The organism is Zoogloea sp. JDB1 (genome assembly GCF_056724025.1).
In genome coordinates, this window is sequence record NZ_CM161496.1 from 3,066,681 (window position 1) to 3,174,059 (window position 107,379).

Here is a 107,379-nt window from a genome sequence, read left to right on the forward strand (position 1 = left end):
TTTGTAGGCCATCTTGCGGCTGTCCCGGATCCAGTAGCCGAGGTAGAGGTAGGGCAGATTGAGCTGACGGCACACCTCGATCTGCCACAGGATGCCGAAAGTGCCGAGGCTGCCGCTGGTCCGATCCGGGTCGTAAAAAGTGTAAACGCTGGACAGGCCATCGGTCAGGCAGTCGATGACACTGACCATGCGCAGGATGCCGTTCTCGCGGAACTCGAGCAGGCGGCTGTCTACGTGGCTCTGCAGCAGGAAGTGGGCGTACTGCTCGCGGTTGTCCTGATCCATGCCGCCGCCGGCGTGGCGGGTCGCCTGGTAGCGCTGATAGAGGGCGTAGTGCTCCTCGATGAACTCCAGCGGCATCTCGCGCGGGAGCAGGTTGGCGTGGGCGGCCCAGGCGCGGCGCTGGCTGCGGTTGGGCGCGAAGCTGGCCACCGGGATGCGTACCGGAATGCACGAGCGGCAGGTGTCGCAGTAGGGGCGGTAGGTGAAGATGCCGCTGCGGCGGAAGCCGGAGCGCACCAGTTCGCTGTACAGCGGCGTGTCGATCAGGTGGCTGGGCGTGGCGACCTGGGAGCGGGCCTGGCGGTCCGGCAGGTAGGAACACGCGTAGGGCGCGGTGGCGTAGAACTGCAGCAGAGAGTAGGGATAGTCCTTCAGCATGGGGCTACGTCCAAGGGGCTTGCGCTCCGTTCATTGGCCAGCGTTCCAGGGGCGGGCCTTCCCGCGTGGCCTCGTCGAGCAGTTTGACGAAGGTTGCGCGCGGAATCTCCTGCCCGCCCAGCGAGGCCAGGTGCGAGGTCGTCATCTGGCAATCTAGCACGCGAAATTCCCGTTGCTCAAGGAAGCGGGTCAGGTGTGCAAAGGCGATCTTCGAGGCGTCGGTGCGCCGGCTGAACATTGATTCGCCGTAGAAGGCCCGGCCGAGCGCCATACCATACAGTCCGCCGGCTAGTTCGCCATCGATGTAAGTTTCGACCGAGTGGGCATAGCCGAGTTCGTGCATGCGGATGTAGGCCTCCTGGATCTCGGTTGTGATCCACGTGCCGCCGCCGGGGTCTCGCGGTGCGGCGCAGGCACGGATGACTGCCGGGAAATCGTGATCCAGGCGGACCTCGTAGGCGGCGTTGCGCAAGGTCTTGCGCAAGGAGCGGGTCAGGCGGACCTGGCTCGGGAAGACGACCATGCGGGGATCCGGGCTCCACCACAGGATCGGTTCGCCGTCGTTGAACCACGGGAAGATCCCGTGCCGATAGGCGGTGAGCAGCCATTCGGGAGTGAGTGCGCCGCCTGCAGCCAGCAGCCCGTTGGGCTCGCGCAGCGCTCGGGTGACCGATGGAAAGGCGGGTTTGTTGCCGAGCCAGGGAATCATGTCGGATCTGGTGCGGTATGAACCGGATCCGGACAGGATATCAGGCGCAAGCCGGAATGCGGCCCGCGCCGCGCGCTCGACGGGATTGCGTGTTCAGTTGGACTGCGGCTGGCGCGACTGGCCGTTGGGCAGTACCCGGCGGGCGCCGTCGTAGCGGGCCGCCCAGTAATCGAGGCGCATGTCTTCGACGCGGACCACGCCACCTGTAGAAGGCGCATGCACGAACTGGTAGTTGCCGAGGTAAATGCCCACGTGGGAGAAGGCGCGGCGCATCGTATTGAAGAACACCAGATCGCCCGGCTTAAGCTCTGCAAACTTGACCTGCTCGCCCATCTGGGACATTTCGGCGGCCGTGCGCGGCATGCCGAAACCGAGGGCGTCAGCAAACACCTTGCCGACAAAGCCACTGCAGTCAAATCCAGTGAGCGGGCTGGTGCCACCGAAGCGGTAAGGAACGCCAAGGAAGTTCAGGCTACGGTCGACCAGATTACGAATCGAATCGGTGTAGCGCTCGAACATGGAAGCCGGAAGGGCTTCGTCGCTGGCAGAATTGGAGGGCTCCGACGCAAGGACCGCGCCGGAACACGCGATCGCTACAAAAAAGCCGAGTATCGTCTTTTTGATAGGCATCAAATAACTATACCCAATGGATTGATCAGTGTAAAGATTTTCGACATACATTAAGTTGTGCCGTGCAGCATGTGCATTGCTGCACGGAGTTCCTGACAAAGCATCGCTAGTATCGGCTTCGCACTGGTCGCGAGCAGCAACGTTCAGGAGGCCGCGCGGGAGGCAGGTCGTACCGGTCGGCATGCCTCCATCGAAGGGCCCTTCGGCTTTCTGCAGCGACGCGCTCGTGCCAGTCGCACTAATTCCGCTGTCAGGCAAACAGGTTCAGGATGCCGTCGAGGCCGCTGTGGTTCAACGCGTAGGTGGCTTTTTCCCTGACGACCGGTTTGGCGTGATAGGCAATGCCGACGCCTGCTTCGGTGAGCATTGGCAGATCATTGGCCCCGTCGCCCGCGGCAATGACGCGGTCGGCAGTAAAGCCGCGCTGCTGGCAGAGCTGCAGCAGCGTCCGGCGCTTGACTTCCCCGTCTACCACCTCGCCCTTGACCCGTCCGGTCAGCCGTCCGTCCTCGACCTCCAACTCGTTGGCTACCGCGTAGTCGAAGCCCAGTTGTTGTTGCAGGCGTTCGGTGAAGTAGGTGAAGCCACCGGACACCAGCACCGTGATGATGCCCGCCTGCTTGAGGCCGGCAATCAGTGCCTCGGCGCCGGGATTGAGTTTGAGGCGCTCGCTGAAGACACGCTCAAGCGCCGCCACGGGAAGGCCAGCGAGCAGTGCGACACGGCGGGTCAGGGATTCGCAAAAATCCAGTTCGCCGCGCATCGCCGCTTCGGTTATCTCGGCGACTTCCGGCTTGAGGCCTTGCATGTCGGCGATTTCGTCGATGCACTCGATGGTGATCAGCGTCGAGTCCATGTCGGTGACGAACAGGCGGTAATCGGTCAGGCGCTGGTCCTCGGGCACGAAGGCGTAATCCAGTGCGTGCTGTTCGCAGTAGCCGGCTACGTCAGGGTGAGGCGTGGCGCGGAGCAGACGGAACGCAGTGTTGCTGATGCGGCCAATGCCTTCGGAGGCTGTCAGGGCGGCCAGATCCTTCAGGGCGCGGGTTTCGACCTGCAGTCCCTGCACGACGAGATTCATCAGGCGGCGCTCCGTTGGGCCAGGGCCTCGCGAAGGATGTCGCGGGTGTTACGGATCATCTCTTCGGTGGTGTTCCAGTCCACGCAGGCGTCGGTCACCGAGCAACCGTAGCGCAGCTCGCTGAGGTTGGCGGGGATCGGCTGGTTGCCGGCTTCGATGTTGCTCTCGATCATCAGGCCGACGATGGAGCGGTTGCCTTCGCGGATCTGATGCGCGACGTCACGCATGACCAGCGGCTGATAGTCGGGGTTCTTCCACGAGTTGGCGTGAGAGCAGTCGATGACGATGTTGGCTGGCAGCTTGGCCTTGACCAGCGCCTTTTCGGCTAGGGAAACCGATACCGTGTCGTAGTTTGGGCGTCCGCCGCCGCCGCGTAGCACGACGTGGCCGTACGGGTTGCCGCGGGTACGGATGATGGAGGACTGGCCCTCGCCGTTGATGCCAAGGAAACTGTGCGGGCTGGAGGCCGACAGGATGCCATTGACGGCAGCTTCGAGAGAGCCGTCGGTGCCGTTCTTGAAGCCGACCGGGGTGGACAGGCCAGAGGCCATTTCCCGGTGGGTCTGGGATTCGGAGGTGCGGGCGCCGATGGCGGTCCACGCGATCAGATCGCCATAGTATTGGGGCGCGATGGGATCCAGTGCTTCGGTGCCGGCGGGTAGTCCGGCTTCATTCACGTCGAGCAGGAAGCGACGGGCCTTCTCCATGCCTTCGTCGATGCGGAAGGAGTCATCCATATGGGGATCGTTGATGTAACCCTTCCAGCCCGTGGAGGTGCGAGGCTTCTCGAAATAGACCCGCATCACCAGTACCAGGGTGTCGGAGACCTCGTCGGCAAGCTTCTTGAGGCGGCAGGCGTAGTCCAGACCGGCGACCGGATCATGGATGGAGCAGGGGCCGACGACGACGAAAACCCGCGGATCCTTGCGGTCGAGAATGGCCTGCAGGGTTTGGCGGCCTTCGAGGACGACCTGCGCTGCCTTGTCGGTGAGCGGCACGCGGGCGGTGATTTCCTCGGGGGAGGGCATGCGGTCGAAGGCCGCGATGTTCAGGTTTTCGGTTTGGGCGAAGGGCATGGCGGACTCGCTGTGTGAGTAGCGGAATCCGGTATTTTACCCCGAAGCGCCGGATCTCATGGTATGGCGCATCAGTCCGAGCACGCTGGGTAGCTGGACGTCCACGTAATCGGGCTGGCGCAGGCTGCGGCTGATCCATACCGTGCGCATGCCGAGGCGCTTGGCGGTGCGCAGGTTTTCTGCGCTGTCCTCGACCAGGATGCAGCGTGCCGGGTTGAGGTGGTGGTCCTTGATGAGGTGCAGGAAGCCGCGGCGCTTGGGCTTGGGGTGGTAGCGCATCTGTTCGACCGCATAGACGTCGGCCAGCAGGTGGCGGATGCCCATGATGTCGAGCACGGCTTCGGCGTAGTGTCGCGGGCCGTTGGAGAAGACGATCTTCTTGCCTGGCAGGCGGCGCAGCAGGTGGCGCAGCGCGTTGTCGAAGACGACCATCCGCGACAAGTCGGGAAACTGGTGGGTATCGTGCAGGAAATGCCGTGGGTCGGTGCCGTGGTGGCGCATCAGGCCGGTGAGGGTGGCGCCGTAGCGGCGCCAGTAATCCACGCGCAGCCGGTTGGCCGCCGCTTCGTCCAGATCAAGCTGATGCATGAGGTAGGCCGTCATGCTCCGATTGATGTGCGGGAAGATGTGCGGACTGGCGTTGTGCAGCGTGTTGTCGAGGTCGAACAGCCAGACGGGATGCATGCTCACGCGGGTTTGCGCTCGAAACGGATGATGGCGCGGCCGTCGTCGGCGACCTTTGGGGCGGCCTTCCATGCGTGGCCGTATACGACTTCGACGGTGGCCGGCAGGCGGCCGTCCCGACGCAGCTTTTCGTAGTTGGCGCGCAGGGCTTCCCAGTGGCGTTTGCCAACCAGCCCGTGCGGTCGGGTGAGTGCGGCGTTGTTGGAGCCGCTGACGCGAAGGTCGCGGAACAGGTCATCCAGCTTGGTGTAGGTGACGGTGAGCATTTCCATGTCCATCACTGGATCGGAGAAGCCAGCGCCGACGAGGGCGTCGCCCAGGTCGTGCATGTCGATGAAGCGGTGCAGGTGCTCGGCATCCGACGGCGGCTGTGCGGCGCGTAGCTCCTTCAGGGTGTCAGGGCCGAGGGTGGCGAACATCAGCATGCCGCCCACCTCCAGCACTCGGTGGATTTCCTTCAGGGCCGGCAGCGGATCGTGCAGCCACTGCAGCATCAGGTTGGACCAGGCCAGCGAAACGCTGCCGCGGGCCAGCGGCAGTGCTGCGGCATCAGCGCAGACGAAGTCGGGATCGGACGGCTTGCCGAAACGCATGATGCGCTTGAGCAGGCCGCGTTCGCCGCGGGCCTGGGCAAGCATGGCCGGTGAAACATCCACCGCGACGCGCGGGATGTCGGGATAGCGCGCGGTAAAGCCCGGCAGATCGGCGCCGGGGCCGCAACCCAGGTCAAGGACGCGCTTCGGCTCGATGCGGATGTAGTCGAGGCGCTCGGCCATGCGCCGGGAGATCTCCCGGGCCAGGGTGTCGACGCTGGCGTAGCCGGCTGCCGCCCGCTCGGCCCGGCGCCGCACGAGGCGTGGGTCGAGCTGGAAGTCCGGCATGGTCATGGGGGGCGGTCGCTCAGAAGGACGTGAGGCCGAGACGGGCGAACAGCTTGTCGTCGGCGTCGGCGTCCGGGTTGTCGGTGGTCAGCAGGCGCTCGCCGTAGAAGATCGAGTTGGCGCCGGCCATGAAGCACAGGGCTTGCACCGCGTCGCCGAGTTCCTGCCGGCCGGCGGATAGACGCACGTAGCTCTTGGGCATGGTGATGCGGGCGGCGGCGATCATGCGCACGAAGTCGAAGGGATCGATGGCTTCGTTGTTGCCGAGCGGCGTGCCTTCCACCTGGACCAGGTTGTTGATGGGCACGGAATCCGGCGGCGGGTTCATGTTGGCCAGTTCGGCGATCAGCGCGGCGCGGCTCTTCTTGGTTTCGCCGAGGCCGACGATGCCGCCGCAGCACACGTTGATGCCGGCGTCGCGTACCTTGTCGAGGGTGTCGAGGCGATCCTGCAGCGTGTGGGTGGTGATGATCTGGCCGTAGAATTCCGGCGAGGTGTCGATGTTGTGGTTGTAGTAGTCGAGACCAGCGTCCTTCAGCTGTTCGGCTTGACCGTCCTTCAGCATGCCGAGGGTGACGCAGGTTTCGAGGCCGAGCTTCTTGACTTCACGGACCATGTCCAGCACCGGGGCGAGGTCTTTTTCCTTCGGGCCGCGCCAGGCAGCGCCCATGCAGAAGCGGGAGGCGCCTTTGGCCTTGGCGGCGCGGGCGTTCTCGAGCACTTCGTTCAGCGGCAGCAGGGATTCCTTCTCGAGGCCGGTATCGTAGCGGGACGACTGGGAGCAGTAGCCGCAGTCCTCGGAGCAGCCGCCGGTCTTGATCGACAGCAGCGTGGAGCGCTGGACAGCGTTGGGCTCGAAATTTTCCCGGTGTACCTGCTGGGCACGGAAGACCAGGTCATTGAAGGGCAGGGCGAACAGGGCCTCGACTTCGGCGACGGTCCAGCGCTTGCGCGCGGGTGTGGTGGTGGTAGGAGCGCTCTCTGCGTGGGCGACGGTGGCGGTCATTGTCATGCACCCTTTTTTTGGCTGTAATTCAAAATTACGAAGCCTTTTAGTTTCCCTGAAGGGGTCTGGACTTGTCAAATCAAGTGCTTGGATGGCGGGCCTGGCTGGAGGTCGGGGCGAACATCCTTTTTCCGCAGCAATGCTTCGCATGTGGTGCGCCAAGCGGTAGCGAGGTGTTGTGCCCGGTTTGCGCGGCTGGGTTGCCCGGCGCGGACCTTGCCCGCTGCCCTTGTTGCGCCTTGCCGGTTCCGGACGGGCTGACCTGCGGCAATTGCCTGCGTGAGCCGCCGCCCTTCGAGCGGACCCTGGCGGCTCTCGATTACGGTTTTCCGGTGGATCGTCTGGTGCACGCGCTGAAGTACGGCCACCGGCTGGCGGTCACGCGATTGTTCGTGGACCGGATGGCGGCGATGGCGGTTCCGCAAGCGGATCTGGTCGTGCCGCTGCCACTGCATGCGTCCCGCCTGCGTAGCCGAGGCTTCAATCAGGCTGCCGAGCTCGGGCGTGCATTGGCGCGGCAGTGGGGCATTCCTTTTGTCTGCGATGGCATCGAGCGCGACGTGAACACCGCGCCTCAGGCTGGCCTGTCGTGGAAAGACCGGGCCGCCAACGTGCGTGGCGCGTTTCGCGTGACAACCAAGGTCGAAGGGCTGCGCGTGGTGGTCGTGGATGATGTGATGACCACCGGCGCGACGCTGGCCGAACTGGCGCGGACCCTGAAAGGCGTCGGCGCACGCAGCGTGGAGAACCGGGTGCTGGCCCGCACTCCGCCGCCGGGTTGATCGCTCCGCGCCGGGCGGGCACAATCCGCGCCCATGTTCCACGTCGTCCTTCATCAGCCGGAGATCCCTCCGAATACCGGCAACATCATGCGCATGTGCGCCAATTCCGGCGCCCGTCTGCACCTCGTCAAACCCCTCGGCTTCACGCTAGAAGAAAAGCAGCTGATCCGCGCCGGCCTCGACTATCGGGACATGGCGGTGGTGACGGTCCATGAGGACTGGCCGACCTGCAAGGCTGTTTTGGCGGGGCGGCGTTTTTTTGCGCTGACATCCCATGGCGGCCGCAACTACGCGGATGTGCCCTTCGAGGCGGAGGATGTGTTCGTTTTTGGTTCGGAGTCCCGCGGTTTGCCGCCGGAACTGCACGCGGAATTCACCGACGACCGCCGCCTGCGCATCCCGATGCGTCCCGGCAACCGCAGCCTGAATCTCTCCAATGCGGCGGCCGTGGTGGTCTATGAGGCGTGGCGTCAGACGGGGTTTGCCGGCGGCGCCTGAGCGCGCCGGTAGCGCTGCAGCTTATTCCTGCTTGGGGTCGCGGGCGAGCAGCTGCTCCACTGCGTCCCGTGCCGACAGCGTGCCGCGGAGGACCTGATCGACGGCGCTGGTGATCGGCATGTCCACGCCCAGGCGTTCGGACAGCGCGGCAACCTCGCGGGTCGTGCTGACACCTTCGGCCACATGCCCGAGCGCCGCCAGGATGTCCGGCAAACTCTTGCCCTCCGCCAGCAGCAGGCCGACACGGCGGTTGCGGGACAGATCGCCAGTGCAGGTGAGCACCAGATCACCGAGCCCGGCAAGGCCCATGAAGGTGTCGCGGCGGCCGCCGAGGGCGATGCCCAGGCGGGTGATCTCTGCGAGGCCACGAGTGATCAGTGCTGCCCGTGCATTGAGACCGAAGCCCATGCCGTCGGCCACACCGGCGGCGATGGCCATCACGTTCTTGACCGCGCCGCCCACTTCGGCGCCGACGACGTCGTCGTTGGCGTACAGGCGCAGGCGGTTGTCGTGCAGGGCGTGGACCCAGTAGCGGGCGAATTCGACGTCATTGGCGGCGATGGTGACTGCTGCGGGCAGGCCCTGGGCTACTTCGGCGGCAAAGCTCGGGCCGGTGAGCACGCCACAGGCGGCGTTTGCACCCAGCTCTTCGGCGACGATCTGGTGCGGCAGTTTGGCGGTGCCCGCTTCGAGGCCCTTGCAGGCCCATAGCAGGGGCGTGCTGGGGGCAGCGATCTGCAGCGCGCGGGCCGTGGTGCGCAGGCCGGCGAGTGGCGTGACCACCAGGTGCAGGTCGGCTTGCGCGGCCTCCTGCAGATCGTCGGACAGCTGCAGGCCGGACGGCAGTGGGATGCCCGGCAGGTAGCGGCGGTTCTCGCCGTCGCTGCGCATGGCGGCGATCTCGGCGGATTCGCGGCTCCACAGGACGACGTCGTTATTGCGGGAGAAGGCGAGGGCCAGGGCGGTGCCCCAGGCGCCGGCCCCGAAGACGGCTATGCGCATGGCGCTCAGAGTCCCCAGACTTGATTGGCGCGGATGAAACCGACGGTGCCGTCCCGATGCTTGACCTTGACCCAGCCGTCGACCGGCTTGTCGGCCAGCTCCAGGACCACGTCCTTGACGGCTTCGAAAGCCAGCGGCGCGGCGCCATCAGGCTTTTGCCGGATGTCGGCACGGGCGGCGGTGACGATGACGGTGCGTTTTTCGGACAGCTGGCGACGTTCCAGCCACAGCATGCTGCCGGCGGGTTCGCGCACCTTGACCCAGCGGTCGATGTTTACGACGGCTTCGACCGGGGTGTAGCGCTGGATGACGAACATGGGCTTGCCCTGCTTCGACGGCGCATCGTAGAGGATGGCCGGTTCGGCGAGGGAGCGGAAGTCCGAGGCGCCGGCCTGCGCCGCCGCAAGGGCGAGGGGCAGGCCGAGCAGCGCCGCGGTGATGGGGCGCCGCAGCATCATTACTGGATGGGAACGTCGGTGCCGGATTGCTGGGCCGCTTCGCGGTTCTGCTGGAACAGGGCCTCGAAGTTCACCGGAGCCAGGATCACGGGCTGGAAGCCGGCACGGGACACGGCGTCGGACACGGCTTCGCGGGCGTACGGGAAGAGGATGTTGGCGCAGCCGATCATCATGATGGGCTCAAGGTCCTCCGCCGGTACGTTGCGGATCTGGAAGATGCCGGCCTGGGCCACTTCAACCAGGAAGACGGTCTTGTCGCCGGGCAGCTGGGCGGTGACGGTGACGGTCAGAGCAACTTCGAAGATGCCTTCGTCCACCGCGTTGCTCTCGGTGCGCAGCTGGACGTTGATCTGCGGGTTTTCACGCTCGAGGAAGATCTGCGGTGCATTCGGCACTTCCAGGGACAGATCCTTGACGTAAAGCTTTTCGATGGAGAAGACGGGGTCTTGCGTGGTGTCGGCCATGTTGATTTTTCCGGTTGTGAAATGGGTTGAACGGATGGTGGTCGCGTGGTTCAGCTGGGCTCGCCGCGCAGCAGGGGGTCGAGCTTGCCTTGGTGGTCGAGGGCAAACAGGTCGTCACAGCCGCCCACGTGGTAGTCGCCGATGTAGATCTGCGGCACGGTCCGCTGGCCGGTGCGCTCCATCATCTCGTCGCGGCGGACGGGGTCGAGGTCGATGCGGACCTTCTCGATGTTGGTCACGCCCTTGCGGCGCAGCAGGCCTTCGGCGCGGACGCAGTACGGGCACACCGCGGTGGCATACATCAGGATTTTCGGTTGCATGGCGTCACTTCTTCTTTTTGCTGACCGGCATGCCGGCCTCGGTCCATGCGGCAATGCCGCCTTCGAGATTATGTACCTGAGTGAAGCCCGCCTTGCGTAGGACATCACAGGCCGACGAGGAGCGGCCACCGGTCTGGCAGTTGAGGATAACAGGCTTGTCCTTGAATTTTTCGAGCTCGGCCAGCCGGTTGGGCAGGTCGCCGAGGGGAATGTGGCGCGCGTTGAGCAGATGGCCTGCGGTGTATTCGCTTGCCTCGCGGACGTCAATCACGATGGCATCTTCGCGGTTGATCAGCTGGGTGGCTTGGGCGGGCGAAATGCCGCGGCTGCCACGCAGGGATGTGGCGAGAAGAAGGCTGCCGCTGACGGCAGCCAGCGCAGCCCAGTACCAGTTGTGCTGGAGAAATTCCACTGAAAAGCTCCGGTTGGGATGAATGGGGCAGTTTATTCGGCGTCTTCGCCGCAGAAGACTTCGCGCATCATCGCGATCAACTGCAAGGTACGAGGATCTCCGACCCGGTAGTAGACGCGGTTGGCGTCCTTGCGGGTCAGCAGTACGTCCTTGTCCCTGAGGATGGCGAGATGCTGGGAGATGTTGCTCTGGGAGGTGCCGACGGCTTCCACGATGTCCTGCACGCAGACCTCTTCACCCCCGATCACGCAAAGAATCTTGAGTCGCAAGGGGTGGGATATCGCCTTGAGCGCCCGGGCGGCTGTTTCGATGTGCTCCTGCTTGGCGATGAGGTCGATAGTTCTGGCGTTCACGAAGTCGAAGGTTTTTATATACCTAATATTATAAAATAGCATTTTTTCGCACCCCGGTGCGGGTGTCGGGGAATCGAGACCCCGCAGGGCGGCGCGCGCTGCCGGGGAACCTTTCCGGTTTATACTCATCTCGATACGCAGAACAACCCGTTCGCGGGAGTGGATGGCGTTTGAACGGGGGTAGCCCCGCGCCTGACGGAGACTTTATGCGCAGCAAACTGCAGCAAGCCGGCCTGGTATTCACAGGGTTGTGTGCCGGGATTCTCATCAGCCTCAATTTCTCGGCAAATGCGGACAAGGCAGCCCTCGCGCCATTGCCGGTCGAGGAGTTGCGCAATCTGGCGGATGTCTTCAACGCCATCAAGCAGGGTTATGTCGAGCCGGTCGAGGACAAGAAGCTGATCACCTATGCGATCAGCGGCATGCTGTCCAATCTCGATCCCCATTCGGCCTACCTGGACGCAGAGGCCTTCAAGGATCTGCAGGTCGGTACGCAAGGCGAATTTGGCGGTCTTGGCATCGAGGTCGGTTCGGAGGACGGTTTCGTCAAGGTGATCTCGCCGATCGAGGATACGCCGGCATTCCGGGCCGGTATCAAGGCCGGTGACCTGATCATCAAGCTCGACGATATGTCGGTGAAGGGCATGTCGCTTAACGACGCGGTCAAGCGCATGCGTGGCAAGCCCAAGACCAATATCGTTCTGACCATCGCCCGCAAGGGAGAGCCCAAGCCCATCGTCGTCACGCTGATGCGGGAGGTAATCAAGGTCCAGAGCGTCAAGTCCAAGCTGGTGGAGCCAGGGTATGGCTATGTGCGCGTCGTCCAGTTCCAGGAGCAGACGGCGGCGTCCCTGGTTCAGCATCTCGAACGGCTGGTAAAGCAGAGTAGCCTGAAGGGGCTTGTCCTCGATCTGCGCAACGATCCGGGTGGCTTGCTCAATAGTGCCATCGGTGTATCCGCGGCCTTCCTGTCGCCGCAGGCTTTGGTTGTATCCACCGATGGTCGTACCGACGACGCCAAGCGCAAGTATCTGGCCATGCCGGACGATTACCTGCGTGGCTCTCGCGACGACTACATCAAGAATGTGCCGGCCCCCATCAAGACGGTGCCGATGGTGGTGCTGGTCAATGGCGGCTCCGCGTCGGCATCGGAAATCGTGGCGGGTGCGCTGCAGGATCACAAGCGTGCCGTGGTGATGGGTACCCAGAGTTTCGGCAAGGGCTCGGTGCAGACCATCCTGCCGCTCAACAACAATGCGGCCATCAAGCTGACCACGGCGCGCTACTTCACGCCGAGCGGCCGTTCGATCCAGGCGAAGGGCATTTCACCGGATATCGTCGTGGAAGAAACGCCGAATGGTTCGTCCCGTGATCATCTGCGGGAGGCGGATCTGGAGCGCCATCTTTCCAATGGCAAGGAGCCGGATGTCGTCAAGATGGATTCGCCCGCTGCGCCGAAGAAGGATGTGCCGGCCAAGGGGCGTGACAAGGACAACAAGTCGAAGGATGACGACGAACTGAAACCACCGTTCGAGATTGCCGGCAAGGACGACTATCAACTGGCCCAGGCGGTGAATTTGCTCAAGGGACTGCAGATCCTCCAGAATAGCGGCAAGTGACCATCTTGCCGGAGGTTCGATCATGCGACGCGAGACTGCTTACAAGCTGGCCGGACGGAAGCATGGTAGTCCGGCGCATCACGCCGCCGCTGGCCTCGTGAAATGTCGGGAGATCCGTTTCAAGGATCTCCCGACTGGTCAAATAGAGCAGGCGCGGCGTTCGCTTGCGGCGCTGGCGGGGGTGAAGGTCGAGGCCGGGCGTGACATGCTGTCGTTGACCGTGCACTACAACGTGCTCGATTACACCCTCGAGCGTCTCGAAAATGCACTGTCCGACGCCGGCTTTCATCTCGATCGTCCCTTGCTGGTCCGTCTGCACCGGGCGCTGATCTACTACGTGGAGGAGACCCAGGTGCATAACCTGCGCTCTCCGGAACGGCTGATCAAACAGTCCCACGAGGTTTACATCCATGCCTACGCGGCCCATCCGCACGGCGACCACGACGATACGCCGCCCGATTTGCGCGATTTCAAATGATTCCGGGCCGTTGGCCCGGACTATCTCTCTCATCCCCATTCAGTCATGAACGACGAACAGCTGCTGCGCTATTCGCGCCATATCCTGCTTCCCCAGATCGGCATCGAAGGGCAGGATGCCATCGTTGCCGCCCGCGTGCTGGTTGTCGGCGCCGGGGGGCTTGGCTCACCGGCTGCCATGTACCTGGCGGCTGCCGGTGTTGGGACGCTGGCGCTGGCAGATGGCGATACGGTCGATCTGACCAACCTGCAGCGGCAGATCCTGCACAGCCAGGAAGGCGTTGGGCGTCTCAAGGTTGAGTCTGGCAGCGACACGCTGGCGCGCTTGAATCCGGAGGTCCGCGTCTTGCCCATCGGCCGGAGGCTCGAGGGGGGGGAACTGGAGGCCGAGATTGCTGCCGCGAACGTGGTGCTCGACTGCTCCGACAACTTCGCCACCCGCCATGCCATCAACCGGGCCTGTGTGGCCCTCCGCAAGCCGCTGGTGTCGGGTGCTGCTGTGCGCTTCGATGGCCAGGTGTCGGTGTTCGACCTGCGGTCCAACGACAGCCCGTGCTACCACTGCCTGTTTCCGGAAGGCGAGGACGTGGAGGAGGTGCGCTGCGCGGTGATGGGCGTGTTCGCTCCGATCACCGGTATTGTTGGTGCCGTGCAGGCAGCCGAGGCGCTCAAGCTGCTGGTGGGGTGCGGCGAGACCCTGACGGGCCGCTTGCTGCTGCTCGACGCGCTGGCGATGGACTGGCGGACGATCCGGCTGGGCCGCGACCCAGGCTGCGCGGTGTGCGCGTCACGCTGAGTTCCGTGTGTTGTTTCGCTTGAACAAGGCGTTGACGAATTGCTTCAGACCCAGTTTCTGCTGTTGCCAGAAATCGTTGCGGGCAGCGATCTCTGTCGGCGTTTTTTCGTGGATGCCGGTCGGCGGGATGTCGTCCTGCAGGTAGAGGGTGCCGAATAGCATGTCCCACACCGGCAGCAGGATCGCGAAGTTACAGCCGTAGCGGAAACGCGGGTCGGCTGGCAGGTCAAGTGCGTGGTGCCAGCGGTGGTAGAGAGGGCCGACGATCAGCCTTTCTCCAACGGGGCCGAAGCGGAGGCGGGTGTTGGTGTGGGACAGGTTTTCCACCAGCCGCAGGGCGATCAGCAGGCCGAGGAAGTGGCCCGGCGGCACGCCGATCAGCAGGGACAGGCAGGCGAACCAGACGCCGGCGATCAGGTCGTCGAGCAGGTGGTTGCGGGAGTCCGTCCAGAAGGACATCTGCCGCTGGGAATGGTGGATGCCGTGCAGTGCCCACCACCAGCGGCAGGTGTGCGAGAGGCGGTGGCGCCAGTATTCGGCAAAGTCGAGGATCACCAGATAGATCAGGAAGCTGGCCAGCGGGTGGTAGTCGAGGGTGGGCAGCCAGTCCTCCAGCTGATGCGGAATGATGTCGTGAAAGCGCAGCCAGCCTTCCAGTTCGCTGAAGCCAGGCGCCAGCAGGATGAACACCGCGAGCGGAACGATGCCCAGGCGATTGAGGATGGAGTAGAACACGTCTACGCGAACGGCCCCGCGCTCAGCCCACTTTTCAGCTGGCCACAGGGCTTCCAGCGGTCGTAGTAGTACAAAGGCGGCGCTGAGTTCGATGGCGCCGAGCAGGACGAACTCGACGCTGTCGAAGCCCATTTCGGCGTAGCTCGCCAGTCCGACTGCGAACAGCAGCGGTTGTACCAGGGTGTCGAAAAGCCAGCCCTGGGTGCGGACGAAAAGGTCCACCAGCCAGTCCATTACGGCGTGCTCACTGTGGCGAAGCAGAAGCCGCGAGCCTTGAGTCCGGCGATCAGCGGATCCAGCATCGGCGCAAAGGGATCCTTGCGCGACCAGATGCCCAGATGGGCGAGCAGCACATCTCCGTCCTTGATGTTGGCCAGCGCCCGTTTGAGTAGGGTTTCGTTGGGATAGGCCCCGGAGGGCAGTTCGTCGCCGAGGAAGCCAGCCGCCGACCAGCCCACGTGCCGGTAGCCGCATTGTCTTGCCGCTTTCAGCGTGAAGGGCGTCGTGTGGCCGCCGGGCGCGCGCCAGATCGGGTCGAGGTGGCGGCCGGTGAGTTCGGCGAAGCGCTCGTCCGGCTGCTTCACTTCCGCGCAGATCTGTGCCGCATCGAGTTTTTCGCGCTGCCCGTCCATCAACTGGTAAACCACGCGGCCATCGTCGAGATCCTTGCGGAATGCGCCGTGACGCCAGGTGTGGCTGCCGAAGGCGTGCCCTTCCGCCACGCGTGCCTTCCAGTACGGGGCCCAGGATGCGTCAAGGGCCATGTCGCCGCGGCTGGTCTTTTCCTGAGCAACGAAGAAGGTCACCTTGATGTGATGCTTCTGCAGGATTTCGGCAATCGGTTCCGCGTAGCGCATGTTGCCGGTGTCGAGCGTGAGGTAGACCGTGCCCTTGCAGGACGCCTCTCCGGCGGCGGCTGTGTGAGCCGCCGACGCTGCGATGAGCACCAAGGACAGCATTAGGCGCCGGATATGCATCACCGCCTCGCCGCGTGCTTGAGAAAGAACACGCCGTGGGGTGAGCGCCCGACGGGGATGGAGCGCGACACCGCCTTCTGCTCCAGGTCCAGCACCTGCACCTTGCGGGCAAAGCGCGCCGTAGCCCACAGTTCCTTGCCGTCGGCGCGGATCTCCATGTCGTCGGGGCCGCCGGGAACGTCATAGTGTTCGACCTCGCTGAGGGTCTGTGTGTCCACCAGGGAGATGCTGCCCTTCATGCTGCGGTTCGATACGAAGACGTGGCGCCCGTCACCGCGCGCCAGGAAGTTGTGGGCGGCTTTGTCCGTGGTGATCTTCTTGATGGACTTGCGCGCCCGCCAGTCGATGACCTCCACGTAATCGGCGCCCATGATCGCCACCAGCAGGTACTTGTCGTCAGGCGTCATGTAGATGCCAGCGGGGGTCGGGCCGACGCTCATCTTCCAGACCGGTTGCTGCGTCTTGAGATCGATGGCGAGGATCTCGTCGGATTCCTGCAGCGTGACGAAGACGTACTGGCTGGCCTTGTCGAAGGCCATGTGCGAAGGCGTCTTGGCGGCGGGGACGCGGGCGACCAGAGAGAAATCGGCGGCCTTGTAGAGATCGACCCGGTCCAGGCGCAGGGAGTTGGCGACGAACCACTTCTTGTCCGGCGAGAAGCCGAGCTGGTAGGGGTCGGAGATGTTCTTGACGCGCTTCTGTTCCTGGCCCGTGCGGGGGTCGAAGAAGACCAGTTCGTTGGAGATCGCACAGGCGACGATCACCGAACTGTCGTCCGGTGTCGCCATCAGGTGGTGGGGTTCCTTGCAGGCCGGGATACGGCCGGTTTCCTTGTAGCTGGCCGTATCGATGAGGCTGACGTTTTCGTCCCCCGAGTTCAGGACGAGCGCTGTCTCTGCCCAGGCAGGGGCTGCCAGACAGGCGAAAATGACGGAGCCGATCAGGCGTGCAGGCTTCATGGAGCGGTCGTGTTGCGGATATAGGGAGTTAACGGCTCGAATGCTCGCACGTTGACCGCTCCGACCAGCGCCGGCGTGATGAGTTTTGTGTCAGCGTGGTGCCCAGTTCAGACTGGGCGGGCGACGATCCGCAAATCGCGGCCGACCTGGCGGACGTCGCGGAAGGCGAGCTCCCGCTTGTCGGCCAGGTTGCTCAGTGCCGGCAGGTTGAACAGGCCACGGGCATCGTCTCCGGCAAGGGAGGGGGCGAGATAGAGGATCAGCTCGTCTACGCAGCCTTCCCTAAGCAGGGAGCCGTTGAGCTTGAAGCCGCTTTCGGCCAGCACTTCGTTGATGCCGCGCTGGCCGAGTTCGGTCATCAGGGCGGGAAGATCCACCTTCCCGCCGTTGTTAGGCAGGATCAGCACGTCGGCGCCCCGGTGCTGCAGTGCCGCGATGCGCTCGGCATCCTTGACGGCACCGGCCACCAGCACCCGGCCGCCGTCGAGAATCTTGGCGTTGAGCGGCGTTTCCAGGCGAGCGTCCACGATGATGCGCAGGGGCTGGCGTTCAGTGGGGATCGCGCGGACGTTGAGCTGCGGATCGTCGTCGCGCACGGTGCCGATGCCGGTGAGCACCGCGCAGGAGCGGGCGCGCCAGCGGTGCGCGTCGCGGCGGGCGTCGTTACCGGTGATCCATTGGGAGACGCCGTTGTTCAGTGCGGTCTTGCCGTCCAGCGTGGCGGCAGCCTTCAGGCGCAGCCACGGGCGGCCGCGGGTCATGCGTGAGATGAAGCCGATGTTGAGTTCGCGGGCTTCGTGTTCCTGCACGCCGGCGACGGTCGCAATGCCGGCGTCGCGCAGGCGAGCCAGACCGCGCCCGGCAACCAGCGGGTTCGGATCTTCCATCGCGGCGACGACGCGGGCCACGCCCGCATTGATCAGCGCATCGGCGCAGGGCGGCGTGCGGCCGTGGTGGGAGCAGGGTTCCAGCGTCACGTAGGCGGTGGCGCTACGAGCCTGTTCGCCCGCCATCGCGAGGGCGTGCACTTCTGCGTGGGGCTCGCCGGCACGTACGTGCCAGCCTTCGCCAACGATCGCGCCGTCGCGCACGATGACGCAGCCGACGCGGGGATTCGGGGTGGTCGTGAACAGTCCGCGCTCAGCCAGTTCGAGGGCGCGGGCCATCCACCGGTAGTCGTCGGCGGTGGCGCTCATGGCAGTGGAACCTTCAGGAAACCTTGGGAGGGCGGCCGCGGGGCCGGGAGGTGACTTCGCGGATGACTTCCGAGAATTCGTCCACGTCGGCAAAGGCGCGGTAAACCGATGCGAAGCGGATGTAGGCGACTTTGTCGAGCTTCTTGAGCTCGCGCATCACCAGCTCGCCGATGCGCTCGGAGGCGATCTCGCGCTCGCCGGATGCGAGGAGCTTGGCCTCGATGCGGTCGACGGCGGCTTCGACGTTTTCGGCGGTGACGGGCCGCTTGCGCAGTGCCAGTTTCAGGCTGCCGAGAAGCTTGTCGCGGTTGAAGTCGGCACGGCTGCCGTTCTTCTTGACCACCTGCGGCATCTTGAGGTCGATGCGCTCGTAGGTGGTGAAGCGTTTGTCGCAGGACAGGCAGCGACGGCGGCGCCGTACGGTGTCACCGTCCTCGTTTTCACGGGTGTCGGTGACCTGCGTATTGTCGGCGCCGCAGAAGGGGCAATGCATGGGCTAATGCGCGTCCCTGTCGCTGGTGCAGCTTAGGCGCCGTACACCGGGAACTTGCGGCACAGCTCGGAAACCTTGGTGCGCACGTTCTCGATGGTGGCTTCGTCCTTCGGATTGTCAAGCACGTCGGCAATCAGGTGGGCGATGCGCTCGGCTTCGATCTCGGTGAAGCCACGGGTGGTCATCGCCGGGGAGCCGATACGGATGCCGGAGGTGACGAAGGGCTTCTGCGGATCGTTGGGGATCGAGTTCTTGTTGACGGTGATGTGGGCGCTGCCGAGGACGGCTTCGGCTTCCTTGCCGGTGATGTTCTTGGACTGGAGGTCCACCAGGAACACGTGGCTTTCGGTACGGCCGGAGATGATGCGAAGGCCGCGCTCTTCACCGAGGACGCGGGCCATCACGCGGGCGTTGGCGATGACCTGTTCCTGGTACTGTTTGAACTCGGGGCCGGCGGCTTCCTTGAAGGCGACGGCCTTGGCAGCGATGACGTGCATCAGCGGGCCACCCTGCAGGCCCGGGAAGATGGCGGAGTTGATTGCCTTCTCGTGCTCGGCCTTCATCAGGATGATGCCGCCGCGGGGGCCGCGGAGGGTCTTGTGGGTGGTGGAGGTCACCACGTCGGCGTGGGGAACCGGGTTCGGGTAGTAGCCGGCGGCGATCAGGCCGGCGTAGTGGGCCATGTCCACCCAGAAGATGGCGCCGATTTCTTTGGCGATCTTGGCGAAGCGCTCGAAGTCGATGCGCAGCGAGTAGGCGGAGGCGCCGGCGATGATGATGCGCGGCTTGTGCTCGCGGGCCAGCGCTTCCATCTTGTCGTAATCGATCTCTTCCTTCTCGTTGAGACCGTAGGCAACGACGTTGAACCACTTGCCGGACATGTTCAGCGGCATGCCGTGGGTCAGGTGGCCGCCTTCGGCGAGGCTCATGCCCATGATGGTGTCGCCGGGCTTGGCGAAGGCCATCAGGACGGCCTGATTGGCCTGGGAGCCGGAGTTCGGCTGGACGTTGGCGGCTTCGGCGCCGAACAGGGCCTTCAGGCGGTCGATGGCCAGCTGCTCGGCCACGTCCACGTGCTCACAGCCACCGTAGTAACGCTTGCCCGGATAACCTTCCGCGTACTTGTTGGTGAGCTGGGAGCCCTGGGCTTCCATGACAGCTGCACTGACGTAGTTCTCGGAGGCGATCAGTTCGATGTGATCTTCCTGACGGCGGTTTTCGGCCTCAATGGCCTGCCAGAGTTCGGGGTTGACCTTGGCGAGGGTATTTTGCTTGGAAAACATGGCGATCCAGGTGGACTTGAGTCAAAAACGGAGTTTAACACGGCACCTCGGGCTTGCCGAAAGCTGCCGTGTCCATAATCGTGACTGGTAAGGTCAGATTCGGAAGTGGCCGACCTTGGTTTCGAGGTCGGCGACCAGTTGTTCGAGATTCGTCGTCTGCTCGTGGGTACGGCGGGTGATCTGGTTGTTCTGCGCCGCCATCTGCGCGATACGCTCGACGCCTTGGGCCACGTCCTGACTGGAGGTGCTCTGGGCGCGGGTGGTGTCGGCAATGTCGTTGACCGCGGCAGTGGTGCGGACGCTCTCGCGGCGGATTGTCTCCAGCATGGCACCCGATTCGGTAGCAAGGCCTACGCCGTCGCGTACGCCCGCGGTGACGCCCTGGATCATCGTGACGACGCGCTGGGCTTCGCTCTGCACCTCGGTCACCGTCACCGAGATCTCGCGGGTTGAGTTGGCGGTGCGCTCAGACAGCTTGCGCACCTCATCGGCGACCACCGCGAAGCCGCGTCCGCTCTCGCCAGCGCGGGCAGCCTCGATGGCGGCGTTGAGGGCGAGCAGGTTGGTCTGCTCGGCGATTTCGTTGATCAGCTTGCCGATATTGGAGATTTGCGCCGAGCGTTCGGACAGCTGGCAGACCGCCACCGCGGCCTCGTCGATCTCGCTGGCTATCCGTCCCATACCGTCGATGACGCTGTGCACGCGGCCGCTCCCTTCGTCCGCATGAACTTGGGCTTGCTGCATCATGTCGCGGGCGATGGCGGCGCTGTCGGAAACGTGGGTGACGCTGACAGCCAACTCCTCTATGGCCGTGGCAAGGCCGGCGGCGGCCTCGCTCTGCGCGGTGGTGCTATTCACCACCTCGTCCGAGCCCTGACGCACGGCGCGAGCGGCATCACGGACGGCGTTGCCGGTGCGCATCACATCGCCGATCAGCGTGCCGATCTGGCGCGTGGTGGTGTCGAGGGAATGGGCGATCAGGTCCAGTTCGTTGCGACTGTCGGCGGGGGCGTCGGGGAAGCGTACGGTCAGGTCGCCGTGGCCGATGCGTCGGGTGGCCTCCAGCACTGCGTGGATAGGGGCGAGGCGATTGTGGGTGATGAAGTACAGCACCACTGCCAGCAGCAGGGCACCGCCTATGCACAGCGCGATCAGGGTGTTGCGCAGGCGGCGCGCTTCGACGGTGAATTCGTCGATGAAGCTGCCGGTGGCGACGATCCAGCCCCAGGATGGCGCCGTCTCGAAGACCACCATCTTGGGCTCGGTTTCGGGGCCGCCCGGGGTGCGCGACCACTTGTAGGTCATCGCACCCTGCTTGCGGCTGATCTGCTCCTCGACGATGCGGGTCAGGGCCGGGTTGTTGATCTCGCCGATCTGGCGGCCGCCGAGGCTGGGGTGATAGACCAGTTCGCTCTTGGCTGTCTCGTCGGCCGGGGCCAGCACGTAGGCGTAGCCGCTGCTGCCGGACTTGATTTCGGCGAGGGCCTTGAACAGACGTTCCATGTCGCCGCTGATGTCTACGCGGGTGGACAGGGCGCCGACGACCTTGCCGGTGGTGTCGGTCAGCGGCTCGATCGCCGAGATGTAGTACTTGCCGTTGCGCTTGACCACGCCGGTATAGCTCTGGCCTGCCAGCAGCGCTGCACTCTCCCTGCTGTTGCGGGGCAGGGTGCTGCCTTCGGCGCTGCTGCCGTCCTTGTTCTTCAGCAGCGTGGCGGCGCGCACGAAGTCGTCGCCGGAGCGCAGCAGCAGGGCGGGGTCGGCGTCGATCTGCTGGCGCAGGGACTCCAACAGTGCGGTGTTGCTGTTGAGAGTGCGCTCGTTGGTATGTACCACCGGTACGTCGTAACTGCCGGCCTTGACAGTCTCCGGGCCGATGCGCAGTGTGCCGAGGACCGTTTTGAGGCGGCTGGCACCCCGGCCGGCATGGGCGATCGCGTTGCCATGGCTCAGTTCTAGCATGCGGACGATGCCCGTCACCTGGTGGGTGAGTTCGTCCTCGGTTTTGGCCAGTGCAGCGTTCTCGGCGAAATAGGTCGTGAAGGCGATTAGAGCGCCGAATATGACGAGGCTGACCAGCGCCGCGGCAAGGGACAGTTGATGGACGAGGGATTGGCGGTTGAATCTAGGCATGACGGGACTCCTGCCGGTTCGCGCCCCGGACGGGCTGCGTGCTCGTCCGGGGCATCGGCGGAGTCCCGGGAAACTTTAGGGTTTCCCGATGATGAAGTGCTGAAATCAGGCGTTGTTGAGTTCGTCCAGTGCGCTGTCCAGGTGGCGTTGCTCGCCCCAAGAGATCAACGACCAGCTGTTGCCATCATGGCCGATCCAGTTGAGCGCGGCATTCGGGATGGTGAAGTCCCGCGGGGTTTCCAGCGGTTTGCCGGCGGCCAGGCGGTGGGCGATGTCGAGCACGCCGCCGTGGGTGACGACCAGCACCGTGCCACCCCGGTGGGCGTCGGCAATGGCGTTCAGCCTGTCGTGGATGCGGCGCGCAAACTCCCGCAGGCTCTCGCCGCCCTCAGGGAAGGCGAAGTCCGGATCGCGGGTTTCAAAACGGTGGTACTCGGCCGGAAATTGCGCGCGGGCTTCGTCGTAGGTGAGGGCCTGGAAGACGCCGTAGTGGCGTTCGCGCAGCCCTGCGTCGAGGGTCAGGCTGAGACCGTTGAGGGTAGTCACGGCCTCGGCCGTCTGGCGGGCGCGGGTGAGGTCGGAACTGTAGGCGGCGTCGAAGCGCTCGCCGGCCAGGCTGGTCGCGGCGGCCTTGGCCTGGATCAGACCGTGATCGTTGAGGGGGATGTCGATGTGGCCCTGAAGGCGGCGCTCAGTGTTCCAGGGCGTCTCGCCGTGGCGAACCAGGCAGATACGTGTAGACATTGCTGCAATGCGGGAGAGGGTGAACAGAAAGCCAATTATCTCACGTAGCGGAGGGGTGTTGCGCCGCACACTCGCCGGGCGGGTCACGGATATCACGCGGCCGAAGTGTGAGCACAGAGCCAATCTCGCCGATAATCTGGAGCCAAAGAACATGGGCTGCGCCTTGTGGGGCGTGCCTTTCATACGCTAAAGGAGACGCGGGACGTGCACGCCCTGCTCAAGACTTCAGGCCTCATCGATGCCCTCACGGAGCGTGTCGGCAAGGCAGCGACCTGGCTCGTACTGGTCGTCACCCTCGTCAGTGCCGGCAATGCCTTTGTGCGTTATCTGTTCAATTTCAGCTCCAACGGTCTGCTGGAGGTCCAGTGGTATTTGTTTTCGGCGGTCTTCCTGCTGTGCGGGGGGTACACGTTGTTGAAGAACGAGCACGTGCGTATCGACGTGGTGGCGGGACGGTTCTCGCCAAGGGGGCAGGCCTGGATCGACATCGTCGGGACGCTGTTCTTCCTTGCGCCGATGGCGGTGGCGGTGCTCTACCTGTCGTGGCCAATCTTCGTCGAGTCCTACAGGGTCGGCGAACAGTCGTCGAACGCCGGTGGGCTGCTGGTGTGGCCGGTGCGGGCGCTGGTGCCGGCGGGCTTTGCGCTGCTGGTGCTGCAGGGTGTTTCCGAGCTCATCAAGCGGGTGGCCTTTCTGCAAGGGCTGATCGGTGATCCGAATGCCAAGCCGCAGGCGGCCACACCCGAGAGCGAACTGGCGCAGGCCATCGAGGCACAGCGTGGGGGGCGGAGCTGATGGCGTTCATCGCTGCCAACATGGCGCCCCTGATGTTCGGGGCACTGATCCTGTTCCTGCTGTTCGGCTATCCGGTGGCCTTTGCGCTGGCCGCCAACGGCATCGTTTTCGGCCTGCTCGGGATTGAACTGGGGCTGCTCACGCCATCCCTGTTCCAGGCGCTGCCGGACCGGATCTTCGGGGTGATGTCCAACGACACCCTGCTGGCGATCCCGTTCTTCACCTTCATGGGCCTGATCCTCGAGCGTTCGGGCATGGCGGAGGATCTGCTCGACACCATCGGCCAGCTGTTCGGGCCGGTACGTGGAGGCCTGGCCTTCGCGGTGATCTTTGTCGGCGCGATCCTCGCCGCGACGACGGGCGTGGTGGCGGCTTCCGTGATCTCGATGGGCTTGATCTCCCTGCCGATCATGATGCGCTATGGCTACGATGAGCGCCTGGCATCCGGGGTGATCGCGGCCTCTGGCACGTTAGCCCAGATCATCCCGCCGTCCCTGGTGCTGATCGTGATGGCCGACCAGCTCGGCCGCCCAGTGGACGACATGTACCAGGGGGCGCTGATCCCGGGCCTGCTGCTGACGGCCTTCTATGCGGCCTATGTGGCACTGGTGGCGATATTCCGCCCGGGGTACGCGCCAGCCTTGCCGGCGGAGGCGCGCACGCTGCGCGGTGTGCGTCTGCTGCTGCGGGTGCTGACCACGCTGGTGCCGCCCCTTCTGCTGATCTTCCTGGTGCTCGGCACGATCTTTCTCGGCATCGCTACTCCGACGGAGGGCGGTGCGATGGGGGCCTTCGGTGCATTGGTGCTGGCTGTGCTGCGGCGTCGCCTGGGCCTCCCGCTGTTGCGCCAGGCGATGGAGAGTACGGCCAAGCTGACCACCTTCGTGGTCTTCATCCTGGTCGGTGCGCGGGTGTTCTCGTTGACCTTTTACGGTGTGGAGGGCCACCTGTGGGTCGAACACTTGCTTACCGCGTTGCCGGGGGGGCAGGTTGGTTTTCTGATCGCGGTGAACCTGCTGATCTTCGTACTGGCCTTCTTCCTCGATTTCTTCGAGCTGTCCTTCATCATCGTGCCGCTGCTGGCGCCGGTGGCCGAGAAGCTCGGCATCGATCTGATCTGGTTCGGCGTGTTGCTGGGCGTGAACATGCAGACTTCGTTCATGCACCCGCCATTTGGTTTTGCATTGTTCTTCTTGCGTTCCGTCGCACCACCGTCGATCAAGACCGCGCACATTTATTGGGGCGCGGTGCCCTTCGTTCTGATCCAGATCCTCATGGTGGTGTTGGTCATCCTGTTTCCGCAGTTGGTGACGATGGGCCTGGAGAAGCAAGACAAGGTCGATATCGACCGGATCGAGATCGTCGTACCGACCGACGGCATGCTGGGCGACGAACCGGTGCAGTTCGACGAGGCGCCAGCGGAGCCGGATGGGATTCCGGTGCCGGCGGATGACCAGGAGGCCGTGCGGGCAATCGAGAAGGCTTTGCACGGCGAGCTGAAGTAGGGGAGGGGGCTGCCGCCGGAAATGACAGCGGCGCCCGCAGGCGCCGCTGTTGCCGTGGCTGTGTCGTTTCCGACCCGCCTCAGTTCTTGCCGTATTGGCTGGCGTCGTACATCAACGAGCCTTCGACAAAGGTATAGCGCACCTTGCCGGGCAGTTCGAGGCCGAGGAAGGGGGTGTTCTTGCCCTGGCTCTTGAGCATGCTGCGGGTGATCAACTGGTGGGCGTCGGCATCGAAGATGCACACGTCGGCGCGGGCGCCAACGGACAGGTGGCCACCCTTGGCGATGCCGGCGATTTTGGCGGCCTCCGAGGTGATGCGGGCGACGGCCTCGATCAGTGGCAACTGGTGCTCCTGCGCCCACTTCAGCGTGAGCGGCAGCAGCAACTCGAGGCCGGTGGTGCCGGGCTCGGACTCGCTGAACGGGGCCTGCTTGGCATCGTCGTCCACCGGCGTGTGGTCCGAACAGATCGCGTTGATGCGGCCGTCGGCCAGTGCCTTGGACAGTGCGAGGCGGTCGCGCTGGCCGCGGAACGGCGGTACCACGTGGCAGTGCGGGTTGAAGTAGCCGATGTCCAGGTCGCTCAGGTGCAGGTGGTGGGCGGCCACGTCGCAGGTGACGTCCACACCGTCGGCACGGGCCTTCTCGATCAGATCAAGGCTCTCGGCACAGGACACGCGGGTGATGTGCAGGCGGGCGCCGGTCTGGCGGGCCAGGCGCAGGTAGGTGTACAGCGCGACGATCTCGGCGCTGGCCGGGATGCCGGGTAGACCCAGGCGGGACGCGACCTCGCCGTCGTGGGCGACGCCGCCTTTCGACAGGTAGGGGTCAAGCGGCTGCAGCCACACACGGAAGCCGAAGGTGGCGGCGTACTGCATGGCGCGGGCCAGCACGCGGGTGTCGAGGATGGGCACGTTGGCCTGGCTGAAGGCCACGCAGCCGGCCTCCACCAGCTCGGCCATCTCGGACAGCTGTTCGCCCTTGAGGCCGATGGTCAGCGCGCCGACCGGGTAGACGTGGGCGCGGTTGAGCTTCTTGGCCCGGTAGCACAGCATTTCGACGAGGCCGGGCTCGTCCAGTACCGGGTCAGTATCGGGCGGGATGGCCAGGCTGGTGATCCCGCCAGCCATCGCGGCGTCCATTTCGGATTCCAGCGTGGCCTTATATTCGAAGCCGGGCTCACGCAGTCGAGCTGCCAGATCGATGAGGCCGGGGGCGACCACGTAGCCGGTGGCGTCGACGGTCCGGGCGGCAGTGAAACCTTCAGGCGCGGTGCCGACGCCGACGATCTTGCCGTCGGCGATGAAGAGGTCCTGGAGGGCGTCGATCTTGTTGGCCGGATCGATCAGGCGGCCATTCTTGATATGGATGGTCATCGTGGGAATCCGGTTCAGTGGCTGCCTAGCATGCTCATCACGGCCATGCGGACCGCGATGCCGAAGGTGACCTGGGGCAGGATGACGGCCTGGCCGCCGTCGGCCACGGCGGAGTCGATTTCGACGCCACGGTTCATCGGGCCCGGGTGCATCACGATGGCGTCGGGCTTGGCTAGCGCCAGCTTCTCGGCGGTGAGGCCCCAGACTTTGAAGAATTCCTGCGGGCTGGGCAGTAGCGCGCCGTTCATGCGTTCGTTCTGCAGGCGCAGCATCATTACCACGTCCACGCCCTTGAGGCCTTCTTCCATGCTGTGGCAGACGCGCACGCCCATCTTCTCGACATCGGTCGGGAGCAGGGTCTTGGGGCCGATGACGCGTACTTCGGGCACGCCGAGGGTCGTCAGCGCGGCGATCTGGGAGCGGGCGACGCGGGAGTGCAGCACATCACCGACGATGGCGACGGTGAGGTTGTGGAATTCCTTCTTGTAGTGCCGGATCGTGTACATGTCCAGCAGGCCCTGGGTCGGGTGCGCGTGGCGGCCGTCTCCGGCATTGACCACGTGGATGTGGTCGCGGCCGGTGTTCTCCAGGTGCTGGGCGATCAGGTAGGGCGCGCCGCTGGATTCGTGGCGCACCACGAACATGTCGGCCTGCATCGCACAGAGGTTATCCACGGTGTCGAGCAGAGTCTCGCCCTTCTTCGTGGACGAGGTGGACACGTTGAGGTTGATGACGTCGGCGGACAGACGCTTGGCGGCGATCTCGAAGGTGGTGCGGGTGCGCGTGCTGTTCTCGAAGAACAGGTTGAAGACGCTCTTGCCGCGCAGCAGCGGGAGCTTCTTGACCTCGCGCTCGGCCACCTCGGTGAACGGGGCGGCGGTATCGAGGATCTGGGTGATGATGCCGCGGGGCAGGCCGTCGAGGGTCAGCAGGTGCTGCAGCTCGCCGTGCTTGTTGAGTTGGGGATTACGCATGGATCAGCCTCAGGGTGAGGGCGCCGGAGTCGTCGCGCTCAAGTTGGAGGTTTTGCCCGGCCGGCAGGGGTTCCGGCAGGGTGAGGGCACAAAAGCTCGCGGCGATGGGCAGTTCGCGTCCACCGCGATCGATGAGCACGGCCAGGTCCACGCGGGACGGGCGGCCGTAGTCGAAGAGTTCATTGAGGGCCGCACGGGTGGTGCGGCCGGTGTAAAGCACGTCGTCAACGATGACGATGTGGGTGTCTTCCACGTCGAAAGGGATCTTGGAGCCTTGAGGCTGAGGGTGCAGGCCCTTGGCTGAATAGTCGTCTCGGTAGAAGCTCACGTCTATGCTGCCCAGCGGTTGGGACAGGCCCAGCAGCGCGTGCAGGCGCTCGGCCAGCCACACGCCGCCGGTGTGGATGCCGACCAGGCAGGTGGCGGGAGAGACGTGGGGGCGCATCGATTCGGCCAGTGCGCCGATGAGCTGTTCGGCTTCAGGAAGCTGCATGTTTGGCACTTTCGAAGTACTGGAGCAGGATGATCTGGGCGGCTGCGGAATCCAGTCGCGGCTTTTGCTTGCGCCAGCCATGGTGGCCGGCTTCGGAGAGTCGTTCTTCCGCTTCGGCGGAGGACAGGCGCTCGTCCACCAGGGCCACGGGCAGGCAGTAGCGGCCATGGAGCTGGTTGGCGAAGCGGCGGCAGCGGGCTGTCATGGCGTGCTCGGAGCCGTCCAGGTGGGTTGGCAGGCCAACAACCAGGGACGCGGGTCTCCACTCGGCCAGCAGTTTTTCAATGGCGGCAAAGCGGGCGGCGTTGGCTTCCTCGGCAATCGCGGTGAGCGGGTGGGCATGGCTGGTTTCAGTCTCTCCCACTGCCACCCCGATGCGTGCGAGGCCGAAATCAAAGCAGAGGACAGTACTCACGCGTGGCCGGCGGTGTCGGACAGTTGGGCGAAATCGATGCCGAGCAGCTGCATGGCGGCGGCCAGGCGTTCCTCAGGGGGCAGGTCGAAGACGATGCTCAGGTCGGCCGGCACGGTGAGCCAGGCATTCTGCGCCAGCTCGTGCTCGAGCTGGCCGGCGGACCAGCCGGCGTAGCCAAGCGCGACCAGCACTTCGGCGGGCTCGCCGTCAGCGGCGAGGGACTGCAGCACGTCGCGGGAACTGGTGAGACCGATGTCGTCGCTGACCTTGAGCGTCGAGTGCCATTTGCCGGCCGGGCGATGCAGGACGAAGCCACGGTCTGACTGCACGGGGCCACCGAAATAGACCGGTAGATCGGCAAAGTCCGGCTGCTCGAACGGAATGTCGATGCGTTCGAACAGTGTGGACAGGCGCATGTCGGTTGGCCGGTTGACGATGACGCCCATTGCGCCGTTTTCGTTGTGCTCGGCGATGTAGGTGAGCGTGCGCGTGAAGTTCGGATCGGCCATGGCAGGCATGGCGATCAGAAAATGATCGGTGAGGTTGATGGTCGTCGTAGTCACGGGCGTATTTTAAGCCGAGGTCGGGAATGTAGGGAGATTATGGCGGCAAATTTGAGGCATGCTTCGGCCTCCGTGCATCCTTTGCGTCGAGTTCCGTCCATGTCTTCTGCCCTTGTCTGGTTTCGCCGCGATCTGCGCGACTTCGATCATGCGGCGCTGTACCACGCGCTGAAGCACCACGACCAGGTCTTCTGTGCGTTCGTCTTCGATACGGAAATCCTCGATCGTCTGCCCAACCCTTGCGACCGGCGCGTGGAGTTCATCTACGCCAGCGTCGTCGAACTGGATACCGCGCTACGTGGCCGCGGCGGTGGCCTGATCGTCCGCCATGGCTCGGCGCGGGAGTTGATCCCGGCCTTGGCGGCCTTTCTCGGTGTACGCACGGTGTGCACGAACCGGGATTACGAGCCGGCAGCCATCGAACGCGATGCGGACGTGGCGGAGCGCCTGCGCGTGCTGGATATCGGCTTCGCCGATTTCAAGGACCAGGTGATCTTCGAAAAGAGTGAGGTGCTGACCCAGGGCAACTCGCCGTTCTCGGTGTTCACGCCTTACAAGCGGGCCTGGCTGAAGACGCTGACGCCGTTCCATCTCAAGGCTTATCCGGTTGAGAAATACATGGCGCGACTTGTACCGCCGCCAACCGACGAGCTCATGCCGGGCCTCGCAGGACTGGGTTTTGAGAAGACTAATCTGAGCGAGTTGGGCATTACGCCCGGCATGGCGGGCGGGCGCCGGCTGCTCGACGACTTCCTGAAGCGTATTGGCCGCTATAAGGCGAAGCGCGATTTTCCTGCGCAGAAGGGGGTCTCCTACCTGTCGGTGCATCTGCGCTTCGGCACGGTGTCTATCCGTGAGTTGGCGCGGGCGGCCTTCGAGCTGGGCGGCGAGGGGGCGGAAGCCTGGCTGTCGGAGCTGGTCTGGCGGGACTTCTACTTCCAGATCCTGTGGCATCACCCCCATGTGGTGAACGCCAGCTTCAGGCCGGAGTACGACCAAGTGCGCTGGGACGACAGGCCGGAGTGGTTCGCGGCCTGGAGCGCGGGGCGGACCGGCTATCCCATCGTCGATGCGGCGATGCGCCAGATCCTGCACAGTGGTTTCATGCACAATCGCCTGCGGATGATCGTCGCGTCCTTTCTGACCAAGGACCTGGGCATCGACTGGCGCCGGGGGGAGGCCTTCTTCGCCAAGCATCTCAACGATTTCGACCTGGCCGCCAACAATGGCGGCTGGCAATGGGCGGCGTCCACCGGCTGCGATGCGCAGCCCTGGTTCCGCATCTTCAACCCGGTGACCCAGTCGGAGAAATTCGATCCCGACGGCGCCTTCATCCGCCGCTACCTGCCGGAGCTGGCCAAGGTGCCGGCCAAGTTCATCCATGCACCGTGGACCATGCCGCCGATTGATCAGCAGCTGGCCGGCTGCATGATCGGGAAGGACTACCCGGCCCCCATCGTGGATCACGCCCAGGCGCGGGAGCGTACGCTGGCACGCTTCGGCGTGGTGAAGGGAAACCCGGACGAGGCCTAGCGGCGGGCGCTGGCGACGAGGACGGTGCTTTGCAGCGTGTAGCCGTCCGTGTCGCGATGAGGGGCGAGTTCGTCGGCGACGGCTTTCTGCAGGCGCTGTCGTGTTTCATCGGGCAGCCGTGACAGGGCTTCCGCGGCGCCGCCAGCTAGGTCGAGGAAGGCCTGCCAGTAGGCGGTCGGCGTGTCGAAATGGCAGGTGACGGGGCAGGCTTCGATACGGATGTCGGAGAAGCCGGCCTGCGCCACCAGGGCGTTCAGCGCCTCAGGGTCACCGAGACGGAATACCGAGGGGCGTTCAACCTTCGGGGCCGGCAGCAGGCGGGCGATGCAGTTCTGGGCGCAGTGGATCAGCGGCACGTCCGCGCGCGGCCCCCACACGGACAGGGCCAGGCGTCCGCCGGGCTTCAGGACTCGCTGGATCTCTGCCAAGGCCAACGCAGGGTCCGGAAAGATGAACAAGCCGAGGCCGAGCAACGTTACGTCGAAGCTGTGGTCGGCAAAGCTCAGGTGTTCGGCGTCACAGGCTGCAGCGATCAGATCGGAAAGGCCTTCATCGGCGGCGCGGCGCATGCCTTCGGCCAGCATGCCTTCGGCGATGTCGCTGGCCAGCACCCAGCCGCCGGGGGCGACGTAGCGTGCGGCGTCCCGGGCCAGCAGGCCCGGACCGGCGGCCAGGTCGAGGACGTGCTCGCCAGGGCGCGGTGCGGCCAGATCGAGCAGCGCCTCCTGCAGCCCGGCCCTTAGTGGCGCGCCGTCGGCATAGCGCCCAGCGATGCGGTTGAAGCCGCTGCGTTCGAGGGCTTTGAAACGGCGGGCGTCGAAGCTTCCGCTCATGGCAGCAGCCCGGCGAATTGCAGGATCGGGTCGAGGTAGTCGTCCCAGCGCGTGAAGCTGTGATCGCCGCCCTCCAGCACTGTCTGCCGGCAGCCGCTGTAGCGGGCTACTGCGTGGCGGTAGTCGAGGACTTCATCACCGGTTTCCACCATCAGCCAGTAGCGTTCCGGGCGTGTGATTACGGGGACTTCGATGGCCCGCAGTTCGTCGATGTGGGCCTGGGCGAAATCGAAGGTCTCCCCGGTGTACATGTGCGTCTGCGGCCCCAGGTAGGCGGACAGGGACAGTGGCGCGATGACTGCCGGATTGACCAGCACTGCCTGCAGGCCGTGCTTCTCCGCGAGGTGGGTGGTGTAGTAGCCACCGAGGGAGCTGCCGACCAGTGTTGGCGCGCTGGTGCAGCGGGCGATCCGGGCGTCGACCAACGCAATGGCGTCGTGGGCCGAGACCGGCAGTTGTTCGCACCAGAAGGCATCGGCGAGGCCATGTTCGGTTACGCGGGCGTGCAGGCTGCGGGCCTTCCAGGATTCGGGGCCGGAACGGAAGCCGTGGAGGTAGATGATCATTTGTATTCGAAGCGGTCTTCGCTGCGTAGTTGATGCGGAAGCGCAGTGGTGAGCCAGCTGCGGGCCTCAGCGTCCCCGGCCAGATAAGCCTGCCAGAACGCGGTAGATGCGGCCAGCAGTGCCCGCTGGAATGGGGCCGGCTCGCGGCGGAGACGGAATACGGCGCCCTCGGCTGCGCTGGCCTGTCCGGCGAAGTCCAGGTGGTTGCCACCGGCGAAGACCAGCAGGTATTTGTCGCCGGCAGGCATGTGGCGGTAGGGCAGCTCCCGGTTGGCTGCAGTGATGTCGGACAGGCCCATGCCGTCGTCGCGGCTGCCGGTGATGCTGAAGAAAGGCAGGTGGATGCCGCCGAAGCGGTGGTTGAGGCTGGGGCCCTGGTCCGCGAAACGGGCCGACGGGCTGAAGGCGATGACCGCCCGCACGCGTGGGTCGAGGGTAACAGACGGATGCTGCGGGCGGCGTTCGCCGGCCAGCAGCTGGACCGTGACGGCGCCGAAGGAATGGCCCGACAGGCCGATGGCCTGGACATCTGCGATGGCGGCCAGCGCAGGATCGCGGCCGATGCGGGACAGGACGAAACGGATGTCCTCCGCGCGGCGGCCGAGTTCTTCGGGGTTCATCGCAGCCTTCAGGGCGTGACGCAGGCCGAGGGGCGAGTTGTTGCGCAAGAGGCTTGCGTCACTGCCGGGGTGCTGTACCGCGAGGGCCGCAAAGCCCCGAGCGCACCAGTGGACCAGCCAGTCGGCCCCGCCGTCGCGGGAGCCGCCGAGCCCATGGGAGAACAGGATCAGCCCGTGGGGCGCCCGGCCCTCGGGTAGATAGAGCTTGAGCGGTAGCGTACGGGCGCGACGGGTGTCGTGGAGGTCCAGCAGCTGCCGGCTCGTTTGCATGGGTGCGGCAGCTTCGGGAATCGAAGCTGTCGTGGGCTCAGGCGTCAGTGGGCCGTCCATTCGACGAGGCCGAAATGCCAGGTTGCCAGCACGATGACGCCGAAGGCGATGCGGTACCACGCAAACGGCACGAAGTCATGGCTGGAGATGTAGCGCAACAGCCAGCGTACGCAGAAAAAGGCAGAGACAAAGGCGGCGATGAAACCGACGATCCACATGCCGATGTCGTCTGCATTGAGCAGGGCGCGTTCCTTGTAGAGTTCGTAGATGGTTGCGACGCCGAGGGTCGGGATGGCGAGGAAGAAAGAGAACTCGGTCGCGGCTTTGCGGGACAGGCCGAAGAGCATGCCGCCGATGATCGTCGAGCCGGAGCGGGAGGTGCCGGGAATCAGCGCGAAAGCCTGGGCGATACCCATCTTGAGGGCGTCAAGGGGCCGCATGTCATCGACAGTTTCGATGCGGATGCGGTGGTCTCGTCGCTCGGCCCACAGGATCACGAAGGCACCGACGATGAAGGCTGTGGCCACCGGTAGCGGGGCGAACAGCACGGCCTTGATCTTCTTGCCGAAAGCCAGCCCGAGGATGGCCAGTGGCAGGAAGGCGATGAACAGGTTGAGGACCAGCCGGTTGGCTTCACGCTGACGTCCAAGGCCGGCGAAGGTGCTGATGATGCGCTCACGGAACTCCCATACGACGGCCAGGATGGCGCCGGACTGGATGACGATTTCAAACAGCTTGCCCCGGTCGTCATTGAAGTCGAGCAGATCACCGGCCAGAATCAGGTGGCCTGTGCTGGAGATCGGCAGAAACTCGGTGAGGCCTTCGACCACGCCGAGGATCAGGGCTTTGAGAAGCAGGATGATGTCCATGAACGATTGACTGTAAGCAGCTTAGGAAGTCGGGATTATAGCGTTTGTATATCTTGTGCTTTGCAGCACGGGAGCATGGAATTCATCACGATCTGCCTCGGGATGCCTGAGTTGGGAAGTGACGATTTCGGCCTTTTGTGAGAACCTGAGCTTTAAATAATAAAAACGTTAAATTTGTTTAATTCGAATGCTAAAGAAAATCTCCGTCAGTCGCCTTAAAGCGGGAATGTTCGTCCACGAGCTGTGCGGGGACTGGATGTCCCACCCGTTCTGGCGCGCCCAGTTCCTGCTTAAGGGTGAGGACTTGCGCCGCATCGTCGATGCTGGCATTCAGCATGTTTACATCGACACCGCCCGGGGCCTCGACGATATCGAGGCGGTGGCCGCGTCGGAAGTTCAGGCTGCGGTCGAGCAGGAACTCCAGGCCGTGCTTGCGACGCCCGACGATCACGTGCTGCGGGTGTCTGTGCATGAGGAAATGGCCCGCGCGCGCAAGGTGCACGAGCAGGCCCACAAGGTCGTGCGCACGATGATGCGCGATGTGCGCCTAGGGCGGGCGGTGTCGCTGGAGGATGCCGAGCCGGTGGTCGAGGCAATCACGGGTTCGGTGCTGCGCAACAGCGGGGCGCTGCTCGGCCTGATCGGCATCAAGAACAAGGACGACTACACCTTTCTGCATTCGGTCAGCGTATGTACCTTGATGATCGCTTTCGGTCGCTCCCTGGGCCTTTCGGGCGACGAGTTGCGTCAAGGCGGAATCGGTGGCCTGCTGCATGACATCGGAAAGATGCGAGTGCCGGATGCGGTGCTCAACAAGCCCGGTCGGCTGACGGATGCCGAGTTCGACATGATCAAGCGCCATCCCGGTGACGGCCACGCGGTGCTGCTTGAAACGCCGGGCATCGGTCCGGTGCCGCTGGACATCACGCGCCATCACCACGAGCGCCTGGATGGGCATGGCTATCCAGACAAGCTGTCCGGTGATGCGATTTCGACGATGGCGCGGATGGCGGCGATCGTCGATGTGTACGATGCAATCACCGCCGACCGCTGCTACCACAAGGGGCTGCCAGCGGCCGAGGCACTGCGCAAGATGTGGGAGTGGAGCGCCGACCACTTCGACCAGAAGCTGTTGCAGGCTTTCATGCGCTGCGTCGGCATCTATCCGGTGGGGAGCTTGGTACGCCTTGAGTCGGGGCGGCTCGGCGTAGTCATCGAGCAGAACGAAGGCAGCCTGCTGACTCCGCGGGTACGGATCTTCTTCTCGACCCGCTCTAACGGCTATACCAAGCCCGAGGTGATCGATCTGTCCCGACGGCCAGGAAATGTGGATCGCATCGTATCCGCCGAAACGCCGGAGAAATGGGGCGTAGATCCCCGGCGCTTCCTGTTGCAGGAATAGACTTCAGCCGGCCGCGCGCAACTGGACATCGAGGGTGTCGATCACGGCGCTCCAGTCGGCGTCCTCCGCAATCTCGTTCTTCAGGAAAGCCGCCTGAACGGGCGACCAGAAGGGCGCCTCGCTCAAGGGAACATCGTGGGGCAGCGGCGCATGGGCGGCGATGAAGGCGTCGATGGCACTGCTTTCACTGGGCAGCCCAAGCTGGGCAAACAGGTTGGCGATGTTGTGGATGTGCGATTCCATGACGATCTCCTGACGTTGGTGATGGGGGTTAATGTTGGTCCGATAAGGAAGTTACAGGTTCCCTCGACTGGTGCCGGCGGCATGACATCGTATATATTAGTTTTTTCTAATTAACGAGGTCCGTTATGCTCCGTTTTTCCCTTGTGACTCTTGCCTGTATCACCGTCAACGTCCAGGCTCAGGACCTGGAGGCGCTCAAGCTCGACACCCGTACGCGGGCACTGCCAGTGCTGCCGAAGGTGGTCGCGATGATGAAGGAAACCGTTGTCGCCAAGGGCGCGGTGGACGCGATCCCCGTCTGCAAGGACAAGGCTCCGCAGTTGATCAAGGAGCAGTCCGACAAGACTGGCTGGCAGATGCGCCGCGTGAGCCTCAAGACGCGTAACCCGGAGCGGGGGGCGCCTGATGTCTGGGAGGCGCGCCAACTGGCCGAGTTCAACATCCGTGCGGCCAACGGCGAAAAAGCCGACACGCTCGAGGCTGGCGAGGTCATCAGTGAGAACGGCAAGCAGGTCTATCGTTATATCAAGGCCATTCCGGTCGGGGACGTATGCCTGGCCTGCCACGGTGCACGAGAGGGGCTGGATACGGCGCTGAAGGAACAATTGGCGCGCAGCTACCCGCACGATCGGGCCGTGGATTATCAGTTGGGCCAGATCCGTGGTGCCCTGAGCGTCCAGCGCCCGCTGTAGGGGCCTGGTGCTTGATGGCTGAAACCCGTTGATGCCGTTTGGGACTCCCGTATCATGCGGGCGGTATTCAATTTTCCAACGAGGTTTAGCTTGAAAATCCTGGCAACCCTAATGATCCTTGCCGGCCTGGCCGGTTCTGCCGAGGCTTGCGGCCGCTACCACGACGACTGGGGTGGCAGCGACAAGGCGGCGCATTTCGGCGTTTCCGCCGCGCTCGGTGTCGGTGCATCGCGGCTGTCGTCCGATCCTTGGACGGCCTTCGGTTTGGCGCTGGCTCCTGGTGTGGCCAAGGAGATTTACGACTCCCAGCAGGACTGCAACCGCTTTTCGTGGAAGGATCTGGCCTGGGATGCAGTCGGCGCGTACGTGGGCGTGCGGGCCGGCAACTGGGTGCTTGGGCCGACCGGTGCGTCTTATCGCCTTAGCTTCTGAGGGGCCGACGCGATAGTGAACCGGCGATAAGGATTCCCTAAGGGACGCGAGCTAAAGTGGTCACGAACTCCGCTGGAGGACGTGGTCGCCGGGAAGCGTGCCGACTTGTGCGATCCTGTCCAGCCGCAGGAGAGGGGATGTCCTCTTCTGCGGCTGTTTTCATTTCAAGTTGCATGTTGTTTGAAGGAGTCGCGCCGGATGCGTGTTCTTCTGGTTGAGGATGACCGCCTGCTGGGCGATGGTGTGAAGGCGGGACTCACGGGGGCCGGCTTCGTGGTGGACTGGGTCCGCGATGGGGAGGCTGCACTGGCCGCATTGGGCTGCGAGAGCTTTGCCGCGGTCCTGCTCGATCTTGGCCTGCCGCGCAAGGATGGCGTTGCCGTACTGGCAGCGCTGCGCGCCGTTGGCAATCCCGTACCCGTGCTGGTGCTGACGGCCCGCGACCAGGTGGCTGACAAGGTTCGGGCCCTTGATCAGGGGGCGGACGACTACGTTGTCAAGCCTTTCGACTTGGATGAACTGGCGGCCCGCCTGCGGGCGCTGGTCCGGCGTTCCCAGGGGCGGGCGGACGCCTGCCTGCGCCATGGCGAGCTGACGCTCGATCCGGCCGCCCGGACGGTGACGCTGAAGGGTGAGCCAGTGCTGCTGACCGGCAAGGAGTTCGAACTGCTGCGTATGCTGCTCGATGCCGCGGGGAGGGTGTTGACCCGCCGGGTGCTCGACGAGCAGCTCTACGCCTGGGGTGATGCGGTGGAGAGCAATGCGCTGGAGGTGCACATCCACCATCTGCGCCGCAAGCTCGGCAGCGAGTTGATCCGCACTGTCCGTGGGGTGGGCTACATGGTGGACGAGGCACCCCGGTGACGGCGGCTCGTTCCGTCTATTCCCTGCGCCGCCGCCTGGTGGCGATGCTGATCGTGGCCGTCGCAGCCTTGTGGAGCCTGTCGGCGGTCGTGGCCTTTCGCATTGCCCACGAGGAGGCTGATGAGCTCTTCGATGCCCAGCTCATGCAGGTGGCGGAGACCCTGCTGGCCATCGTGGCAGCCGGGCAGTCGCCCCAAGTCGCCCAGGAGATGGCTGAGCACCAGCATGCCTACCAGTTGCCGGTGGCCTTTCAGGCCCTGATGCACGACGACAAGGGCCGCTGGCAATTGCTGGTGCGCTCTGCGGAGATGCCGGAGCGGCCGGTGACCCTGCAGACCGGCTTCGATGAGCATGAACTCGATGGTGAGTTGTGGCGCTTCGTCACCATCGACCATGGCCACAGCCCCTATAGGGTGATCGTCGGCCAGAACCATAGTGCGCGTTATCGCCTGGCCGGTGAGGTGGCCCTGCACCTGCTGCTGCCGATCCTGTTCGGGCTGCCGCTGATCGCTGTCGCGATCTGGGCGGTGGTGAGCCGGGCCCTGCGCCCGGTACAGGCCGTTGCCACGGCGGTGGGCGGGCTGGATGCGCGCCGGCTGGCTCCGGTGCAGGTCGAGGGGGCGCTGCCGCAGGAAATCGCACCGCTGGTCGGTTCGCTCGATGCGCTGGTGTCCCGGGTGACCGAAGTACTCGACCACGAACGGCGCTTCACCGCCGACGCCGCCCATGAACTGCGCACTCCGCTCGCGGCCGTCAAAATCCAGGCCCAGGTGGCGCGCAGAGCGACGGATGAGGGCGTCCGCTCTCATGCGCTGGATCAGGTCCTGTCAGGGGTCGAGCGCATGACTCACCTGGTCGAGCAGTTGCTGACGCTGGCGCGCCTGGACCCGGAAGGACGAGGAGCGATGGACAGCCCTGTGGACCTCGCCGAGCTTGCTGAAACCGTGTGCTCCATTCTGACGCCCCAGGCCTTGCGCCGCGGGCAGAGTCTGGAGCTCGAACCGGGCTGTGGCCTAGTGGTCGGCGGCAACCGCTGGTGGCTGGAGGTGTTGATACGGAATCTGGTGGACAACGCGCTGCGCTATTCGCCCGAAGGCGGGCGTGTCGTCGTGCAGGTCGATGCCACCACGGCTAGGCTGCGGGTTGCCGACAATGGCCCAGGTATTGCGCCGGAACTGCGAGAGCAGATGCTGACTCGCTTTGCGCGGGGGGCTGGCAATGATGCGGATGGTTGCGGGCTGGGTTTGTCCATCGTTGCCCGCATTGTCGACATTGCCGGCGCCCGGCTGGATTTCGAACCCGGCCTGCCACGAGAAGGTGGATACGGGATGGCCGTCGTGGTGCGCTTTCCTGCGTTGTGTGCCTTGCCCGGTGAGGGGCAGGGCGGGCCTTGAGCCGGTTTCCCCGGGCCCGCAGACAGGGTTTCAGGTGGCCAGATCGCCGGCGATGTAGCCAGCCAGATGGTTGATGGTGGCCTGCTGCTGCTCCATCACTGATTTCACCGCGTCGCCGATGCTGACGATGCCGACCACTTTGCCATGATCCACGACTGGCAGGTGCCGTACGTGGTTGTTGGTGATGATGCACATGCAGTCGTCCACCGTATGGGTGGGGGATACGGTGAGTACGTTGGGCGTCATCAGATCGCCGACCTTGGTGTCTTTGGAAGCCAGCCCCTTGAGGACGACCTTTCGGGCGTAGTCGCGCTCCGTGAAGATACCGGCCAGTCGCTCGCCTTGCATGACCAGAACCGCGCTCACGTTATGTTCGGCCATCAGGTGGAGGGCCTGCAACACGGTCGTGTCGGGTGTCACTGCGTGGCAGGCGGAGCCCTTGGCCTGAAGAATCTGTTGAACCGTTGCAGCCATTGTCTTGAACCCTCCTTATTGTTCGTCTCCTCAGGGCCTGTAGCCCTCTGCTACAGGCTAGTCAGAGTGTATAGCTTGGGTGGAAGAGCGCAAGAGTGCAAGCCGCTGTGCGCCACTTTCGGAGTGTTCGGAGGGGCCGCGTGGCCCGGTATCGTCCGGGTGGCCCTTCGAATGCCCGGAGAGGGTACTGGCCGCGTTCGAGCCCTGCCCGCCGGGATGTGAGCCAATTCACGCCGGCATTCAAAAATGGCGTAGTACGTCGCGCATCGTGATTTTTTGGGCACGGCTCATTTGGGCGGCTGCTTACTCTTGAGGCGTCGGAGTAAGTGAAGTCGGATTGAGGTGCATCATGCTCATCGTATTGATTGGTGGTTTCGGTGTGTTCGCGCTGACGGTCATTGCCGTTCAGACTTGGCGTGAACGTAAAGCAGAGCAGAGGCGCCTGGCTCAAGAATGGGAAATCCTGTTGACACGGATGTTCGCTGCCCAGGCCATGGGGCAGCATCGGCTCGTGCGCGAACAGATCCTGCACTCCTGCCGGGGGCTCGATCAAGGGTTGGTACCGCAGCCGCAGGTCCCGCATCTGAAGGCCCGTCTGGCCAGTTTGCTGCTTCAAGACCCGGTTTATCCTTCTGTGCTGCAGGAGATCAGGCTCGCTTGTACGGCGCAGCTCGAAGTGAGTGAATTCAGCCTGGCGGTGAGCCTGCGTGAATTCCTCATTGAGGATATCCGCCAATGTCTGGCCCTCGCTGAAGCTTTTGGACAGGTTGAGCGCCGGGGCGAGCAAGGCGATGCCCGGGTGGCGGCGAGTTTCCACCACGTGACAACATAGAATGAAGAAGGGCGGCCTGTTCGGGCCGCCCTTCTTATTTGCGTTCAGATCTCCAGATTGTCGATCAGGCGGGTGGTGCCGAGTCGTGCGGCACCCAGTACAACCAGTGCCTCATCGTCCTTTCCTGGGGCCTGCAGGTCGCTGCGACGCCGGACGGTGATGTAGTCGGGACGCCAGCCGTGGGCGGCGAGTTCGGCAGTAGCTTCGGTTTCCAGTTTCAAAAAGTCCCGCTCGCCGGCGGCGATGCGCTCGCGGATCCATACCAGTTGACGATTGAGGCGCGGTGCTTCGGCCCGTTCGGCGGCGCTCAAGTAGCCGTTGCGGGACGAAAGGGCAAGGCCGTCGTCGGCGCGGATGGTTTCGCCGGCGATGATCTCTATGGGCAGGGCCAGTTCGCGGACCATGTTGCGCAGCACCATCAGTTGCTGGTAGTCCTTCTTGCCGAACAGTGCGATGTCTGGCTGCACGATGTTGAACAGCTTCAGCACCACAGTAGCGACGCCGCCAAAGTGACCAGCCCGCACCGCGCCTTCCAGGATGTTCACGTGGGCCGGGTCGGGCTCGACGTGATAGTGCTGGGGCGCTGGGTACATCTCCTTTTCATCCGGGGCGAACAGAAAGTCTACGCCGGCGGCCTCGAGGCGTGCCGAGTCGTCGGCCAGCGTGCGCGGGTACTTGTCGAAATCCTCGCTGGGACCGAACTGCAGGCGATTGACGAAGATACTCGCCACCACCACGTCGGCCTGCGTGCGTGCTTCGCGCATCAGCGCGATGTGGCCGTCGTGGAGGTTGCCCATGGTGGGGACAAAGGCGACACGCCCGGCCCCGGCAAGGGCCGCGCGCAGGCCGACGATAGTGTGATGGGTCTGCATTGAAGGCTTTCAGTAGCTGTGTTCGGGGCCGGGGAAACGGCTCGTCTTGACGTCGGCGACGTAGCGGCCGACGGCCTCGTCGATGCTCGTTGCGCCGTCCATGAAGTTCTTGGCGAAACGCGGACGCTTGCCGTGGAAGACGCCCAGCAGGTCGTGCAGCACCAGCACCTGGCCGTGGCAGTCCACACCGGCACCGATGCCGATGGTTGCCATCGATGTCAGACTGGCGGTGACGTCGGCGGCGAGGGTCGAGGGCACCATCTCCAGCACGACCATTGCCGCACCGGCCTGTTCAAGGGCCAGCGCATCGGCCTTGAGGGTTGCTGCTGCTTCCTCGCTGCGGCCTTGCACGCGGTAGCCGCCGAGCTGATGGACGGATTGCGGCGTGAGGCCGATATGGGCGCACACGGGCACGCCTCGTTCGACCAGGAAGCGCACCGTCTCTGCCATGAACGCGCCGCCTTCGAGCTTGACCATCTGTGCGCCGGCCGCCATCAGTCGCGCTGAGTTGCGCATGGCCTGGGCGGGGTTCTCGGTGTAGCTGCCGAAGGGCAGGTCGGTGACGATCAGCGGGCGATTGCAGCCGCGGGCCACGCACTCGGTGTGATAGACCATGTGTTCCATGGTCACCGGCAGCGTGGTCTTCTGTCCCTGCAGCACGTTGCCGAGGGAGTCTCCGATCAGGATCACGTCCACGCCGTTGCGTTCCAGCAATGCCGCGAAGCTGGCGTCGTAACCGGTGAGCATGGTGATCTTGCGACCCTCGGCGCGCATCTTGCCGAGTTCGAAAATGGTCACGGGTTTGTCGTTATCTTGCAGATAGCTCATGGAAGATCCTCCTCGCGGCGGCAGTTAACCCCAATCTTGTGCAGGGCACAAGAGGGGGCGGCAGCAAAGAAAGCAAAAGCGTAAGGCGGGAGTGGGGCGTGGGCGTCAGCCGGCGTAGCCGAAGAATTCCCGGTAGCTGCGCATGGCGAGCAGGCGGGAGTACAGCAGTTCGAAATCTTCCGCCTTGTCCACGGGGTTGAGGGACTCGGCATTGACGATGAACAGCGGCGCGGCGTCGTAGTGATGGAAAAAGTTGGCATAGCGCTGGGCGACCCGTTCCACGTAGGGTTCGCTGAGCTTGCGCTCGGACTCCACGCCGCGTTTGCGTACGCGCTCGACCAGGACTTCAGGCTGGGCCTGCAGGTAGATCACCAGGTCGGGCTTGCGGACCGTCGGCTTGAGGCGGGCGTAGAGTTGCCGGTAGAGATGCAGTTCGTCTTCGGCCAGCGTCAGCTCGGCGAACAGCGGGTCCTTGTCGATCAGGAAATCGGAGACCACCCGGCGCTGGGGGTTATGCTCGTGATCGAAGGCGGCGAGTTGCTCGCTGCGCTGGAACAGGAAGGCGATCTGCGTGGCCAGACCCCAGCGTTCGATGTTCTGGTAAAAGCGCCCGAGAAAGGGATTGGCGGCCGGATTTTCGAGCAGCAGTTCCGCGCTAAGGCGGTCGGCCAGTCGCCGGGCGAGGGTGGTCTTGCCTGCGCCAATAGGGCCTTCGACAACAATGTAGCGCGCTTTTTCGAGCATGGCTTGCTCCGCCTTTCAGGCCCGGAATATGAAGTAAACAGCCCCTAGGATACACAGGGCAGCCCACAGATAGTCAAGCTTGAGGGGTTGCTGCATGTAGAGAAGCGCGAAGGGAACGAACACCGTGAGGGTGATCGCCTCCTGCATGATCTTCAACTGGGCGAGGTTGAGTTCCTGTGCGCCGATGCGGTTGGCCGGCACCTGAAGAAGGTATTCGAACAGCGCGATGCCCCAGCTGATGAATGCTGCCACGTACCAGGGCGCGGTGGCCAGGTTCTTCAGGTGGCCGTACCACGCGAAGGTCATGAAGATATTGGAGGCCGACAGCAGCAGGGCAGTCTGGATCCAGATCGGCATTCAGAGGGGCTCGGTACGGGTAATGGCCTGGTCGGCGACGGACGGCAGGAAATCCCGGCCCGCGCCGAGAGTCGGCAGGACGATGTCCGGTGCGACTTCCAGCAGCGGTAGTAGCACGAAGGCACGCTGGTGCATGCGCGGGTGGGGCAGGGTGAGCTCGGTTTCCTGCATCTGCAGTTCGCCGTAGAGCAGCAGGTCGAGGTCGAGCGTGCGCGGGGCGTTGGGCACGCTGCGCACTCGGCCGTGGCGGGCCTCAATGGCGAGCAAGTGGCGCAGCAGCGCCAGCGCCGGCATTTCGGTATCCACCGCCACCACGGCATTGATGAAGTCTGGTTGGTTGAGGAGGCCGACCGGAGCACTGCGGTACAGGGACGAGCGAGCCACGACCCGCGTGCCGGGAAGGGTGCCGAGGTCATCGACGGCTGCCCGCAGGTGTTTGACCGGTTCGCCGATGTTGGCGCCGAGCGCCACGTAGGCGCGGGTGACTGCTACGCTGCTCATTCTGCCGACGGCGCCCCTGCGGGCTTCTTGCGGCGACGGCGCTTGCGGGCAGCGCCGCTCTTGTCGGGGACCAGCATGCCTTCGCGGGCGTCCGGGTTGGCGTCGGCAAAGGCGTCCCACCAGTCGGGCAGTTCCATCGGAATCTCGCCTGACTGGGCGCGCAGGCGCAGGAAGTCCCAGCCAGCCCGGTAACGTGGCTGCTCAAGCAGGCGGTACGGCGTCTTGCCGGCGCGCTTCTCGAAGCGCGGCTGCAGGGCCCAGATTTCCTTGATGTCGCCAACGATGCGGCGGGTGATCGCGAGTTTGCCGGACTGCCGGTCGAGGACCGCGTCCATCGCCTCGAACAGCGCGGGCTGGGAATGTTCGCCCTTTTCCTTGCGGGCTTCCCAGTCGGCCAGCACTTCGTGCCACAGCAACGTGGCGAACAGGAAGCCAGGAGACACAGGTTTGCCCTGCCGGACGCGCTCGTCGGTATTTTCGAGGGACAGCCAGACGAAGCGCTCACCCAGCGGCTGCTCGAGGATCACGTCGAGCAGCGGTAGCAGACCGTGGTGCAGGCCTTCCTCGCGCAGCTGGCGCAGGCACTTGACTGCGTGGCCGGACATCAGCAGCTTGAGCATCTCATCGAAGAGGCGGGCCGGCGGCACGTTCTCGAGGAGGCTGGCCATCTCGCGGATCGGTGCCCGCGCCGCGGGGTCGATGGTGAGGCCCAGTTTGGCGCCGAGGCGGGCGGCACGCAGCATGCGCACAGGGTCCTCGCGGTAGCGCACACGCGGTTCGCCGATCATGCGGAGGGTCTTCTGCTGCAAGTCGGCAACGCCGTGATGGTAGTCCACCACCGTTTCGTCGGTGGGATTGTAGTACAACGCATTGACTGTGAAGTCGCGGCGGGTGGCGTCCTCTGCCATCGAGCCGAACACGTTGTCGCGTAGCACGCGGCCGTGCTCGTCAGTCTCGGCGGATTCGGCGTCCTGCATCGCGCGGAAGGTGGAGACCTCGATGGTTTCCGGGCCGCTCATGACGTGTACGATCTTGAAGCGGCGGCCGATGATGCGCGAGCGGCGAAACAGCGCGCGGACCTCTTCCGGCGTGGCGCTGGTGGCGACGTCGAAATCCTTCGGCGTCTGGCCGACGATGATGTCGCGGACCGCACCGCCGACGACGTAGGCCTTGTGCCCGTTTTCCTGAAGGACGGCGCAGACCTTGTTGGCGGCAGGGGAGATTTGTTCCCGGCGGACTCCGTGGCGATTGACGGGGATGACCGCGGGTTCGGGCAGGGCATTGGCAGGTGCGGCGCGGCGAAACACTCGGCGCAGCAGTTTGCGGATCATTGGCGGGGCTTGGATTATTGGGGTCAAGTCGCGCATGATAACCCATCAGGCGGTCGGGTTTGGCTTCCGCGGCGGTCCTTGTGGTCGTTGGGAAGCGTGTCCGGACGCAATTCCTATCTGCTGGAGACTTACGCGATGCTGCGCTTCTCTGCCAATTTGTCTTTCCTCTTCCTCGACAAACCTTTCCTGGACCGTTTCGCGGCTGCAGCGGAAGCGGGCTTCAAGGGGGTCGAACTCCACTTTCCCTACGCTTTTCCCCTCGACGAAGTAGCGGATGCTGCCCGGCGGGCAGCGGTGGAGGTGGTGCTGTTCAATTTTCCTGCCGGTGACTGGGCGGGCGGCGAACGAGGTATTGCCTGCCTGCCTGAGCGGGTGGCCGAATTCCGTGAAGGTGTGCTCGAGGCTGCGCGCTATGCGGAAGGACTGAACTGCCCACGCATCAATTGCCTCGCTGGCCTTCGGCCGGCCGATAGCGATGAAGCACTGCTGCACGAAACCCTGGTGGACAACCTGCGTTTTGCAGCCGATACCCTGGCCCCGGTGGAACGCCAAGTGTTGATGGAACCGCTCAACAGCCGCGATACGCCGGGCTTTCTGGTTGATCGCACTGCGCCGGCACTGGTGCTGCTGAATGCTGCCGAACGTCCGAACTTGTTCCTGCAGTACGACATCTACCATGCCCAGGTAATGGAGGGCGATCTGGCCCGGACGCTGAGCATCCATTTGCCGCGCATCGGCCACATTCAGCTGGCGGACAATCCGGGGCGCCATCAGCCGGGCACGGGTGAGATCAACTTCCCCTTCCTGTTCAAGCACCTGCGTGGCCTGGGCTACAACGGCTGGATCGGCTGTGAGTACGTCCCGAGCGGGCCGACGGAGGATTCATTTGGCTGGATGGCTGCCTAGTAGCGGACCACGCCGCCGTTCAAGTGCACGAAAATGTCCATGGGGTAAATGCTGTTCGGGTCGAAGCTGTTAGGCTGCGGGTGTCCAACACAGGAGCGCGCCCATGTCTGACCTCGATTTCCCCTGGACGGCGTCGTCTGCCGCCGCCGCCCTGTCGGCCGGCTCCGTGTCGGCTACGGAGCTGCTGGAGCACTGCCTGGCGCGTATAGACCGCTTCAATCCGAGTCTGAATGCGCTTGTGACGGTGGACGTTCCGGCCGCGCGAAAGGCCGCGCTGGATGCGGATGGCAGGTTTGCTGCCGGCGAGCGCCTCCCGCTGCAGGGGATCCCGATTTCCGTCAAGGATTCCTTCGCTACCCGGGATTTGCGCACTACCGCCAGCTACGGGCCGCTCGCTGATCACGTGCCCGACCGGGACGCCTGCGTGGTCGGCCGGCTGCGGGCGGCGGGGGCAATCGTGGTCGGGAAGAGCAATCTGCCAGAGCTGGCCGGCGCCCCCCATTGCTGGAGCCCCTTGTTCGGCTTGACGCGTAACCCCTGGAGCCCGGCACTGACACCCGGCGGAAGCTCGGGTGGGGCGGCCGTCGCCGTGGCGGCTGGCTTTTCGCTGCTTGAGGTCGGCAGCGACATCGGCGGTTCAATCCGCATTCCGGCAGCCTATTGCGGCGTGTTTGGCTTGAAGGCTACCGAGAACAGGATTCCGCGCACCGGTCATATTCCGCATCTGCCCGATCACTTAGGCGGCGAGCGTAGTGTGCGGCACATGCTGTCCTTCGGGCTGCTCTCCCGCTCGGTGGCAGACCTGCAACTGGGGTTTGGCGTGATCGCCGGGCCGGACGGGATCGATACGGAAGTGCCGCCGTGGCGGCCTGAGCCGATCACGACGATGCCCGGACGGCCTTTGCGTCTTGCCTTGTGGGAGGACGCTGGTCTGCCCCTGTGCGAGCGAACCCGTGCGGCCCTTGCCCGCATGGCCGGCAGGCTTGAGGCCGCTGGGCATCGAGTGGAACGCAGGTCACCGCCAGGCCTTGACCTGTTGCGCCTTCACAGGCTTTTCGGAATCATCGGCGGGGCGGAGATAGGGCTCGGTATGCCAGCCTGGCAGCGGAGGCTGTTGCTGGTGGCGGGACACCTTCTACCGAGATCCGAGGTGCTGGCACGGGCGTTTGTAAACGGTCTGAGTTTCAACCTGCGTGATTACAACCAAGCCCTGAATGCGCGGGAAGCGGCAATTTCCAGTCTGGAAAGCTTTCTGGGGGACCTTGATGGATTGTTGTGTCCTGCCGCCTGTACGGTGGCTTATACGGGGCGGCCGATGCCTGCCTGGGTCAAGCCGCCATCCATGCAGGTGGATGGGCGGAAGCTGCCGTACCTGGAGGCGACCATCGGCTGGACCGCGCCCTTTTCGTTGATCGGCAGTCCGGTTGTCACTATGCCGATCGGCATTGAGGCCGGGCTGCCGGTTGGTGTCCAGCTTGTCGGGCGACGCTGGCAAGACGAGGCGCTGATGATGGTGGCTGCGCGGCTGGAGGGTGTTCTTGGCGGATTTGTGTCTCCGCCTCTGGATTCTTGAACGAGCCGGGGAAGCTTGGTGACGGGCCTTCGTGCCGATGTATGGTGAAAATGATTCCAGAAGGCTGGATGCATTTCTTTTCGTGGCGATACCAGTGTTGTCTCTGATCTGTGCGTGGATGGGGCTTGGCTCTGTGGGGTGCCTATCCGACCGGTGTCGGACAGAAATGGGCACTTGTGATAGGGGCATAAAATACCCGTTCAACATCGGGCGAAAAATGGTGAAAATGTCACGGATACGTTCTGAAAGATTATGTAAGGCGTAAGGGAGTGCCGGTATATCCAAAATTAACAGTTAATATTATTGGATTGGAGGTTGTCGTCGATCACGGATCGGCACGCTGGAATACTGTATTCACAGATGCTGACGGCGGCCTGTTCTTACGGTTATGCCATTTATGTTGAAACCACACCCATCGTCCTTCGCTGTGCCTGAGACCACGTCAGCCAAGAAGCGCTATCAGGCGGAAGCCTGTGTGGCCAAGCACACGGGTGATCGGACCGAGCAGCAGGACAGGGCGGCAGTTTTTGCGCATCCCACTCGCAAGGGCACGCTGATGGCTGTGCTTGCGGATGGTATGGGGGGGCATTCCGGTGGCGCGATGGCGGCGGAGCAGGTCATCCTGAAGGCCCGTCAGAATTTCGAAGCGTTTGCGCCCGCCTCCGAAAGTGCAACCGACCTGCTGCGCAGCATCGTCGATGAGGCGCATATCGTCATCAAGCTCACCCGTTTCACGAGTGAGCAGGACCCGCACAGTACGGCGGTTGTCTTCATGATGCAGCCAGACCGTGCAGACTGGGCCCATTGCGGGGACTCGCGTTTTTATCATTTCCGGGCCGGCCAACTGGTGACACGCAGCATCGACCATTCGTTGGTCGAAGAGCTGGTTCGTAAGGGGCGGCTTGATCCGGAAGGCGCGTTGCGCCACCCGAACCGCAACGTCTTGCTGTCCTGCCTTGGGTCGGAGCGGGAGCCGCGGGTGGATTTCGGGCACGCATCGCCGCTGGTGGGGGGTGACGCTTTCCTGTTGTGCTCCGATGGCCTGTGGGCCTACATCACCGAAGAGGAAACGGGGCAGATCCTGGCCAGCATGTCGCCCCGGGATGCGGCTTCGGCGCTGATCGAGCTGGCACGCCATCGAGCCAAAGGCGGCGGCGACAATATCTCCCTGGCTGTCGTCAAGCTCGTTGAAGTCGATAGCACCAAACGCACACCCTGAATTCAGCGTGTGCGCAGCCAGTTCCTGCGCCAGAACGATGCGGCCATCAGTGCCGCGGCGCCAATCATCATGCCCATCGCCATGTCAAAGCCGTCATGTGTGTCGAGCAGTGGCATGTCGTGGAAGTTCATGCCGAAGATGCCTGCGATCAGCGTGGCCGGCATGAACAGTGTGGTCAGTACGGTGAGGATGCGCACTTCGGTATTGAGCCGGTTGCTGACACTGGATAGGTAGATGTCGAGCAAATCGGCGAGCAGGTCGCGTACCGATTCCAGCGTTTCGAGCACGTGCACCGTGTGGTCGTAGATGTCCCGTAGATACAGGCGCGTCTCGCTGGAGAAGAAGCCGTTGTCGGCCCGACCCAGGCCGTTGAGCACTTCGCGTAGCGGCCAGACGGCGCGGCGCAGGACCAGAGCCTCGTGTTTGACCCGGTTGATCTCCGCCAGCAGTTCGGGCGTCGGGCGGGTTAGCGCCTGCTCTTCCAGTTCTTCTGCCATGTCGGCCAGATTGTCGAGCATCACGAAATAGCGGTCCACCAGCGTGTCCAATAGTGCGTAGGCCAGGTAGTCGACGCCGTGGGCGCGCATGGCGCCACGCTCGGAGCGCAGACGTTCCCGTACCGCCTCGAAGGTGCCGGTCGACCGTTCCTGGAACGTCAGCACGAAATTGTGGCTGAGCACGATGCTGACCTGATCCGAGGTCAGGCTGTGGCTTTCCGGATCGAAATCAAAACAGCGTGCGACGATGTACAGGTAGTCCGCATATTCGTCGCTCTTGGGACGCTGGTGGGTGTTCAGGATGTCTTCCTGCACCAGTGGATGCAATTTGAAGCGCCGTCCGATTTCCGCCATTACGGCCGGGTCATGCAGCCCATATACATTCAGCCACAGCTTGCCATTACCAGGCTGATATTGGCGGGATGCTTCGAGAGAGTCGAAGCGGGTTTCCTGTACACCGTTGGAATCGAACTCAATCAGGGTGATACTGGGCTTTTCGGTCTTGATTTCACCGATATGGACCAGTGAACCTGGGGGTAACCCTAACTTCCGGGTGGGATGGGATCGTTTCTTGCTAGACTTTCGCATCGTATTTGCGATATTCGGTTCAAATAACCGGATTTTCGTGCAGGATATGGGTGAAATTCGGGTTTTCCCGGGTGGCATCCGGCAGTATTGAGTCGTTCGCGAAACCCTCTCGCGACGATATCAGATTTCCAACTACCCCTCGAAGGAGCTTTCATGCCCCTGGTCATCGGTGTGACCAAAGAGCTTATGCCGGGCGAGCGCCGCGTTGCGCTCGTTCCGGACGTAGCCAAGAAGTATCAAGGGCTTGGTGCAGCTTTGCTGCTCCAGGCCGGCGCCGGCGCATCGGCTTATTACCGTGACGAAGATTACGGAGCCGCTGAATCGACTGCCGATCCACTGTCGGTGCTCAAAAGGGCTGACGTCATCCTGCAGGTTCAGCCGCTGGGGCTTGAAGCCCTGGCTGAACTGAAGCCCGGTACGGTACTGGTGGGTTTGCAACAACCCTGGTCCAGCAAGGAGCGAGTGGAGCTTTTGCGCCAAAAACAGATCACCTGTTTCGCTTTGGAACTGTTGCCCCGTATCAGCCGTGCGCAAAGCATGGACGTGCTGTCCAGCCAGGCTGCGGTGGCCGGTTACGAATGTGCGCTGATCGCTGCCGACCACTCGCCGAAGTTCTTCCCGATGCTTACCTACGCGGCCGGCACCATCAGGCCCGCCAAGGTGCTGGTGATCGGCGCCGGCGTTGCCGGCTTGCAGGCCATCGCCACGGCCAAGCGGCTGGGCGCGATGGTGTCCGGCTACGATGTGCGGCCGGAAACTAAGGAGCAGATCGAGTCGCTGGGTGCAAAGTTTGTTGACACCGGTGTTTCCGCCTCCGGTTCCGGTGGCTATGCCCGCGAACTCACCGACGACGAAAAGCGCCAGCAGGCCGAGAAGCTCGGCAAGGCCGTCGCGGATTGCGATGCGCTGATCACCACCGCTGCGATCCCGGGCAAGAAGGCGCCGGTGATCATCAGCGCCGACATGGTGGCGCGCATGAAGCCCGGTTCGGTGGTCGTTGATATGGCGGCCGAGACCGGCGGTAACGTCGCCGGCACGGTAGCTGGCGAGAAGGTGTGGGTCGGTGAGACTCTCGTCGTCGGCCCCACCCATATCCCCAGCCGCATGCCGGTGCATGCCTCCGAGATGTACGCCAAGAACCTTTTCAACTTCATCAGCCCCTTCATCAAGGACGGGGCGCTGACCCTCAACTGGGACGATGAAGTGATGGCCGGTGCCTGTCTGACCCACGCGGGCGAACTTCGCCACGCGGGCGTCAAGCAGGCCCTGGGCCTCTGACCGGGAGACGAGACCATGGACGGATTTGTTGCAATCTACATCTTCATGCTCGCCGCCTTCACCGGCTACGAGGTGATTTCCCGTGTGCCGGTGATCCTGCACACCCCGTTGATGTCCGGTTCGAACTTCGTTCACGGCGTGGTGCTGGTGGGCGGCATGATCGCTCTCGGCCAGGCAGAGACCCCGCTCGAACAGGCCATCGGCTTCGTTGCCGTGCTGCTCGGTGCTGCCAACGCGGCGGGCGGTTACGTGGTGACCGAGCGCATGCTCGCCATGTTCAAGGCTAAGGAGAAGAACTGATGGCTATCAAATGGCTGATCGACGCGAGCTACTTCGTCGCCGCGATCCTCTTCATCCTCGGCCTGAAGGGCATGAGTTCGCCGGTCTCGGCGCGCAAAGGCATTGTCTGGGCCGGCGTCGGCATGGTGCTCGCCACCGTGGTGACCTTCCTCACCCCGGGCATGAACAACTTCGCGCTGATGATCATCGCCATCGCCATCGGTGGTGCCCTGGCCTGGATCTCCGGCAAGAAGGTCGCCATGACCGACATGCCGCAGATGGTGGCGATCTACAACGGCATGGGCGGCGGCGCCGCGGCGGCCATCGCGGCAGTGGAGTTCGCCCGCGGCGAGATGCACGGCATGGTAGTGACCCTGCTGGCCACCCTCGGTGCGCTGATCGGTGCGGTGTCCTTCGCCGGCTCGGTGGTGGCCTGGGCCAAGCTCCAAGGCGTCATGAAGAAGGCCTTCCGGCTGCCGGCCCAGAACGGGGTGAACATCCTCCTCGCCCTGGTGACGGTGGGTGTCGGTGCGGCCATCGTGATCGCCCCGGAGATCGATTCGACCCTGGTTGGCGCCTTCTTCATCCTGGCGCTGGTGCTCGGCACCGTCATCACGCTGCCGATCGGCGGCGCTGACATGCCGGTGGTGATCTCCCTGTTCAATGCCTTCACCGGCCTGGCCGTGGGTTTCGAAGGCTTCGTGATGGGCATTCCGGCGCTGATCATCGCCGGTATCGTCGTCGGCGCGGCCGGCACGCTGCTGACCCAGTTGATGGCCAAGGCCATGAACCGGCCGATCAGCAACATCCTCTTCGTGCCGATGGCGGCTGCCGGCGGTGGCGAGGCGGTGGAAGGCGAGCAGAAGGAAGTCGGCGCGATGGATGCGGCGGCGATGATGCGCTACGCCAGCAAGGTCATCATCGTGCCGGGCTACGGCATGGCGGTGGCCGGCGCCCAGCACAAGGTGTGGGAGATGACCGAGCTGCTGGAGGAAGCAGGCGTCGAGGTGAGCTTTGCGATCCACCCGGTGGCGGGGCGGATGCCGGGCCACATGAACGTGCTGCTGGCCGAGGCCGGCGTGCCCTACGACAAGATCTTCGACCTCGAGGAGATCAACGGCGATTTCCCGCAGGCTGACGTGGCCCTGGTGATCGGTGCCAACGACGTGGTGAACCCGTCAGCGCGTACCGACAAGTCGAGCCCGATCTTCGGTATGCCGATCCTCAACGCGGATATGGCGCAGAACGTCATCGTCGTGAAGCGCGGCAAGGGCACCGGCTACTCGGGTATCGAGAACGCGCTGTTCTACAAGGACAACACCCGGCTGCTGTACGGTTCGGCCCAGCAGGCGATCGGTGAGGTCATTCAGCATGTGAAGGCGCTGTCGGTGTAAGGACGCAGTTGTAGATTCCGCGCCTCAGACAAAAGGGCCACCGGGGGAACCCGGTGGCCCTTTTGCAATTCGGCGGCCGGTCTTGCTAAACCAGATCGGCCGGCATCACGGTGCGCAGTACGGTCTGTGTTTCACCTTCGCGGACACGGTTGGTGAACCACCACAGCGCGCCTTTCTTGATCGTCCAGTCGGCTTCGTGGCCGGACAGTAGCAGGGAGGCCAGGCGGCCGAGTTCCGGCTGATGGCCGACGACCAGCACCGAGCCACCGCCATCTGGCCAGCCGCAGGCGGCCAGAATGCCGGAAATGTCGTTTCCCGGCGCCAGGGCCTGGACGATCTCGAAGTCCTTGGTGAAGGCGCTCGCCGTCTGGCGGGTACGTGTGGTCGGGCTGACCAGCACGCGCAGCTTCTTGGGGCGGCGGCTTTCCAGCCACTCGGCCACCTTGTGAGCCTGGCGCAGACCGCGCTCGGTCAACTCACGGGTGCTGTCCGGCAGGCCATCCACGGCTTCCGCGTGGCGCCACAGCAGCAAATCCATTTTATGGGTCTCCTCTCTCCTCGAAAGAGGGCGGGAGTCTGCGGCCGGGATGTTACCGGAAGATGAAAGCATCATCGTCTCCACGGAGCCTTGCCCCACAGGATGGGTTCGAGGGAGGGCAGTACGTTCTTGCGCAGGCGAGCGATGCGAGGGGCATGCCAGCCGGCGACGAAAGCCGCACCGCTGCGCAGTTCGGGATCCTTGCCGGCCCAGGCTTTCAGACGGCTGCGGGCGACTGCTTCGTCGTTGAGGTAGCCGAGGGTCTCCTGCACATCGGCAATATCGTTGGCATAGCGCACGGTGGCCTTTTCCGGCAACAGGGGCAGCAGGAATTCGATGGCGTAACGGAGGCGCTTGAGGGAGACCCGCAGCTCGTGCAGTTTTTCCGGATGCAGCTCCTGGGCGACGGTATGGCGCTTGCGCGCCCGTTTGCGCAATTGACTCAGTTGCAGGCGGGCGAAGGTGGTGAGATTGGCGGACTTCACCAGCGCATCGCTCTCGAGCGCATAGAGGTCGGCGGCCAGGGCCAGCATCTGGCGGCCGTGGCTGGCGGCGAGGAGCTGTTCGCGGGCGGCGGCCTTTTCCCGGTCGCGGCGATCCACGGCCATGGCGATCAGACGCTGGGTGGCTTCGTCGGCGAGGCCGGATTCAGCCACCGGCGTGAGCACCTCGGCAATCATCACGTCGAGGTCGCGGGCGGCGCCGAGTCCGTCGGCGGCGTCCTTGAGCCCATCGGACCAGCGCTGCACGAAGTCTGCCGGTAGGGCCGGGCCGAACAGGCGCAGTGCGGAGCGCAGGCGGCGCAGGGCGACCCGCAGTTGGTGGATGAACTCTGGATCGTCGCTTTCCCGCGCGCCGGATTCATTGGCCTGCCACAGTGCCAGGCAGTCGAAGCCGATGACACGGAAGGCGTCCACAGGGGATTGTTCGGCGTTCAGCCGCGACGGTCTGGCCTTGGCCGGGCGCAGGGCGTGATTGGAATACAGGCGATAGCCGCGCTCGGCCTTGCTGACGTTCTCGGGCGTCAGGGGCAGGGTTTCTGCCAGCTGCAGCGCAATGGCATACAGTTCGCGCGGATCACCTTCTACCAGTTCCAGTTCGAGCTCGCACAGGGGCTTGCTGCGCTCGGCGGCCTCGATGGTCCCGCTGTCGATCATCGCCAGTACCTTGACGCCTTCACGCGGAGTGAGGACACAGGTTTCGCGCTTGAAATGGGTGGTGAACACCGGGATCAGGTGCGGGTGCAAGTTCTCTAGGCGGGTTCGCACGTCGTCCCGGTCGATGGTTGAGAAGTCGAAGCTGCCGTTGGCATAGGGCTGCTCCCATTCCGGCCGGCTGGACAGGCCACCAAGGGATTCGGCGGCGCACTTCACCGTCTGCAGCCAGTGGTTGCCGGCTTTGCGGGTGCGGACGGCCATGCGGCGTTCGCGCAACTCCAGTTCGGGCGTGTCGAAATAGGTGTTTTCTAGGGTGACGCTACGACCTTCACGGGGGGCATCGGCGATCAGCGGGTGACGGCGTAGAGCGGCCAGGGATTTTTGCGGGAAGGTGAGCTTGAGTTCGATTTCGTTGCTCATGGCGGGCCGTTGGCAAAGAGGGAGCGCGGTGCCGGCTGAAAAGGAATAATGCCGGCGGAAATCGGGGCATTCTAGCCCCGTGCCGGAGGCGCTGTCTTGCTTGGGGAGATGACAAAGCTGGCTTTTCGCCAGCTTTGTGAGGTCAGTTCGTGTCGAACACGGTTTCCGTGCCGCCGCGCTGCCCGCGGTTGTCGAGCCAGGCCACCCCCAGCTTGTCGCCGGCCTTGACGTCCTGGAACTGGAAGCTGAATAGGGGATCGGCCGACAAGGCCGTACCGAGCCCGGCCTCCATGACTGGGCGGCCGTTGAGGGTCAGCGTCAGCGAGGTGATGTAGTGGGCGGGAATGGTCTGCCCCGCCGGATCATGGCGCAGGCCCGATTCCATTGGGTGGGGGATCAGCAGCCGGACTTCTCCCATGTTGCCCTTCAGTGTTGCGCGGATCTTGATCGAATCGGCCATGGTCGCTCCTTACTCTCCGCAGCCGCCGACGGTGACTTTCACGTCCCGGAACACGGTGTAGAACCTGCCGCCGGCAGCGGCCACCAAGCGCAGGCGCGAACTTTCGGCCATCTTTATCCGGGTCTGGAAGCGCGGCAGCACTTCCGGGCCGAAGTTGAACTGTACGACGAGGGGGAAGGGGTTCTTGTCCACCAGCACGCTCAGCTGGGTGGTACCCGGAATGGCGCTGATGCCTTCGATCGGCACGGCGGCGCCGTTCTCGGCGATCTCCGGTGCCCGGATGGTCAATGTGGCGTTCTGTTCGGCGGCGCCGGCTCCGAGCAGGCGCAGCGCATCGAGGGCCGTCCGGGCTTCGAAGGCGTCTCGGCCGCCGTCTGCGCCGAGTGCCATCCCAGGCTTTAGCAGGCCGGTGCCGACGAGAGGGGCCAGGACCGCGGCGGAGCCGAAGGCCTGCAGAAAGCTCCGGCGGCGCATGCCTTAGTCTTCCGCCTTCCAGTGCCCGGATTTGCCGCCTTCTTTCTCCAAGAGGCGGATGCCTTCCATCGTCATGCCTTTATCCATGGCTTTGCACATGTCGTAGATGGTGAGCAGTCCGACCTGGACGGCAGTTAGCGCCTCCATCTCGACACCGGTGCGGCCGACGGTTTCGGCTGTGACGGTGCAGCGGATGGTGTCCTCGCCTTCCGGTACGAAGTCGGCAGCGACACGGGTCAGCGGAATCGGGTGGCACAGGGGGATCAGGTCGGCGGTCCGCTTGGCGCCCTGGATCGCCGCGATGCGCGCGATGCCGATCACGTCGCCCTTCTTGTTGTCGCCGGCGAGGATCCGGGCCAGCGTGGCGGGCAGCATCACGATGCGCCCTTCGGCACGGGCAACCCGGCGGGTTTCGGATTTGGCAGAGACATCCACCATGTGGGCCTGGCCGTGGGCGTCGAAATGGGTGAGGGCGTCGCTCATGGGGCGGGGAACTGGTTGCGGGGGGCGCGTATCATAGCACCGTGAAAAATCGACTGATCGCCACCCTGTTGTGCGTGGCCATGATGCCGCGCGGCTTTGCCCAGAACCTGCCCGAGCTCGGCGACAGTTCCGCGAGCGACCTTTCCCCGGTTGCAGAACAGCGCATTGGCGCGCAGATCATGCGCGAGATCCGCTGGCATGATCCCGCCTATCTGCAGGATGCGGAGATCGAGGACTATCTGAATAATCTTGGTGACCGGCTGGTGGCCGCGGGGGCTGGAGCAGGGCTGCCTTTCGAGTTCTTCGGCGTCAACGACCCTTCGCTCAACGCGTTCGCGATGCCGGGCGGCAAGATCGGCGTGCATACCGGGCTGATTGTGGCGGCGCAGAGCGAGTCCGAACTTGCCGGCGTGCTGTCCCACGAAATCGCCCACGTCACCCAGCACCATATTGCGCGCATGGTCGGCAAGCAGAGCCAGACCGGTATCCTGATGCTGGCGTCCTTGCTGGTGGCAGTGCTGGCCGCCAAGTCCAATTCGCAGGTCAGCCAGGCGGCGATCATGGCTGGCCAGGCGGCGGGCATCAGCAATCAGCTCGCCTACTCGCGGGACTTCGAAAGCGAGGCTGACCGGCTTGGCGTGCAGAACCTGGGCGCGGCGGGTTTCGACGTGCGCGGCATGTCGAGTTTCTTCGAACGCCTGCAGAAGAACAGCCGGCTCTACGAGAACAGCGCTCCGGCCTATCTGCGCACCCACCCGCTGACCTCCGACCGGATCAACGAGATGGAAGGGCGGGTGATGCAGATGCCGTATCGCCAGGTGCCGGACTCCCTCGATTTCCAGTTGGTGAGGGCCAAGCTGAAGATCGGCAAGCAGGTGCGCCGCGAGCAGATAGAGGAGTTGGAACGGGCAGCGCGGAGCGCGTCCTTGTCGGTGCCGGCACAATATGAGTTGACGCGTGCCTATCTCGCTGCCAAGCGGCTGGCCGATGCGGACAAGGCCATGGCCGAACTGCGCAAGCGTCATGTCGTGTCGCCGATGATCGACGGCCTGGAGGCGGATCTACGCCTTGCTCATGGAGATCCGGCCGGGGCTACGAAGATCTTTCGTGAGGCGCGTGCGCGTTTCCCCCAGTCTCTGCGTCTGCTTTATGGGGAACTGGGGGCCCTGGCCGATGGCGGGAAATACGCAGAGGCCCTCGATCTGGTCAAGGCCGAGGTGCAGACACGGCCGGGAAATGCGGTTTTGTGGGAGTTGCGGGCCCGTGCCGAGTCGGGCTTAGGCAGGCGTCTCGCTCAGCATCGCTCGCTGGGCGAAGTCTATGCGATCCAGGGCAACTATGCGGCGGCGGCCGAGCAGCTCACGCTGGCGCAAGGCGCAGCCGATGGTGATTTCTTCGAGCACTCGGCGGTGGACTCCCGTCTGCGCGAGGTGCGGGCCCTGCTGGTGGAACAGATGAAAGAGAAGCGTGAGCAGCGCTGATCGACGACGTTTCAGATCATCTGGCCGTAACGGGTGTACAGCGCCCATACCAGGTCGGCAAAGGCGCGCTGGTTGAAGCGCGGTCGTCCGCTGACCGCCAGCACCAGCCGTGTGCGCCCCACATGCATGGGCCAGAAGCTGAGGCCACTGACGCCTGCAGCATCCACGTTTCCCCAACCGTCGAGAAGATGGGCCCCCAGCTGCGCCAGTGGAGCAGCCTGCCGTTCGGCGACCGACAGGATGTCGGCCCCAACGGCAGCCAGTGCATCACCGATGTCGGCTGCGTAGCCGGTAACCGCCAGGCAGAAGCCCTGGTGATCGGCAAGCAAGGCCTGGCCGCTATCGCTGAGTACGGCCAGATACTGGGGCAGGGTGGTTCCCAATGCGCCGGTTGGTGCGCTGTGAGGCGATGGCCAGGCTTCGAGGCTGGCGTCGTCCTGCAGGGACAGAAGGGTTTCCAGCGCTTTCTCCGGTGATGCTTCCCCGCTCCACATGGTGGCCGTCTCCAAGTTCAGCAGCGGACTTTCAGCCTCCTGCAGGATGCTGCGCAGGACTCGCCGCCTGGGACAGCCGTCGTCGGCACGGGCAACGGCCTGCCAGGCACCGTAGGGCGTGACGGCGAGATGGGAGCCGGGGACGATTTCAAGCATCGCTCAGTCCAGGATTGAGAGTGAAGAGAAGTGCCTTCACCAGCATTGCCACGTCATCGCGGCTACGGGCGTCGACGCGGAAGACGGCGGGTGTGGGGGTATGCCCGAGTTCGGCCAGACGAGCCCGGTACGCATCCAGACCTGGAGCCGGTGCGCGGTCCATATGGGTGACACCGATGGTGACGGCAGTGCCGGCGATGAAGTTCGAGAAGGCGCCCAGGTAGTTCTCCAGGTCGGTCAGAGGTTCAGGCTGGGCGTTGTTGATCAGCAGGATCAGGCCGATCCCGCCGTTACTGAGAATCTCCCACATGAAGCTGAAGCGTTCCTGGCCCGGTGTGCCGTAGAGCATGACCTTCTCTCCGCCAGGTAGGTTGAGTACGCCGTAGTCCATGGCGACGGTGGTGGTTTTCTTCATGCCGGCGATCTCGTCGGTGGCCAGCGCTTCGGTGCTGACCGGCAAGATGTCGCTCAAGGCATTGATGGCAGTGCTTTTGCCGGCACCCACTGTGCCGGAGAAGATGATCTTATTGTGACGGACGCGTTCAGACAGCATTGAGAAGTTTCCTCAGAATGCGGGAAAGGATGGAGGGACGTTGGGGTGGAATGAGGGGCGCGACATCGTTGGCCGGTTGCGCAGGGGGCGAGATCGCCGCAAGGGGCTCGGGCTGGAACAGTCCGGCAAAGTGAGCGGATGTATACGCCGAGAATACGTAGCGTTGCGGAATCCCGAGCCGTCTCGCGATCTCCACCGGGCTGGCCCACTCGCGGGTCCATAGCGCAACGATCCTCAGCGCATGCGGTGCGGCCCAGGTCCGCGTGAAGTTGGGCCAGGCACGCAGGCGAACGGGACGATAGGGATCGACCCCGACCGGGAGGCGGCCGCGGGCCGCCCATGCTGCAATGTTCCACAGGAAGTCTTCGGCAGTGTGGAGCGTGTCTGTGCTGCCTGGACCGCTGAAGGTCAGGGCATTGACAACGCGCGCTGTGGCATCCGGCAACTGGGCCATGGAGAAAGGACGCAATTGCGTGTCACGGAAGCTGGTTACGCAGACGGGCTGAGGCAAGGGGTGGACGCCGATCAGGCGGGGTAGGCCCGACACGACGTGGGGGCGGCCGGTCTTGATCGCTTCATCCAGGGCCTGGGCCAGATGCCCGATCAGGTATTGGGTGGGTTCGAAAAACAGCTTGGCGGGCAGAGGGGCGCCGGGCGAGGGCGGTATGTCGTCGAGTGAGCCGCATAGATCCGGTTCCTCGTCACTGACCCGTGGGCGGGGCTCGCTGCTCTCCTGGATCGCCATGTTGGTCAGGGCGATCGGCTGCGGAGGGCGTCCGAGGAGGGCGGCCCGGTTCAGTACGCCGGGCAGTGCATCCAGATTGAGAGGCTTGCTGACCGTGAGATGGTGGGGAAAGCGGGTTTGCAGGCTCTCGGGCCGGAACGCATAGCCGACAACACCGATCCCGGGGTGGCGGGCCAATTGGCTCAGGGCTTCGTCGACACCAGGGCGGTCATGATCCACGAGGACAACGTCGGCTTCATCAAGAGACTGTGCCAGGCGGATGCTCTGCTTCCAGTGCCGTTCGATGGAGAGTCCGATCAAGCGGTTATCCATGCTTCCGATGTGCAGCAGGAAGACGGCGGTCGGGGCCGGGGCGAGGACGGGTGAAGGGCGGCTCATGGTGTTGAGGCGGGGCAGGTATCCACAGAAAGGACTCAGGGGGTACGGGACATGCCGGCAGGTGAGGCGTGGATCGGTGCAGACCGGAGGAAGGCACGGTCTCCTTCCACCGGTCTGGCGAGCACAACGCCGCGCAGGGCGAGCTGGGGATCGTGGCGATCGACGCCGCGGTGCAGGCGGGCGTGCAGATAGATATCCAGATTGTGCTGCTCCAGCGCCCCGTGATGCTGGCGGAGCATGCGAGTCCGCAGATCGAGTCCGCATGCTCCGAGGGCGATCCACAGGTCTACGACCGCTGCTGCGGTCTGGGCGGGATTGCCGAGTGCGTGCCAGACTGAGATCCGTTGCATGTGGGCATGGAGGTTTCCCGGGTGACGTCCGATCTCGCCGGCCAGCAGCGTGGCGGTTGCCGGTGAGCGCCAGACCGCCGCGATGTCCAGCGTTCGGACCGGGAGGCCAAAATCCGCCGGTGGAGCAGGTTCCTGCAGCCGCTCAGGGGCGTCGGGGATCGTGATGAAGATATTCACTGGGTCAGAGTGGAAATGATGTCGATCATGAACTCCACGTCTTCTTGCTGGATGGGTTGCCAGCGGGTGGCGCCAAGTGCCGACAGCAGATCCTGCCCCTTTTCCGTTTCGTGCATGGACAGCAGGATGCGTACGAAATCTTCGGCCCGGGAGTGTAGGTCGCGGCCGATCAGGAAGACATGATGGATGACCTGAATGTCACTGGTGACCAGGACCTTGAGTTCCCGCCGGACGATGGAGGACAGGCCCCGATAGGCGCCCACCGGCATGAAGCCCACATCGACCTGGCCACGTAAGACGTCCTTGGCGACCTGGATGTAGGTGCCGCGTTGTTGCTCGACGGTGTTGTCCGCGTTCAGATTGGCGGGTTCGAGCAGGATCCGGCCGATTGTATTGACGCACGGATCATTGGCGCAGGCGATACGGGTTCCGGGTTGAAGATCGCCGATGGCCTGAGCAGGGTGGCTGAGTGCCGTGACGACAACCATTTCGTCGGGTGCGCCATCCGGCTGCGCGATGGCGAGAAAGCCCTTCTCCCTGACCAGAAGGGAGGCGTCGAAGGGGTTGGCATGAATCAGGTCCACCTGTCCCGCTGCGATCGCAGCCCGTTGCGCGTCGAAACCGTCGTGGAGTTCCAGGTGGATGGGAATCGACAGGGAACGCTGCAACCAGGTGTTGAAGATGTACCAGTCGGAAATGCGCTCGGCTGGAAAGCTGGGGCTGACGGTGAAGTTGAAGCTCATGACCGGATCCACTCCCTGTAAGTCGCTTCTGCCTGGGCCACTTTCTCACGGGAGGGTTCCCGCCGGACCGAGGTATACCCGACGATGCGTTCGTCCCGAACGTTCGGGACCACTGTGGCGAACACCCAGTAGTGGCCCCCATCCTTGCGGAGGTTCTTCACGTAACCGTGCCATTGGCGCCCGGCCTGGACTGTTTCCCACAGATCGCGGAAGGCGGCGGCAGGCATGTCTGGATGACGCAGCAGGCAGTGGGGCTGGCCGATCAACTCGCTGCGCTCGTAACCCGACATGTCCACGAAGGACTGGTTGCATTGGGTGATGACGCCGCGGGTGTCGGTACGTGAAACGATCAGCCGGCCCTGCGGGTAAGGCGTTTCGACATGAGTCACGAAAACCCGGCGGCTGCTGCCGTCGGCATAGTCCAGGCGATGCTCGATGGCGCCGCCTGCGTTGGAGGGAGGAGGCATGTCGAGCATCGTGAACTCCTTGTCAGCCGAGAATGCCGCCGATCGCGTCAGCCGCGCGGCGTACGTCGAGAAATACCAAGCCCAGCTTGGCCGTGGGCTTGGCCATGACGGTGAGTACTGCATCGGTGCCTGCCTGAACCATCAGCACGTAGCCCTTGGCGCCCTTGATCAGAACCTGTTCGAGGTTGCCGCGGGCCAGTTCCCGGGCGGTGCGGTCCCCCAGGGACAGCATGGCGGCGCTCATCGCGCCGACCCGGTCTTCGTCCACGGTATTGGGCAGCAGGGCCGCCATCATCAGCCCGTCGGAGGAAATGATGGCCGAGGCCTCTATATCCGCTGAGCTTCCGTTCAGGTCGTTGAGTACGGTTTGAAGCATGTCGGATCGCATTTGCATCACTTTCAAGGTCGATTTTCTGTAGAGATCTGCCTGAGCCGGTGAGGCGGAAAGCAGGTCCGGGAATCCCATTCGTTTAGGTGTTTTGAATTGTTTCTGAATGTCATTATTCCATATGTTTTGAGGGTGTATAAGGGTGTCGTCGGGGGATTGTTGATGTCCGGCTCGATAATGGGGCCTCGCGTTAGAATCGCGGTTTGATTGCCTCAGCGCGAGATGGAGCTAAATGATGGATTTCGACAAGGAAGTGGACGCCCGGGGGCTCAATTGCCCGTTGCCGATCCTGCGGGCCAAGAAGGGCTTGGCCGAACTGCAGGTCGGGCAGGTGATGCGCGTGCTGGCGACGGATCCGGGGTCGGTGAAGGACTTCGCGGCCTTTGCCCGTCAGACGGGCAATGATCTGATCGGGCAGCAGGAGTTGCCGGACGGAGCCTACGAGTTCTTCCTGCGGCGCAAGTAAAGACAGATGGGCAAAAAAAAGGCCACGCATGATGCGTGACCTTTTTTTGAGCGTGGCGCCCTGAGGGCGCCACGGCGTCAGAGCCCGGACAGCTTCGCCAGCTGGGGCTTGAGCTTGTCCACGGTGGCGGTGAAGTTGGCCAGGCGTTCCTTCTCCTGGGCTACCACGGCAGCCGGGGCGCGGGCCACGAAGCTTTCGTTGGACAGCTTGGCGTTGGCCTTGGCGATCTCGCCTTCGAGGCGGGCGATCTCCTTGGACACGCGTTCACGTTCGGCGGCGATGTCGATCTCCACCTTGAGCATCAGGCGCTGTTCCCCCACCACGGCCACCGGAGCGAGTTCCTCACTGCCGATTTCATCCACCACCTGCACTTCCGACAGCTTGGCGAGGCCGGCGATGTAAGGGGCGAACTTGCTCAGGCGCTCGGCGTTGCCGGTCGCTACCAGAGGCAGGCGCTGGGCAGGAGAGATGTTCATCTCGCCACGCAGGTTGCGGCAGGCGTAGATCAGGCCCTTGAGTTCGGCCACATCGGCTTCGCTCTTCTCGTCGAGCTTGCCCACGTCGGCCTCGGGGTAGCGGGCCAGACACAGGCTGTCGCTGTCCTTGCGGCCGGCCAGCGGGGCGACGGTCTGCCACAGCTCTTCGGTGACGAAGGGGATCAGCGGGTGGGCCAGGCGCAGCACGGTCTCCAGCACGCGGATCAGCGTGCGGCGGGTGCCGCGCTGGGTGGCCTCGTCGCCGGTCTGAATCTGCACCTTGGCGAGTTCCAGGTACCAGTCGCAGTACTCGTCCCAGATAAATTCGTAGACGGATTTGGAAACCTGGTCGAAGCGGTATTCGCCGAAGTGGTTGGCGATTTCCTGCTCCAGGCGCTGCAGGCGGCTGACGATCCAGCGGTCCACGAAGGAGAAGGCCAGTGGGGCGCTGCCGCCGCAGCTGGGGCCGTCCTGCTTGTGTTCGAGGCCCAGGTCGTGGCCCTGGACGTTCATCAGCACGAAGCGGGTGGCGTTCCACAGCTTGTTGCAGAAGTTGCGGTAGCCCTCGCAGCGGCTCATGTCGAACTTGATGTCGCGGCCGGGGCTGGCCAGGCTGGCGAAGGTGAAGCGCAGTGCGTCGGTGCCAAAGGCCGGGATGCCCTCCGGGAACTCCTTGCGGGTCTTCTTCTCGATGCTGGCGGCCTGCTTGGGGTTCATCAGGCCGGTGGTGCGCTTGGCGACCAGCGCATCGATGCCGATGCCGTCGATCAGGTCGATCGGGTCGAGCACGTTGCCCTTCGACTTGGACATCTTCTGGCCTTCGCCGTCGCGGATCAGGCCATGCACATACACGTGCTTGAACGGGATCTTGCCGGTGATGTGCTTGGTCATCATGACCATGCGCGCTACCCAGAAAAAGATGATGTCGAAGCCCGTGACGAGCACCGTGGACGGCAGGTAGAGGTCCAGCGCGTCGTTGGACTTGGCGGGCCACTCCGGCGTCCAGTCGAGGGTCGAGAACGGCCACAGGGCGGACGAGTACCAGGTGTCGAGCACATCCGGGTCGCGGGTCAGCGGGCCGGGATAGCCGGCCTTGTCGGCCAGAGCGCGGGCTTCTTCCTCGTTATGAGCGACGAAGCACTCGCCGTCGATGCCGTACCAGGCGGGAATCTGGTGGCCCCACCACAGCTGGCGGGAAATACACCAGTCCTGGATGTTGTTGAGCCACTGGTTGTAGGTGTTGACCCAGTTGCCGGGGACGAACTCGATCTCGCCGGAGCTGACGACTTCCAGCGCTTTCTCGGTGATCGACTTGCCGTCCTCGCCCGGCTTGGACATGGCGACGAACCACTGGTCGGTGAGCATCGGTTCGATGACCACGCCGGTACGGTCGCCGCGCGGGACCTGCAGCTTGTGGGGCTTGGTGTCCACCAGCACGCCGGCGGCTTCGAGGTCGGCGACGATGGCCTTGCGGGCGTCGAAGCGGTCGAGGCCCTGGTACTTGGCCGGGGCGTGCTCGTTGATCTTGGCGTCCAGCGTGAGAATGCTGATCTGGGCGAGCTTGTGGCGCTGGCCGACGGCGTAGTCGTTGAAGTCGTGGGCCGGGGTGACCTTCACGACGCCGGTGCCGAACTCGCGGTCTACGTAGTCGTCGGCGATGATTGGGATATCGCGCTCGCACAGGGGCAGACGGACGGTCTTGCCGATCAGGTGGGCGTAGCGCTCGTCTTCCGGATGCACCATCACGGCCACGTCGCCGAGCATGGTTTCGGGACGCGTGGTGGCGACGGTCAGGCCAGTCAGCTCACCGATCTGGCCTTCGCTGAACGGGTAGTGGATGTGCCACATGAAGCCGTCCTCTTCTTCCTGGACGACTTCGAGGTCGGAGACGGCGGTGTGCAGCTTCGGATCCCAGTTGACGAGACGCTTGCCGCGGTAGATCAGGCCTTCGTTGTAGAGGCGCACGAAGGTTTCGGTGACGACCTTGTTGAGGCCGGCGTCCATCGTGAAGCGCTCGCGGCTCCAGTCGGGGCTGGTGCCCAGACGGCGCATCTGCTTGGTGATGGTGCCGCCGGAATACTCCTTCCACTCCCAGACCTTCTCGAGGAATTTCTCGCGGCCGAGGTCGTGGCGGGAAACGCCCTGGGCGTCGAGCTGGCGTTCGACGACGATCTGGGTGGCAATGCCGGCGTGGTCGGTGCCCGGCTGCCACAGGGTGTTCCAGCCGCGCATGCGGTGGTAGCGCGTCAGCGCATCCATGATGGTCTGGTTGAAGCCGTGACCCATGTGCAGGGTGCCGGTGACGTTGGGCGGCGGCAGCAGGATGCAGAAGGATTGTTCGGCAGGCTTGCTGCGATCGAGGCCGGCGGCGAAGTAGCCGCTGGCTTCCCAGTGTTCATACCAGCGGCGTTCAATTTCCGCCGGCTCGAAACTCTTGGCCAGTTCCATGGGGTCTGTCTTTAAGGCAAAACGCGGATTATAGCGGATGCGCCGGGCTCGACTGCCGGCGACCACCGATGGGGGACGGATCAGCCGATCTGGCTGTCGTCGTCCAGCGTGTCGGCGATCTCGGCGGACAGGAGAGGGAGGAGAGTGGCGCGAAGGTGGGCGCCGGCGGCTTCGCGCAGTCGTTCGGCGAGATCGTCCAGTTCGCGGGAAACCAGCTGGGGCAGCTCGTTGTTGACCCATTCCTCGATATGGCGGCTGATGGCCGTGTCGAGGGCGACGAGGCGCTCTGCGAGATGATCGGTGGCTTGTCCGACGGCCAGCCGCGATGCCGGCTCATCTTCGGGGGCGGGCGCTTCGTTGATCGGCTCCAGGATGATCGGGTTCGAGCTCTCACCGATGTAAGGCTCGATGCGTTCATCCACGACGTCGGTGAGGACGGGTAGATCGTCGCCTTCGTCCGGCTCGTCGAGCGACGCAGCGACCTCCTCGTCATCGAGGGAGATTTCAAATTCCGGCTTGGTTTGTGTCATTCGCCGCTCCGTTGGGCGAGGTCGTGGGCACTGAGGGTGTATCCCCGCTCCTTGTAGCTGCGGTAACGGCGGCGAGCAGCCTGGCGCTCTGCTTCGCTGGGGCCGACGATCTCGAGCACCAGCTGGAAGCGGTCAAAGGCGGCAGGCAGTTCGTCCCCGAGATTGACCAGTACTTTATCGTGCGGCAGCACGTCCAGCGAGTTGCCGATGACGACCGGTGTTTCCGCAGCGAGCGGCGAGCCCGCCGCCACGTGGGGAACGAAGGCGAGGGGCTGTAAGCCCCACAGCATCTGGTCGAAGTGGCGGGCGATGCCGTTGTCTGGTGCGAAGACCGAGATATTGTGCCCACGGGAGCGGGCCTTGGTCGTCAGCACGCAGGCCACCCGCAGCCGATCGGGGGCGTTGTGGTAGAAGCGGATCTCGTTTGTCACGCCGGGCTCGCGGGCCGGTTCAGCGACCGCCGGCACGGCCGATCAGGAACTCGGTCAGCAGCGGTACGGGACGGCCGGTGGCGCCCTTGTCCGCGCCGGACTTCCATGCGGTGCCGGCGATGTCCAGGTGCGCCCATTTGTAAGCCTTGGTGAAGCGCGACAGGAAGCAGGCTGCCGTGATGGTGCCGGCGCCCTTGCTACCGATGTTGGGGATGTCGGCGAAGTTGCTCTTAAGCATGTCCTGGTATTCGTCCCACAGGGGCAGCTGCCAGGCCTTGTCGCCGGCGGCCTGGCCGGAGGCCAGCAGTTCGGCAGCGAGTTCGTCGTCGTTGGCGAGCAGGCCCGAGGTGGCGTTGCCCAGCGCGATGATGCAGGCGCCCGTCAGCGTGGCGATGTCCACCACAGCGGCTGGCTCGTAACGCTCGGCGTAGGTGAGGGCATCGCACAGGATCAGGCGGCCTTCGGCGTCGGTATTGAGGATCTCGATGGTTTGGCCGGACATGGAGGTGACGATGTCGCCGGGCTTGATGGCCGAGCCGCCAGGCATGTTCTCTGTGGTGGGAATCAGGCCGACCACGTTGATCGGCAGCTCCATGCGGGCGATGGCCTTGAAGGTGCCCAGCACGCTGGCGGCACCGCACATGTCGTACTTCATCTCGTCCATGCCCTCGCCGGGCTTGAGGGAAATGCCGCCGGTGTCGAAGGTGATGCCCTTGCCGACCAGTACGACTGGCTTGTCCTTGGCCTTGCCGCCCTTGTAGTTGAGGGTGATGAACTTGGGGGGTTCGTGGGAGCCGCGGGCCACAGACAGCAGGGAGCCCATGCCGAGCTTCTCCATGTCGGCGCGCTCGAGCACCTCGACCTTGATCTTGTGGTCCTTGGCGAGCTTGCGGGCGGCTGTCGCCAGATAGCCCGGCGTGCACACGTTGCCCGGCAGGTTGCCGAGGTTCTTCGCCAGGGCCATGCCTTCGGCCACAGCTTCGCCGCGCAACAGGGCGGCCTGGAGTTCATCACCGGCCTTGCCGTGGACGATGAAGGCGAGTTTCTTGACCCCCTTCTTCGATTCGTCCTTCTTGGACTTCAGGGTGTCGCTGCGATAGGTGCTGTCCAGCAGGATCTGCGCCGCCTGGCTGAGTCGCCACGGCAGGTCGCGAGGCGCGTCGATGTCGGCGAGAAGGAAGGCCGCATCGTCGGCGGCGAGGCCGCCCAGCTGTTTGGCGGCCGCGGTGATGGCGTCGCGGTAGGCCTTGTCGGACAACTCGGCTGCCTTGCCGAAGCTGACCAGCAGGACGCGCGGGGCGGCAACGCCGGGCAGACTGTGGAGCAGGAGGGTGGCGCCGGCCTTGTCGTCGAGATCGCCGCGCGCGACGATAGCAGCCAGGGCGCCGTCGCTGGCCTTGTCGAGGGCTTGGGCTGCAGCGCTGAGTTCGCCGCCCGCATACATGCCTACCACCACGCAGCCGTTCTTGAGTTTCTCCGGCGATCCGGCCTTTATGGTAAATTCCACCCGCTTCTCCTTGGAAATACGCGTCAATCGGACATTGCGCCACATTATGGCCGCCACCCCGACCCACGTCAAAACGGCCCGCAGTCGCCGCTAATATTTTTCCCGCATGATTTTTCTTCGAGCTGCCCAGCGCGAATTTACGCAGAACGCCGTGGCGGTCTTCGTGGCGCTGTTCGCCATCCTGATTTCTACGGTTCTGATCCGTCTGCTGGGTCAGGCGGCGGGCGGCCGGGTGCCGGCCGACGCGGTGCTGGCCCTGATCGGCTTTGGCGCCATTGCGCAGATGCCAGTGGTGCTGTCCCTCACTATATTCATCGCCATCCTGATGTCCCTGTCCCGCTGTTATCGGGACTCCGAAATGGTGGTCTGGTTTTCCAGTGGTTTGCCGCTCACCGCCTGGGTGCGGCCGGTGCTGCGTTTTACGTTGCCGGTCGTGCTGCTGATTGCCTGTCTGTCCCTGTTCGTCGCGCCCTGGGCGCAGAAGAAGAGCGTGGAGTACAAGGAGCAGTTGAACAACCGGGACGATGTCTCCCGCGTGGCGCCGGGTTTGTTCCGCGAATCTTCGGGTGGAGAGCGGGTATTCTTCGTTGAGGCCTTGTCCGGCGAGGAGGGGCGGGTCCGTAACGTCTTTGCCAGCAGTATGCAGCATGGGCGGCTTGGCGTGATGGTGGCCGCCCAGGGGCATGTGGAGAACGATGCCTCCGGCAATCGCTTCGTCGTGCTTGAGCATGGGCGGCGCTACGAGGGTACTCCGGGAACGCCGAGCTATCGGGTGATGGAGTTTGGGACGTACTCCATCCGGATGGAGTCCAAGGAGGCCAATACGGCCGAGCGACAGCCGAAGACGCTTGCATTGCCCGCCTTGTTGAAGAATCCTAACGCCCGAAACCAGGGTGAGCTGCTTGCGCGGATCAGCACCCCGTTGCTGGCGACGATGCTGGCCCTGTTAGCTATCCCCTTGTCGTTTGTGAACCCGCGTGCCGGGCGTACCAACAACTTGGTGCTGGCGATCCTGGTCTACCTGATCTATAGCAACACCCTCAGCGTCTGCCAGGCCTGGGTAGGCCAGGGGCGGCTGCGTTTCGACGTGGGCTTGTGGGCGCCGCACCTGATCATGCTGGTCGCGTTGGGGGCTTTGTTTTATCGACGTCTCAGCGTTTTTGCGCGCTGGCGGAAACGCTGATGATCCCCGTTTATATCCGTTATCTCAGCCGCGAGATCTACGCGGCGGTTGCGCTGGTGTTGCTGGCCTTTCTAGGCTTGTTCGCTTTTTTCGATCTGGTGAATGAACTGGACGATATCGGCAAGGGGGGCTACATGCTCCATCACGCGGCGATCTACGTCGCGATGATCATGCCGGGGCGGGTGTATGAGCTGATGCCCATAGCGGTGCTGATCGGGACGCTGTATGCGCTGACCACCCTGGCACGTCATTCCGAAATCACGGTACTGCGCGCGTCGGGCTTGTTGACCCGGCGTCTGTTGTCGGGCCTGCTGGCGATCGGAAGTGTTTTCGTGGTCTTGACCTTCGTTTTTGGCGAATACTTGGCGCCGCCGGCGGAGCGGGCGGCGCAGCAATGGAGGCTGGCAGCAACGCGCTCGATGGTGTCCCAGGAATTGCGTACGGGGCTCTGGGTCCGCGATGGCCGGCGCTTTGTCAATGTCAGTAGTGTGCTGCCGGATACCAGTCTGCAAGGCATCCGTATCTATGAGTTCGACGAGCGCGCAGTTCTGGTGTCGATCAGCGAAGCGGAGTCGGGCGCGTACAACGGCAATAATGGTTGGCGTTTGCGCAAGGTGGCCCAAACGCGCTTCTCCGATAGCGGGACATCAACGGTTGCCCTGCCGGAAATGGTCTGGGATTCCGAGCTGACGCCAGAGGTCTTGTCGGTGCTGATGGTGGTCCCGGAGCGTATGTCCGTGTCCACGCTGTACTCCTACATCCATCATCTGCGGGAAAATAACCAGAAGACCACTCGCTACGAGATCGCCTTGTGGAAGAAGCTGGCGTACCCGTTTGCCGCATTTGTCATGATGGGATTGGCGCTGCCCTTTGGCTATATGCAGACGCGGGCGGGCGGAGTTAGTCTGAAGGTCTTCTCCGGGATCATGCTGGGCGTGGGCTTCCACCTGCTCAACGGGCTGTTCTCCAACCTCGGTGTTATCAATGGGTGGGTGCCGGCCGTGGCTGCACTGACGCCCAGTATCGCCTTTTTCCTGGCGGCGGCCTTCATGATGTGGTGGGTCGAGCGCCGCTGAGGTCGGTTCTTCAGTTTTTCGGACTGTTGAGCAGCAGCACGATACGGGTGCCGGCCAGCCGGTCATGCAGGAACTGATGTTCCTTATCGAGCAGGGCCCACACGATTCCGATTCCAAATAGCAGCACGGAAGGCCACGCCAGCGCGTAGCGGATGCATGCTTGGCGTACGGAAATCGGCTCGCCCTCGATGTTCACAATACGCAGCTTCCAGGTCTGCATGGCCAGCGTCTGTCCACCAGTTCGCCAGTACCACAGGAAATAGCCGCCCAGGACGAGGAAGACGTAAGCCCAAAGCACACCGCCGGGTGGCGTGTAGTTCAAGGTGGCGCCCACAATCAGCAGCGGGACCATGAAGGCGAGGGCGAGCACGCCGAGTAGCAGCAGGATCTCGTAAAGCATGCTTGCCAGACGGCGGCGTAGACCGGCGAGTTCGACGGCCTGCCGGGCCGGCGCAGGGCTGCCGGCGGCAGGGGGGTGTTGGGGCATGACGTGCCTAGGGCTTGGTGGGGGAGGTCTGAGAGGGAGCCGCTTCCGTGGTGACGGCAACCGCAGGAGGGGCTGGAGTCGGAGATTGCGACGTGGTGCTGCCGCCGGCCTGAGCCGACGCCGCTGCTGGTTGTTCGGCAGCGGGGGGCGCGAGCTTGATCTTCGGGTAGCTGGGCCGCGGCGGCGGCGGGGCCGTCAAGGGCTTAATGGGCGGTGCGCCAATCTTGGGAATGATCGGTTTGACGGGCTGCTTGGCGGCGGCTTCGGTGAAGCGTTTCTTCTCGTCACTCGGCAGTTCCTGGTAGGCGTTCCACTTTTCCCTGAGGGTTTCCCGCTTTTCGGGGGCGATGCGCTGGAGGTTGCGGTATTGATCCCGCGCAATCATGCGTTGTTCTGGAGTCAGTGAAATCCATGTCTGCATGCGGTGCTGCAGACGCTCCTGTTCCTCCGGTGTATAGCCCGGAAAACGGTCGGCGATACCGACCCACTTCCGGCGGCGTTCGTCGGGCAGGTCGCGCCATTCCTTGGCAAGCGGGGCAAGGGTGCGTTGCTGCGCCGGCGTCAGATCACTCCAGGCAGGGGCACTGATGGGGGGGGCGGGCAGGGCGGAAACCGACCAGCCCAGCATGAGCGCAAGGCTCACTCGGGAGAGTCGTTTTGAACCCATGCGTCGAATCCGCGGTCAAGGTAGGCGTCGATCGGCAGGTCGTCGGCGAGCAGGGCGCTATCGACTTCCTCCAGATCGGCGGTATGTTGAAACTGTCCGAGCAGGACGCTGCCGAGCGCGGCAGCAATGACCAGAACCATCGCGATGGTGGTTTTGCCCCGCGGCAGTACATGCTCTGTGAGCATCTGGCCGACCCCGGCCAGGCTTAGTCCTCGGACGGCAGCCTTCTGGCGGCTTAATGCCTTTTGGCGCGCCTCGTGCAGGCGTGAAGATGCGCTCGGTGGAATGTTCCACGCCGATGCGTTCAGGTGTTGCCGGATCCGGCGCTGAAATTCCTGCTCGTTCATAGTGTGATGCCCTTTGCTGCAAGAGCTGCAGCCAATGTATGCGTCGCCCGGGAGCAGTGTGTCTTCACGCTTCCCTCGGAGCACCCCATTGCCGCAGCCGTTTCGGCGATATCCATCTCTTCCCAGTAACGCATGAGGAAGGCTTCGCGTTGACGGGCTGGCAGCTTTTCGATTTCCTTTTCTATGACCGACAAGGTCTGGTGTTGTTCTAGCTGGGCCTGGGGGGATTCGCTCTTGTGCTCGCTGTCGGCGGATTCGAGCGTTTCCAGGGGGTCATAGTCTTGCTCGTCCGAGCTTGGCGAAAAGGCGGATAGCAGCGTCGTCCACATGCTGCGCACCTTCTGGCGGCGAAAATGGTCGCGGATCACGTTCTGCAGGATGCGCTGGAAGAGCATCGGCAGTTCTTCCAGCGGCTTGTCGCCGTATTTCTCGGCTAGCTTGAGCATTGCGTCCTGCACGATGTCGAGGGCCGACTCATCGTTGCGGACCGCAAATAAGGCCTGCTTGAAGGCCCTTTTTTCGACGCTGGCGAGGAAGTCCGATAGTTCAAGGCGGGAAGGCAGGGGAGGGATCCTCAACTGAAGCGTGGCACCCCTCTTTTTTCATGGGCGGGGGTTGCGCCAATTAAAACGATGCGCCTGGCGTCCGGACTGCAATGCCGCTAGCGGCGCCTTGACCAATCGTCTGGGCGGCGGTATGGTTCAACGTTTCACATTGCCGAAACAGCTTCGGGTGCAGCGATGGTAATTACCGGTGCGGAAATTGTAATCAGGAGTCTCCAGGAAGAAAAGGTCGATTATCTCTTCGGCTATCCCGGCGGTGCGGTACTTTACATCTACGACGAGCTGTTCAAGCAGGACAAGGTTCGCCACGTGCTCGTGCGTCACGAGCAGGCCGCCATCCATGCGGCCGACGGCTATGCACGGTCCACCGAGAAGGTCGGCGTTGCGCTGGTGACTTCCGGTCCCGGCGCGACCAATGCGGTGACCGGGATCGCCACGGCCTACTGCGACTCGATCCCTATGGTCATCATTTCCGGCCAGGTGCCGTCGTCGGCCATCGGCCAGGACGCCTTCCAGGAAGTGGACACCGTCGGAATCACCCGTCCCTGCGTGAAGCACAATTTCCTCGTGCGCGATGTGCGTGATATCGCGCCGACCATCAAGAAGGCCTTCTACCTCGCCAAGAGCGGCCGTCCCGGCCCGGTGCTGGTCGATATTCCGAAGGACATCACCGCCCAGAAGTGCGAGTTCGAATACCCGCAGACGGTGGCGATGCGTTCCTACAGCCCCGTCGTCAAGGGGCATCATGGCCAGATCAAGAAGGCATTGCAGCTCCTGCTCGAGGCCAAGCGTCCGATGGTGTACGCCGGTGGCGGCGTGGTGCTCGGCGACGCAGCCGACAAGCTGACCGCGCTGGTGCGCAAGCTGGGCTTTCCCTGCACCAACACCCTCATGGGCCTCGGCGGCTATCCGGCTACCGATCGCCAGTTCGTCGGCATGCTGGGCATGCACGGCAACTACGAGGCCAACATGGGGATGCATTATTGTGACGTGCTGCTCGCCGTTGGTGCCCGCTTCGACGACCGCGTGATCGGTAGTCCGGCTCATTTTGCCTCCGAGCCGCGAAAGATCATTCATATCGATATCGACCCCTCGTCCATTTCCAAGCGCGTGAAGGTGGACGTACCCATCGTTGGCGATGTGGGTGAAGTCCTCGGCGAGTTGCTGGCGCTGCTCGACAGCACCTCCGATCGCCCAGACCAGGAAGCTCTCGGTGGCTGGTGGAAGCAGGTCGAGGAGTGGCGCCGCCGCGACTGCCTGAAGTTCAATCAGGGTATGGATGTCATCAAGCCGCAGTACGTAGTGCAGAAACTCTGGGAAGTGACTGGCGGTGATGCCTTCGTGACTTCCGACGTGGGGCAGCACCAGATGTGGGCGGCCCAATACTACAAGTTTGACAAGCCGCGCCGCTGGGTGAATTCCGGCGGTTTGGGCACGATGGGTTTCGGCCTGCCAGCCGCAATGGGCGTTCAACTCGCGCATCCCGGCTCTCCGGTGGCCTGTATCACCGGCGAGGGGTCGGTGCAGATGAACATCCAGGAGCTGTCCACCTGCAAGCAGTTCCGTCTGCCGATCAAGGTGATCCTGCTCAACAACGGTTATCTCGGTATGGTCCGCCAGTGGCAGGAACTGTTCCACGGCAACCGCTACTCCGAGTCCTACATGGATGCCCTGCCCGACTTCGCGAAGCTCGCCGAGGCCTATGGCCACGTGGCGCTGCGCGTGCAGAAGCCGGGTGACGTGGAGGATGCGCTGCGTGAGGCATTCAAGCGCAAGAACGATCTGGTCTTCCTGGACTTCCAGGTCGATCCGACCGAGAACGTGTACCCGATGGTCCAGGGTGGCAAGGGCCTGACCGATATGATCCTGTCCGCTGAGGATCTCTGATTCGCCGGGGGCATGCCGTGGATGATCTGTCGCGGCCCGCTCCCGAATCGTTACCGATGCTCGACGCCCATTGGCTGCGCGGGTTGATGGTCAGCAAGCAGAAAATACATATGAGACACGTCATCTCCCTTCTCATCGAGAATGAATCCGGCGCGCTGTCGCGCGTCTCCGGGCTGTTTTCCGCCCGTGGTTACAACATCGAATCCTTGACGGTGGCGCCGACCGAGGATGCCTCCCTGTCACGCATGACGATCGTGACGTCCGGTTCGGACGACATCGTCGAGCAGATCACCAAGCAGCTCAACAAGCTGGTTGAAGTGGTGAAAGTGGTCGATCTCTCCGAGTCGGCCCACATCGAGCGCGAACTGATGCTCGTGAAGGTGCGTGCAACCGGCAAGGATCGCGAGGAAATGAAGCGCATGGCGGACATCTTCCGTGGGCGCATCATCGACGTGACCGATACCAGTTACATCATCGAGCTGACCGGCACCCAGGCCAAGCTCGATTCCTTTGTTGGCGCCATCGACGCCGGCCTCATTCTCGAAACCGTGCGCTCCGGCATCTGCGGCGTTGGCCGTGGTGATCGGGTATTGAAAGTGTGATGCGGGGGTGGTGCGGGCTGCACGGCCGGCGCTTCCCTGCAATTTGCTCCTCTTGTATCAGAAAGGCATGAAATGAAGGTTTATTACGATAAGGATGCGGATCTCTCCCTGATCAAGGGCAAGCAGGTCACGATCGTTGGCTACGGTTCCCAGGGCCATGCCCACGCCCAGAACCTGCGCGACTCCGGCGTCAATGTGACGGTCGGTCTGCGCAAGAGCGGCGCATCCTGGGCCAAGGCCGAAGGCGCTGGCCTGAAGGTTGCCGAAGTGGCCGAGGCCGTTCGCGCTGCCGACGTGGTCATGATCCTGCTGCCGGATGAGAACATCCCCGACGTCTACAAGAACGACATCGAGCCGAACATCAAGCAAGGCGGCGTGCTGGCTTTCGCCCACGGCTTCAACGTGCATTACAACCAGGTCGTGCCCCGTGCCGATCTGGACGTGATCATGGTTGCCCCGAAGGGCCCCGGCCACACCGTCCGTTCCGAGTACCTGAAGGGTGGCGGCGTGCCGTCCCTGATCGCCGTGTACCAGGACAAGTCCGGCAAGGCCCGCGACATCGCCCTGTCCTACGCTGCTGCCAACGGCGGCACGAAGGGTGGCGTGATCGAGACCAACTTCCGTGAAGAAACCGAAACCGACCTGTTCGGCGAGCAGGCTGTGCTCTGTGGCGGTGCTGTCGAATTGGTCAAGATGGGTTTCGAGACCCTGACTGAAGCCGGCTACGCCCCGGAAATGGCCTACTTCGAGTGCCTGCACGAGCTGAAGCTGATCGTTGATCTGATGTACGAGGGCGGCATCGCCAACATGAACTACTCCATCTCCAACAACGCGGAGTATGGCGAGTACGTGACCGGCCCTGAAGTCATCAACGAAGAGTCCCGCTACGCCATGCGCGAAGCCCTCAAGCGCATCCAGACCGGTGAATACGCCAAGATGTTCATCCTGGAAGGCAAGACCAACTACCCGTCCATGACCGCCCGTCGTCGTCTGAACGCCGTGCACCCGATTGAAACTGTCGGTGCCCAGCTGCGTGACATGATGCCGTGGATCAAGGCCAACAAGCTGGTTGATCAGTCCAAGAACTAAGCGGGACTGGCAGGTAGCAAGATCGGGGGACGCAAGTCCCCCGAGTCGTTTCTGGGCCTGTCGTATTGACCTGCGTTACAATCCTATTCGACTCCACATATCGTCCCCTCCATGGCCGATCTGCAATCTCATAAGCCTCTGCTCAACCCCGAACGGCGCCGCAGGGGGATCTACATTCTTCCCAACCTTTTCACGACTGCTGCACTCTTTGCCGGTTTCTATGCCATCGTGCAGGCGATGAACGGACTGTTCGAGCAGGCGGCTGTGGCCATCTTCATCGCGATGGTGCTCGACGGGCTCGATGGTCGGGTGGCGCGCCTGACCCGGACCCAGAGCGCTTTCGGCGCCGAGTACGATTCACTGTCTGACATGGTGTCCTTCGGAGCTGCACCAGCGCTGATCGTGTACGAATGGGCGCTGAAGGGCATGGGCAAGCTCGGCTGGATGGCGGCCTTCATCTATTGTGCGGGTGCAGCCTTGCGGCTGGCGCGTTTCAACACCAACATCGACGTCATCGACAAACGCTATTTCCAGGGGCTGCCCAGTCCGGCGGCGGCGGCACTGGTGAGTGGCCTGGTGTGGGTAATGCTCGACAACGGCATCTCCGGGCCGGATGTGCGCTGGTATGCCTGCGTGCTGACGATCTTTGCCGGTATCTCGATGGTCAGCAACGTGCTGTTCTACAGCGGTAAGGAGATCAACCTGCGCCGTAGCGTGCCCTTCATCGTCATCATCGCGTTTGTGCTGGGCTTTCTGTTGGTGTCCAGCTATCCGCCGGGGGTCCTTTTCGGCCTGTTCCTGTGCTACGCCGTTTCCGGCTATGTGACGAGTGCCTGGGCCTGGATCAAGGGGGCGCGCCGTAGCGCCGCGAAGTCGTCCGGTGAGAGCGCTCCCGCCGAGAACGCGGATTCCTGAATCGTGCCGCTGCGGCCTTGGCTGAGCGTCAAGGCCGGGCAGGTGTGTTTGCCTGTTGTGGTACGGAACGGTACCTGAGCCGTTCGATCAAAACATCAATAATCTTGCAGGAGCCAATCATGAACGACCAGTTGATCATTTTCGACACCACCTTGCGTGACGGGGAGCAGAGCCCGGGGGCTTCGATGACGCGGGACGAAAAGCTGCGCATTGCTCGGCAATTGGAGCGGATGAAGGTCAATGTGATCGAGGCTGGCTTCGCGGCGGCGTCCAACGGCGACTTCGAGGCTGTCCACGCAGTGGCGGAGGCGATAAAGGATTCAACCGTCTGTTCTCTGGCTCGCGCCAACGAAAATGACATCCGGCGGGCAGGCGAGGCCATCCGCCCGGCGGCTTCCGGGCGCATCCACACTTTCATTGCGACCAGCCCGATCCACATGGAGAAAAAGCTGCGCATGAGCCCCGACCAGGTGGTCGAGCAGGCGGTGCGGGCAATCGGCTGGGCGCGGGAATACACCGGCGACATCGAGTTTTCCGCCGAGGACGCGGGCCGTTCCGAGATCGATTTCCTGTGCCGCATTTTCGAGGCAGTCATCAATGCCGGCGCCACGACTATCAATGTGCCGGATACTGTCGGCTATAACGTGCCGGAGCAATTCGCGGAAACGATCCGTACGCTGATCGAGCGTGTGCCGAATTCCGACAAGGTTGTGTGGTCGGTGCATTGTCATAACGATCTGGGCTTGGCGGTGGCCAATTCGCTGGCGGCGGTACGTGCCGGTGCGCGCCAGGTTGAGTGCACCGTCAATGGCCTTGGCGAACGGGCCGGTAACGCGTCGCTAGAAGAGATTGTGATGGCGGTGCGCACGCGCAAGGACGTCTTCCAGTGCGATACGCGCATCGACACGACGCAGATTGTGCCGGCCTCCAAGTTGGTGTCGGGCATCACCGGCTTTCCGGTGCAGCCGAACAAGGCGATTGTTGGTGCAAATGCCTTTGCGCATGAGTCCGGCATCCATCAGGATGGGGTGCTCAAGCACCGCGAGACCTACGAGATCATGCGTGCCGAGGATGTGGGCTGGACCACCAACAAGCTGGTGATGGGTAAGCACTCAGGGCGCAATGCGTTCCGTTCGAGGCTCATCGAGTTGGGTGTCGAGATCAAGTCTGAAGAGCAGCTGAATCACGCCTTTGCGCGCTTCAAGGAGCTGGCGGACAAGAAGCACGAGATCTTCGACGAGGATCTGCAGGCATTGATGAGCGATGAGAGCTCGGAGCCGCAGGAGCATTTCCGCCTTGTGGCGTCGTCCTTCCACTCCGAGACCGGTGAGACGCCCAATGCGCGCCTGACTCTGTCCGTCGGTGGTAAGGAGGCCAAGGTCGAGTCCAATGGTTCGGGGCCGGTGGATGCGGCGTTCAAGGCCATTGAGGCTGTTGCAGAGAGTGGCGCCCAACTGCTCCTGTACTCGGTGAATGCGATCACCACTGGCACCGACGCCCAGGGCGAGGTGACTGTCCGCCTCTCCAAGGAGGATCGGGTTGTCAACGGGCAGGGGGCGGACACCGACATCATCGTCGCGTCCGCCAAGGCCTACCTTAATGCGCTCAACAAACTGCACTCAAGGCTGGAGCGTCTGAATCCCCAGGTCTGATGCACGTTTGTACGTTGTATGGTTCAGGGCTCGCTATCGGTGGCGGCCCTGGTCAGTCGTGACGGAGCCGTGTTGCGGGCGTAAAGCACCACCGCGCTGAAGAAGACCACGCTCAGCACGGCTTCAATGAGCGCGAGCGTGCTGCCAGGGGGGGCATCGTTGGTGCGGACGACACCTTCGGTCAGGTAGAGCAGGATCATCATCGAACTCCACTGATAGGTGTAGCGTTTGCCGCGCAGAATGCCGAACAGCGCCAGCATCAGTGGGAGGACTTTCAGGGTCATCCACGAGCCGCCGGGGCGTAGCGGGGCCAGAATGGCTTCCCAGGCCAGGCATAGGGCGATCAGGAGCAGCAGCGTGATGCTGGCGACGAGGGAAAGGGTCTTGGGTGTCATGGGAGCGAGAGCTTTCTGGCGGTTTCGGCAAGTCGCCGGCCAAGAGCGGTGGCGAGGCGTTTTTCCTCTTCGGTGATCAGGGTGTTGTCCTCCTTGCCGGCCCAGTGGGTGGCACCGTAAGGGGAGCCGCCACTGCGTGTGCGGGTCAGGTCGGGCTCGGAAAACGGCAGGCCGACGATCAGCATTCCATGGTGCAGCAACGGTGTCATCATCGACAGCAGCGTGCTTTCCTGGCCACCGTGCTGGCTCGCTGATGATGTGAATACGCAAGCCGGTTTGCCCGCCAGGGCGCCGGACAACCAAGGGCCGGCGGTACCGTCCAGGAAGTACTTGACCGGCGCCGCCATGTTGCCGAAGCGGGTAGGGCTGCCGAGTGCCAGGCCGACGCACTCCTCGAGGTCGCGGATGTCTGCGTACGGGGCGCCCCGGTCGGGAATGCCGTCTTCGACCGCCTCGCAGACCGCGGACACCCGTGGAACCGTGCGCAGGCGGGCGGCCATGCCCGGAACGGATTCGATGCCGCGGGCGATCAGTTCGGCCAGTGCCCGTACCGAGCCCCGATGGCTGTAATAAAGGATAAGAACTTCTTGCATGGTAGAGCCTGCAAAACGGAAGCGCATTATACGTAAATGAACCCGAGCCCTGATTTCCCTCGTTCGCATCAACGCCTGGCGGTGGCGCATCTGGTGTCAGCCGTGCTGCGGCGATTTCGTGACGGGCGATGCGCGCAGGTAGCGGGCAGTTTGGCCTTTACCACGCTGTTGTCGCTGGTGCCGATGGTGACCCTGGTTGTGGTGGTCTTTAGCAAGTTGCCCCAGTCGGCCCGTTTTGGCGACACCCTGCGCGGCTTTCTCCTCGATAATCTTCTGCCTGACAAGGCTGGCAAGGTGATTGCCACCTATGCGCTGCAGTTCAGCGAGAAGGCGGCCAATCTGACCGTTGTGGGTGCTCTGGTGCTGGTCGCCACGACCTTGATGTTGATGAAGACTATCGATCAGGTCATAAACCAGATCTGGATGGTCAACAGCCGTCGCCCGTGGGCCACACGTCTGGCGGCCTACTGGGCAACGCTTTCTCTCGGCCCTCTGCTGCTGGCCGGCTGCGTGTTCGTAGCGAGCGCAATACTCAGCATGTCCCTTGATATCATGAACGAGCCAGCGTGGCTCGAAGGGCTTGGGTTGCGCGTGATTGCGGTGGCGGTTTTGAGTGGAATCTTCGGCACCATTTACTTGGTGGTGCCGCATTGCAGCGTACGTGTCCGGGATGCGATGTTCGCGGGTTTATGCGCGGCAACGGGGTTCATGGTTATGCAACGCCTGTTTGGTTTGTATCTGGTGCATTTCCCGAGTTACACGCTGGTTTACGGCGCATTTGCGGTGGTGCCGATCTTTCTACTGTGGCTTTATCTGTCGTGGATTGTGATTCTGCTTGGGGCGGTCATCGCCGCGGTTCTGCCTGAGCGGAAGCTGGCACATGCGCTACTGCCGGCTTTTCCGGGGCGGAGTTTGTTTGTGGCGATGCTGGCGCTGAGGGAGTTGGTCGTTGCTCAGCGTGAAGGTGGTTCTAGGACGATGGTGCAACTCGCCGAGTTGGCCGCGGTGGGGCATGACGACATGAGAGGTACGCTGGAGGTTCTTGAGTCGGCGGGTATTGCTGCACGCCTTGACGGAGGAGGGTGGTTGCTGGTCAAGGCTGCGGATGCGGTGCTTTTATCGGAGGTCGGAAGGCTGTTCGGCTGGGGGAGACTGCCGGACTCGTGGCGCATGCGGGAAGGCTCTGCGGCGGAGGTGTGCGAGCGCTGGGACGAGATGCTTCTAGCCTTCGGGCGCGCGACGGCCCAGCCCATTGCATCCCTGCATTCCTGATGTCTTTTTAGAGAGGATAAGGGTCAATTTCGTATTGGAACAGTTCGATGGAGGATGTCTGCATGTCGAGGCTCAGTAGCCGCCCTTGAGCCACATAGAGTCGATTGGTGTCTGATACCAGCATGAAGCGCCGCGCAGAATAAGTTCCGGCGGGGGCCAGTATGGCTTGTTGGCGCCCCAGTGCGGCAATGGGGGGAGGACTAGCGCAGGACGCATGGGGCGCCTTTGGGTTCCGCTGCGGAAACCGACTGTTACGGGCTTGGCGGTATTGGCTATGACCTGTAGCCCAAGTTCAATCTGCTCGGGGGTTTCCGTACGGATCCAGCGCACAACGCACAGGGTCCAAGGGTCGTCCTCGTTACGGCGGAGCGCCAGTGCCATGCCGGCTGCGAGTTCCGACGCCGTTCCGGTGACCTGCATGATTGCATAGCCTGTCGGACTCTCGTTGACGACCATCCATTCCGACGTGTGCGGCTCTTGCCGCGCCGCGTCGGTCTCGCGGAGCATCTTCCAGATTCCCTCTAGGCCAGTGCAGACCCGAACGGCATACTGGTTCCGGCGTCGGGAGTGTTCCCGGCATGGCGGCGTGGCCCAGTATTCCCTTACTCTGCGTAACAGGGTCGCGGCTTCTGTCGTGGGAAGCCCCGCGGGAAGTCCGTTGAGATCGGGAGGGCTGGCCTCCAGAGCTTCTATCCATGCGGTCGCCTTGCGAGCGAGCTCTTCCGCAGAAAAGTAGATTAGCCCCTCGACCGGAGGCGGTGGGCGCCGGTTGTCCGAAATCGGAGGGGTATCCTGATCCGGATCGATCCAGAACCAGCCTAGGTCATCCTCGCCAGGTGGCGTGTAGCTGATGTTTGTGTCGCCGGCGACAGAACTCAGCAGCGCAGCCAGCCAGCAAGTCTCGGCACCTGTGAGGCCTTCAGGTTGGGTTGCCGAGAATGTTAGAAGGAACTTGTAGGCAGCCTCCGCGTCGGCGCTGTTGTTGCCGTTGCCGGTCGTCTGGCATCCCAGAAAAAGGGTGTGTGCCCGCAGCCAGAAGCCGTAGGGGGCGCTATTACCAGCCAGGTGGGCAACGGTAAACTGTTCGCCGAGAATCTCGAGCCCCTTGGCGCAAATGGCTTGTGGCGATTGGTGGATGTTCTTGGCGGTTCGGTGGCGTATGTCGTTCAGGCTGTCTTCATACCCCGTGGCGAGCTTGCCTAAGGCTGATACTAGACGCGTTGCCGAGCGATGGAAGCTGGTGTTCAGAGGTAGGGCGGTCGACGCTAGCTTCTCCCGGAACATCCGGCTGATCTGCATGCCTCGCGCCTGTAGTAGGTCCATGCAACGCTGCAATTGCCCCTTGCCGACTTCGGGGCGGGTCAGATCCTCGATGTGGCGTACGAAGGCCGCCAACTCAAGCTCTGCGTCCGGAGAAAGCTCGACAGCGAGCCAGTCGAGGACGGGAGCGGTGCGGTCTGAAAGGGGGGAGTCGGCGGCGCTCATTGCCTGTTGTGTGTTTTGGCCAAGTGCATATTGTAAATAACTTCCCTGCAAACAGGTGCTGATATGGCCTCGCGCTAGCCTGATAGGGCCGCAGGAGGGATTCGGCGGATACTCCTGGGGCGGGTCGGAATTTAGTCGCCTGTTTTCTTGCGGTTTCCTTCGCTGTGATTTAACATCTAACGTTTTTCCATTCCATCGGATCAAGCACAGTCATGGTTGTCATTCGTCTCGCCCGTAGCGGCTCCAAGAAGCGTCCTTTCTACAACATCGTTGCCGCCGATTCCCGCAATCGTCGCGATGGCCGTTTCATCGAGCGCATCGGCTACTACAACCCGGTTGCTTCCGGCAGTGCCGTCGGTCTCGTCGTGAACGCCGAGCGTCTGGCTCACTGGCAAGGTAACGGCGCTCAGCTGTCCGAGACCGTCTCCCGTCTGGTCAAGCAAGCCTCCAAGGTTGCAGCCTGAGTTGGCTGAGCAGCATCCTGGTCTTCCGGCTGCCGTGCAGATGATCGTGCTGGGGCGGATCATCGCCCCGTTTGGCGTGGGAGGCTGGGTAAAGGTTCATCCTTTCGGGGATGATCCTTTGTCATGGAAAAAAATGCCGCAATGGTGGATCGGTTCCGATCCTGAAGGCGACAACTGGACCCCGTACACGCTGAAGGGCTGCAAGGCCCACGGCAAGGCGGGCGGTCTGGTGGTCGCTTTTGGAGAGGTCCCGGACCGCGATTCGGCTGAAGCCATTGACGGTTTGTATATCGCCGTACCGCGGGAAGCGTTGCCGAAGCCTGGCAGAGATGAATACTACTGGGCTGATTTGATTGGCCTGGAAGTATTCAACGCGTCTGAAGTGCGCCTGGGTATCGTGAAGGGGTTGCTGTCTACCGGAGCTCATGATGTGCTTCAGGTGCAGGATGGCGATCTTGAACGACTGATCCCCTTCGTCGCCAGTTACGTGACTGAAGTGGATGCGGAAGGGCGCCGTATCCGAGTGGATTGGGAGGCGGACTGGTGATGGTGTTCGGCGGCCGCAAGGCCTACGACGTCGTAAGCCTGTTTCCTCAGATGTTTTCCGCGTTGTCGGAGTTCGGCATTACAGGGCGTGCGCGGGAGCGCGGGCTTTACGAGCTGAATTGCTGGAATCCACGGGATTTCGCTGACGATCGCTACCGCACTGTGGACGACCGCCCCTATGGCGGTGGCCCCGGGATGGTGATGCTGCCGGGGCCTCTGGAGAAGTCCATCAGGGCTGCTCAGGCGCGTCAGGTGGAGAGTGCGGGCGTCGCGGGGCGGGTAATCTACCTGTCTCCGCAGGGACGTCCGCTGGATCACCAGCGTGTGTTGGAGCTGGTTGCCGAACCCGCGCTCGTGCTGCTCTGTGGTCGCTACGAAGGGGTCGATCAGCGTTTGATCGATCGCTGCGTGGATGAAGAGATTTCGTTGGGTGACTTTGTCCTTTCGGGGGGGGAGTTACCGGCAATGGTTTTGCTCGATTCGATGATCAGGCAATTGCCGGGGGCATTGAACGATCAAGACTCCGCCATCGAGGATTCGTTCGTCGATGGTTTGCTTGATTGCCCGCACTACACGCGGCCGGTCGAATATGAGGGGGTGTCCGTGCCCGGTGTCCTCATGTCCGGCAACCACGCCGAGATTCGGCGCTGGCGCTTGCAGCAGTCATTGGGGCGCACGGAGTTGCGCCGACCGGATTTGCTGAGTGATCGCAAGTTGAGCAAGGAAGAGATTCGTTTGCTGGATGCATTCCGGCAGGCTGAAGGGAAGCTGGAGGGTTGATTTCCGGCTTCCATAACAAAGCCGTGTATCAGGTGGCGACCTGCTCTGCACGAAAGGCCACTGGCCCATATTTTTTCAGGAGTTACGCATGAACCTCATTCAGCAGCTCGAACAGGAAGAAATCACCCGCCTGACCCAAGGCAAGACGATTCCGGAATTCGCTCCCGGCGACACCGTTATCGTGCAGGTCAAGGTTAAGGAAGGTAACCGTGAGCGTCTGCAGGCTTACGAAGGCGTCGTGATCGCCAAGCGCAATCGCGGCCTCAACTCCGCCTTCATTGTTCGCAAGATCTCTTCCGGCGAAGGCGTGGAGCGTACGTTCCAGACCTACTCCCCGCTGGTTGCCAGCATCGAAGTGAAGCGTCGTGGTGATGTGCGTCGCGCCAAGCTGTACTACCTGCGCAGCCGCTCAGGCAAGTCTGCCCGTATCAAGGAAAAGCTGGACTACAAGTCCTTCGCTGCCAAGGCTGCCGCCAAGGCCTAAGTTTCCGCGGTACAAAAAAACGGAACCCTCGGGTTCCGTAATGAGATGGTCAGCCCGATCCCTACCCAGCGGACTACGCTGAGTAGGGATTTTGCTTTTTTGGAGGCCATCATGACTGCCGTGACGTTGATCGGAATCGACCTGGGCAAACACAGCTTCCACCTGCGCGCGCAGGATGCGGTGGGTCGAATGGTGTTTCGCAAGAAACTCACGCGTAGCCAACTGTTCGCCCAACTAGCGAATGTCCCGTCCTGCACGGTGGTGATGGAGGTCTGTGCGGGCGCCCACTGGGGCGCGCGCCAGTGGGTATCCTTGGGGCACACCGCCCGGCTGATCTCCCCGCACTTCAAGTACCTGGACGAGCAGATTGCCGAAGTAGAACGGGAGCTCGCTCAGTAATTGAAGGAAGGACGAATCCAGCCAGCGTCTGCTGGAGATTCCGGGGATCGGCCCGATCACCGCCAGCGCATGGGCGATGCGCATCAGTTCGGCAGCAGCCGGCAGTTCGCTGCTTCCTTGGGGCTCATGCCATGCCAGCACAGCACGGGAGGCAAGCCGACGCTGCTGGGCATCAGCAAGCGCGGTGACAAGAACCTCCGACACCTGCTGGTGCAATGCGCCCGCGTACTCATGTAGCGCATCGATAAACGCGAAGACGCCTTGGGTCGGTGGGTACGTGACCTGCTCACCCGGCGCCACTCGAACGTGGTGGCTTGTGCGCTGGTCAATAAATTGGCGACGATCGCCTGGGCTATCCTCGCCAAAGGGACGCATTACCAGTCCGGCACAGCGGTGCAGGCCGCCTGACGGATGAAGGCTGATTTACCTGAAGTAGCCCATCTGGTTTTGCGGCGGTAGAACGTATGATGACCTGAACGGCTCAACGGCTTGGCAAGGAACCTGACAAAAAACCAGCGGACAACGCTGGCACCGTTTTGAGGTTTGCCGGGCGCGGCTCTCATCATGGGGGTGGGCAGACGATCGCCGACCACGACCCCGGATAGATTTAAGCAAGCCAACTATAGGTCACGTGCATCTACCTTGCAAAAATCGGGCTGACCATAGATTTTTTCGCCCCTTGCTGTCGCTTGTGGGCGTGTATCTGCTGCGAGCCTTTCGTTCAGGAGCGCTTGTTCCGTTCGATCAGTGCGTAGGCCGAATGGTTGTGGATCGACTCGAAGTTCTCGGATTCGACGATGTAGGCGTCGATGCGGCCTTCCCTGTTGAGGGCGCCGGCAACGTCCCGCACCATGTCCTCGACGAACTTGGGGTTGTCGTAGGCGCGCTCGGTGACGAACTTTTCGTCGGGGCGCTTGAGCAGCCCGTAGAGTTCGCAGGAAGCCTGCTCTTCGACGAGCTGGACCAGTTCCTCGATCCACAGGTGGTTGTTGGTGGTGGCGGTCACTGTGACGTGGGAGCGCTGGTTGTGGGCGCCATACTCGGAAATCTTCTTGGAGCAGGGGCACAGGCTAGTCACGGGGACAACAACCTTCATCGTGAACTCGTAATTGCCCCCCTCACTGATTTCTCCGATGAAGGTGACTTCATAGTCCATCAGGCTTTGCACGCCCGAGACGGGGGCGGCCTTGTTGACGAAATAGGGGAAGGTCATTTCCACGTGGCCAGTTTCGGCCTCGAGCTTCCGGACCATCTCGCGCAGCATCGGCTCGAAGGATTCGACGGAGATTTCCCTTTCGTGGCTGTTGAGGATCTCCACGAAGCGGGACATGTGCGTCCCCTTGAAATTGTGGGGCAGGCCCACGTACATGTTGAACATCGCGATGGTGTGCTGGATGCCGCCGCTCTTCTTGTCCTGAACCTTGATGGGGTGGCGGATCGCCTTGATGCCAACCTTGTTGATGGCCAGTTGGCGTGAGTCGGCGGAGTTTTGTACGTCGGGGATGGGGGTTGGGGCTTCGCGGGTGGTCATGACTGTTCTCGGTAAGTCTCGTTGGGGAATGGGGGTCTGGCGCCCCTCAATGGATTTGATCCTATCATTCCCGACAAAAGCGCTCAACTATTCGGCAGGCCGCTATCTTCTATGCTCTTGAGGATGCCTGCTGCGTCTAGGCCGACCTCGGCCATGAGCTGCAGCTGGTCGCCGTGGTCAATGAAGCGGTCAGGGAGGCCCAGTTGTAGCACCTGGATGGCTTTGCCCGCCTCTTTTAGGACACGGATCACTTCCGATCCGGCGCCGCCGATGGCGGCGTTTTCCTCAAGAGTGACAAGGATGTCGTGGCTGTCGGCCAACTCGAGGATCAGTTCGCGGTCGATGGGCTTTACGAAGCGCATGTTGGCCACGGTGGCGTCGAGAGTGTCGGCGACCTGCAGCGCGGTGCCGAGCAGGCTACCGAAGGCAAGCAGGGCGTAGCGGGTGCCGCTTCGACGGATCTCGCCCTTGCCAATGGGGAGGGCGTGCATGAGCCTGGTCGGCTGGATTCCCAGGCCGCTGCCGCGTGGGTAGCGGACGGCGGTTGGGCCGTCGTGCTGGTAGGCGGTATAAAGCATTTGCCGGCATTCGTTTTCGTCTGCCGGACAGAAGATGGTCAGGTTGGGGATGCAGGCGAGGTAGGAAATATCGAACGCGCCGTGGTGGGTTGCGCCGTCGGCACCGACCAGTCCGGCACGGTCGATAGCCAGCATGACCGGCAGGTTCTGCAGGGCGATGTCGTGGATCAGCTGATCGTAGGCGCGCTGCAGGAAGGTCGAGTAGATGGCCACTACGGGCTTGAAGCCCTCGCAGGCCAGGCCTGCCCCGAAAGTCAGAGCGTGTTGCTCGGCGATCCCGACGTCGTAATAACGATCCGGGTATTCATTGGCGAAACGCACCATGCCTGACCCTTCGCGCATGGCGGGGGTGATTGCCACGAGGCGCTTGTCGATGGCTGCCATATCGCAGAGCCAGTCGCCGAAAACCTGTGTGTAAGTGAGCTTGCCGCTGCTCTTCCCCGTTGTGATGCCGGCGGCGTGGTCGAACTTGGAGACGCCGTGGTAGAGGATCGGGTCGGCTTCTGCGAGCTTGTATCCTTGCCCCTTGCGGGTGATGACGTGGAGGAATTGGGGCCCCTTGAGGGTGCGCAGGTTTTGCAGCGTCGGCAGCAGGGCTTCGAGGTCGTGGCCATCGATGGGGCCGATGTAATTGAAGCCGAACTCTTCGAACATCGTGCCGGGCATCACCATGCCCTTCACGTGCTCTTCGGTACGTTTTGCGAACTCGAAAACCGGTGGCGGCAGGTTTTCGAGGAATCGTTTGCCAATGGTTCGCGCGCCGTTGTAAAGGCGGCCAGAGAGCAGGCGGGACAAGTGCTTGTTGAGCGCGCCGACAGGCGGCGAAATTGACATCTCGTTGTCGTTGAGGATGACCAGCAGATTGGTGTCACTGATGTCGCCGGCGTTGTTCAGCGCTTCGAAAGCCATGCCGGCCGACATCGCGCCGTCGCCGATGACTGCAATGGCGCGTCGGTCTTCGCCGCGCAGGCGGGCTGCTTCGGCCATGCCGAGGGCTGCGGAGATCGAAGTTGACGAATGGGCGGTGCCGAAGGTGTCGTACGGACTTTCGCAGCGGCGCGGAAAGCCTGAGATGCCCTGATATTGGCGCAGACCTGCCATGGCTTCGCGACGCCCCGTCAGAACCTTGTGGGCGTAGGTTTGGTGGCCGACGTCCCAGACGATGCGATCGTCGGGCGTGTTGAACACGTAGTGCAGCGCGATGGTCAGCTCCACGGTGCCAAGATTCGACGACAGGTGGCCGCCGGTGCGGGAGACCGAGTCGATCAGAAAGTTGCGCAGCTCGTCGGCCAGCTTGGGGAGCTCACCGGGGTCGAGCTGGCGCAGGTCCGCGGGAGAAGTGATGCTGTCCAACAGGCTGGCGCGAGGTTTGGCGGGCTGCGTTGTGAGGGGCATTCCGGGATACCGGGTCGTTAATGGGTGTTCTTTGTTGTCGATCTGCTGGCCTCAGAACTGGCGACGGACGATGAAGCGCGTCAGTTCCGACAGGCGCTGGGCGTCGGTGCCGAAGGCGGCGAGGCGGTCCAGGGCGCTCTGGCACATTTCTTCGGCCAGTTCGCGGGCGCGGCTGACGCCGAGCAGGCTGACGTAGGTGGGTTTGTCGTTGGCGGCATCCTTGCCGGCTGTTTTGCCGAGGGTGGCGGTGTCTGCTTCGGCGTCGAGGATGTCGTCCACGATCTGGAAGAGGAGCCCGATTATCTTGCCGACATGGTCGAGCGTGGCCATGGCTTCTTCCCTCAGCAGACGGCCGCATTGGGCGCCAAGGGCAATCGATGCGCGGATGAGGGCGCCGGTCTTGTGAATGTGCATGAACTCCAGTTCGGCTAGGCTTAGCTCCATTCCGACGGATGCCAGGTCGATGGCCTGGCCGCCCGCCATTCCCCGGGAGCCGGAGGCGACGGCGAGCTGGCGGATCATGCCGATCTGTTGGATCGGGTCATCGCAAATGGCGGCATCTGCAATGTGCTGAAAAGCCAGCGTCTGCAGCGCATCGCCGACCAATAAGGCGGTAGCCTCGTCGTATTCCACATGGGCGGTCGGTTTGCCGCGGCGCAATGCGTCGTCGTCCATGCAGGGCATGTCGTCATGTACCAGCGAGTACGCATGGATCAGTTCCAGTGCACAGGCCACCCTGTCGAGGCGGCCCGTATCTGCCTGCGCGAGTTGGCCGGCTGCGTGGACGAGCAACGGACGAACGCGCTTGCCGCCACCAAGGACAGCATAGCGCATTGCCTGATGCAGGCGCTCGGGGGCGATGTCGGCTGCTGGCAGTGCGTGATCGAGGGCGATCTCGGTCCGCTGCTGGATGTCGCCCATCCACTGGCTGAAACTGCGGGTGCTCATGACTGGGGCTGCTCCGGGTTGGTTGCACCGCTTTCCATGGTGCGAATGCTCTGCTCCGCCCTGTTCAATACGTCCTGGCAGTGCCGGAGGAGGGTTGTGCCGCGCTCGTAGGCTGCGAGTGATTGCTCAAGGGAGAGCGCCCCGTTTTCCATTTCCTGAACAATGGATTCGAGTTCGGAAATGGTCGATTCGAAACTGTTGGGCGTCTTGGCGGAGGCAGATTTGACCATGGGCGGCCGGCTAGGCAGGAGCAAACCGTAAAAATAGCCTATGGCCGGGCTACAGGTCAAACGCGTAATACTATATAATATCGTGCTTTACGTTTCGGGCTTTCGCTTTGAATCAGGGGGTTCGGGATGTCTGACATCGCTTCTCAGGCACAGCTTTCTCCGGCGGTTTCCCAATTGCCGGTCTCGTGGTATTTCGACGAAAAGGTCTTCGAGTTGGAGAAGCGTCTCCTCTTCGATGCTGGGCCCGGCTATGTCGGCCACGAGTTGATGGTGCCGGAAGTCAATCAATACCGGTCGCTTGAATGGCTCGACCATTCGAGCCTGCTAATCAATCGGGAAGACGGCTTTTACCAGATGTCCAACGTCTGCCGTCATCGTCAGGCGATCATGTTGCAGGGCTCCGGTGTCGCCGACAGAAATATTGTTTGCCCGATCCATCGCTGGACCTACAACCCGGAAGGTCTGCTGATTGGGGCGCCGCACTTTCCTGAAAACCCTTGCCTCAACCTGCAGCGCCAGAAGCTCGATAACTGGCATGGACTGCTGTTCAAGGGGCCACGTGCGGCGTCGGCGGATCTCGCCGGCATGCAGGTAGCCAGCGAACTCGACTTTGCCGGCTACAAGCTCGACAAGGTCGAGATTCACGAGTGCAACTACAACTGGAAGACTTTCATCGAGGTTTACCTCGAGGATTATCACGTCGAGCCCTACCACCCAGGGCTCGGCCAGTTCGTGACTTGCGACGATCTTACCTGGCAGTTCGGTGAATGGTATTCCGTGCAGCGTGTCGGTATCACGTCGTTGAAGAAGCCCGGTTCGCCCACGTATAAGCGCTGGCATGAGGCTGTGCTCAACTACCATGGCGGCGAAATGCCCAAGCACGGTGCGATCTGGCTGACCTATTTCCCCAACATCATGGTTGAGTGGTATCCCCATGTGCTGGTGGTGAGCACGTTGATTCCGACAGATGTGAACAGGACCACCAATGTGGTCGAATTCTACTATCCGGAAGAGATCCTCGAATTTGAACGCGATTTCGTTGAGGCCGAGCAGGCTGCCTACATGGAGACTGCCATCGAGGACGACGATATCGGCGAGCGCATGGACCGCGGCCGCCTTGCTCTGCTGAAAGCGGGGCGTAGCGAGGTTGGCCCCTATCAGTCGCCTTATGAGGACGGGATGCAGCACTTCCACGAGTTCTACCGGCGGATCATGCAGCCGCACTTTTGAGCCGAGTTGGCGGCTGCGGAGTGTTGATGTGCGCCGTAGCTCTTCCGTTACTCTGAAATAATAACAAAGCCTCCGAGTGTCGTCGGGGGCTTTGTTATTGGGGGGCTTGTCCCGGCGGAGCTCCTCAAGCTTCTTGTTGGCCGGTGTGGCCCTGGAGTTCCTTCGGCAGCGGGAAGGTCACTTTCTCCGGCACGCCTTCGAGCTGACGAACGGAGGCGGCGCCCAGTTCCTTGAGGCGGGCGATTACAGAGTTGACCAGCACCTCCGGTGCTGAAGCGCCGGCGGTTACGCCGACGCGCAGTTTTCCGGCGATCCACGCAGGGTCGATGGCTGCTGCGTTATCAACGAGATAGGCTGGAACATTCAGCAGTTCGGCTACCTCGCGCAGGCGGTTGGAGTTGGAACTGTTCGGTGATCCGACTACCAGCACCAGATCCGACTGCGGTGCCATGAATTTCACGGCATCCTGGCGGTTTTGCGTGGCATAGCAGATGTCGTCCTTCTTGGGGCCGACAATGCTCGGGAAGCGGGCTCTCAGGGCGGCCACGATGGCGCCGGCATCATCCACGGACAGCGTGGTCTGCGTGACGTAGGCCAGCATGTCGGGTTTGGTGACCTGAAGGTTCGCCACATCTTCGACAGACTCCACCAGATAGATGCCGTCGCGGACCTGACCCATCGTGCCTTCCACCTCCGGGTGCCCTTTGTGGCCGATCATGATCAGTTCACGCCCCTGGTCGCGCATGCGGGCGACTTCCAGGTGCACCTTGGTGACGAGCGGGCAGGTGGCGTCGAAAACGCGCAGTCCGCGGGCTTCGGCTTCAGTGCGCACGGCTTGGGATACACCGTGGGCGCTGAATATCACCGTATTGCCGGCGGGTACGTCGGCGAGTTCTTCGATGAACACCGCGCCCTTGGCGCGCAAGCCTTCCACCACGAAACGGTTATGGACGACCTCATGGCGCACATAGATGGGGGCGCCAAACTGGGCAAGGGCGCGTTCGACGATCTCGATGGCGCGTTCGACTCCGGCGCAGAAGCCGCGGGGGGTGGCGAGCAGTACTTCCATCGGATACCTCGGTAATGTTCAGTTGATGCCGATCACTTCGACCTCGAAGCGGATCGACTTGCCGGCCAGTGGGTGGTTGAAGTCGATCACCGCATGGGTGTCGAGGACTTCGCGGATCAGGCCTGGGTAGCGGGTGCCGTCGGGTGCGGTGAATTCCATGATGACCATCGGCGCCACTTCGGCATCGGCGGGAAAGTCCTCCAGGCGGACCTTCTCGATCAGATCTTCACGGTGCGCGCCAAAGGCGTTTTCCGGCTCGAGCAGGAAGGTGTGGTGCTCGCCGACGGTGATCCCGGCCAGGCAGCGCTCCAATGCCGGTGCGATGTCGCCGTGGCCCAGCTGCATGGTAGCCGGCTTGGATTCGAAGGTGCTGATGAGGGGCTGCCCGTTATCGAGGGAGATCCGGTAGTGGAGGGTCAGCAGGCTGTCGGGCTGGACGATCTGGGTCATGAGAGCTTCTCTTGGGCGGGGGCGTGGCGATGTTCGCGCAACTGCGCAACGATCATCAGGATCACGCCCACGGTAATGGCGGAGTCCGCCACGTTGAAGGCCGGCCAGCCGTAGCGGCCGATATGGAAATACAGGAAGTTAACCACCGCGCCAAAGACGAAGCGGTCGATCACATTGCCGATGGCGCCACCGATGATCAGCGAGAACGCCAGCGGCTGCAGCAGCTCGTGCTGGTGGCGCGCCAGAAGGCGCAACAGCCAGCCACAGATGGCGGCTGCCAGGGCTACGAAGAACCAGCGTTGCCAACCGGCTTGGTCGGCCAGGAAGCTGAAGGCAGCCCCCGGGTTGAAGGCGAGTACCAGATCGAAGAAGTCGGTGATGCGGATGACTTCGCCGTTGCGCAGGGCGCCGCGGACGAGATGCTTGGTCCACTGGTCGGCCAGCACGATGATGGCCGCGAGGCCGATCCAGTTGCCGAGGCGTAATTTCAAGGGCGGGCTCCTGCTGTTTTACAAGATTCAGGCGGCCGAGCGGGGTTCGCCGGTGCCGAACAGGTTGGACGTGCAGCGGCCACAAAGTTCCGGATGTTCCGCATCGTGACCCACGTCTTCCCTGTAGTGCCAGCAGCGCTCGCACTTCTTGTGCTCGGACGGGGTGACGAGGATGCTCTCATCGGCTTCGTTGTCGACCCGGATCAGCGTCGTCTTAGAGCAGATCAGCACGAAGCGCAGATCGTCGGCGAGGCTGGCCAGGGTGTCGTACTTGGCGCCGGTTGCGCGAATTTCCACCTCGGCCTGTAGCGATGAGCCGACCTTGCCTTCGGTGCGGACCGATTCGATGACCTTCAGCACATCGGCACGGGCGGCGCGGATCGCGTTCCAGCGCTCCAGTAGCGCCTCTTCGGTGTTCTGGGCGGGTAGCTGGTGGAAGGTGTGCAGCATCACGCTGTCCTCCGCATCCTGGCTCAGTAATTGCCAGATTTCTTCGGCGGTGAAGGACAGGATCGGCGCCATCAGCTTCACGACGGCCTGCAGGACGTGCCACAGGGCGCTCTGGGCGGAGCGGCGGGCCAGGGAGTCGGGCTTGGTGGTGTAGAGGCGGTCCTTCAGGATGTCCAGCCAGAAACCGCCGAGATCCTCGGAACAGAAGGTCTGGAGCGCCTGGACCACACGGTGGAACTCGTAGCGATCGTAGTCTGCCTGGGCCTGGGCCTGCAGCTGGCGGGTGAAGGCCAAGGCATAGCGGTCGATCTCGAACCATTGCTCCACCGGCAGCATGTCCGTGCCGGCATTGAAGTCGACGATGTTGGCCATGAGGAAGCGCAAGGTGTTGCGGATGCGCCGGTACGATTCGACGACGCGGGCCAGGATCTCCTTCGACATGGCCAACTCACCGGAGTAGTCGGTGGCGGCGACCCACAGGCGCAGGATCTCGGCACCCATCTTGTCGGTGACTTCCTGGGGCAGGATGGTGTTGCCCAGGGACTTGCTCATCTTGCGGCCTTGCTGGTCCACGGTGAAGCCGTGGGTGAGCAGGGCCTTGTAGGGTGGGTGGCCGTCGATGGCGGCACCGGTGAGTAGGGAGGAATGGAACCAGCCGCGGTGCTGGTCCGAGCCTTCCAGGTAAAGGTCGGCACGGGGGCCAGTGGCGTGGCCATCGTTGTGGGAGCCGCGCAGCACGTGCCAGTGGGTCGTGCCGGAATCGAACCAGACATCCAGGGTGTCGCTGATCTTGTCGTACTGGGCGGCTTCGGTGCCGAGCAGCTCCGTGGCGTCCAGCTTAAACCAGGCCTCGATGCCTTCCTTCTCGACGCGCAGGGCAACCTGTTCCATCAACTCAACGGTACGAGGATGCAGTTCGCCGGTCTCCTTGTGCAGGAAGAAGGGGATGGGCACGCCCCAGTTGCGCTGACGGGAGATGCACCAGTCGGGCCGGTTGGCGATCATGGACTGCAGGCGGGGTTTGCCCCAGGCCGGATAGAAGGCGGTGGCCTCGACACCGGCCAGGGCCCTCTCGCGCAAGGACTTGCCGTCTGTGGGCAGGCGGTCCATGCCGACGAACCACTGGGCAGTAGCCCGGTAGATGACCGGGGTCTTGTGGCGCCAGCAGTGCATGTAGCTGTGCATGACGCTGCCGTGGGAGAGCAGGTTGCCGACTTCCGTGAGTTTGTCGCAGATGGCCTGGTTGGCCTTCCAGATCGACATGCCACCAAAGAAGGGCAGGTCATCCACGTAAACGCCGTCGCCCTTGACGATGGAGATGATCTCGTCGTTGCCACGACCGTAGGTGCGCCAGGCGTTGAAGTCATCCACGCCGTGGGCTGGCGCGCAGTGCACGATGCCGGTGCCGGCATCGAGGCCCACGTAGTCGGCCAGATAGACGGGGGCGACGCGATCGTAGAGGGGGTGGCGGAACTGCAGACCTTCCAGGGCCTTGCCCTGGGCGGTAGCCAGGATGCTGCCTTCGCGGCCCTGGCGCTTGAGGCTTTCCTCCACCAGATCCTTGGCGAGGACCAGCAGGCGGTCGCCCACGTCGACAAGGGCGTATTCGTGCTCGGGATGAATGTTGAGGGCCTGGTTGGCGGGGATGGTCCACGGGGTGGTGGTCCAGATCACTGCATAGGCGGTCTTGGGCAGGCTGGCAAGACCGAAGGCTGCGGCCAGCTTGGGGGCGTCGGCTTCACTGATCGGGAAGGCCACGTCGACGGTCGGCGATTTCTTGTCGGCGTACTCGACTTCGGCTTCGGCCAGGGCAGAACCACAGTCGAAGCACCAATTCACCGGTTTCAGGCCCTTGAACACATAGTTCTTCTTGACCATCTCGGCCAGGGCACGGATCTCGCCAGCCTCGTTGGCGAAGTTCATGGTCAGGTAGGGATTGTCCCAGTCGCCCAGCACACCCAGACGGATGAATTCCTTCTTCTGTACTTCCACCTGTTCGGCGGCGTAGGCGCGGCATAGTTCGCGGACCTTGTCGGCGGGCAGGTTCTTGCCGTGGGTGACTTCGATCTTGTGTTCGATCGGCAGACCGTGGCAGTCCCAGCCTGGCACGTAGGGTGCATCGAAGCCGGCCAGGGTCTTGGAGCGGACGATGATGTCCTTGAGGATCTTGTTCAGCGCATGACCCAGGTGCAGGTTGCCGTTGGCGTACGGGGGGCCGTCGTGGAGCACGAACTTGGGCCGGCCGGCCGATGCCTTGCGGATCTTCTGGTAGAGCTTGTGCTGCTGCCAGTCGGCGATCCAGGCGGGTTCGCGCTTGGCAAGGTCGCCGCGCATCGGGAAGGGCGTGTCGGGCAGATTCAGGGTCTTGCGATTGTCGGACATGGTCAGTGCGTGAATTCAGAGGGGATTCTGGACGAAGTAGGTGCGGGCCTCGTCGGCGTCGCGGGCGATCTGGGCGGTGAGGGCTTCGAGGCTGTCGTAACGCTCCTCATCCCGTTGCTTGCGCAGGAAATTGACCCGCAGATGGGCGTCGTAGCAGTCGGCGCTCCAGTCGAAAAGATTCACTTCGAGGGTCGCGCGGCCGGCATCGTTGATGGTGGGGCGCACGCCGATACTCGCCACGCCGGGCCAGGGCTTGTCGGCCAGGCCGTCGACGCTGACGGTGTAGATACCCATCAGCGGCGGGCTGCGGTGCTTGAGTTGGATGTTGGCGGTCGGAAAGCCGATCGTGCGACCGATCTTGTCGCCGTGCATGACGCGACCGCTGATGCTGTAAGGGCGGCCGAGCAGGCGGGCAGCGTGGGGCATGTCGCCATCGGAAAGTGCAGCGCGGATTGCCGAGCTGGAAACGCGCTCACCTTCGTGAACCAGCGTGTGCATGGCTTCGACGGTGAAGCCTGCTGTCTGGCCGGCGTGATGCAGCATCGCAAAGTCGCCCTTGCGGCCTTTGCCGAAGCGGAAGTCGTCGCCGATCATCAGATCGCGCACGCCGAGCCCGCGGATCAGGATGTCCTCGATGAACTGCTCGGCAGTGAGCGATGCGAAACGGGCATTGAAGCGGCCGATGTAGAGGCGATCCACGCCTTGTGCCGCGAGGAGCTGGATCTTTTCGCGCAGGGACGTGAGTCGGCGCGGCCGGTTCTCGTGGGCGAAATACTCGCGCGGATGGGGCTCGAAGGTGAGCACCGACGCGGGCAGGCCGGTGGCTCGCGCCTTTGCGGTGAGTTTCGCCAGCAACGCCTGGTGGCCGCGGTGCACGCCATCGAAGTTGCCGATGGTGAGCACGCAGCCGTGTTCGGTGCGTTCGGGAATTCCGCGGAAAACCTGCATGGAGGGATGCTAGTAAAAGGCGCGATTATAGCGGCAAGGGCCGGGCGGGCGAAGCATCCCCGGCTTACAGGCCGCTTACTCTCCCTGGCCGGCTCGTTCCCGGTGGAAGCGGGCGACGTAATTGCTCAGTGTGCCGCTGGCAATCGCATCGCGCAGGTCACGCATCAGTTGCTGGTAGTAGTGCAGGTTGTGGATGGTGGCCAGCCGCGCGCCGAGAATCTCGTTGAGGCGGTTGAGGTGGTGCAGGTAGCCGCGGGAGAAGTTGCGACAGGTATAGCAGTCGCAGGTTTCGTCCAGCGGGCGGGTGTCAGACTTGTGGCGCGCGTTGCGGATCTTGATGTCGCCGTGGCGGGTGAACAGCCAGCCGTTGCGCGCGTTGCGGGTGGGCATCACGCAGTCGAACATGTCGATGCCAGCCTGCACCGCGAAGACGATGTCTTCCGGCGTGCCGACGCCCATCAGATAACGGGGCTTGTGCTGGGGCAGGCGCGGTGCGGTGTGGTGCAGGATGCGCTGCATGTCGTCCTTGGGCTCCCCGACCGACAGGCCGCCGATCGCGTAGCCGTGGAAGCCGATTTCCTCCAGGCCGGCGAGGGATTCGTCACGCAGGTTTTCGTACATGCCGCCCTGGACGATGCCGAACAGCGCGTTGTTGTTCTCGAGCCGGATGAACTCGTCCTTGGAGCGCTGCGCCCAGCGCAGCGACATGCGCATGGAGTCGGCGGCCTCGCTGACGGTGGCTGGGTAGGGCGTGCATTCGTCGAAGATCATCACCACGTCGGAATTGAGCACCTTCTGGATGCGCATCGACTCCTCGGGGGTGAGGAAGAGTTTGTCGCCATTCACCGGCGAGCTGAAGCGCACGCCTTCTTCGCTGATCTTGCGCAGCGCGCCAAGGGAGAACACCTGGAAGCCGCCAGAGTCCGTGAGGATCGGGCCGTCCCATGCCATGAACTGGTGCAGGCCGCCGAAGGCCTCCATCACCTCCAGGCCGGGGCGCAGCCACAGGTGGAAGGTGTTGCCAAGGCAAATCTGAGCGCCGATGTCGCGCAGGTCCTGCGGTGAGATGCCCTTGACGGAGCCATAGGTGCCGACTGGCATGAAGGCCGGGGTGTCCACGGTGCCGTGGTTGAGAGTCAGGCGGCCACGGCGGGCGGCGCCGTCGGTGGCGAGAAGTTCGTATTTCATTGGGAATTCCTGGTCAGGAACATGGCGTCGCCGTAGCTGAAGAAGCGGTAGCGCTGCTCGATTGCGTGGGCGTAGGCACGGCGGATGGTGTCCATGCCGGCAAGAGCGGACACGAGCATCAGCAGCGTGGATTTGGGTAGGTGGAAATTGGTGATGAGAGCGTCTGCGACGTGGAATTCGTAGCCGGGCAGGATGAAGAGGTCGCTTTCCGCCTGTCCCGCCTGCAGCGTGCCGCTGCGCGCGGCCGATTCGAGGGCACGCATGCTGGTGGTGCCCACGCACACCACGCGCTTGCCGGCTACCTTGGTGGCAGCGATGGCGTCCACCGTGGCCTCGGGGATGACGTAGGCTTCGGTGTGCATCTTGTGCTCGGACAAGTCATGGACACGCACTGGTTGGAACGTGCCTGCGCCGACGTTGAGGGTGACGTAGGCACTGTTTACGCCGTGCTCGGCGAGGCGGGCAAGGAGCGGCTCGTCGAAGTGCAGGCCAGCGGTCGGCGCGGCGACCGAGCCCGGATTGCGGGCATAGACCGTCTGATAGCGGGATTCGTCGGCATTGCCGGCAGCTCGCTCGATGTACGGCGGCAGCGGCAGGCGGCCGTGGTGTTCAAGCAGTTCGACCAGGTCTTCGGTGGCGGGGAAGCGCAGGTGGAAGAACTCGCCGGCACGACCCAGCACCTCGACCTCCAGCGCATCTTCCAGGTGCAAGCGGGTGCCGGGCTTGGGCGACTTGCTGGCGCGTATCTGGGCGAGGGCTTCATGGGCGCCGAGAGGGCGCTCGATCATGACCTCCACCTGGCCGCCAGTATCTTTGGTGCCGAAAAGGCGGGCATGCAGCACTCGGGTGTCGTTGAAGACCAGCAGGTCGCCGGGCACCAGTAGGCTGGGCAGATCGGAAAAGTGCAGGTCGCCCAGCGTCGTCGCGACCTGGAGCAGGCGGCTGTCGGTGCGGCGTTCGAGGGGGGCTTGGGCGATGAGCTCCGGGGGGAGCAGGTAGTCGAAATCGTCGAGGGTTAAAGCCATGGGTTGATACGGGTAACAGTTTCGTAGATAATGCGCCGCTTCCCGTGCCGGGATGGCGGAATCGGTAAACGCAGCGGATTCAAAATCCGCCGCCGCAAGGTGTGGGGGTTCGAGTCCCCCTCCCGGCACCAGCAGTACTCTAGCAAGTCCCCCGCTTTTAGTCTATTTCCTTTGTTAATCAACGGCTTATCGATCGATGGTCGAAGATTTACGGGCAGCCTCTCCTCCCTTTGATGTGCTTGGTTGGCGGGCGTCAGTCAACGATTTCTTCTTTTGCTTGGTCTCATCTTTGCTCACCTCCAGGCTTTAGGCCGGTTTGGCTAGTTGAGGCGTATCCATCGTATGGCCGACATTGCCTCACAAACTCGGAGAGTGGGGATGAGGGTTCTGGCTTTGGGCGGCAGCACGACCGGCGTGTCGTGTGCATACTCTTGGGGCAAGTCGGGCATGCTGGCTAGGGCGGTCAAGTGGTTGCTGATGGAGTATCGCCCCTTGTGTTGCGGCTGTGGCTCTGGCTGCTCAAGCTCCTCAAGGGCAAGGGCGCTGGCATCAGGTCGGGTTCGTGACAAGTGGGATGGTGGGTTTGAGCGCTATGTTCGGCGTGAAGTCGGGTAGAATTTATCTCAAAGTGCAAGTCTTTGATTGGTTTGTCTTTGTTCTATCCGATGCGTGTCCGTAACGAAAGTTGCGGCTCGAATTTACCGAGTGAAGCGTTCGTGGCCCCTTGGCGGGGCGGTTCAGCTTTGCAGCTTTTTGCCCCGTGCAGATTCCCATGGCCCTCGATCCCCAAGCCAAAGCCTTACTCGACATGGTCTACCGTGTCGGCGCGCCGCGCTTTCATGAGCTGGATGTGCATCAGGCTCGTCATTCCTTTGAAAAACTGCAGTTTGCGTTGAGGCCTGAGGCGCCAGCGGTGGCCTCGATCACCGATGTGCCCATCCCGCGCGCCCATATTCGTGATGGAGTGATCATGGCGCGCCTGTATCGCCCCCTTCATGCGAAGGCGGATGAGAACCTTCCGTTGGTTTTCTATTTCCATGGCGGCGGCTGGTGCGTCGGCAATATTCCGAGTTACGACGTGCTCTGCCGAGAGCTGGCGAATTACAGCGAATGCGCCGTGCTCTCGGTGGATTACCGGTTGGCGCCAGAGTACCCGTTCCCCGGTGCAGTGGAGGACGCCCATCGGGCTGTGGTCTGGGTATTGGCAAATGGCGGGATGCTCGGTATCGATCCGACTCGTTTCGCTCTTGCGGGGGATAGTGCGGGCGGTACGCTGAGTGCCGTCACCGCGCTGCAGTTGCGTAATGAAGAAGGGCCGCGGGCGGCACTGCAGTTGTTGATTTATCCGTGTACCGACATTCTCAGCCAGCGCCCTTCCCGTCGGACCTACGCTAGTGGCTATTTCCTGGATACGGAGAGTCTGGCATGGTTTTTCGAGAAATACCTGCCGTCCGATTCCGATTGGGGCGATTGGCGTGCGTCACCGCTGCTTGCATCGCGCTTCGATGACCTTCCTCCTGCAACTTTCATCGCGGCGGGGTGCGACCCTCTCACCGATGATGTGCGTGCTTACGCCGATGCTTTGCGTCAGGCTGGGGGCGTAGTGAGCTTCCATGAGTTCGAAGGTATGGTCCACGGCTTTTTCACGCTCGGGAAGTTCTTCCCGCAGGCCGGGGAGGCTGTTCAGTTGGCCAGCAGAGCTTTGGCGGAGGCGTTCCGCGTCTGATCTACATGCAGACGAAGCTGATCAACTGAGGGCAGCTGGAGCAGCTGCGGCCCGGTGAGAAATGACCGCGGCCGCGCAGTACGACCTCTTCGCGGGATAGCTGAAACTCCCGTTCGCCTTCGATCAGCACGAAGGTGCCGTTGCTGCTCCGGTCGATCAGCACAAATTTGTCGCCACGCAGTTCGATTTCCGCATGACGCCGGGACGATTGGCTGTCACTGATCACGATGTCGGCGGCTGGGTCGCGGCCGATCCTGACGCTTGGACGTGCCGAATTCAGCACAAGGGAGCTGTTGCCGAAGTACAGGTGAAGCTCAGGCTCGGTTTCCAGCAGAAAATGGTCGGATTGCACGATGGTAAGCTCGCCGACCGCCTCGCACATCAGCTCACATAACTCAACCGGGCGGCTCACGCCGCGGATGACCCGGGGAGGCAGGGGGTGCAGCACGGAGCGCCACTCGGGTCCCAGGCGCCGGGCTGTCTCCGCCGAGATGATTGCCTTGCCGGGGGAGGCCAGTTCGGCGAGGCGGGCTGCAAAATTGACCGTATCCCCGAACACATCTGTCCCGCTGACCACGACTGCACCAAACTGGAAGCCGATACGAACAGCAAGCCGCTGCTCCGGTAGGGAGGGAAGTTCCTTGATGCTCAGGTGGATGGCCAGTGTGGCGTCGGCGGCGCTGTCCGCGTCACGGAAAACGGCCATCAGGCCGTCGCCGGTGTGCTTTACCACTCGGCCGCCTTTGGTCTCGACCGAAATACGCATTGCGCGGATGCTGCGGTCGACCACCTCAAAGGCTGACTTGTCACCGACGCGCTGATACAGCTGCGTGCTGCCGACAAGGTCGGCAAACAGGACAGCGCATTCTTGGGCGGGCGGTGTGGGGTCCGGCATCTGGGCGTGACTGGCTTAGGAGGCGTGATTCTAGCGGAGTCCGTGACATTTTCCGCATGGGCAAGGTAACAAATTTGCCGCACTGCGGCGAGCCGTTCGTCGGTGAAAGGTGCTCGCAAGATGAATCTGAGTGACGCAGACACATTTTCCTTGATCTAAGTAGAGGCAAGGAGGCCGTGCAGTGGGATAATGATACGTTTAGCCGCGAACGGAACCATCTCCTCGTGGCGCGTCATGTCTGTCTGGAAGGGGTTTCATGAAACGAGTTGATGATTTCCGTCTGCGCTTTGGCAAGCAGGAGCTGGTGCCTATCGTGATCGGCGGTATGGGGGTGGACATCTCCACCGCGGATCTGGCGCTGGAGGCTGCACGCCTGGGCGGAATCGGTCACATCTCGGATGCAATGATCAAGACGGTTGCCGATCGTCGTTTCAATACCAAGTATGTAAAGGACAAGCTCCGGCAGTACAAGTACAACGTGGCCAATTCCGACAAGTCGGTCGTCCAGTTCGATCTTGGGCAACTGGCCGAGGCCACGATGCTGCATGTCGGCAAAACCATGGAGGCGAAGCGTGGGCCTGGTCTGGTCTTCGTGAACTGCATGGAAAAGCTGACAATGAACGCGCCGAAGGAAACCCTGCGCGTGCGTTTGACGGCGGCGCTGGATGCGGGTGCGGACGGCATCACCCTTGCCGCGGGCCTGCATCTTGGCTCCTTCGGTCTGATCGAGGATCATCCGCGCTTTCGGGATGCCAAGCTGGGCATCATCGTGTCGTCCCTTCGCGCCCTGCAGCTCTTTCTGCGCAAGAGCGCTCGTACGAACCGTCTGCCGGATTATGTCGTGGTGGAAGGGCCGCTGGCCGGCGGGCACCTGGGTTTCGGCATGGATTGGGCCAAGTATGACCTGGCGGTGATCGTGGCAGAGATTCGCGCGTGGCTGATCCAGGAGAAGCTCGAGATTCCGCTGATTCCTGCGGGTGGCATTTTCACGGGGAGCGATGCGGCGGTTTTTCTCGAGAATGGTGCGGGTGCGGTGCAGGTGGCGACGCGCTTTACTGTAACAAAAGAGTGCGGCTTGCCCGAGGATGTGCAGCAGCATTACTTCAAGGCCAGCGAAGAGGAAATTATCGTCAATCAAATTTCCCCCACCGGCTATCCGATGCGCATGCTAACCGGAAGTCCGGCCATCGGCTCTGGTATTCGTCCGAACTGCGAGGCCTACGGCTACTTGCTCGACAGCAGTGGCAATTGCTCGTACATCGATGCGTACAACAAGGAAGTGGCGCTGCATCCGGGGGTCAAGAAGATTTCGGTGATGGACAAGACCTGTTTGTGCACCCACATGCGCAACTTCGATGTCTGGACTTGTGGCCATTACACATATCGCTTGAAGGATACGTCGTACAAAAAGGCCGACGGCAATTACGAGATCCTTTCGGCCGAACACGTTTTTCACGATTATCAGTACAGCACCGATAATTCGATCCTGTTGCCTGAAAAGATGCAGGGTACGGAATAAGGAATAGGCCGGGCCGATTAGCTGCAGGTCTGGTGAGAATAAAAAATGGGGCGATTTTATCGCCCCATTTTTGTCTTTTATTCCTGGAAGAAGCGGATTGTCGCTTCTGCCGGAATTTTCATGCCGGTTGCGCGTGCGCGCTTCAGCAACTCCCAGTAATAGCGGTAGGAGGCGCGATCATGCAATTTGCCGGCATGCTGGATCGGGCCCCAATGCTTGTCCTGGGCGGCGAAGAGAATCTGGGATGCGTCCTCGACTTCGGAGAAATTCGGACGCATGGCCTCGACAATAGGCACGATCTGGTTGGGGTGAATGCTCCACATTCTCAGGTAGCCGAATTCCTGTCGGGCTCGCTCGGCGTCGCGGCGGATGTAGTCGAGATCCTTCAATTCGGTGGTGACGTTGTGGGAAGGGACGACGCCATTGGCGAGTGCGGCGGCAGCAATGTCGCATTTGGCACGGGCCACGAGGGGGTGGTCGAATTGGCCGGGGCTGCGCATCGCAGCGCCGGGAATCGCGCCGTGGTGGCCACTGACGAAGTCCATCAGGCCGAAGTCGAGGGATTCGACACGCTTGAGCGTGGCAATCTCCCACGCGTCGCGCAGGGCGCCGTGGGTCTCGATCAGCACATGGACCGGGATTTCCCGATTGATGCCATGGCGGACTTCCGCGTCATGGATCGCGTCGATCTGCCTGGCGGCGTCGGCCACGCTGCGTGGCTTGGGCAGGGTCAGGAATGCGAGGCGCGAACCAGCCTTGCCAACGAGAATGTCCACGTCCGCTTCCCAGTGGGGGTGGGTGATATCGTGGATGCGCGCGCCAATACGGTTGAATCGATTCTCGTCGGACATCACGATGCCGGCGGCCATGGCCGCGTGCTCGGCCTCCGCGCCGGCATGGGCACCGTCCTCGCAGTCGCAGGTGATGTCGAAGACAGGGCCGAGCTCTTGCTGAAGGCTCAATGCCTTGCGCATCAGCTTCTCGCTGCCGGCGTAATGATCGACTGCGGGCAGGATGGGGAAGGGGGTTTCGCCCTGGAACAGGACGAGATCGGGATGGGGCAGGGCGGACATGACGGATGTGATTGTTTGATTTGATCGGCCGGAGGGTAGCAAAAAAACGCATGAAAAAACGCGGGGACGTTTCCGTCCCCGCGTTTTCGTGAGTCTGAATTGCCGCGGCTTGAATTAGCCCAACAGATCCTTCACGCCGTCGCGCTCTTCAAGCAGTTCGTTGAGCGTGTTGTTCATACGATCGCGGGAGAATTCGTCGATTTCCAGGCCTTGGACGATCTTGTACTCGCCGTTCTCGGTGGTGACCGGGAAGCCGTAGATGATGCCTTCGGGGATGCCGTAGGAGCCGTCGGACGGGATGCCCATGGTGACCCATTCGCCATTGGAGCCGAGCCACCAATCGCGGATGTGGTCGATGGCTGCGTTGGCGGCTGAGGCGGCGGAGGAGAGGCCACGGGCTTCGATGATCGCAGCGCCACGCTTGCCAACGGTCGGCAGGAACACGTCGCGGTTCCAGGCTTCGTCGTTGATCAGATTTTTGACGTTGTCGCCATTGGCGGTCACGGCGCGGTAGTCGGCGTACATCGTGGGGGAGTGGTTGCCCCAGACGACAAGGTTCTTCAGGCTGGAAACTTCACGGCCGGACTTGGTGGCCAGTTGGGACAGGGCGCGGTTGTGATCCAGGCGCAGCATGCCGGTGAAGTTCTTGGCCTGAACGCGACCGTACTTGACGGCGATTTCCTTGGCAATGTAGGCGTTGGTGTTGCAGGGGTTGCCGACGACCAGCACCTTGACGTCCGGGGCGGCGTACTGGCCGATGGCGGCGCCTTGCACGGTGAAGATCTTGGCGTTCTCGGTCAGCAGGTCCTTGCGCTCCATTCCGGGGCCGCGCGGGCGGGCGCCGACGAGAAGGGCAACTTGTGCATCCTTGAAGGCGACATTCGGGTCGTCGGTAGCGATCACGCCGGCCAGCAGGGGGAATGCACAGTCTTCGAGCTCCATGATGACGCCCTTGACGGCTTTCTGGGCTTGCGGGAGGTCAAGCAGCTGGAGGATGACGGGCTGATCCTTGCCCAGCATTTCGCCACTGGCGATGCGGAACAGGAGGCTGTAGCCGATCTGGCCGGCGGCGCCGGTGACTGCGACACGAACGGGGGCTTTTGCCATTTATGAAACTCCCTCTAGTAAGAAGTGATTCGACACCATGCTGCAGACTCGCGCGGCCTCCCACAGGTCGTCGCGATGCGCAATCGAAGTTGTGATCAATGGGTGATCGCTCAACGTGTTAATCGTAGGTCCATTTGTGAAGACTGTCAATTCATGTCTTATGTCTTATATAAGATAGAAGACATGCCGTGGACTGTCTTCTAAAAGTGTGCTTCAATAACCCAATGCGACCCGAATCGCCCACCTTCAGCCCTCTGTATCGTCAGATCAAGAATCTGATGATCAACGCCTTGCAGTCCGCCGAATGGCGGCCGGGGCAGGCCATTCCCAGCGAGCAGGAACTTGCACTGCGATTTAATGTAAGTCAAGGGACTGTGCGAAAAGCCATTGATGAGATGGCTGCAGAGAACCTGCTTGTCCGCAAGCAGGGCAAAGGCACGTACGTCGCATCACATAATGATCCGCGCGCGCTGTTCAGGTTTTTGCGGCTCGTTCCCATGGATGGCGATCTGTCTCATCCGCACAGCATTCCGCTCGATTGCTGGAAGGCAAAGGCTGGGAATGAGGCGGCACGGATGCTCGGGATCGAACTTGGTGCGCCCGTCACCATTCTGCGACGTCTTCTGCGCTTTTCAGGAAAGCCGGTGGTGGTAGATGAAATCTATTTGCCCGGCGAGATCTTCCATGGGCTCACCATGGAAGTGCTTCAGGCGGCTCATGGATCGCTTTATGGTTTGTTTGAGGCGCGCTTTGGTGTGCGGATGATTCGCGCCGAGGAGCGGATCCGCGCCGTGGCCGCAGACCGGATGACAAGCGAAACGCTGGGTGTTGTTGAAGGCACTCCCTTGCTGTCCGTGGAGCGAGTGACTTACACGTATGGCGACCGTCCTGTCGAATGGCGGCGTGGGTTGTATTCGACGGCAGAACACTATTATCTGAACGAACTCAGTTAGGTTAATCAGGGTGAATTGATGGGCGAGCCCGTCCTGTCAATGCTGGGTAAGGGTATATACTTATAATTTTGTGTGGGAAAAGTGCGATTTCGCAATCGCAATAGTTAGAGGGAAAAATCTATGACAGAGGTGACTTTGAAAAAGCAGCGCCCGAAGCATCTGGCGTTGAACGAGATCAGGCTGCCCTTGCCTGGCAAGGTCTCGATCCTGCATCGTGTGAGTGGCGCAGGCCTGTTCCTGATGCTGCCCGTTCTGCTGTCGCTGTTCGGTAGCAGCGTCGGTTCGCCCGAATCCTTTGCTTCCTTCAAGGAAGTAGTGGACAACGTTTTCGTCAAACTCATTCTGTCTGGTCTGGTCTGGGCTTACCTACATCATTTCTGTGCCGGTATCCGTTTCCTGCTGCTGGACGTGCATGTTGGTGTCGATAAGCAATCCGCTGTTTCCAGCGCCCGGATCGTGCTGATTGTCAGCCTCGTCCTCACTGTCATTATGGTGTCCAAGCTATGGTAAAGCCCATCATCGTCGGCGCCCATTACGGTTTCCGTGATTGGCTCGCCCAGCGCATCACCGCGGTGGTGATGGCTATTTACACGGTTGTTCTCGCCGTTGTGGTGCTGTCCTCCTTCGATGGCTCTTATGAGAGCTGGCGTGGCGTGTTCAGTGGCGGTTTCATGCGGTTTGCGACCTTCCTGTTTTTCATGTCCCTGTTCTTCCATGCCTGGATCGGCGTGCGGGACATCTTCATGGACTACATCAAGCCGACCGGCATTCGTCTGACCCTGCATTCGGTCGTTGCTCTTCTGCTCATCGGCTATGCCGGTTGGGCTGCTCAGATTCTCTGGAGGCTGTAAGTGAAAGTCGCAAAGCGTACCTTTGATGCGGTGATCGTCGGCGCTGGTGGCGCCGGTCTGCGGGCCGCCCTGCAGCTCTCCGAAGCCGGTCTCAAGACCGCCGTTCTGACCAAGGTTTTCCCGACCCGCTCCCACACCGTGGCGGCGCAGGGCGGTGTGGCCGCCTCCCTTGGCAATTCGACCGAGGACAACTGGCACTGGCATATGTACGACACCGTCAAGGGGTCGGACTGGCTGGGCGACCAGGATGCCATTGAATTTATGGTCAAGAAGGCCAACGAAGTGGTCGTCGAGCTCGAGCACTACGGCATGCCTTTCGACCGTACCGACAACGGCAAGATCTACCAACGTCCGTTCGGCGGTCACTCGCAGAACTACGGTCAGACTCCGGTGTCCCGTTCCTGTGCGGCGGCTGACCGTACCGGCCACGCGATGCTGCACGCGCTGTACCAGCGCAACGTGCGCGCCAATACCCAGTTCTTCGTCGAATGGATGGCGATGGACCTGATCCGCAATGCGGATGGCGACGTGCTCGGCGTTACCGCCATGGAAATGGAAACCGGCGAAGTGTCGATCTTCCATGCCAAGGCCACCATCTTCGCGACTGGCGGTTCCGGCCGCATCTACTACAGCTCCACCAACGCCTTCATCAACACCGGAGACGGTGTCGGTATGGCGGCTCGTGCCGGCATTCCGCTGGAGGACATGGAGTTCTGGCAGTTCCACCCGACCGGTGTGGCCGGTGCTGGTGTGCTGATCACCGAAGGCGTGCGTGGTGAAGGCGGCATCCTGCGTAACTCGTCCGGCGAGCGCTTCATGGAGCGCTATGCGCCGAACCTGAAGGATCTGGCCTCCCGTGATGTGGTGTCCCGCTCGATGGTCACTGAGATCAACGAAGGCCGTGGCTGCGGTTCCGAAAAGGACCATGTGCTGCTCGACATCACCCACCTGTCGCCCGAAACGATCAACAAGCGTCTGCCCGGCATTCGCGAGATCTCGATCCAGTTCGCCGGTGTGGACCCGATCAAGGCCCCGATTCCCGTCGTGCCGACCTGCCACTACCAGATGGGCGGTATTCCGACCAACTACAAGGGCCAGGTCGTGGTGCCGAAGGATGGCAATCCGAACGTTCCGGTTGCCGGTTTCTACGCCGCCGGCGAATGTGCCTGCGCATCCGTGCACGGCGCTAACCG

General features: G+C 62.9%; 118 protein-coding genes, 1 tRNA gene and 2 pseudogenes (2 of these 121 running past the window's edge). 43 read left to right on the forward strand and 78 right to left on the reverse strand.

The window, feature by feature from the left end; genetic code table 11:
- The 8 genes from AC1PPK_RS13745 to bioB form a co-directional block, all read right to left on the reverse strand.
- Positions 1–660, reverse strand: partial view of an arginyltransferase gene (locus tag AC1PPK_RS13745; RefSeq protein ID WP_481113617.1) — the 5' portion only. The gene continues 81 nt to the left of window position 1, outside the view; only the first 660 of its 741 coding nucleotides appear in the window; the start codon lies at positions 658–660; its stop codon lies beyond the left edge, outside the window.
- Positions 661–664: 4 nt separating this feature from the next.
- Positions 665–1,369, reverse strand: coding sequence for a leucyl/phenylalanyl-tRNA--protein transferase (aat, locus tag AC1PPK_RS13750; RefSeq protein ID WP_481113618.1), 705 nt, complete (start codon positions 1,367–1,369; stop codon positions 665–667).
- Positions 1,370–1,462: 93 nt separating this feature from the next.
- Positions 1,463–1,999, reverse strand: a complete 537-nt coding sequence (locus tag AC1PPK_RS13755; protein ID WP_481113619.1) for a C40 family peptidase — start codon at positions 1,997–1,999, stop codon at positions 1,463–1,465.
- Between the two features lie 250 nt (positions 2,000–2,249).
- Positions 2,250–3,080 (reverse strand): phosphoserine phosphatase SerB, encoded by an 831-nt coding sequence (gene serB, locus AC1PPK_RS13760; RefSeq protein ID WP_481113620.1) that lies wholly within the window; start codon positions 3,078–3,080, stop codon positions 2,250–2,252.
- Positions 3,080–4,156 carry a 3-deoxy-7-phosphoheptulonate synthase gene (locus AC1PPK_RS13765; RefSeq protein WP_481113621.1) on the reverse strand — a complete coding sequence of 359 codons (1,077 nt, stop codon included), beginning with the start codon at positions 4,154–4,156 and terminating at the stop codon, positions 3,080–3,082. The genes serB and AC1PPK_RS13765 overlap by 1 nt, the downstream gene beginning before the upstream one ends.
- A 36-nt stretch (positions 4,157–4,192) precedes the next feature.
- Positions 4,193–4,846, reverse strand: a complete 654-nt coding sequence (locus tag AC1PPK_RS13770; protein WP_481113622.1) for a pyrimidine 5'-nucleotidase — start codon at positions 4,844–4,846, stop codon at positions 4,193–4,195.
- Entirely contained in the window at positions 4,843–5,727 is an 885-nt protein-coding gene (locus tag AC1PPK_RS13775) for a methyltransferase domain-containing protein (RefSeq protein ID WP_481113623.1), read from the reverse strand. The genes AC1PPK_RS13770 and AC1PPK_RS13775 overlap by 4 nt, the downstream gene beginning before the upstream one ends.
- A 13-nt stretch (positions 5,728–5,740) precedes the next feature.
- Positions 5,741–6,733: a biotin synthase BioB gene (bioB, locus tag AC1PPK_RS13780; RefSeq protein ID WP_481113624.1), complete on the reverse strand. Its 993-nt coding sequence runs from the start codon at positions 6,731–6,733 to the stop codon at positions 5,741–5,743.
- Between the two features lie 77 nt (positions 6,734–6,810).
- On the opposite strand from bioB, the gene AC1PPK_RS13785 reads away from it, so the two are divergent.
- Together AC1PPK_RS13785 and AC1PPK_RS13790 are read left to right on the forward strand one after the other, a co-directional pair.
- Positions 6,811–7,509 carry a ComF family protein gene (locus AC1PPK_RS13785; RefSeq protein ID WP_481118218.1) on the forward strand — a complete coding sequence of 233 codons (699 nt, stop codon included), beginning with the start codon at positions 6,811–6,813 and terminating at the stop codon, positions 7,507–7,509.
- A 33-nt stretch (positions 7,510–7,542) separates the two neighbouring features.
- Positions 7,543–8,007, forward strand: a complete 465-nt coding sequence (locus AC1PPK_RS13790) for a tRNA (cytidine(34)-2'-O)-methyltransferase (RefSeq protein ID WP_481113625.1) — start codon at positions 7,543–7,545, stop codon at positions 8,005–8,007.
- Between the two features lie 21 nt (positions 8,008–8,028).
- Here AC1PPK_RS13790 and AC1PPK_RS13795 read toward each other — a convergent pair whose 3' ends face one another.
- From AC1PPK_RS13795 to AC1PPK_RS13820, 6 genes are read right to left on the reverse strand one after another with little or no spacing between them, the layout of a single operon-like run.
- On the reverse strand, positions 8,029–9,009 hold the full coding sequence (locus AC1PPK_RS13795) for an NAD(P)H-dependent glycerol-3-phosphate dehydrogenase (protein ID WP_481113626.1): 981 nt from the start codon (positions 9,007–9,009) through the stop codon (positions 8,029–8,031).
- Positions 9,010–9,014: 5 nt separating this feature from the next.
- The gene (locus AC1PPK_RS13800; protein ID WP_481113627.1) at positions 9,015–9,467 is read right to left on the reverse strand and encodes an SH3 domain-containing protein; all 453 of its coding nucleotides are present in this window, start codon (positions 9,465–9,467) and stop codon (positions 9,015–9,017) included.
- Complete coding sequence (gene secB / locus AC1PPK_RS13805) at positions 9,467–9,931, reverse strand: protein-export chaperone SecB (protein WP_481113628.1); 465 nt, start codon at positions 9,929–9,931, stop codon at positions 9,467–9,469. Before secB ends, AC1PPK_RS13800 begins: the two co-directional genes overlap by 1 nt.
- Positions 9,932–9,981: 50 nt before the next feature.
- Positions 9,982–10,251, reverse strand: a complete 270-nt coding sequence (grxC, locus tag AC1PPK_RS13810) for a glutaredoxin 3 (protein ID WP_481113629.1) — start codon at positions 10,249–10,251, stop codon at positions 9,982–9,984.
- Positions 10,252–10,255: 4 nt separating this feature from the next.
- A complete protein-coding gene (locus AC1PPK_RS13815) occupies positions 10,256–10,663 on the reverse strand; it encodes a rhodanese-like domain-containing protein (RefSeq protein WP_481113630.1) in 408 nt (135 codons plus the stop codon).
- A 32-nt stretch (positions 10,664–10,695) separates the two neighbouring features.
- The gene (locus AC1PPK_RS13820) at positions 10,696–11,016 is read right to left on the reverse strand and encodes an ArsR/SmtB family transcription factor (protein WP_481113631.1); all 321 of its coding nucleotides are present in this window, start codon (positions 11,014–11,016) and stop codon (positions 10,696–10,698) included.
- 206 nt (positions 11,017–11,222) lie between these two features.
- Here AC1PPK_RS13820 and AC1PPK_RS13825 point away from each other — a divergent pair, with 206 nt between their 5' ends.
- The 3 genes from AC1PPK_RS13825 to AC1PPK_RS13835 are packed head-to-tail and all read left to right on the forward strand — an operon-like array spanning position 11,223 to position 13,908.
- The gene (locus AC1PPK_RS13825; protein ID WP_481113632.1) at positions 11,223–12,635 is read left to right on the forward strand and encodes a S41 family peptidase; all 1,413 of its coding nucleotides are present in this window, start codon (positions 11,223–11,225) and stop codon (positions 12,633–12,635) included.
- A 22-nt stretch (positions 12,636–12,657) separates the two neighbouring features.
- Positions 12,658–13,113: a hypothetical protein gene (locus AC1PPK_RS13830; RefSeq protein ID WP_481113633.1), complete on the forward strand. Its 456-nt coding sequence runs from the start codon at positions 12,658–12,660 to the stop codon at positions 13,111–13,113.
- A 45-nt stretch (positions 13,114–13,158) separates the two neighbouring features.
- Positions 13,159–13,908 (forward strand): HesA/MoeB/ThiF family protein, encoded by a 750-nt coding sequence (locus AC1PPK_RS13835; protein ID WP_481113634.1) that lies wholly within the window; start codon positions 13,159–13,161, stop codon positions 13,906–13,908.
- On the opposite strand, the gene AC1PPK_RS13840 is transcribed toward AC1PPK_RS13835, so the two are convergent.
- The 9 genes and pseudogenes from AC1PPK_RS13840 to AC1PPK_RS13880 form a co-directional block, all read right to left on the reverse strand.
- Positions 13,900–14,865 carry a sterol desaturase family protein gene (locus tag AC1PPK_RS13840; protein ID WP_481113635.1) on the reverse strand — a complete coding sequence of 322 codons (966 nt, stop codon included), beginning with the start codon at positions 14,863–14,865 and terminating at the stop codon, positions 13,900–13,902. The genes AC1PPK_RS13835 and AC1PPK_RS13840 overlap by 9 nt on opposite strands.
- A gap of 11 nt (positions 14,866–14,876) precedes the next feature.
- Positions 14,877–15,620: a polysaccharide deacetylase family protein gene (locus AC1PPK_RS13845; protein ID WP_481113636.1), complete on the reverse strand. Its 744-nt coding sequence runs from the start codon at positions 15,618–15,620 to the stop codon at positions 14,877–14,879.
- The gene (locus AC1PPK_RS13850) at positions 15,620–16,579 is read right to left on the reverse strand and encodes a YVTN family beta-propeller repeat protein (RefSeq protein WP_481113637.1); all 960 of its coding nucleotides are present in this window, start codon (positions 16,577–16,579) and stop codon (positions 15,620–15,622) included. The genes AC1PPK_RS13845 and AC1PPK_RS13850 overlap by 1 nt, the downstream gene beginning before the upstream one ends.
- A 107-nt stretch (positions 16,580–16,686) precedes the next feature.
- A complete protein-coding gene (ribD, locus tag AC1PPK_RS13855; protein WP_481113638.1) occupies positions 16,687–17,775 on the reverse strand; it encodes a bifunctional diaminohydroxyphosphoribosylaminopyrimidine deaminase/5-amino-6-(5-phosphoribosylamino)uracil reductase RibD in 1,089 nt (362 codons plus the stop codon).
- Positions 17,776–17,788: 13 nt separating this feature from the next.
- Positions 17,789–18,268 carry a transcriptional regulator NrdR gene (gene nrdR, locus AC1PPK_RS13860; RefSeq protein ID WP_481113639.1) on the reverse strand — a complete coding sequence of 160 codons (480 nt, stop codon included), beginning with the start codon at positions 18,266–18,268 and terminating at the stop codon, positions 17,789–17,791.
- 32 nt (positions 18,269–18,300) lie between these two features.
- On the reverse strand, positions 18,301–19,551 hold the full coding sequence (gene glyA, locus AC1PPK_RS13865; protein WP_481113640.1) for a serine hydroxymethyltransferase: 1,251 nt from the start codon (positions 19,549–19,551) through the stop codon (positions 18,301–18,303).
- Positions 19,552–19,644: 93 nt separating this feature from the next.
- A complete protein-coding gene (locus AC1PPK_RS13870) occupies positions 19,645–20,298 on the reverse strand; it encodes a methyl-accepting chemotaxis protein (protein WP_481118219.1) in 654 nt (217 codons plus the stop codon).
- Between the two features lie 216 nt (positions 20,299–20,514).
- Positions 20,515–21,684, reverse strand: a pseudogene (locus tag AC1PPK_RS13875) (Cache 3/Cache 2 fusion domain-containing protein); the annotation flags it as partial.
- A 105-nt stretch (positions 21,685–21,789) separates the two neighbouring features.
- Positions 21,790–22,428 carry a histidine phosphatase family protein gene (locus AC1PPK_RS13880; protein ID WP_481113641.1) on the reverse strand — a complete coding sequence of 213 codons (639 nt, stop codon included), beginning with the start codon at positions 22,426–22,428 and terminating at the stop codon, positions 21,790–21,792.
- 204 nt (positions 22,429–22,632) lie between these two features.
- Here AC1PPK_RS13880 and AC1PPK_RS13885 point away from each other — a divergent pair, with 204 nt between their 5' ends.
- Positions 22,633–23,223, forward strand: coding sequence for a TRAP transporter small permease subunit (locus tag AC1PPK_RS13885; RefSeq protein WP_481113642.1), 591 nt, complete (start codon positions 22,633–22,635; stop codon positions 23,221–23,223).
- Positions 23,220–24,728, forward strand: a complete 1,509-nt coding sequence (locus AC1PPK_RS13890; RefSeq protein WP_481118220.1) for a TRAP transporter large permease — start codon at positions 23,220–23,222, stop codon at positions 24,726–24,728. The genes AC1PPK_RS13885 and AC1PPK_RS13890 overlap by 4 nt, the downstream gene beginning before the upstream one ends.
- 79 nt (positions 24,729–24,807) lie before the next feature.
- Here the strand turns inward: AC1PPK_RS13890 and AC1PPK_RS13895 are convergent, their stop codons facing one another.
- From AC1PPK_RS13895 to AC1PPK_RS13915, 5 genes are read right to left on the reverse strand one after another with little or no spacing between them, the layout of a single operon-like run.
- Positions 24,808–26,103, reverse strand: a complete 1,296-nt coding sequence (locus AC1PPK_RS13895) for a dihydroorotase (protein WP_481113643.1) — start codon at positions 26,101–26,103, stop codon at positions 24,808–24,810.
- A gap of 14 nt (positions 26,104–26,117) precedes the next feature.
- Complete coding sequence (locus AC1PPK_RS13900; RefSeq protein WP_481113644.1) at positions 26,118–27,077, reverse strand: aspartate carbamoyltransferase catalytic subunit; 960 nt, start codon at positions 27,075–27,077, stop codon at positions 26,118–26,120.
- On the reverse strand, positions 27,070–27,570 hold the full coding sequence (gene pyrR, locus AC1PPK_RS13905) for a bifunctional pyr operon transcriptional regulator/uracil phosphoribosyltransferase PyrR (RefSeq protein WP_481113645.1): 501 nt from the start codon (positions 27,568–27,570) through the stop codon (positions 27,070–27,072). Before pyrR ends, AC1PPK_RS13900 begins: the two co-directional genes overlap by 8 nt.
- Positions 27,557–27,985 carry a Holliday junction resolvase RuvX gene (gene ruvX / locus AC1PPK_RS13910; RefSeq protein ID WP_481113646.1) on the reverse strand — a complete coding sequence of 143 codons (429 nt, stop codon included), beginning with the start codon at positions 27,983–27,985 and terminating at the stop codon, positions 27,557–27,559. Before ruvX ends, pyrR begins: the two co-directional genes overlap by 14 nt.
- Positions 27,982–28,503, reverse strand: a complete 522-nt coding sequence (locus AC1PPK_RS13915; RefSeq protein WP_481118221.1) for a YqgE/AlgH family protein — start codon at positions 28,501–28,503, stop codon at positions 27,982–27,984. The genes ruvX and AC1PPK_RS13915 overlap by 4 nt, the downstream gene beginning before the upstream one ends.
- Positions 28,504–28,647: 144 nt before the next feature.
- Here AC1PPK_RS13915 and AC1PPK_RS13920 point away from each other — a divergent pair, with 144 nt between their 5' ends.
- Positions 28,648–30,081, forward strand: a complete 1,434-nt coding sequence (locus tag AC1PPK_RS13920) for a cryptochrome/photolyase family protein (protein WP_481113647.1) — start codon at positions 28,648–28,650, stop codon at positions 30,079–30,081.
- Here the strand turns inward: AC1PPK_RS13920 and AC1PPK_RS13925 are convergent.
- From AC1PPK_RS13925 to AC1PPK_RS13940, 4 genes are read right to left on the reverse strand one after another with little or no spacing between them, the layout of a single operon-like run.
- On the reverse strand, positions 30,078–30,914 hold the full coding sequence (locus AC1PPK_RS13925; protein ID WP_481113648.1) for a class I SAM-dependent methyltransferase: 837 nt from the start codon (positions 30,912–30,914) through the stop codon (positions 30,078–30,080). The two genes, AC1PPK_RS13920 and AC1PPK_RS13925, sit on opposite strands and share 4 nt — an antisense overlap.
- Positions 30,911–31,480, reverse strand: a complete 570-nt coding sequence (locus tag AC1PPK_RS13930) for a YqiA/YcfP family alpha/beta fold hydrolase (protein WP_481113649.1) — start codon at positions 31,478–31,480, stop codon at positions 30,911–30,913. Before AC1PPK_RS13930 ends, AC1PPK_RS13925 begins: the two co-directional genes overlap by 4 nt.
- Positions 31,477–32,370 carry an alpha/beta hydrolase family protein gene (locus AC1PPK_RS13935; RefSeq protein WP_481113650.1) on the reverse strand — a complete coding sequence of 298 codons (894 nt, stop codon included), beginning with the start codon at positions 32,368–32,370 and terminating at the stop codon, positions 31,477–31,479. Before AC1PPK_RS13935 ends, AC1PPK_RS13930 begins: the two co-directional genes overlap by 4 nt.
- Before the next feature lie 44 nt (positions 32,371–32,414).
- Entirely contained in the window at positions 32,415–33,239 is an 825-nt protein-coding gene (locus AC1PPK_RS13940; protein ID WP_481113651.1) for an undecaprenyl-diphosphate phosphatase, read from the reverse strand.
- 187 nt (positions 33,240–33,426) lie between these two features.
- Here AC1PPK_RS13940 and AC1PPK_RS13945 point away from each other — a divergent pair, with 187 nt between their 5' ends.
- On the forward strand, positions 33,427–34,641 hold the full coding sequence (locus AC1PPK_RS13945; protein ID WP_481113652.1) for an HD-GYP domain-containing protein: 1,215 nt from the start codon (positions 33,427–33,429) through the stop codon (positions 34,639–34,641).
- A gap of 3 nt (positions 34,642–34,644) precedes the next feature.
- Here AC1PPK_RS13945 and AC1PPK_RS13950 read toward each other — a convergent pair whose 3' ends face one another.
- The gene (locus AC1PPK_RS13950) at positions 34,645–34,884 is read right to left on the reverse strand and encodes a DUF2789 domain-containing protein (RefSeq protein WP_481113653.1); all 240 of its coding nucleotides are present in this window, start codon (positions 34,882–34,884) and stop codon (positions 34,645–34,647) included.
- Positions 34,885–35,009: 125 nt separating this feature from the next.
- Between AC1PPK_RS13950 and AC1PPK_RS13955 the strand changes: the two genes are divergently transcribed.
- The 4 genes from AC1PPK_RS13955 to AC1PPK_RS13970 all read left to right on the forward strand — a co-directional run bounded on the left by AC1PPK_RS13955 (position 35,010) and on the right by AC1PPK_RS13970 (position 38,266).
- On the forward strand, positions 35,010–35,576 hold the full coding sequence (locus tag AC1PPK_RS13955; protein WP_481113654.1) for a Tll0287-like domain-containing protein: 567 nt from the start codon (positions 35,010–35,012) through the stop codon (positions 35,574–35,576).
- A 90-nt stretch (positions 35,577–35,666) separates the two neighbouring features.
- Positions 35,667–36,008, forward strand: a complete 342-nt coding sequence (locus AC1PPK_RS13960; protein WP_481113655.1) for a hypothetical protein — start codon at positions 35,667–35,669, stop codon at positions 36,006–36,008.
- A gap of 198 nt (positions 36,009–36,206) precedes the next feature.
- Positions 36,207–36,872: a response regulator gene (locus AC1PPK_RS13965; protein ID WP_481113656.1), complete on the forward strand. Its 666-nt coding sequence runs from the start codon at positions 36,207–36,209 to the stop codon at positions 36,870–36,872.
- Complete coding sequence (locus AC1PPK_RS13970) at positions 36,869–38,266, forward strand: ATP-binding protein (RefSeq protein WP_481113657.1); 1,398 nt, start codon at positions 36,869–36,871, stop codon at positions 38,264–38,266. The genes AC1PPK_RS13965 and AC1PPK_RS13970 overlap by 4 nt, the downstream gene beginning before the upstream one ends.
- Before the next feature lie 30 nt (positions 38,267–38,296).
- Here AC1PPK_RS13970 and AC1PPK_RS13975 read toward each other — a convergent pair whose 3' ends face one another.
- Positions 38,297–38,740, reverse strand: a complete 444-nt coding sequence (locus AC1PPK_RS13975; RefSeq protein WP_481113658.1) for a CBS domain-containing protein — start codon at positions 38,738–38,740, stop codon at positions 38,297–38,299.
- 349 nt (positions 38,741–39,089) lie between these two features.
- On the opposite strand from AC1PPK_RS13975, the gene AC1PPK_RS13980 reads away from it, so the two are divergent.
- Complete coding sequence (locus AC1PPK_RS13980; RefSeq protein ID WP_481113659.1) at positions 39,090–39,572, forward strand: hypothetical protein; 483 nt, start codon at positions 39,090–39,092, stop codon at positions 39,570–39,572.
- Positions 39,573–39,616: 44 nt separating this feature from the next.
- On the opposite strand, the gene panC is transcribed toward AC1PPK_RS13980, so the two are convergent.
- From panC to pcnB, 6 genes are all read right to left on the reverse strand, one after another.
- Entirely contained in the window at positions 39,617–40,444 is an 828-nt protein-coding gene (panC, locus tag AC1PPK_RS13985) for a pantoate--beta-alanine ligase (protein ID WP_481113660.1), read from the reverse strand.
- A 9-nt stretch (positions 40,445–40,453) separates the two neighbouring features.
- On the reverse strand, positions 40,454–41,272 hold the full coding sequence (panB, locus tag AC1PPK_RS13990; protein WP_481113661.1) for a 3-methyl-2-oxobutanoate hydroxymethyltransferase: 819 nt from the start codon (positions 41,270–41,272) through the stop codon (positions 40,454–40,456).
- Between the two features lie 105 nt (positions 41,273–41,377).
- The gene (locus AC1PPK_RS13995) at positions 41,378–42,016 is read right to left on the reverse strand and encodes a deoxynucleoside kinase (protein ID WP_481113662.1); all 639 of its coding nucleotides are present in this window, start codon (positions 42,014–42,016) and stop codon (positions 41,378–41,380) included.
- 15 nt (positions 42,017–42,031) lie between these two features.
- Positions 42,032–42,373, reverse strand: a complete 342-nt coding sequence (locus AC1PPK_RS14000) for a DMT family protein (RefSeq protein WP_481113663.1) — start codon at positions 42,371–42,373, stop codon at positions 42,032–42,034.
- Complete coding sequence (folK, locus tag AC1PPK_RS14005; RefSeq protein ID WP_481113664.1) at positions 42,374–42,874, reverse strand: 2-amino-4-hydroxy-6-hydroxymethyldihydropteridine diphosphokinase; 501 nt, start codon at positions 42,872–42,874, stop codon at positions 42,374–42,376.
- A complete protein-coding gene (gene pcnB, locus AC1PPK_RS14010) occupies positions 42,871–44,205 on the reverse strand; it encodes a polynucleotide adenylyltransferase PcnB (protein ID WP_481113665.1) in 1,335 nt (444 codons plus the stop codon). Before pcnB ends, folK begins: the two co-directional genes overlap by 4 nt.
- Before the next feature lie 135 nt (positions 44,206–44,340).
- Here pcnB and hyi point away from each other — a divergent pair, with 135 nt between their 5' ends.
- The 3 genes from hyi to AC1PPK_RS14025 all read left to right on the forward strand — a co-directional run bounded on the left by hyi (position 44,341) and on the right by AC1PPK_RS14025 (position 47,903).
- Complete coding sequence (hyi, locus tag AC1PPK_RS14015; protein WP_481113666.1) at positions 44,341–45,111, forward strand: hydroxypyruvate isomerase; 771 nt, start codon at positions 44,341–44,343, stop codon at positions 45,109–45,111.
- A gap of 103 nt (positions 45,112–45,214) precedes the next feature.
- Entirely contained in the window at positions 45,215–46,684 is a 1,470-nt protein-coding gene (locus tag AC1PPK_RS14020; RefSeq protein ID WP_481113667.1) for an amidase, read from the forward strand.
- 397 nt (positions 46,685–47,081) lie between these two features.
- Positions 47,082–47,903, forward strand: coding sequence for a PP2C family protein-serine/threonine phosphatase (locus AC1PPK_RS14025; protein WP_481113668.1), 822 nt, complete (start codon positions 47,082–47,084; stop codon positions 47,901–47,903).
- Between the two features lie 2 nt (positions 47,904–47,905).
- On the opposite strand, the gene corA is transcribed toward AC1PPK_RS14025, so the two are convergent.
- Positions 47,906–48,988: a magnesium/cobalt transporter CorA gene (gene corA / locus AC1PPK_RS14030; protein ID WP_481113669.1), complete on the reverse strand. Its 1,083-nt coding sequence runs from the start codon at positions 48,986–48,988 to the stop codon at positions 47,906–47,908.
- A gap of 153 nt (positions 48,989–49,141) precedes the next feature.
- Here corA and AC1PPK_RS14035 point away from each other — a divergent pair, with 153 nt between their 5' ends.
- Genes AC1PPK_RS14035 through AC1PPK_RS14045 form a run of 3 tightly spaced genes read left to right on the forward strand, consistent with a single transcriptional unit; the run spans position 49,142 to position 51,939 of the window.
- Positions 49,142–50,266, forward strand: a complete 1,125-nt coding sequence (locus AC1PPK_RS14035) for an NAD(P) transhydrogenase subunit alpha (RefSeq protein WP_481113670.1) — start codon at positions 49,142–49,144, stop codon at positions 50,264–50,266.
- Positions 50,267–50,281: 15 nt separating this feature from the next.
- Positions 50,282–50,566 carry an NAD(P) transhydrogenase subunit alpha part 2 gene (locus AC1PPK_RS14040; RefSeq protein ID WP_079435886.1) on the forward strand — a complete coding sequence of 95 codons (285 nt, stop codon included), beginning with the start codon at positions 50,282–50,284 and terminating at the stop codon, positions 50,564–50,566.
- Complete coding sequence (locus tag AC1PPK_RS14045) at positions 50,566–51,939, forward strand: NAD(P)(+) transhydrogenase (Re/Si-specific) subunit beta (RefSeq protein WP_481113671.1); 1,374 nt, start codon at positions 50,566–50,568, stop codon at positions 51,937–51,939. Before AC1PPK_RS14040 ends, AC1PPK_RS14045 begins: the two co-directional genes overlap by 1 nt.
- An 85-nt stretch (positions 51,940–52,024) precedes the next feature.
- Here AC1PPK_RS14045 and AC1PPK_RS14050 read toward each other — a convergent pair whose 3' ends face one another.
- From AC1PPK_RS14050 to moaC, 5 genes are all read right to left on the reverse strand, one after another.
- On the reverse strand, positions 52,025–52,477 hold the full coding sequence (locus AC1PPK_RS14050; protein WP_481113672.1) for a SixA phosphatase family protein: 453 nt from the start codon (positions 52,475–52,477) through the stop codon (positions 52,025–52,027).
- Between the two features lie 71 nt (positions 52,478–52,548).
- Positions 52,549–54,054 carry a CYTH and CHAD domain-containing protein gene (locus AC1PPK_RS14055; protein WP_481113673.1) on the reverse strand — a complete coding sequence of 502 codons (1,506 nt, stop codon included), beginning with the start codon at positions 54,052–54,054 and terminating at the stop codon, positions 52,549–52,551.
- A gap of 142 nt (positions 54,055–54,196) precedes the next feature.
- Positions 54,197–54,514 carry a thiosulfate oxidation carrier complex protein SoxZ gene (gene soxZ / locus AC1PPK_RS14060; RefSeq protein WP_481113674.1) on the reverse strand — a complete coding sequence of 106 codons (318 nt, stop codon included), beginning with the start codon at positions 54,512–54,514 and terminating at the stop codon, positions 54,197–54,199.
- Positions 54,515–54,523: 9 nt separating this feature from the next.
- On the reverse strand, positions 54,524–54,988 hold the full coding sequence (locus AC1PPK_RS14065) for a thiosulfate oxidation carrier protein SoxY (RefSeq protein WP_481113675.1): 465 nt from the start codon (positions 54,986–54,988) through the stop codon (positions 54,524–54,526).
- A 3-nt stretch (positions 54,989–54,991) separates the two neighbouring features.
- Positions 54,992–55,471: a cyclic pyranopterin monophosphate synthase MoaC gene (moaC, locus tag AC1PPK_RS14070; protein ID WP_481113676.1), complete on the reverse strand. Its 480-nt coding sequence runs from the start codon at positions 55,469–55,471 to the stop codon at positions 54,992–54,994.
- A 41-nt stretch (positions 55,472–55,512) separates the two neighbouring features.
- Here moaC and AC1PPK_RS14075 point away from each other — a divergent pair, with 41 nt between their 5' ends.
- Positions 55,513–56,952 carry a M48 family metallopeptidase gene (locus AC1PPK_RS14075; protein ID WP_481113677.1) on the forward strand — a complete coding sequence of 480 codons (1,440 nt, stop codon included), beginning with the start codon at positions 55,513–55,515 and terminating at the stop codon, positions 56,950–56,952.
- A gap of 11 nt (positions 56,953–56,963) precedes the next feature.
- Here the strand turns inward: AC1PPK_RS14075 and AC1PPK_RS14080 are convergent, their stop codons facing one another.
- Genes AC1PPK_RS14080 through AC1PPK_RS14110 form a run of 7 tightly spaced genes read right to left on the reverse strand, consistent with a single transcriptional unit; the run spans position 56,964 to position 61,391 of the window.
- The gene (locus tag AC1PPK_RS14080; protein WP_481113678.1) at positions 56,964–57,602 is read right to left on the reverse strand and encodes a hypothetical protein; all 639 of its coding nucleotides are present in this window, start codon (positions 57,600–57,602) and stop codon (positions 56,964–56,966) included.
- Positions 57,595–58,155, reverse strand: a complete 561-nt coding sequence (locus AC1PPK_RS14085) for a GTP-binding protein (RefSeq protein ID WP_481113679.1) — start codon at positions 58,153–58,155, stop codon at positions 57,595–57,597. Before AC1PPK_RS14085 ends, AC1PPK_RS14080 begins: the two co-directional genes overlap by 8 nt.
- Positions 58,145–59,278 (reverse strand): hypothetical protein, encoded by a 1,134-nt coding sequence (locus AC1PPK_RS14090; protein ID WP_481113680.1) that lies wholly within the window; start codon positions 59,276–59,278, stop codon positions 58,145–58,147. Before AC1PPK_RS14090 ends, AC1PPK_RS14085 begins: the two co-directional genes overlap by 11 nt.
- A 35-nt stretch (positions 59,279–59,313) precedes the next feature.
- Positions 59,314–59,805 carry a hypothetical protein gene (locus AC1PPK_RS14095; protein ID WP_481113681.1) on the reverse strand — a complete coding sequence of 164 codons (492 nt, stop codon included), beginning with the start codon at positions 59,803–59,805 and terminating at the stop codon, positions 59,314–59,316.
- On the reverse strand, positions 59,802–60,548 hold the full coding sequence (locus AC1PPK_RS14100) for a phosphate/phosphite/phosphonate ABC transporter substrate-binding protein (RefSeq protein WP_481113682.1): 747 nt from the start codon (positions 60,546–60,548) through the stop codon (positions 59,802–59,804). Before AC1PPK_RS14100 ends, AC1PPK_RS14095 begins: the two co-directional genes overlap by 4 nt.
- Complete coding sequence (locus AC1PPK_RS14105; RefSeq protein ID WP_481113683.1) at positions 60,545–61,024, reverse strand: PAS domain-containing protein; 480 nt, start codon at positions 61,022–61,024, stop codon at positions 60,545–60,547. The genes AC1PPK_RS14100 and AC1PPK_RS14105 overlap by 4 nt, the downstream gene beginning before the upstream one ends.
- 13 nt (positions 61,025–61,037) lie before the next feature.
- Positions 61,038–61,391 (reverse strand): roadblock/LC7 domain-containing protein, encoded by a 354-nt coding sequence (locus AC1PPK_RS14110; RefSeq protein WP_481113684.1) that lies wholly within the window; start codon positions 61,389–61,391, stop codon positions 61,038–61,040.
- A 247-nt stretch (positions 61,392–61,638) separates the two neighbouring features.
- On the opposite strand from AC1PPK_RS14110, the gene AC1PPK_RS14115 reads away from it, so the two are divergent.
- A complete protein-coding gene (locus AC1PPK_RS14115; RefSeq protein ID WP_481118222.1) occupies positions 61,639–61,869 on the forward strand; it encodes a sulfurtransferase TusA family protein in 231 nt (76 codons plus the stop codon).
- 77 nt (positions 61,870–61,946) lie between these two features.
- On the opposite strand, the gene AC1PPK_RS14120 is transcribed toward AC1PPK_RS14115, so the two are convergent.
- From AC1PPK_RS14120 to AC1PPK_RS14135, 4 genes are all read right to left on the reverse strand, one after another.
- Entirely contained in the window at positions 61,947–64,793 is a 2,847-nt protein-coding gene (locus tag AC1PPK_RS14120) for a valine--tRNA ligase (RefSeq protein WP_481113685.1), read from the reverse strand.
- An 80-nt stretch (positions 64,794–64,873) separates the two neighbouring features.
- On the reverse strand, positions 64,874–65,323 hold the full coding sequence (locus tag AC1PPK_RS14125; protein ID WP_481113686.1) for a hypothetical protein: 450 nt from the start codon (positions 65,321–65,323) through the stop codon (positions 64,874–64,876).
- Complete coding sequence (locus AC1PPK_RS14130; RefSeq protein ID WP_481113687.1) at positions 65,320–65,754, reverse strand: DNA polymerase III subunit chi; 435 nt, start codon at positions 65,752–65,754, stop codon at positions 65,320–65,322. The genes AC1PPK_RS14125 and AC1PPK_RS14130 overlap by 4 nt, the downstream gene beginning before the upstream one ends.
- A 19-nt stretch (positions 65,755–65,773) precedes the next feature.
- Positions 65,774–67,261: a leucyl aminopeptidase gene (locus AC1PPK_RS14135; protein WP_481113688.1), complete on the reverse strand. Its 1,488-nt coding sequence runs from the start codon at positions 67,259–67,261 to the stop codon at positions 65,774–65,776.
- A gap of 106 nt (positions 67,262–67,367) precedes the next feature.
- Between AC1PPK_RS14135 and lptF the strand changes: the two genes are divergently transcribed.
- Positions 67,368–68,444 carry an LPS export ABC transporter permease LptF gene (gene lptF / locus AC1PPK_RS14140; protein WP_481113689.1) on the forward strand — a complete coding sequence of 359 codons (1,077 nt, stop codon included), beginning with the start codon at positions 67,368–67,370 and terminating at the stop codon, positions 68,442–68,444.
- The gene (lptG, locus tag AC1PPK_RS14145) at positions 68,444–69,520 is read left to right on the forward strand and encodes an LPS export ABC transporter permease LptG (RefSeq protein ID WP_481113690.1); all 1,077 of its coding nucleotides are present in this window, start codon (positions 68,444–68,446) and stop codon (positions 69,518–69,520) included. Before lptF ends, lptG begins: the two co-directional genes overlap by 1 nt.
- Positions 69,521–69,530: 10 nt before the next feature.
- Here the strand turns inward: lptG and AC1PPK_RS14150 are convergent, their stop codons facing one another.
- Genes AC1PPK_RS14150 through AC1PPK_RS14165 form a run of 4 tightly spaced genes read right to left on the reverse strand, consistent with a single transcriptional unit; the run spans position 69,531 to position 71,599 of the window.
- The gene (locus tag AC1PPK_RS14150) at positions 69,531–70,007 is read right to left on the reverse strand and encodes an RDD family protein (RefSeq protein ID WP_481113691.1); all 477 of its coding nucleotides are present in this window, start codon (positions 70,005–70,007) and stop codon (positions 69,531–69,533) included.
- Positions 70,008–70,014: 7 nt separating this feature from the next.
- Entirely contained in the window at positions 70,015–70,650 is a 636-nt protein-coding gene (locus AC1PPK_RS14155) for a DUF3106 domain-containing protein (protein WP_481113692.1), read from the reverse strand.
- The gene (locus tag AC1PPK_RS14160; protein WP_481113693.1) at positions 70,647–71,021 is read right to left on the reverse strand and encodes a DUF3619 family protein; all 375 of its coding nucleotides are present in this window, start codon (positions 71,019–71,021) and stop codon (positions 70,647–70,649) included. The genes AC1PPK_RS14155 and AC1PPK_RS14160 overlap by 4 nt, the downstream gene beginning before the upstream one ends.
- On the reverse strand, positions 71,018–71,599 hold the full coding sequence (locus AC1PPK_RS14165; RefSeq protein ID WP_481113694.1) for an RNA polymerase sigma factor: 582 nt from the start codon (positions 71,597–71,599) through the stop codon (positions 71,018–71,020). The genes AC1PPK_RS14160 and AC1PPK_RS14165 overlap by 4 nt, the downstream gene beginning before the upstream one ends.
- Before the next feature lie 135 nt (positions 71,600–71,734).
- On the opposite strand from AC1PPK_RS14165, the gene AC1PPK_RS14170 reads away from it, so the two are divergent.
- The 5 genes from AC1PPK_RS14170 to AC1PPK_RS14190 all read left to right on the forward strand — a co-directional run bounded on the left by AC1PPK_RS14170 (position 71,735) and on the right by AC1PPK_RS14190 (position 77,729).
- Positions 71,735–73,471 (forward strand): acetolactate synthase 3 catalytic subunit, encoded by a 1,737-nt coding sequence (locus AC1PPK_RS14170; RefSeq protein WP_481118223.1) that lies wholly within the window; start codon positions 71,735–71,737, stop codon positions 73,469–73,471.
- A gap of 110 nt (positions 73,472–73,581) precedes the next feature.
- A complete protein-coding gene (gene ilvN / locus AC1PPK_RS14175; RefSeq protein ID WP_481113695.1) occupies positions 73,582–74,073 on the forward strand; it encodes an acetolactate synthase small subunit in 492 nt (163 codons plus the stop codon).
- Positions 74,074–74,145: 72 nt separating this feature from the next.
- Positions 74,146–75,162 carry a ketol-acid reductoisomerase gene (ilvC, locus tag AC1PPK_RS14180; RefSeq protein ID WP_481113696.1) on the forward strand — a complete coding sequence of 339 codons (1,017 nt, stop codon included), beginning with the start codon at positions 74,146–74,148 and terminating at the stop codon, positions 75,160–75,162.
- A gap of 111 nt (positions 75,163–75,273) precedes the next feature.
- Positions 75,274–76,077 carry a CDP-diacylglycerol--serine O-phosphatidyltransferase gene (gene pssA, locus AC1PPK_RS14185; protein WP_481113697.1) on the forward strand — a complete coding sequence of 268 codons (804 nt, stop codon included), beginning with the start codon at positions 75,274–75,276 and terminating at the stop codon, positions 76,075–76,077.
- A gap of 119 nt (positions 76,078–76,196) precedes the next feature.
- A complete protein-coding gene (locus AC1PPK_RS14190) occupies positions 76,197–77,729 on the forward strand; it encodes a 2-isopropylmalate synthase (RefSeq protein ID WP_481113698.1) in 1,533 nt (510 codons plus the stop codon).
- A gap of 23 nt (positions 77,730–77,752) precedes the next feature.
- Here the strand turns inward: AC1PPK_RS14190 and AC1PPK_RS14195 are convergent, their stop codons facing one another.
- Together AC1PPK_RS14195 and wrbA are read right to left on the reverse strand one after the other, a co-directional pair.
- On the reverse strand, positions 77,753–78,124 hold the full coding sequence (locus tag AC1PPK_RS14195; RefSeq protein ID WP_481113699.1) for a DUF2069 domain-containing protein: 372 nt from the start codon (positions 78,122–78,124) through the stop codon (positions 77,753–77,755).
- A complete protein-coding gene (gene wrbA, locus AC1PPK_RS14200; RefSeq protein ID WP_481113700.1) occupies positions 78,121–78,717 on the reverse strand; it encodes an NAD(P)H:quinone oxidoreductase in 597 nt (198 codons plus the stop codon). The genes AC1PPK_RS14195 and wrbA overlap by 4 nt, the downstream gene beginning before the upstream one ends.
- A gap of 36 nt (positions 78,718–78,753) precedes the next feature.
- On the opposite strand from wrbA, the gene AC1PPK_RS14205 reads away from it, so the two are divergent.
- Positions 78,754–79,989 (forward strand): YihY family inner membrane protein, encoded by a 1,236-nt coding sequence (locus AC1PPK_RS14205; RefSeq protein WP_481113701.1) that lies wholly within the window; start codon positions 78,754–78,756, stop codon positions 79,987–79,989.
- 72 nt (positions 79,990–80,061) lie between these two features.
- Here AC1PPK_RS14205 and AC1PPK_RS14210 read toward each other — a convergent pair whose 3' ends face one another.
- On the reverse strand, positions 80,062–81,474 hold the full coding sequence (locus tag AC1PPK_RS14210; protein WP_481113702.1) for a hypothetical protein: 1,413 nt from the start codon (positions 81,472–81,474) through the stop codon (positions 80,062–80,064).
- A gap of 212 nt (positions 81,475–81,686) precedes the next feature.
- On the opposite strand from AC1PPK_RS14210, the gene rpsP reads away from it, so the two are divergent.
- The 5 genes and pseudogenes from rpsP (at position 81,687) to AC1PPK_RS14235 (ending at position 84,555) form a co-directional block, all read left to right on the forward strand.
- A complete protein-coding gene (gene rpsP / locus AC1PPK_RS14215; protein WP_481113703.1) occupies positions 81,687–81,938 on the forward strand; it encodes a 30S ribosomal protein S16 in 252 nt (83 codons plus the stop codon).
- 40 nt (positions 81,939–81,978) lie between these two features.
- Positions 81,979–82,485: a ribosome maturation factor RimM gene (rimM, locus tag AC1PPK_RS14220; protein WP_481118224.1), complete on the forward strand. Its 507-nt coding sequence runs from the start codon at positions 81,979–81,981 to the stop codon at positions 82,483–82,485.
- Positions 82,485–83,264 carry a tRNA (guanosine(37)-N1)-methyltransferase TrmD gene (gene trmD / locus AC1PPK_RS14225; RefSeq protein ID WP_481118225.1) on the forward strand — a complete coding sequence of 260 codons (780 nt, stop codon included), beginning with the start codon at positions 82,485–82,487 and terminating at the stop codon, positions 83,262–83,264. The genes rimM and trmD overlap by 1 nt, the downstream gene beginning before the upstream one ends.
- Positions 83,265–83,352: 88 nt before the next feature.
- The gene (gene rplS / locus AC1PPK_RS14230) at positions 83,353–83,748 is read left to right on the forward strand and encodes a 50S ribosomal protein L19 (protein WP_481113704.1); all 396 of its coding nucleotides are present in this window, start codon (positions 83,353–83,355) and stop codon (positions 83,746–83,748) included.
- Positions 83,749–83,859: 111 nt separating this feature from the next.
- Positions 83,860–84,555 (forward strand): annotated as a pseudogene (locus AC1PPK_RS14235) (IS110 family RNA-guided transposase).
- 313 nt (positions 84,556–84,868) lie between these two features.
- Here AC1PPK_RS14235 and folE2 read toward each other — a convergent pair.
- The 4 genes from folE2 to AC1PPK_RS14255 form a co-directional block, all read right to left on the reverse strand.
- The gene (gene folE2 / locus AC1PPK_RS14240; protein ID WP_481113705.1) at positions 84,869–85,678 is read right to left on the reverse strand and encodes a GTP cyclohydrolase FolE2; all 810 of its coding nucleotides are present in this window, start codon (positions 85,676–85,678) and stop codon (positions 84,869–84,871) included.
- Positions 85,679–85,761: 83 nt separating this feature from the next.
- Positions 85,762–87,651 carry a 1-deoxy-D-xylulose-5-phosphate synthase gene (gene dxs, locus AC1PPK_RS14245; RefSeq protein ID WP_481113706.1) on the reverse strand — a complete coding sequence of 630 codons (1,890 nt, stop codon included), beginning with the start codon at positions 87,649–87,651 and terminating at the stop codon, positions 85,762–85,764.
- Positions 87,652–87,702: 51 nt separating this feature from the next.
- The gene (locus AC1PPK_RS14250) at positions 87,703–88,599 is read right to left on the reverse strand and encodes a polyprenyl synthetase family protein (RefSeq protein WP_481113707.1); all 897 of its coding nucleotides are present in this window, start codon (positions 88,597–88,599) and stop codon (positions 87,703–87,705) included.
- The gene (locus AC1PPK_RS14255; RefSeq protein WP_481113708.1) at positions 88,596–88,829 is read right to left on the reverse strand and encodes an exodeoxyribonuclease VII small subunit; all 234 of its coding nucleotides are present in this window, start codon (positions 88,827–88,829) and stop codon (positions 88,596–88,598) included. The genes AC1PPK_RS14250 and AC1PPK_RS14255 overlap by 4 nt, the downstream gene beginning before the upstream one ends.
- Before the next feature lie 126 nt (positions 88,830–88,955).
- Between AC1PPK_RS14255 and AC1PPK_RS14260 the strand changes: the two genes are divergently transcribed.
- On the forward strand, positions 88,956–90,059 hold the full coding sequence (locus AC1PPK_RS14260; protein ID WP_481113709.1) for an aromatic ring-hydroxylating oxygenase subunit alpha: 1,104 nt from the start codon (positions 88,956–88,958) through the stop codon (positions 90,057–90,059).
- A gap of 124 nt (positions 90,060–90,183) precedes the next feature.
- Here AC1PPK_RS14260 and ispH read toward each other — a convergent pair whose 3' ends face one another.
- The 7 genes from ispH to queA all read right to left on the reverse strand — a co-directional run bounded on the left by ispH (position 90,184) and on the right by queA (position 98,062).
- Positions 90,184–91,128: a 4-hydroxy-3-methylbut-2-enyl diphosphate reductase gene (gene ispH / locus AC1PPK_RS14265; RefSeq protein ID WP_481113710.1), complete on the reverse strand. Its 945-nt coding sequence runs from the start codon at positions 91,126–91,128 to the stop codon at positions 90,184–90,186.
- 18 nt (positions 91,129–91,146) lie between these two features.
- Positions 91,147–91,578, reverse strand: coding sequence for an FKBP-type peptidyl-prolyl cis-trans isomerase (locus AC1PPK_RS14270; RefSeq protein ID WP_481113711.1), 432 nt, complete (start codon positions 91,576–91,578; stop codon positions 91,147–91,149).
- The gene (lspA, locus tag AC1PPK_RS14275) at positions 91,575–92,069 is read right to left on the reverse strand and encodes a signal peptidase II (RefSeq protein WP_481113712.1); all 495 of its coding nucleotides are present in this window, start codon (positions 92,067–92,069) and stop codon (positions 91,575–91,577) included. The genes AC1PPK_RS14270 and lspA overlap by 4 nt, the downstream gene beginning before the upstream one ends.
- Before the next feature lie 27 nt (positions 92,070–92,096).
- Entirely contained in the window at positions 92,097–94,901 is a 2,805-nt protein-coding gene (gene ileS, locus AC1PPK_RS14280; RefSeq protein WP_481113713.1) for an isoleucine--tRNA ligase, read from the reverse strand.
- Positions 94,902–94,916: 15 nt separating this feature from the next.
- Positions 94,917–95,849, reverse strand: coding sequence for a bifunctional riboflavin kinase/FAD synthetase (locus tag AC1PPK_RS14285; RefSeq protein ID WP_481113714.1), 933 nt, complete (start codon positions 95,847–95,849; stop codon positions 94,917–94,919).
- 75 nt (positions 95,850–95,924) lie between these two features.
- The gene (gene tgt / locus AC1PPK_RS14290; protein WP_481113715.1) at positions 95,925–97,037 is read right to left on the reverse strand and encodes a tRNA guanosine(34) transglycosylase Tgt; all 1,113 of its coding nucleotides are present in this window, start codon (positions 97,035–97,037) and stop codon (positions 95,925–95,927) included.
- Positions 97,034–98,062, reverse strand: a complete 1,029-nt coding sequence (gene queA, locus AC1PPK_RS14295; protein WP_481113716.1) for a tRNA preQ1(34) S-adenosylmethionine ribosyltransferase-isomerase QueA — start codon at positions 98,060–98,062, stop codon at positions 97,034–97,036. The genes tgt and queA overlap by 4 nt, the downstream gene beginning before the upstream one ends.
- A gap of 46 nt (positions 98,063–98,108) precedes the next feature.
- Between queA and AC1PPK_RS14300 the strand changes: the two genes are divergently transcribed.
- Positions 98,109–98,193, forward strand: a tRNA-Leu gene (locus AC1PPK_RS14300).
- 641 nt (positions 98,194–98,834) lie between these two features.
- Positions 98,835–99,788, forward strand: a complete 954-nt coding sequence (locus tag AC1PPK_RS14305) for an alpha/beta hydrolase (protein ID WP_481113717.1) — start codon at positions 98,835–98,837, stop codon at positions 99,786–99,788.
- 1 nt (position 99,789) lies between these two features.
- Here the strand turns inward: AC1PPK_RS14305 and AC1PPK_RS14310 are convergent, their stop codons facing one another.
- Positions 99,790–100,683, reverse strand: coding sequence for an adenylate/guanylate cyclase domain-containing protein (locus tag AC1PPK_RS14310; protein ID WP_481113718.1), 894 nt, complete (start codon positions 100,681–100,683; stop codon positions 99,790–99,792).
- A 256-nt stretch (positions 100,684–100,939) separates the two neighbouring features.
- On the opposite strand from AC1PPK_RS14310, the gene AC1PPK_RS14315 reads away from it, so the two are divergent.
- Complete coding sequence (locus AC1PPK_RS14315) at positions 100,940–102,202, forward strand: nitronate monooxygenase (RefSeq protein WP_481113719.1); 1,263 nt, start codon at positions 100,940–100,942, stop codon at positions 102,200–102,202.
- A 77-nt stretch (positions 102,203–102,279) separates the two neighbouring features.
- On the opposite strand, the gene AC1PPK_RS14320 is transcribed toward AC1PPK_RS14315, so the two are convergent.
- Both AC1PPK_RS14320 and AC1PPK_RS14325 read right to left on the reverse strand, forming a co-directional pair.
- On the reverse strand, positions 102,280–103,275 hold the full coding sequence (locus AC1PPK_RS14320) for an HpcH/HpaI aldolase/citrate lyase family protein (protein WP_481113720.1): 996 nt from the start codon (positions 103,273–103,275) through the stop codon (positions 102,280–102,282).
- A gap of 114 nt (positions 103,276–103,389) precedes the next feature.
- Positions 103,390–104,382, reverse strand: a complete 993-nt coding sequence (locus tag AC1PPK_RS14325) for a malate dehydrogenase (protein WP_481113721.1) — start codon at positions 104,380–104,382, stop codon at positions 103,390–103,392.
- Positions 104,383–104,606: 224 nt separating this feature from the next.
- On the opposite strand from AC1PPK_RS14325, the gene AC1PPK_RS14330 reads away from it, so the two are divergent.
- The 4 genes from AC1PPK_RS14330 to sdhA form a co-directional block, all read left to right on the forward strand.
- Positions 104,607–105,335: a GntR family transcriptional regulator gene (locus AC1PPK_RS14330; protein WP_481118226.1), complete on the forward strand. Its 729-nt coding sequence runs from the start codon at positions 104,607–104,609 to the stop codon at positions 105,333–105,335.
- 120 nt (positions 105,336–105,455) lie between these two features.
- On the forward strand, positions 105,456–105,845 hold the full coding sequence (sdhC, locus tag AC1PPK_RS14335) for a succinate dehydrogenase, cytochrome b556 subunit (protein ID WP_481113722.1): 390 nt from the start codon (positions 105,456–105,458) through the stop codon (positions 105,843–105,845).
- Positions 105,839–106,186 carry a succinate dehydrogenase, hydrophobic membrane anchor protein gene (sdhD, locus tag AC1PPK_RS14340; protein WP_481113723.1) on the forward strand — a complete coding sequence of 116 codons (348 nt, stop codon included), beginning with the start codon at positions 105,839–105,841 and terminating at the stop codon, positions 106,184–106,186. Before sdhC ends, sdhD begins: the two co-directional genes overlap by 7 nt.
- Positions 106,187–107,379: the 5' portion of a succinate dehydrogenase flavoprotein subunit gene (gene sdhA / locus AC1PPK_RS14345; RefSeq protein WP_481113724.1), read on the forward strand. Its footprint extends 601 nt past the window's final position; 1,193 of the gene's 1,794 nt are visible here — the first part of the coding sequence; the start codon lies at positions 106,187–106,189; the stop codon falls past the right edge of the window.

What these genes read in the sequence shown, in the direction of transcription:
- AC1PPK_RS13800 (WP_481113627.1), bottom strand. Translation starts at nt 9,467, where the DNA reads ATGATGCTGCGGCGCCCCATCACCGCGGCGCTGCTCGGCCTGCCCCTC.
- AC1PPK_RS14195 (WP_481113699.1), bottom strand. Translation starts at nt 78,124, where the DNA reads ATGACACCCAAGACCCTTTCCCTCGTCGCCAGCATCACGCTGCTGCTC.
- AC1PPK_RS13765 (WP_481113621.1), bottom strand. Translation starts at nt 4,156, where the DNA reads ATGCCCTTCGCCCAAACCGAAAACCTGAACATCGCGGCCTTCGACCGC.
- AC1PPK_RS13775 (WP_481113623.1), bottom strand. Translation starts at nt 5,727, where the DNA reads ATGACCATGCCGGACTTCCAGCTCGACCCACGCCTCGTGCGGCGCCGG.
- AC1PPK_RS13870 (WP_481118219.1), bottom strand. Translation starts at nt 20,298, where the DNA reads ATGATGCAGCAAGCCCAAGTTCATGCGGACGAAGGGAGCGGCCGCGTG.
- AC1PPK_RS13965 (WP_481113656.1), top strand. Translation starts at nt 36,207, where the DNA reads ATGCGTGTTCTTCTGGTTGAGGATGACCGCCTGCTGGGCGATGGTGTG.
- moaC (WP_481113676.1), bottom strand. Translation starts at nt 55,471, where the DNA reads ATGAGCGACGCCCTCACCCATTTCGACGCCCACGGCCAGGCCCACATG.
- AC1PPK_RS14125 (WP_481113686.1), bottom strand. Translation starts at nt 65,323, where the DNA reads ATGACACAAACCAAGCCGGAATTTGAAATCTCCCTCGATGACGAGGAG.
- ispH (WP_481113710.1), bottom strand. Translation starts at nt 91,128, where the DNA reads ATGGAAGTACTGCTCGCCACCCCCCGCGGCTTCTGCGCCGGAGTCGAA.
- corA (WP_481113669.1), bottom strand. Translation starts at nt 48,988, where the DNA reads ATGCGAAAGTCTAGCAAGAAACGATCCCATCCCACCCGGAAGTTAGGG.
- grxC (WP_481113629.1), bottom strand. Translation starts at nt 10,251, where the DNA reads ATGCAACCGAAAATCCTGATGTATGCCACCGCGGTGTGCCCGTACTGC.
- sdhC (WP_481113722.1), top strand. Translation starts at nt 105,456, where the DNA reads ATGACAGAGGTGACTTTGAAAAAGCAGCGCCCGAAGCATCTGGCGTTG.
- serB (WP_481113620.1), bottom strand. Translation starts at nt 3,080, where the DNA reads ATGAATCTCGTCGTGCAGGGACTGCAGGTCGAAACCCGCGCCCTGAAG.
- ilvN (WP_481113695.1), top strand. Translation starts at nt 73,582, where the DNA reads ATGAGACACGTCATCTCCCTTCTCATCGAGAATGAATCCGGCGCGCTG.
- hyi (WP_481113666.1), top strand. Translation starts at nt 44,341, where the DNA reads ATGCTGCGCTTCTCTGCCAATTTGTCTTTCCTCTTCCTCGACAAACCT.
- AC1PPK_RS14045 (WP_481113671.1), top strand. Translation starts at nt 50,566, where the DNA reads ATGGCTATCAAATGGCTGATCGACGCGAGCTACTTCGTCGCCGCGATC.
- AC1PPK_RS14080 (WP_481113678.1), bottom strand. Translation starts at nt 57,602, where the DNA reads ATGCTTGAAATCGTCCCCGGCTCCCATCTCGCCGTCACGCCCTACGGT.
- pssA (WP_481113697.1), top strand. Translation starts at nt 75,274, where the DNA reads ATGGCCGATCTGCAATCTCATAAGCCTCTGCTCAACCCCGAACGGCGC.
- AC1PPK_RS14110 (WP_481113684.1), bottom strand. Translation starts at nt 61,391, where the DNA reads ATGCTTCAAACCGTACTCAACGACCTGAACGGAAGCTCAGCGGATATA.
- AC1PPK_RS14270 (WP_481113711.1), bottom strand. Translation starts at nt 91,578, where the DNA reads ATGACCCAGATCGTCCAGCCCGACAGCCTGCTGACCCTCCACTACCGG.
- sdhD (WP_481113723.1), top strand. Translation starts at nt 105,839, where the DNA reads ATGGTAAAGCCCATCATCGTCGGCGCCCATTACGGTTTCCGTGATTGG.
- AC1PPK_RS13945 (WP_481113652.1), top strand. Translation starts at nt 33,427, where the DNA reads ATGCTAAAGAAAATCTCCGTCAGTCGCCTTAAAGCGGGAATGTTCGTC.
- AC1PPK_RS13845 (WP_481113636.1), bottom strand. Translation starts at nt 15,620, where the DNA reads ATGCATATCCGGCGCCTAATGCTGTCCTTGGTGCTCATCGCAGCGTCG.
- AC1PPK_RS14320 (WP_481113720.1), bottom strand. Translation starts at nt 103,275, where the DNA reads ATGTCCGCCCTGCCCCATCCCGATCTCGTCCTGTTCCAGGGCGAAACC.
- AC1PPK_RS14100 (WP_481113682.1), bottom strand. Translation starts at nt 60,548, where the DNA reads ATGAGCTTCAACTTCACCGTCAGCCCCAGCTTTCCAGCCGAGCGCATT.
- AC1PPK_RS14310 (WP_481113718.1), bottom strand. Translation starts at nt 100,683, where the DNA reads ATGCCGGACCCCACACCGCCCGCCCAAGAATGCGCTGTCCTGTTTGCC.
- AC1PPK_RS14055 (WP_481113673.1), bottom strand. Translation starts at nt 54,054, where the DNA reads ATGAGCAACGAAATCGAACTCAAGCTCACCTTCCCGCAAAAATCCCTG.
- AC1PPK_RS14065 (WP_481113675.1), bottom strand. Translation starts at nt 54,988, where the DNA reads ATGCGCCGCCGGAGCTTTCTGCAGGCCTTCGGCTCCGCCGCGGTCCTG.
- AC1PPK_RS14205 (WP_481113701.1), top strand. Translation starts at nt 78,754, where the DNA reads ATGAACCCGAGCCCTGATTTCCCTCGTTCGCATCAACGCCTGGCGGTG.
- AC1PPK_RS13920 (WP_481113647.1), top strand. Translation starts at nt 28,648, where the DNA reads ATGTCTTCTGCCCTTGTCTGGTTTCGCCGCGATCTGCGCGACTTCGAT.
- AC1PPK_RS13940 (WP_481113651.1), bottom strand. Translation starts at nt 33,239, where the DNA reads ATGGACATCATCCTGCTTCTCAAAGCCCTGATCCTCGGCGTGGTCGAA.
- nrdR (WP_481113639.1), bottom strand. Translation starts at nt 18,268, where the DNA reads ATGCATTGCCCCTTCTGCGGCGCCGACAATACGCAGGTCACCGACACC.
- AC1PPK_RS14255 (WP_481113708.1), bottom strand. Translation starts at nt 88,829, where the DNA reads ATGGTCAAATCTGCCTCCGCCAAGACGCCCAACAGTTTCGAATCGACC.
- AC1PPK_RS13795 (WP_481113626.1), bottom strand. Translation starts at nt 9,009, where the DNA reads ATGCGCATAGCCGTCTTCGGGGCCGGCGCCTGGGGCACCGCCCTGGCC.
- AC1PPK_RS13915 (WP_481118221.1), bottom strand. Translation starts at nt 28,503, where the DNA reads ATGCCTGCCATGGCCGATCCGAACTTCACGCGCACGCTCACCTACATC.
- AC1PPK_RS14085 (WP_481113679.1), bottom strand. Translation starts at nt 58,155, where the DNA reads ATGCTGTCTGAACGCGTCCGTCACAATAAGATCATCTTCTCCGGCACA.
- ilvC (WP_481113696.1), top strand. Translation starts at nt 74,146, where the DNA reads ATGAAGGTTTATTACGATAAGGATGCGGATCTCTCCCTGATCAAGGGC.
- rplS (WP_481113704.1), top strand. Translation starts at nt 83,353, where the DNA reads ATGAACCTCATTCAGCAGCTCGAACAGGAAGAAATCACCCGCCTGACC.
- AC1PPK_RS14090 (WP_481113680.1), bottom strand. Translation starts at nt 59,278, where the DNA reads ATGAGCCGCCCTTCACCCGTCCTCGCCCCGGCCCCGACCGCCGTCTTC.
- ribD (WP_481113638.1), bottom strand. Translation starts at nt 17,775, where the DNA reads ATGAGCGCCACCGCCGACGACTACCGGTGGATGGCCCGCGCCCTCGAA.
- AC1PPK_RS14105 (WP_481113683.1), bottom strand. Translation starts at nt 61,024, where the DNA reads ATGCTCGACATGCCTCCTCCCTCCAACGCAGGCGGCGCCATCGAGCAT.
- AC1PPK_RS14330 (WP_481118226.1), top strand. Translation starts at nt 104,607, where the DNA reads ATGCGACCCGAATCGCCCACCTTCAGCCCTCTGTATCGTCAGATCAAG.
- AC1PPK_RS13950 (WP_481113653.1), bottom strand. Translation starts at nt 34,884, where the DNA reads ATGGAATCGCACATCCACAACATCGCCAACCTGTTTGCCCAGCTTGGG.
- AC1PPK_RS13980 (WP_481113659.1), top strand. Translation starts at nt 39,090, where the DNA reads ATGCTCATCGTATTGATTGGTGGTTTCGGTGTGTTCGCGCTGACGGTC.
- AC1PPK_RS14000 (WP_481113663.1), bottom strand. Translation starts at nt 42,373, where the DNA reads ATGCCGATCTGGATCCAGACTGCCCTGCTGCTGTCGGCCTCCAATATC.
- AC1PPK_RS13755 (WP_481113619.1), bottom strand. Translation starts at nt 1,999, where the DNA reads ATGCCTATCAAAAAGACGATACTCGGCTTTTTTGTAGCGATCGCGTGT.
- soxZ (WP_481113674.1), bottom strand. Translation starts at nt 54,514, where the DNA reads ATGGCCGATTCGATCAAGATCCGCGCAACACTGAAGGGCAACATGGGA.
- queA (WP_481113716.1), bottom strand. Translation starts at nt 98,062, where the DNA reads ATGGCTTTAACCCTCGACGATTTCGACTACCTGCTCCCCCCGGAGCTC.
- trmD (WP_481118225.1), top strand. Translation starts at nt 82,485, where the DNA reads ATGGTGTTCGGCGGCCGCAAGGCCTACGACGTCGTAAGCCTGTTTCCT.
- AC1PPK_RS14115 (WP_481118222.1), top strand. Translation starts at nt 61,639, where the DNA reads ATGGATTTCGACAAGGAAGTGGACGCCCGGGGGCTCAATTGCCCGTTG.
- wrbA (WP_481113700.1), bottom strand. Translation starts at nt 78,717, where the DNA reads ATGCAAGAAGTTCTTATCCTTTATTACAGCCATCGGGGCTCGGTACGG.
- panC (WP_481113660.1), bottom strand. Translation starts at nt 40,444, where the DNA reads ATGCAGACCCATCACACTATCGTCGGCCTGCGCGCGGCCCTTGCCGGG.
- lptG (WP_481113690.1), top strand. Translation starts at nt 68,444, where the DNA reads ATGATCCCCGTTTATATCCGTTATCTCAGCCGCGAGATCTACGCGGCG.
- AC1PPK_RS13930 (WP_481113649.1), bottom strand. Translation starts at nt 31,480, where the DNA reads ATGATCATCTACCTCCACGGCTTCCGTTCCGGCCCCGAATCCTGGAAG.
- bioB (WP_481113624.1), bottom strand. Translation starts at nt 6,733, where the DNA reads ATGACAATGACCGCCACCGTCGCCCACGCAGAGAGCGCTCCTACCACC.
- pcnB (WP_481113665.1), bottom strand. Translation starts at nt 44,205, where the DNA reads ATGATCCGCAAACTGCTGCGCCGAGTGTTTCGCCGCGCCGCACCTGCC.
- secB (WP_481113628.1), bottom strand. Translation starts at nt 9,931, where the DNA reads ATGGCCGACACCACGCAAGACCCCGTCTTCTCCATCGAAAAGCTTTAC.
- AC1PPK_RS14035 (WP_481113670.1), top strand. Translation starts at nt 49,142, where the DNA reads ATGCCCCTGGTCATCGGTGTGACCAAAGAGCTTATGCCGGGCGAGCGC.
- AC1PPK_RS13790 (WP_481113625.1), top strand. Translation starts at nt 7,543, where the DNA reads ATGTTCCACGTCGTCCTTCATCAGCCGGAGATCCCTCCGAATACCGGC.
- AC1PPK_RS14250 (WP_481113707.1), bottom strand. Translation starts at nt 88,599, where the DNA reads ATGAGCACCCGCAGTTTCAGCCAGTGGATGGGCGACATCCAGCAGCGG.
- AC1PPK_RS13825 (WP_481113632.1), top strand. Translation starts at nt 11,223, where the DNA reads ATGCGCAGCAAACTGCAGCAAGCCGGCCTGGTATTCACAGGGTTGTGT.
- AC1PPK_RS13955 (WP_481113654.1), top strand. Translation starts at nt 35,010, where the DNA reads ATGCTCCGTTTTTCCCTTGTGACTCTTGCCTGTATCACCGTCAACGTC.
- AC1PPK_RS14315 (WP_481113719.1), top strand. Translation starts at nt 100,940, where the DNA reads ATGAAACGAGTTGATGATTTCCGTCTGCGCTTTGGCAAGCAGGAGCTG.
- AC1PPK_RS14190 (WP_481113698.1), top strand. Translation starts at nt 76,197, where the DNA reads ATGAACGACCAGTTGATCATTTTCGACACCACCTTGCGTGACGGGGAG.
- AC1PPK_RS14260 (WP_481113709.1), top strand. Translation starts at nt 88,956, where the DNA reads ATGTCTGACATCGCTTCTCAGGCACAGCTTTCTCCGGCGGTTTCCCAA.
- dxs (WP_481113706.1), bottom strand. Translation starts at nt 87,651, where the DNA reads ATGCCCCTCACAACGCAGCCCGCCAAACCTCGCGCCAGCCTGTTGGAC.
- AC1PPK_RS14150 (WP_481113691.1), bottom strand. Translation starts at nt 70,007, where the DNA reads ATGCCCCAACACCCCCCTGCCGCCGGCAGCCCTGCGCCGGCCCGGCAG.
- AC1PPK_RS13995 (WP_481113662.1), bottom strand. Translation starts at nt 42,016, where the DNA reads ATGCTCGAAAAAGCGCGCTACATTGTTGTCGAAGGCCCTATTGGCGCA.
- AC1PPK_RS13830 (WP_481113633.1), top strand. Translation starts at nt 12,658, where the DNA reads ATGCGACGCGAGACTGCTTACAAGCTGGCCGGACGGAAGCATGGTAGT.
- AC1PPK_RS13880 (WP_481113641.1), bottom strand. Translation starts at nt 22,428, where the DNA reads ATGTCTACACGTATCTGCCTGGTTCGCCACGGCGAGACGCCCTGGAAC.
- lptF (WP_481113689.1), top strand. Translation starts at nt 67,368, where the DNA reads ATGATTTTTCTTCGAGCTGCCCAGCGCGAATTTACGCAGAACGCCGTG.
- pyrR (WP_481113645.1), bottom strand. Translation starts at nt 27,570, where the DNA reads ATGCAGCTTCCTGAAGCCGAACAGCTCATCGGCGCACTGGCCGAATCG.
- folK (WP_481113664.1), bottom strand. Translation starts at nt 42,874, where the DNA reads ATGAGCAGCGTAGCAGTCACCCGCGCCTACGTGGCGCTCGGCGCCAAC.
- AC1PPK_RS13935 (WP_481113650.1), bottom strand. Translation starts at nt 32,370, where the DNA reads ATGCAAACGAGCCGGCAGCTGCTGGACCTCCACGACACCCGTCGCGCC.
- AC1PPK_RS13900 (WP_481113644.1), bottom strand. Translation starts at nt 27,077, where the DNA reads ATGCGTAATCCCCAACTCAACAAGCACGGCGAGCTGCAGCACCTGCTG.
- panB (WP_481113661.1), bottom strand. Translation starts at nt 41,272, where the DNA reads ATGAGCTATCTGCAAGATAACGACAAACCCGTGACCATTTTCGAACTC.
- AC1PPK_RS14120 (WP_481113685.1), bottom strand. Translation starts at nt 64,793, where the DNA reads ATGGAACTGGCCAAGAGTTTCGAGCCGGCGGAAATTGAACGCCGCTGG.
- tgt (WP_481113715.1), bottom strand. Translation starts at nt 97,037, where the DNA reads ATGAAATACGAACTTCTCGCCACCGACGGCGCCGCCCGCCGTGGCCGC.
- rimM (WP_481118224.1), top strand. Translation starts at nt 81,979, where the DNA reads ATGATCGTGCTGGGGCGGATCATCGCCCCGTTTGGCGTGGGAGGCTGG.
- AC1PPK_RS14285 (WP_481113714.1), bottom strand. Translation starts at nt 95,849, where the DNA reads ATGCAGGTTTTCCGCGGAATTCCCGAACGCACCGAACACGGCTGCGTG.
- AC1PPK_RS14210 (WP_481113702.1), bottom strand. Translation starts at nt 81,474, where the DNA reads ATGAGCGCCGCCGACTCCCCCCTTTCAGACCGCACCGCTCCCGTCCTC.
- glyA (WP_481113640.1), bottom strand. Translation starts at nt 19,551, where the DNA reads ATGTTTTCCAAGCAAAATACCCTCGCCAAGGTCAACCCCGAACTCTGG.
- AC1PPK_RS13895 (WP_481113643.1), bottom strand. Translation starts at nt 26,103, where the DNA reads ATGACCATCCATATCAAGAATGGCCGCCTGATCGATCCGGCCAACAAG.
- ileS (WP_481113713.1), bottom strand. Translation starts at nt 94,901, where the DNA reads ATGTCCGACAATCGCAAGACCCTGAATCTGCCCGACACGCCCTTCCCG.
- AC1PPK_RS14050 (WP_481113672.1), bottom strand. Translation starts at nt 52,477, where the DNA reads ATGGATTTGCTGCTGTGGCGCCACGCGGAAGCCGTGGATGGCCTGCCG.
- aat (WP_481113618.1), bottom strand. Translation starts at nt 1,369, where the DNA reads ATGATTCCCTGGCTCGGCAACAAACCCGCCTTTCCATCGGTCACCCGA.
- AC1PPK_RS14025 (WP_481113668.1), top strand. Translation starts at nt 47,082, where the DNA reads ATGTTGAAACCACACCCATCGTCCTTCGCTGTGCCTGAGACCACGTCA.
- AC1PPK_RS14020 (WP_481113667.1), top strand. Translation starts at nt 45,215, where the DNA reads ATGTCTGACCTCGATTTCCCCTGGACGGCGTCGTCTGCCGCCGCCGCC.
- AC1PPK_RS14160 (WP_481113693.1), bottom strand. Translation starts at nt 71,021, where the DNA reads ATGAACGAGCAGGAATTTCAGCGCCGGATCCGGCAACACCTGAACGCA.
- AC1PPK_RS13925 (WP_481113648.1), bottom strand. Translation starts at nt 30,914, where the DNA reads ATGAGCGGAAGCTTCGACGCCCGCCGTTTCAAAGCCCTCGAACGCAGC.
- AC1PPK_RS13975 (WP_481113658.1), bottom strand. Translation starts at nt 38,740, where the DNA reads ATGGCTGCAACGGTTCAACAGATTCTTCAGGCCAAGGGCTCCGCCTGC.
- AC1PPK_RS14040 (WP_079435886.1), top strand. Translation starts at nt 50,282, where the DNA reads ATGGACGGATTTGTTGCAATCTACATCTTCATGCTCGCCGCCTTCACC.
- AC1PPK_RS13835 (WP_481113634.1), top strand. Translation starts at nt 13,159, where the DNA reads ATGAACGACGAACAGCTGCTGCGCTATTCGCGCCATATCCTGCTTCCC.
- AC1PPK_RS14305 (WP_481113717.1), top strand. Translation starts at nt 98,835, where the DNA reads ATGGCCCTCGATCCCCAAGCCAAAGCCTTACTCGACATGGTCTACCGT.
- AC1PPK_RS13850 (WP_481113637.1), bottom strand. Translation starts at nt 16,579, where the DNA reads ATGAAGCCTGCACGCCTGATCGGCTCCGTCATTTTCGCCTGTCTGGCA.
- rpsP (WP_481113703.1), top strand. Translation starts at nt 81,687, where the DNA reads ATGGTTGTCATTCGTCTCGCCCGTAGCGGCTCCAAGAAGCGTCCTTTC.
- folE2 (WP_481113705.1), bottom strand. Translation starts at nt 85,678, where the DNA reads ATGACCACCCGCGAAGCCCCAACCCCCATCCCCGACGTACAAAACTCC.
- AC1PPK_RS14325 (WP_481113721.1), bottom strand. Translation starts at nt 104,382, where the DNA reads ATGGCAAAAGCCCCCGTTCGTGTCGCAGTCACCGGCGCCGCCGGCCAG.